Genomic DNA, 81,093 nt, shown 5'->3' with positions numbered 1-81,093 from the left:
AGACCGGCATGCGGTCGTGCACCTCGCCGGCCGCATCCTCACCCGTCCGCGTGATGATCGTGAACGTCGTCCGCCACTGCTCATCACCGTCCTGGCGGTGGAAGGCCAACAGTCCCGCAGCGAGCAGCAGCTCGTCACCCGGGGCGTGCACATAGCTGGGGTTCTTGACCTTCTTCCCGTCCTCGAGAGCCTCCTGCCACTCGTAGTACCCGGTCATCGGAACCAGGGCCCGCGCAGAGGCGAACGCCGAACGAAACATGCCGTTGGTCGCAGCAGTCTCCAGCCGGGCGTTAATCGGCCGCGGACCCTTTTCCTTCGCCCACGACGGACGCAATCCCCACGTGGGCATAAACGCCTCACTCACCCGCTGTTCGCCGATCAGGCGATCCCGGACTACCGGCGCCCGTGTGCGAGGAGCAACCGAATAGGCTGGCTCCCACTCGAACCCCGGTTCCGCCCCGTCCAGGCCAAGAACATCGACCAAGGCGGCGCCAGACACAGCGAACGAGTACCGACCACACATGCTGCGACGCTACCAGCGATCGCAAGAGAGGCCGCTCTGACCAGCAACTACGTCAGAACACACATCATCGGCATCAGTCTGTTGCGTCGATTTTGAGGAGGCAAACTACAACCGCTTCTGCTGGATGCTCCGTAGGGCTTTATTGCACCCCCAGGCTCGGGCCCTGGGAGAGGCCTTACCTGCGATTTGGCCGTCCAGCGGCGAAAATGAAGACCAACCAAGTGGACGGCGCTACGCCCAGTCGGCCTCGCTTCGATTCAGTTCGTTAGTTCTCTCCGAAGTCGAAATCGTCAGCCAGTTCGCGCAGCAACTCCCGCAGTCGTTCCGCCGACTCCTCGGAACCGTGCTTTCTCCGCAGATCAAAACTGGCCAACAGCTTGGCCAGATCCTTCGGGTCAGGCTTCTCCTTGTGTGCCTTGAAGAACGCCTGCCAGCTGGCCGCCTCGATTCCCAACAGATCCATCGAAAGTGCTGATTCCAGGAACGAATCCATCAATGGCTTGCAGCGGGGCAGGCGGCCGAAGTTACCCGCTCCGTCACTGATCGGGGTCTGCGACACCAGATCAGCCTTGCTGGGGTAGACCACCGGAGACGCGGCTGGCTTGACCCCTCGTAACTTCTGCGGCTCCTTGTTCGGGTTGCCCCGCAGGAACTCCCACCAGTAGTCGCGCCACTCGGCTGCGAATCGAGCTTGGTCAACCCACGGCGCCGCAACTTGCGGAGTGCCAGCCACAACACTCGACAGGTACCACGGCACAACACACACCATGTCCCACGGGTTGCACGCTTCCGGAGACACTTTGTATCGCAGCGACGGCTCGCCCTCCTTCGACAGGAGGAACCAGCCCTTCAGTTCGATACCGAGCAGAACGCTGATCCCGTCGTCGGCGTGCTTGACTAGACGCACATCGGGGAACGCCTGCGCACTTCTGACGAATCTGTACTCCGACCATCTCATCTGCGGGTCCCAAGTCCCACGCAGTGCGTTGAGCGTCTCCACCACCTGAATCTCAATCGCCGCGCCCATCAGACTGCTCAGATTGAACAGGTCTGTCGCGTTGATCCCGCTGATCGGGTTATCGAAGTCGAAGTGGATCGGAAGTGCAGACAAAGCTGCCTTCACCCCGAGATACAACTCGCGCATCTCCTTCGGAAACGTCGCCAAGTCCACCCGCACGGGCTCCGGCGGCACCACGATCTGATCGATGGCGTCTACCTCGTCAGTCACAGACTTTCTCCCTGTGCCCCTAGAGCCTCGAGTTCGGCTTCGGTTGCCAAGTTGGCCACGGCATCGGCGAGACGGCCTTGCGCGATCTCTGCGAAGTGCGGATCTCTTTCAGCCGCGTAGGCCTGGCGTCCGAGCGCGACAGCAGCAACCGATCCCGTGGCCAGGCCGCCGAACGGTTCCCACACCACGTCGTCGGGGTGGGTCGTCGCATGCACCAGCCTCTCCATGAACTCCAGGGGTTTCTGATTCAGGTGCGTGGTGGAGGCCTTCGTCGGCTTGTAAACCCGCGGCGCCGACCGGCGCATCGAGCCCTTGAGGCGCTCGCCGTCGCTCAGCGGCGGCCGAGACCACACGTTGGTCAGCCCGTGGGCGTGGGTCCACGGGTAACGCATCGAGTCCCATTGCCCAGCCGAGACGGACTCCTCTCCGTCCAGCGAGAAGTACGGCCGGCCAGACTCCAAACCGTGCTCATTGCAGTACGCGGCCATCTTGGCCACCGCTGCCCCCGGTGGCCAGTACCAGAGCCAGTCCCGGGTCAGGTATTTGCGGGTCGCGGCATTGGCCACGCCGCACGCCTCGTTCGACAAATACATGGGTAGGCCCGAGCGCTGCCACTCATAACGCAGCCAGTCCTGCGCCCCGATCGCGCCCTCGTCAGTCTGCATCTCGAACCGGCGCTGGTAGAGCACACAGACCTCTGTGACGATCGGGAACTGCCGGATCGTTTTGCCGTTGACGTTGCCGGCGATATGAGACAGCCCCTTGTCCCAGATGATCGTCTGAACGTAGTCCCAGCCCTGGGCGGTGAGCTCCTGATGCACGGTCGCCCAGCCGACCTCCGTGCCCCAGAACCACAGTGCTGTGCCCGGGCGCGACGCCTCCGTCCATGCCTGGATATGCGGGCGATACCACTCAACCAGTCCCTCGGCGTCGGTCGTATCCCCGTGGAACCCACGAACGCCGTAAGCGCCATCGGAGATGATCGTGTTCGGCGCTGGCCACTCCGCATAGGCTTCCATCACGTCGCCCCGGTGCAGCGTCCAGGGCTGATCCCTGACCACTGCCAACGCTGGTGGCTCAACCTCCACCTGCGCTTCGCGCATACGCGCCGCCTCGCCCATTGTTCCCCGCATCCACTCGCTGCACAGTTGCGCAGGTGAGTTTATGGGGCTGACGGTCTGGGCAACGCCAATCGGGGTCCGGTGGGGTGTCCTTGGCTCTCTGTTCCCAGAGTCCCGTCGCTCTGGGGTACACCCGTGCGGGACGATATGCCGCCGAACATCGCTGCTGTGTCACAGGGTCTAGTTCGGCATTTATGAAACGCCATCCCGTCGGGTCTAGGGTGTATTGATACACAGACCGGGCGAAAGGGACTTTTTCGATGGCTGATCGGATCGGGACTCTTTTGAACCGGGCGGGTGATGGCGGCGAGGAGGTGCTCATCGTCAGCCGGGGGAAGGAGCGAACTCGGTTCCGGCGCCGGGACGAGTTGGACTGGAACTTTCGGGTGGAGTCGACGGACTCGGAGAACATCATCGAGCAGAACCCGAAGCGAAAGCCGAAGACGAATCCGAAGCCGGCTCGCCGGGTCTCGCGTCCGCGTGGACAGCGGGTGGCGTACGTGCGCGTGTCGGCGGCCGATCAGAACGAGGCGCGTCAGCTCGAGGCGGTGGGGGAGTGCGACCGGGTCTATATCGAGAAACAGTCCGCTCGCTCGCGCGCCGATCGCGTGAAACTCGAAGAGTGCATCAGGTACCTGCGAGATGGTGACGAGCTGGTTGTCGCCTCGATGGACCGACTCGCCCGTTCCCTGGTCGATCTCAAACAGATCGTTGGCGAGATCACCGCGAAGGGCGCGAGCGTGGAGTTCGTCCACGAGCGCGCGACCTACGCTGCCGGCGCCCAGGATCCTCGAGCGGATCTGATGCTGTCACTGCTCGGGGCGTTCGCCGAGTTCGAGCGGGCCATCGTCCGTGAACGCCAGGCCGAGGGCATCGCCATCGCCAAGGCGAAGGGCAAGTACAAGGGACGCAAGCGTGTCCTGACCGCCGAGCAGATCGACAAGGCCCGGGCCGACATCGAGGCGGGGGAGGGGCCGTCGGCGATCGCCCGAGATCTCGGGGTCGGTCGCTCCACGTTGTACCGAGCGCTACAACGTCACACGCCGTAGACGTCGATGGGCGGCCTTGTTGCGCCATTCAGAGTCCTGTTGGCCAGGACGTGGCCGATACTTGTGCGGTGACCGACGATCGAGGAGCAGCCCAGACGGGGTGAAGGAAGGTGGGTGGCCACGTCCTAAGGGCCATGCTGTGAGCAGGACCGAGGCCGTCATCCGAACTCGCCCTAGCGAGTCGAGACAAGCCTCGGGGCACTACAACTGGTCGGGCTGCGGCTGGTGGGTAACTGGATTCGTTGGGTAAGCGTATAAATCGAATCCATTCCTAATGTCGAGATCCGGCCTCTCCTCCTGCAATCTGTGCATCAATGCGAACCTTCCGAATCCGGAAGGGCTCGTTTTAGATGAGAATTTCTACCGGGCCCTCATTTGGCCCAGCTTGCGAGCACCGGCGGTTCGAAGGCGAAATTCGCCGGCATAGTGATCGTGCGCTGTGACTTCGATAACTAGGGTGAGGGCTGGACGCGTGCGAACGGCGCGATGGCGGAAGAGAGCTGGCTAATGAATGTGCAAGGCGTAGACGAGCAGGCGGCGCCCAAAGTCTTCGTCTCCTACTCGTGGGATAGCGAGCAACACCAGACATGGGTATTGCAGCTCGCGCACCGCTTGCGCGCCGACGGCGTGGACGCAGTGCTGGACCAGTGGGACACCCGCCTGGGCAGCGATCTGGCACTATTTATGGAGTCCGCTGCCAACCTGGAGTACCGGGTCCTTGCGATTGTTACGGAAAGCTACGTCGCCAAATCCGACATTCCCCAAGGGGGAGTCGGCTACGAGCGGCGAGTCATCACACCCACGTTGATGAATGACCTCCTCGGTCATCGGGTGGTTCCAGTCCTTCGTTCCGGAGCCTCTCTGCCGATTTTCATGGGTGCGAATGCGACTAAGTACATCGACTTCAGAGATGACGATGTTTACGAGGAAAGTTACGTTGAGCTTTTGCGTGACCTTCATGGCATGCCCGTACTGGAAAAGCCTCCTCTCGGTTTTAATCCGTTCATCGGGTCAGCGGCCGAGGACGTGGATGCTGCTGTCCGTGAAAGTCGTGCAAGGTACGTTTCGCCAGCGGTGACCGGTGAGTTTGAGTTTGACTACGAAAACAATGATGGTCGGTATCTCCTCGGAGCTGGAGAAACGGAATTTGTTGTTAGGTTCGGCACCGCAGGACATGGGAGTATCCATGCCTACACAGATGGCACGAACTTGAAGAGCCTGGCACTAGTGCGACAGGCATCAGGGCCCGAGGGCGTCGGTGACGCCTCCGCATATGACGGATCATCGCGAGTTCGAACGCCGCAAACCGGTGACGCAATCGTGCTTCGCAACGCCCATGATTACTGGGCAGCCGTCTTCATTGACGAAGTGCTCACTCGACATACAAGCCCATCTGGGTGCGCGAACTTGAAGGCAAGATACGTCATTCAGGGGGCGAGGTCGCGCTACTTCGGTCCGATCACTTCCGAATAGCCCTATCTTCGTCTCGTCTCCATCGCACGTCAGGACGTCCAGCTAGACCCTTCGGATTCAGAGCGTCCTCCTCGAGAAGTGGAGGAGGGATGGGCGCAACTTATCATCGCAATGCGGCGCCGGGATAAAGCTGGCTATTCGGTGGCGCTCGCCTCATCTGGTAAAGCTTGCGCCGTCTCCAGCAGGGACGGTTTCCGGATCGCCCTAAGTCCTATCAACTGTTTCTGCCCTCGATCCGTCAATTGCCAGTATGCGCTAGTGTCGCTTCCCGGCCGCCTCTTGGATCCCTTTTCGATTAGCGCTAGGGCCGAGAACTGAACCTTCACGTCGTTGAAGCTGTCGATGGAGACTTCGGCTTCGTACACTTCGCCCACCCTTTTGTCCTCCTCGTCCTCTTCGCTGCGATGGGTGGTGGCTACCTCGTCTTCCTTGCCGTCCCCACTGGTCGCATCGTCATCGATCAGATCTATGCGTGCCAGCGCAAGGCACAGCTCTGAAAGGCGACTTTTGAGGTACTCCTCGGATGACTCGTCCATAAGTTCGGGGCCTAAGTGTTTGAGAATGTCATTCCAAGTGGGGCTGACCGTCCACTTGGCTCTCGCCCGGTTGTGTTGATATGCTTTTCCGGTATCGATACGCCACTGCCAGTGGAAACTGACGATGCATTCCAGAGAGGCTTTCTCGTTCCCTTGAACTAGCTCCGACGGATCTACCGCAGCAGTATTTTGACGCTGTTCGTCATGGAGGTCAGCCGAGAGCTCTCGAACTTTTGCTCGAAGTTCGGCCAACTCGGCTTTGACGGCGGGAGTCATGGCTTCACTGGCCCGGATCCACCCGATTGCTGGATGCGATTTTCGTATCTGCATGATTGCGAGAGCTACTTGACCGGGAAGATCACCCGGCTCGTGCCAGTACTTCACCATCTTCTTCTCAATCTTGTCGCGAAATTCATTCAATTTGTCGCGCAGATCGTTATCGAGGTCGAGTTTGTCGCCCGGTAGCTTTCCGGGATCGCCGTGCAGGAAGCCCATCACTGGCTTCTTGCTGGACACCGCGTAGTCGAACTCCATCTCTGTGTATGACAGGTCTGCAGCATCGTCGAGGCTTCCATACCGGCCGCCCACAATTACGACATAGTAGTCACAAAGGTCAATTACTCCCTTGATTAACTCCCATTTTTCACTATCCGAGGCTGGGAATAGCTCCATTCCCGACGGGATGCAGTCAGCTTCGAGCAAGGTCTGGATTACGGCCCGTCGCTCTTCTACAAGGTCTCTAAACGTCGAACTTACAAAGACTTGTTCTCGTTTTTCGATTGTCATCTGAGCAAGCCTACTGCGCAGCGCCCGCTTTGAGTTCTAGTACGACTCTTCGGCTCATTGCGGACCGCCCGGGTAGGGATCAGTTCGTTTGCGGATGCTCGGGACGGGGCACCTTCGTCCCGAGCGGAGGGAATCTCCTGGGCCATTTGGCTACTAGGCCGTCCGGATCTGGAGAGGCCGGGAGTGTGGCAGTTCAGGTCTGGCTGCCTACGTTCAGGCTTACTGCGACTATTGCGATCCCCACCCTGCCCTCGCGATGCCCGGTGGCCGCACAATCAGCTTCGGACGCGCGAGCGCGTCAGCGCTTGGGCGAGTTCAGGGTCTAGCACGTCGCATCTTGCCTTTACATAACGTCTGACTATCGGCGGGCGGTCAGCTCGGAAGCCCGTCGAGCGCTGCTTATAGCTTTTAGGACGACGTCATCGTCGGCCGGGATTGGCCCGCAGCGGCCCGCGTTCACATGCGTCGAGCGAGTTGACGGAAGAGTTCTCCGAGTCCGTCTGTCGCAGAACGCTCGCGGACGTTTCACTTACTCGCCCGGCCTAGCTGCTTGTGTATAGGACGGTGACGGTTACCGCCATGGGCGGCACTGCGATTGAAATGGTCGGTTCAGATTCAGCCGCTGGATGCCGCCAACATGTAGGGAAAGTGGACGAGTGCGGCGAGGGAAGTCAGTGCGGCCGTGCAGCAGGTGCCTGCGGTTTCCCGTTCTTCGTCGCGGACTAAGCCGCGGTGTCCGGAGCGCAGCTGGTGTTGACGGCGGCCGCGGTGTCCGGAACAACTATTCGCACGCCGAGCGGTTCCGGTGACGTACGTCACTCACTTCACCTTTGTCGTTTCGCCTGCGTATCGAGTTGTTTCATCGGCGTAAAGGGTCGCCGTTGAGTGCAACGGAACGCCGTCCGCGGGGAACGAACCGGGTGACACTCCACTGCGTGACCGGCTGACGCGGTCGCTGCGTGGAGGAGTCCCGGACGGCCGACCGGCCGCCGCCGGACCCACCGAAGAAGGACCCCACTGTGACCGAGACCATCCGCACCCTCGTCGACATTGACCTCGACGGCCTGGCCGACCTGTCTGCCACCTCCAAGGAGAACCCCTCCACGGGCCACCGCACACTCAAGGCCACCACGGTCTGCGAGACCGGCTTCCGCAACCTCACATCAGTGCGGGACACCGCGCCGGTCCTTGTCTCCGAGCCGTGCGCACTGCTCGGAGACAACGCCGCCCCCAATCCGTCCGAGGTCGCCCTCGCCGCGCTCGGGTCCTGCATCAACGTGGGCCTGGTCGCGAACGCCGGGCACCGCGGGATCGCGCTGACCACCGCCGAGATCGCCATGGAAGGTGATATCGACATCTCCGCCGTCTGGGGGGTCGGCGACACTGACCCGGCCAAGATCATGGGGTTTACCGCGATCCGCTGCACCATCACGCTCGCCGGGGACACCGATGAGACCACCCTTACCGAGATCGCCGAATCCGCCATGCGCTGGTCACCGGTCGTCAACACGATGACCAACCCGGTCGAGGTCTCCCACACCACCGTCGTCGCTTGATCGCCCGTCACCAGACCCGAGGAGAGCACCGATGAACACCACCGACCCCCGCACGGTCCTGGACAAGGCCGAGGCCGGCCGCATCGTCGATGCGGCGCGCGTCCGCGCCGGCAAGTCTTGGGAGGAGCTGGCCGAGGCGGCCGGTAGCGCCCCTGTGTGGACGACCGCTGCGCTGCTCGGGATGCACCCTATGAGCAATGCGCAGGCCGCGGCCGTAGCCGACCTCCTGGAGCTGGGCGGCGACGTGGTCGAGGCACTCGTCGCCCAGCCCACCCGAGGCGACGTCGTCGGGCCGCCTCCTGCAGACCCCACGCTGTACCGATTCCACGAGGCGCTCATGGTCTACGGACCGGCGCTCAAAGCTCTGATCCACGAAGAGTTCGGTGACGGGATCATGAGTGCCATCAATTTCCAGGTCGACATCGCCCGCCGGTCGGACCCGGGTGGCGACCGGGTCGTGGTGACCTTCGACGGAAAATTTCTCGATTACAACTGGTGAGCCCCGCCACCACCAATCTCACGCCAATTCGGAGGAACACCATGACCGCCACAGCGATCCCCGTTTCCACCTCTACTCCCGTCGACCTGGACGGTGTGTTAGAGACAGTCACCGCCCGGGCGGACGACCTCGACCGTGGGGAGGGCGCCGCCAGAGACGTCCTGCCCCTGCTTGCCTCGACCGGCGCGCTCGACGCGGGCCTTCCGCGCAACCGTGATGGTGGACTGCTCGAGATGGTCGAAACCCTGGCCCAGGTGTCCGCCTGCTGCCTCTCCTCGGCGTTCACCGCCTGGGCGCACCGCATGACCATGGAGTACCTGGCGCACGCCGACACCCCCTACTCCCGCGACCTGCTAACCGGGATGGTCACCGGGGAGCGCCCCGGTGTCACAGGGATGGCCTCGGCGTTCCGCGAGTTGGCCGGCTGTGGCAGCCTCGACGTGACCGCCACGGTCGAGGGTGAGGAACTGGTGCTCGACGGCACCCTGCGATGGGCCTCCAACCTGTACGAGGACGCCGTCCTCGTCACGGCTGCGCGCACCACCACCGGCGACCGCATTGTGGTCGCCCTGCCCGTCGACACCCCGGGCGTCACAGTGGGCCCACCCTTCTCACTCATGGCCCTGGGCTCGACCGCCTCGTCGTTCCTGAAGATCGAGAACGTCCGAATCGGTGCACACCAGGTGCTGACTAGCGATTTCGAGGCCTTCCTCACCTCCGTTCGGCCTACCTTCGTGATGTTGCAGACCGCGCTGTGCGTGGGCCTGGCTACCACTGCCCTGGAGGAGGCTCGCTCGTCGCTCATCGGCGTCAATGCGGTGTTCGCCGGCGAGGTCGACCGGCTCGTGGGCAAGCTCGCGCTGGTCCGCTCTGCCATGACCGCCCACGCCCGCGCCGAGGCGACAGCCCACGCCGCCGGGCGCGCCGAGCTCCTCGCCATGCGCCTGCAAGCGGCGGAGGTCGCCTTCGAGGCCGCGATTTTGGAGACCAAATCTGCTGGGGGCAAGGGCTATGCACGCTCGTCCGGCACGTCCCGGCGCATGCGCGAGGCCGTCTTCTTCCCGGTCCAGTCGCCGTCCGAGGCCCAGCTGAGGTGGGAGCTGGCCAGCTGCGCCTGATCGCAGGCAGCGAGGCACCCGCGACGAGCCACCTGAAAGGAGTGCACCATGACCGTCGACGAACTGGGGCCTGCCGCCGTCCTGGCCCGAGGCGATCGCCACGAGGTTGCCGGCTTGGTGGCCGAGTACTACCCGGGCATGCTCCGCTTCGCCCAGACGCTCGTGCCGTCCAGCGCGGCGGCCGAAGATGTGGTCCAAGAGACGTGGATCGCCGTGCTCGGCGGCCTGGAGGGCTTCGAGGGACGCTCCGGTTTCCGCACCTGGCTCTACGCCGTGCTGCGAAACAAGGCGTATCGGACCACCGGGCAGGAGATCCGACTGCGGCGTTATGAAGTCGTCGCAGTTCCGGAGTACGACGGGCAGGACGACCCCCACGGCATCGCTGGCCGGATGCACCCGCCCGGGCACCCCGACGCCGGACACTGGTCGACACCGCCCGAGGCCAGGTTTCTGCCTGAGACGGCTGCCGTCAACGCGGAACTCGGCCGGGTACTCGCTGCTGAACTCGGCCGGTTACCGGACCGGCAGCGCCAGGTGGTGTTGCTGCGCGAGGTCGACGGACTGACCGCCAGCGAGGTGGAGGAGCTTGCCGGCATCCCGGCGACCACCCAGCGTTCCCTGCTCCACCGGGCGCGAGCGCGGCTGCGCGGCGCGCTCGAGTGTTACATGACCGGCCAGTGCGCCGACCCCACCCATCTCCACGCGGAGGTCCGATGACCACTACTTACCGCCCCGGCCCGGTCGAACCCGATTGTGTCGAATTCGTGAACCTGGCTCACCAACTCCTCGATGCCGACGAGTCGACCTGGGATCGCGAGATACATGCTCACCTCGCTTCCTGCCCGCCTTGCGAGGTCTACCTCCGTCAACTCGAGGACCTCCGAACTCTGCTCCGCTCCCTCGGTCCCGCCCTACCCGCAGACGACCCCCGGCTCCTCACCGCGCTGAAGGCACTCGAGAACCGCCCGAATCCGACCACCGCCCACAGGAGCACCTCATGACAGTCACCGCCGATCAGACCGATATTCCAGATCACACCCACCTCGCAGATGATGACCTCTCGGGGGTGTGGCGCCGGGGTGACCAGGTCGACGCGGCCGCTCTCAAGCAGACAGCGGGCGCCTTCCCCAGCGGGGTCACCGTCATCACCACCGTGCAGGGAATCCGGCCGGTGGGCATGACGGTGAGCTCCTTCACGACCGTCTCCATCGATCCGCCCCTGGTACTAGTGTGCGTGGACCGCCGCGCCAGCTGCCTCCACGCATTCCGCATCGGCGCCCCGATGGGCGTCAACGTCCTCGGCTGTGAACAGGGACCACTCGCCCGGACCTTCGCCGGCCGGGGTGAGGACAGGTTCGACGGCGTCGAGTACCGCGCGGGCCCCCACGGGGTGCCGCTTCTGAAGGGCACCTCTGCGTGGCTCTCGACCCATATCGACCGCATCTACGACGGCGGCGACCACCAGATCCTCGTGGCGCGGGTCCACGCCGTGCACCGCGATGACACCCCGCCGTTGCTCTACCACTCCGGGCGCATGCACGACTGGGCCGTGGCAGCTGTCGCCTCACACGCGGAACAGCACTGATGCGCACGCCACCCAGTGCGCCAGATCACCTGCGTATGGGACGCAGGGGGTTCCTCGCCCTCGCAGGTACCACCGCGGGATCCGGGCTGCTCGCCGCCTGCAGCACCGCGAGCACGGCTCCACCCGCCGTCCCGGCGGCCGAACCCGGCACCCACGGCGCGGACGTGCCCGCCCTGCCGGGTATCGAGAACCCCGAGCTCACGATCGGTTTCATCCCCATCACCTGCGCCTCCCCGCTGGTCAACGCGGCCCCGTTGGGGATCTACGCCAAGCACGGGCTGAGGGTGACGCTCAAGAAGTACGCGGGCTGGGCCGACCTGTGGGGGGCGTACGTGGCAGGCGAGGTTCAGGCCACGCACATGCTGGCCCCGATGCCGCTGGCCCTGCACCACGGCTTCGCCTCGGGCCGCAAGACCACGCGGATGCCGCTCATCACCAACGTCAACGGGCAGGCCATCACGCTGGCGAACCGCCACCGCGACACCGTGCGTGGCCCGGAGGACATGCGAGGTTTCGTGCTGGGCATCCCCTTCGACTTCTCCATGCACAACCTGTTGTTACGCCACTACCTGTCCACCGGGGGACTCGACCCGGACCTCGACGTGGACCTCCGGATCCTGCGGCCGGCCGATATGGTCGCTAATCTGCTCACCGGCAACATTGACGGCTTCCTCGGACCGGATCCGTTCAACCAGCTGGCCGTGGCGAGGGGCGCCGGATATCTGTTCACTCTGACCCGCGACCTGTGGGACGGTCACCCATGCTGTTGCCTCGGCGTGTCCGACGAGTGGGCATTCGAGAACCCGGTGACCTACCGAGCGCTCACCAGGGCCGTCGCCGACGCCGCGGTGTGGTCGGACGACCCCGCTCACCGGCCTCAGGCCGCGGCCTCGATGGCCACCGAGCAGTTCCTCAACCAACAACCCGAGTTGCTCACCGCGATCCTCACGGGCACGTACCCCGACGGCACCGGGCGCACGATGCAGGAGCCCGACCGGATCGGCTTCCGGCCGTTCCCTAGAGAGGACTTCGGCATGTGGATCCTGACCCAGTTACAGCGGTGGGGACTCACAGATGGCCGGGACCTCGGCGACTCCTCCGCTCTGTATGCCGCGACCACCGAGGTATTCGACACCCCCGCCGCGGCCCGCGCCCTCCATGACCTCGGGATCGGCATCCCGTCGGCCCGCACCGAGACCATCACCGGCATCCCGTTCAACCCCGCCCGAACCGACATCTGGACCCGCCGAGAGGTGACCTCATGACCACCACCCCCAGCCCCCCCAAGGCCCCCGGCGCACCGGCCCCCGACCCCCGCGGCTCCTCGGGGACCGGAGTCGAGGCCGGCGACCACACGGCCAGTGACGCCCCAAACGCACACCGCTCTACCTGGAACTCGCTGTTGGGCCGACTGCCACGACGGGGATCAGGGGCCCCGTCGTCGGACCGCGCCACATCCCGCGACCGCGCTCTCGCCGCCCTGATCCTGGTCGTCACCACCTCCGTGTTCATCGGCCTCTGGAACATGGCGACCACGGGGGACGACGGCGGGCTCGCCCCCACTCCGGCGGCCACGCTCAGCTCGGCAATCGAGATTCTCTCGGACCCCTTCTACCGGGAGGGCATCAACAGTGTGGGCGTGTTCTGGCACCTCCTCGCCAGCCTGCAGCGGGTGCTCACGGGCTTCCTCGTGGCGGCGGTGATCGCGATACCGCTGGGCTTCCTGCTCGGGTCGGTGCGATCCGCCCGCTGGGGACTCGACCCGATTATCCAGATCCTCCGGCCGGTCTCGCCCCTGGCGTGGTTGCCCTTGGGGCTGGCCCTACTCCGCGACGCCGAGCGCACCGCGCTCTTCGTCATCATCATGAGCGCACTGTGGCCGCTCCTGCTCAACACCATCGAGGGCGTGCGGTCCGTCAACCCGCTCCACCTCCAACTCGCCCGCACCGTCGAGGCCGGACGGTGGAGGGTGATCCGCTCGATCCTGCTGCCGTCCGCCCTACCGCAGATGATCACCGGCCTGCGTCTGTCGCTCTCCACGTCGTGGCTCGTCATCATCGCCGCCGAGATGCTCGTCGGCGGACGTGGAATGGGTTACTTCGTCTGGAACATGTGGAACAAGCTCGACATCCCCGCGATCTGCGTGGCGATCCTCATCATCGGCCTCGTCGGACTCGCGCTAGACCGCGCAGTGTCGGCCCTGCACAAGGTGGTCCCCCATGCCTGACACTGCTCTCTCCACCAACAACGACCCATCGGCCGGCTCGTGCCACGACGCGTCGTTCCTGCATCTGGAAGGAATTTCGAAGTCCTTCGGGAATGGGGCGGACGCGGTACAGATCGTCGCCCCCACAGACGTCCGGATCGGTCGCGGTCAGTTCGTCTCCCTTCTCGGCCCATCGGGTTGCGGGAAGTCCACGATCCTCTCGATCATCGCCGGTCTAGTCGAACCCTCCGACGGTCTCCTGTGGCTTGATCGCCGGCCGATCGACGGGCCCGGCGCCGACCGCGGGGTGGTGTTCCAACAGCACGTCCTGTTGCCGTGGATGAGCGCGCGGGAGAACGTTGAGTTCGCGCTCTCGTGCGCCCGCCCAGAGCTCGGCGCATCAGCTCGCGCCGAGGTGACGGACCACTACCTCAATCTCGTCCACTTGGGCCACGCCAAGGACCGCCTACCCGGACAGCTCTCGGGTGGCATGCAGCAACGCGTCGGCATCGCCCGCGCGTTCTCGCTGGAGCCCAAGGTGTTGCTCCTAGACGAGCCGTTCGGCGCTCTGGACGCGTTGACCCGTCACTCGCTTCAACGCGAGCTGCTACGTCTGTGGGAGGCCGACCGACGCACGGTGGTCATGGTGACCCACGACGTCGACGAGGCGATCGCGCTCAGCGACCGCATCCTGGTGATGAATCATGGTCCGGACGCCACCGTGACGCGCGATATCAGCGTGCCATTCGACCGACCCCGCGACCCCGACACACTGCCGGACGACTCCGAGTACCGGAGATTGCGCACCTCTCTGCTGGACTCGCTCACCCGCGATGAGACCACGGGAGACGCAGCGTGAGCGACCCCGGCGTCGTCACCGCGTCGTTCACCGAGCTCCCCCGCGCTGCGGACGGCGGTCCGGCCTCGGGCATCGTCCTGCTCGACGTCCGAGACGACGACGAGTACGCACGCGATCACCTGGACCAAGCGCTACACGTGCCGGTCGGCCGTCTGGCCGACCGACTCGACGAGGTCCCCCCGGGCACCGTCTGGGTGCACTGCGAGCGCGGCTCCCGAGCGGAACGTGCCGGCGCCGTACTCGCCGCGGCCGGTCGTGAGGTCGTGGTCGTGCGCCAGAACATCCGCGCGGGTCGCGCCTCGGGCCTGGTCTGAAGCCGATGTACCGGTCGTCCTCGACGGCGCTCCGCGGCACCAACCCGATCACGATCGACAAGGAGATCTCGATGCTTCTCGAACGCATCTACGACGAGGACCTCGCCCAGGCCGGTTACTTCATCGGCTGCCAGGCCAAGGGGGAGGCCGTGGTTGTCGACGCCCGCCGCGACATCGGCGAGTACCTGGACCTGGCCGCCCGTCACGGCATGACCATCACCGCGGTCACCGAGACCCACATCCACGCCGACTACCTCTCCGGCACCCGCGAGCTCGCGGCCGCCACCGGGGCCACCGTCTACGTCTCTGGCGAGGGGGGCGACGACTGGCAGTACCGCTTCGCCGCGGAGCGCCTGCACCACGGCGACCACCTGAAGTTGGGCAACATCACCGTCGAGGCCGTGCACACGCCCGGGCACACCCCGGAGCACCTGTCGTTCCTCATCACCGACGGTGCGTTCGCCGATACCCCCGGATACATGCTCACCGGCGACTTCGTCTTCTCCGGGGACCTCGGCCGACCGGACCTGCTCGACGAGGCCGCGGGCGCTGTCGACACCCGCTTCGAGGGTGCCAAGCAGATCTTCCGCAGCCTGAAGGACTCGTTCGTCACGCTGCCGGACCACGTCCAGGTCTTCCCCGGCCACGGTTCGGGCAGCGCCTGCGGCAAGGCGCTGGGTGCACTGCCGTCGACCAGCGTCGGTTACGAGCGTCGCTACGCCTGGTGGGGCGGGTACGTCGAGCGTGACGACGAGGAGGGCTTCGTCTCCGAACTGCTCGACGGCCAGCCGGACGCGCACGCCTACTTCGGCCGGATGAAGCGACAGAACAGGCAGGGTCCGGCCGTCCTCGGCCCGCTTTCCCCACTCCGCGAGTACGCCCCGGCCGAGCTCTCAGCCGCGCTCGAGGCGAACCAGGTCGTCGTCGTCGACACCCGGGGCCAGGACGAGGTCCACGCCGGCACCGTCCCCGGTGCGCTCAACATCCCCGGCACCGGAAAGGCCGCCTCCTACGGCGCCTGGGTCTACGACCCCGAGAAGGAGGACACGCCCCTGGTCGTGCTCGCTCCCGACGAGGAGGTCGCCGGTGAGTACCGCGACCACCTGCTGCGGGTTGGTATCGACACGGTCACCGGGTACACGACCACTCTGGAGGGCCTGCCCACCACGACCCCCGAGATGATCGGCCCCGACGAGCTGGCCTCGTTCGACTCCGCCCTGGTCCTGGACGTGCGCAACAAATCTGAGCACTCCGACGGCCACATCCCGGGCTCGGAGCAACTCAGCGGCGGACGGGTGCTGTGGAACCTCGACCAGCTCCCGGCCGACGGGCCGATCGTGACCTACTGCCAGAGCGGCGTTCGCAACTCCGTGGCGGCCAGTGCCCTGCGCCGGGCCGGCTACCGCGTGGTCGAGCTCGAGGGCAGCTACGGCGCCTGGTCCGCGCGCAACCTCGCGTCCGCCTGATCTGCCGCACCCCACCTGCGGGGGCCGGACACCCCGTCCGGCCCCCGGTGTTCGGCGGCATCCCGCCGCCACCTGACCCCGCATTTGTCACACACGAAGGATTTCGGTTCACCCATGCTTTCCACCCTGACCACCGCCCCCACCCTCGCCCCGGCCGACCTGCGCGATGCCCTGGACTCTGACACCCCGCCCACCGTCATCGACGTGCGGTCGCCGGCCGAGTACTCCTCCGTCCACATCCGCGGCTCCTACAACGTGCCCCTCCCGCTCCTGGCCGAGCACGGCGAGGAGTTCGCCTCCCGCCTGCCGGGGCAGGTCGTCCTGATCTGCCAGTCCGGGAACCGCGCCCGGCAGGCAGGTGAGCGACTCGAGGCCGTGGGCGTGAACCCCGACTCGGTGACCGTCCTCGACGGCGGTATCGCCGGCTACGAGGCCGCCGGCGGCGAGGTGCTCCGCGGCAAGGGCGCCTGGGCGATGGACCGGCAGGTCCGGATGGTCGCCGGCTCGCTCGTCCTGGCCGGCGTCACCGCCTCCAAGGTGCTCTCGCCCAAGTTCGCCTACCTCGCCGGCGCGATCGGCGCCGGGCTGACGTACTCGGCGGCGAGCAACTCCTGCGCCATGGCCGCGGGCCTGGCCAAGATGCCGTGGAACCGCTCGGCCGACGAGCCCGGGCTCGGCGCCGTCCTGGATTCGTTGCCCGCCCGCTCCTGACCCACCCCACCCGAAGCACCGGCGCCCCCGCCGGAGAAAGGCACCTGCAATGGAGATCACCACGATCATCGTCGTGGCCCTGGCCGTCCTGGTCGGGCTGTCCTTGGGCCTTCTCGGCGGGGGCGGGTCCATCCTGGTCGTGCCGCTACTGACCTACATCGGCGGACTCGACCCCAAGGAGGCCATCGCGACCTCACTGTTCGTCGTCGGCGCCACCTCACTGGTCAGCCTCATCGGCCACGCCCGCAAGGGCAACGTCCAGTGGCGCACGGGCCTGATCTTCGGCGCCGCCGGGATGGTCGGGGCGTTCCTCGGCGGCCTTGCCGGCGGCTACATCCCCGGCACCGTCCTGATGATCGGCTTCGCGATCATGATGATCGCCACCGCCGGCGCCATGATCAGAGGACGCAAAGACCGCGACGGACAGCGCAACGACCACCACCATCCCCTCTGGCGAATCCTGCTCGATGGCCTCGTCGTGGGCGCCGCCACCGGACTGGTCGGCGCGGGCGGCGGGTTCCTCGTCGTCCCGGCCCTCGTCCTCCTGGCCGGTCTGCCCATGACCGCCGCGGTCGGCACCTCCCTGCTCGTGATCGCCATGAAGTCCTTCGCCGGGCTCGGCGGCTACCTCACCTCGATCAGCCTCGACTGGCCGCTCGTCGCCGCGGTCACCATCGCCGCGATCGCCGGGTCGTTCCTCGGCGTCCGGCTCACCTCGGTGGTGCCGGAGAAGGCGCTACGCAAGGGCTTCGGCTTCTTTGTCCTACTCATGGGCGCCTTCGTCCTGTCCCAGGAACTGCCCTTCCCCGCCGCACCGATCATCCTCGGCGTGGTGGCTCTGCTGGCGCTCGCCGCGGCCATCTGCTTCGTGGCCGTCGACCGGTGCCCCCTGCGTTCGCCGCGGGGCCGCGCCGAGCCGGCGCTGCGCACTGCCTAGCGGAGCGGCACGCAGCAAAGGCCAAACCGCCCTGACGCGGTCGATCGCGAGGAGGAAAGCATGACCAGTGAACGCACTCTCAAGCTTGGCCTGAAAGCCAACGCCGCCCAGTTCACGCTGCTCGTCGCCATCAATGCGCTGGTAGGGGGCATGGTCGGACAGCAACAGACCGTCCTGCCCCTGCTGGCCACGGACGTCTTCGGCCTGACCGGCTACACCTTCATCTTCACCTACGTGGCCGCCTTCGGCATCACCAAGGCGATCGCCAACTACTTCGCCGGGACGTTCTCCGATCGCTACGGACGCAAGCCCGTCCTACTGGTCGGGTGGCTCTTCGCCATCCCGGTGCCACTGATGCTCATCTGGGCGCCCGACTGGACCTGGGTGGTGGCCGCGAACGTCCTGCTGGGCATCAACCAGGGCTTGACCTGGTCCACCACCGTGGTCATGAAAATCGACCTCGTCGGCCCCCGGCAGCGCGGCCTGGCGATGGGTCTCAACGAGGCCGCAGGCTACGGCGCGGTCGCCGTGACCTCGCTGCTCGCCGGCTACCTGGCCGGGCAATACGGCCTGCGACCGGCACCGTTCCTGGTCGGCTTGGCCTACACGGCACTGGCTCTGATGCTGTCCGGGGTCTTCGTCCGCGAGACCCGCGATCACGCGCTCCTAGACGCCGGGCGGCACGTTGCCCGCCCCGACGGACTGCATGAGCATCTGCATGCCGACCTGACAGACCGCGAGATCGCGCTCCAAACCAGCTTCAAAGAACCGGCCCTGTCCTCGGCGAGCCAGGCCGGGCTCGTCAACAATCTCAACTTCGGCCTGTCGTGGGGACTCTTCCCCCTGTTGTTCGCCACTGAGGGTCTGCCGATGGGGCAGATCGGGCTCTTGTTCGCGCTCTACCCCGCCGTCTGGGGAGTGGGGCAGCTGTTTACCGGCGCGCTCTCGGACCGGATCGGCCGCAAGAACCTGATCTCGGTGGGAATGGCCACCCAGGCGGCCGCGCTGGTCGTCATCGCGCTCGGCAGCGGGTTCGGCGTGTGGGCGGTGGGCACCGTGATCTTGGGCGCCGGAACCGCGATGGTCTACCCGACGCTGTTGGCGGCGATCGGCGACGTGGCCCATCCTGTATGGCGGGGGCGAGCCGTCGGGGTGTACCGCGTGTGGCGCGACCTGGGATACGCAGTCGGTGCGGTGTTCGGTGGGATCGTCGCCGACGCCATGGGTATGCACGCAGCAGTGTGGGCCGCCGCCGTCAGCGCCGTCTCGGCGGCCGCGGTAGCGATCCGCATGTACGAGACGCACACACCGCTCGCCGTCGGAGACGAGCGGTGATGACTGACCCGACCTCGGCGACCGGGCCATTCGAGGTCCGGGCGGATCGATAACGCAACCGACGATCACTCATCCAAAACACTGCAGGTTAAAAGGTCACGCACCTGTCTTTGCCTCAACTCAACACCCTTCATTTTACATAACGTAAGTTATCGGCGTTAATATGTCGGGAGTGCGGCTATTCGGGGCGGGCGATGGTTTGTCGTCCTGATTAGGTGGTGTCGAAGTCGACCTCGACTCGGAATACATCGGCTCGAAGCCAGGAGATCGTGAGTTCTACGGGGTGGTGGTTGCGTGCGGCGGCATCGGTGCGGGACCGGATTGAGATGACCGGTGGGCGGCCGCTCAGTTCGAGGTGCTCGGCGACGTGGGGTGGCGCCGGGTCGATGGCGACGCCGAACCATCCGCGCTCGGGTTCCAGCTTGTAGTGGGTGGCCAGGGTGTCGTGCAACGAGCCGGCAGGGTCGAGGACCTGGGGTAGGTCGGGGACGAGTTGGGGGTCGAGGTAGGTGTCTGCGTAGCCGACGAGCTCGTGGTTGATGTATCGGTTACGGGAGAGTGCGAGCAGTTGTCTGCGCGCTCCCACTTTCATGCGGCCACGGACCTCGGTGGGTGGGGTCTCGAGTCGCCATCCGGTGGTGCGAACGTCTGGGGCGAATCCGGCTTTGCGGACGCTTGCGCTCCAGGACGGTGGGATGTGTCGACTGATGGTGTAGTCGATGCGTCGGGACACGAAGGTGCCGCTGCCCTGCCGACGGCGCACCAGGTAGCGCCTCTCCAGCTCGGTCAGTACGGCTCGGGCGGTGAGCCGGCTGACGCCCAAGGTGCGGGCTAGTTCGTCTTCTGACGGAAGCCGGGTGCCGACGGGCTGGTTGGCGATCTGCTCGGCGAGTGCGTCGGCGGCGGAAAGGTACACCGGTACCCGAGGACTGGTTTTGACGGGTGCGGCGTCGCTGATGGGCGTGATCATACTGCGGGAACGGAGGAGGTCGACGGTTTCCGCGGGTCGTTGACGGCTCCGTCGGGCACTTTTCCCGCGAGTGATTGCAGGATGGATCTCGCCGCGTGCTCCTCGATCGCCAAGCGTGCCGACGCGACCGCAGATCCGAGGTGCGGGGTGAAGAGGGTATGGCTCGTCAGTTCCATCAGGTCCGGGTGCAGGCCGCTGGGGCGGTCGGGTCGGGAGAGGTCCTCGAACTCGAACACGTCTGCGGCATATCCGCCGAGGTGTCCGCTGCGCAGGAGCTGGGCCACTGCGCCTTCGTTCACTACTGAGCCTCGTCCGACGTTTACCAGTAGCGCTCCAGGTTGCATCGATGTCATCGCCTGGTGGTCGAGCAGGTGCAGTGTGTCCGCCGTCAGGGGGGCGCAGACCACCACGGAGTCGCTGTGCTGCAGAAGCTCGGCGAGTTCCACCCGTTCCATACCGATCGACGCCGCGGTTGCGGACGGCACCGGATCGGGGTCGTGGTAAAGAAGTCGGGGATTGAATCCGGAGAGCATTTGCGCCACGGCCCGGCCGAGTACGCCGGCGCCCACGATGCCGATCGTGGAGCCGACGAGTGTGCGTCCGTAGAGCACCGGCCGCCAGCCGCGGAAACCGGCTCGCACGGTGCGGTCACCGGTCGCCACGTGTCGAGCGAGGCCGATCAGCAGCCCGACTGCCAATTCGGCGGTGGGTTCGGTGAGTAAGTCCTCGACTCGGGTGAGCCAGATGCCGCGCTCGGTGCAGGCGCTAACGTCGATGTTGTCGTAGCCCTTGAGTGCGCCGGCGACCACCTGCAGTCGCGGGCAACCGTCGAGAAACTGCGCGGTGATCTGGTCGGGCATGAACGCCATCAGCCCGTCGGCGTGTGCCACTCGGCGTCGCAATTCGGATGCCGGGAGGCTGTCGTCTTGCTGGTTCGGCACCACGTCGCACTCGCGGCCGAGCATGTCGAGGATTTGGGGATGCACCCGGTGGGTGAGGACGACCACCGGGCGCGCGGACGCGTTTGTCATTGGAACCTTCTTCGTAATGCTCCGCCGAGGGCGTCGACCACGGTGACGGTGGCGAGGATGACGAGCAGGATTGCGGAGACTTCCTGGTACTGGAGGGTGCGGAGGGCGGCCATCAGCTCGAATCCGATGCCGCCGGCGCCGACGACGCCGACGACTACCGAGGCGCGGAAGTTGAGCTCCCACCGGTAGACGGTGACGTCGGCCATTTGGGGCAGTACCTGCGGCAGGATGCCGTGCAGAATCACTTGTGCCCGGGTGGCTCCGGCGGCGCGGGCAACCTCGACGGATGCCTGATCGGCGCGTTCGATGGAGTCGGCGAAGAACTTTCCGACCATGCCGGCGGAGTGGATACCCAGTGCCAGGGCGCCGGGAAGGGCGCCGAAGCCGACGGCGGCGACGAACACGATCGCCATGATCAGCTCGGGCACCGATCGCAGGGTGTTGAGGACCAGGCGCGCGACCGCGTAGACGGTGGGGTGCGGGGAGGTGTTACGGGCCCCGAGCAGCGCGAGTGGGACCGACAGCAGGACCGCCAGTGCGGTGGCCGCGATACTCATCGACATCGAATCCCACAGTGGGCCCCACCACCGGTTGATGTTGGTGAAGTCCGGGGGCCACATGTCGCCCAGGAGGTCGGCGATGTCGGCCAGTCCGGTGATCATCCGTTCGCCGTCGAGTAGTCCCACCGCCCAGACGCACACCAGCACCAGGACGCCGACGACGCCCATGGCCGCGCTGTTGCGCCCCCAGCCAATCCACACCCGACGGGAGATGTCCCGGTACTGTTCTTCCCGCCGTTCCTCGACGGGGTCCGGCAAAGTGTCGGCGGTCACTGGTAGTCCGCCAGGTCGATGTCCAGCAGGGGCGCAAGGTCGCGCACCGCGTCGTAGTCTTGATCGGTCACCGGTCCGAAACCGGCGGCGTTGAACGGCTCGAGCACGGCATCGTCGTCGAGTTCTAAGAACGCCGCCCGCACTTTTGCCTTGAAGTCCTCGGGCAGGTTCGTCTGCATAGTCCACGGGTAGTTGTAGTAGGGCTCGGACTCCTGGACGGTCACGACCACCTCAGGGTCGATGGTCCCGTCTCGGACCATGCGCTCGTAGATGGGCAGGCTCATGCCGCCCGCGTCGGCGTTGCCGTTCTGCACTGCCAGCGCCACCGCGTCGTGGGCGCCGACGTGCTGTTCTTCGTAATCGCCGTCGTCGACGCGCAGGCCCGCTTCCTCTGCGAGCATGGCCTTGGGTATCAGGTGGCTGGAGGTGCTGGCCGGGTCTCCCCACGCGACGGTCTTGCCAGCGACGTCGCCGAGTGTGGTGATGCCGGAGTCGGCATTAGCGAGAAACACCCCTTGGTAAGTAGGGGCAGCGCCTTCTTCCTCCTGCAGCGCGGCGAAGGGCTCGATGTCGGCCTTCTCCTGGGCGAGCACGTAGGACAATGGCCCGAAGTAGGCCAGGTCCAACCGGCCGCGGGTCATCGCCTCGATCATCGAGGAGTAGTCGGTGGTGACGATGAGTTCGACCTCGACGCCCAACTCGTCCTGTAGGTATTCCTTGAGCGGTTCGTTGTCCTGGATCACTTGAGACGCGTTCTCGTCGGGCAGCAGGGCCACGCGGAGGGTCTCAGGCACCTCGCCGGCGGCAGGCTCGGAGGTGGAACCGGAGCCGCAGCCGGTGAGAACAAGCGCGAAAGAGATCAGCGCCGCCAGTGCGGCAGCTGTGGAACGGGCTGGTCTAATCATTGTGAAGAACTCCAGGATGTGGTGAGTGTGATTCGGGTGGTGCGAGCAGCGTCCGGTCAGCGGACACCAGCAGTGAGGTGGCCGGTGACAGTACTGGCGACGGTGTCGCCGTCGGATTCCTCAGTGACGCCTTCGTAGATGAGTTGGATGGCGTCATCGGTGACATCGGACGCGGGGCTGTCATGCACGATCTCGCCGTGTGCGAGGCCGACGATGCGGTCGGCGTGCTCAAGGGCCAGGTCGACTTGGTGGAGGCTGGCGACGAGTGTGATGCCGTTGTCGTGACAGACACGGCGCAACAGCGCCATCACTCGGACTGCGGTGGCCGGGTCGAGGCTGGCAACCGGTTCGTCGGCGAGGATCAGTTGCGGCTGTTGGGCGAGTGCGCGGGCGATGCCGACGCGCTGCTGCATGCCGCCGCTGAGATTGTCGACCCGGGTGAGCGCGTTGTCGAGCAGACCCACCTGGTCGAGCGCCTCGAGGGCGATGCGCTCGTCGGCGCGACCAGCGGGCAGGAGACCGTGCCAGAAACTGTGGTAGCCGACTCGGCCGAGCAGTACGTTGCGCAGCGCGGTGTACCGCGGGACCAACTGGTGGTGCTGGAAAACCATGCCAGTGCGCCGGCGATGCCGTCGTAATGCACGGCGCGAGTCCAGTGCCGGGAGACCGGCGGCACGCACAGTCCCGGTGGTGGGCTGCACGAGCAGGTTTATGCACCGCAGCAGTGTCGATTTGCCGGCTCCCGAAGGACCGAGCAGCACGGTCACCTGCCCGGCCTCGATCGTCAGGTCGGTTCGGCGCAGCGCCTGCACGCCCCCCTTGTAGGTCTTGCTCACCTCGACGAGCTCGATCATGGAAACCCCTCTGTAGGACTTGGTCGAACACCCCGAAACCTATAGAGGACTTATGAACGGGCGATCAGGGTTGAGAGAACGGTGAGTGAACCCCGTCCGACCATCCGATGCCGGTGAACGACCGATGACTTCCGCGTTCATGCGACGGCCATAGGGCCCTGTCAGAATGTGTCGTCATGACCTTCGGAAACTCGTGCTGGCCGCCGACAGATTTCGTGATCGGCCACGTCACAGCGGTGCTACCCGATCGGGTGGAGGACAACGCAAGAGTGGTGGTGCGCGAGGGTCGGATCGCCGAGGTGGGCCCACACCCGCCGGGTGCCGGCTGCACCCTGGACGCCCACGGCGCCCACTTGCTGCCGGGCCTGGTCGACGTCCACACCGACATCCTCGCGCGGGAGACCCGGCCGCGACCGGGCGTCGTCCTAGACCCTGCCTTCGCACTGACGTCGGCGGGCGGCCGTCTACGCGCGGCAGGAATCACGACCGCCTTCCACGGCCTTGCATTCCAGGAGCACTCCATCGTGGGAACGACGATCGGTTCCCCCGCTGCCGCAGAATTGTCCGATTCGCTGCGTCATGCCGACGACACCCAGGTCGACCACCAGGTCTTGCACCGGTTGGACGCCCGCTGCGAGTACGGCCGGACGCTGCTCGCAACGGAGCTGGCCGCACTCGACGACTCCGCGGATTCTGAAAGGCTTCGGAGCATCACCACACCGGATGATTCCCAACGCGCACGGGTGCCGATCGTCTCGCACGAGGACCACACACCGGGGCAGGGGCAGTTCGCCGACCCCACGACCATGCAGCGGTGGCTGATCACCAACGAGGGTATGACCGAGGCCGCTGCGGTCGACCACGTCGATCGGTGGCGTCGCACCCGCGCCGAACGTCTCACCGTGCGAGACCGCGCCCTCACGTGGCTGGGCGACCTGGCCCGAGCCGGACACATCCGGCTCTTCGGCCACGACCTGGCCACCCCGGAAGACGTCGCGGCTGCCGCCGACCGCGGCTGCACCGTGGCGGAGTTCCCAACGACCCTGGACGCCGCCCGTGCCGCCCGCGACCGAGGCATGCTCGTCGTTGCTGGCGCCCCGAACGTCGTCCGTGGCGGCTCCCACACCGGGAACGTCTCGGCAGCCGAGCTCGTCGTCGCCGGTGTGGCCGACTCCCTGGCCAGTGACTACCTTCCCTCCTCTATGCTCCCAGCCGCAGTGCGACTTGTGCGCGACGGCGTCCTCTCACTCCCACACGCCGTTCGACTGATCACCTCAGGCCCGGCCGCCTGTGTCGGTCTCTGCGACCGTGGCGCGCTGACCGAAGGCTTCCGAGCCGACCTCGTCCTGACTGACCTCAGCAAGACTTGGCCCGTCGCCCACGTCATTTCGACTCAGTCGCATACCGCTGCCCGCGAGTAGCTCGGATTCAGCGGCAGTAGGCCACGAGGACTGTCACCGCTTCGGCTGTCTCACACCAGTCCGGCGGATAGGGACAGGTCGGTATCGAGAATTGTCGGTCACCCCAGTCGCGTCCACCGCGTCCCTACCGCGCAGGCTCCAGCCGACGTCGTCCGCCTCGATTCCGCCGTCACCATCCGCGCAGCAGACACCTCAGTTCAATCCGGTTACTTGCCGCGGACACCGCGCGGCAGCTTGAGGAGCAACGCCAACAGGCGCGTCTCCGTCATGCCCGACGTCGGTGGATCGAGGCTAAGTGCGTGCTGCGATCAAGGATCCGGATCAGGTCTTGATGAGTGCTTCAGGATTATCTCCGTGGAGGAAATCGAGAGCTCACTGCTGAACTCAGGCTGAGTTCTACCAGGTCACCTGTGCTCGCAGAAGGTCGCAGAAGCGGAGTGGCGATCTGAACGGGCCGGTGAGGGCCGGGCCTTCCAGCAGGCGACCGCGAGCGACAACTACTTGCACTATGAGACGCCATGTCTAACATGGACACTATGTCTCATAGTGATGTGGCCGACGCCACGTATCTCGACCGGTTTCGGCGCGCGCAGCGATTGTCCTACGAGTGCGTGGAAGCGGTCGCCGCGACGCTGGAGGAGGGGGTGACCGAGCGCGAGGTGGCTGGTCGTCTGCACGACTGGCTCACCGAACGCGGTGTGCGCGACTGGTTTCACACCCCGTTTGCCTGGTTCGGTGACCGCACTGCTTTCCGGCATTTTGTGACCCCGCTGCATTTTTTCCCTACCCGGCGGCGCCTGGAGTTCGGGATGGCGTACATCCTCGACGTCGCCCCGGTCCTCGATCGCGCTATCGGTGACATCGGTTACGCCCGCGCGTTTGGCGAGAACCCCATCCATGACGAACTTATGACGGACCTGGCGGCGTATCGCGATCTCATCCCGCGGCTGATCACCGACGGTTCCACCTTGCGCGAGGTCTATCTCGAGGTCGATGAGCTCATCCGCCGCCAGGGGTACGACAACCGGCATCGCGTGTATCCGGGTCGGGTCATCGCCCACCAGGTTCGGGACGTTGAGTCCCGCCTGCCTCGTTTTATCGCCTTCGGTTTCGGCAGTCGTGCGCTGCGCACCCTCGTCGGCGACCTGGTGGTCGAGCGCGCGCATCACCGCTCGCCTCTGTGGGCCTCCGGCGCGATCTCCGATCACCGCCCGGAGCCGGGCCTGTGGGCGGTGGAGCCGCATATCGGGTTTCGTGATGTCGGTGTGAAGTTCGAGGAGATACTCGTGGTGCGCCCTGACGGTTCAGCGGCCTGGCTCGACGACGAGACGCCACACGTTCGTCGGTGGCGGGAGCAGGGCCTGGCGTGTGGGTTCTCCGAGGTGCAGGTGGGCGAGGCCCGAGGGGTGACGGAATGACGAGCCGCAGCGCGCGGCTTGAGGCCGAGACGTTCATTGTCGTCACAACCGACGGTCTTTCGCTCGCCGTGGCCGCTACCGGCCCGGACGATGCGCCGACGCTGGTGTGCGTCCACGGGTATCCCGACAACCGCAGGGTCTGGGACGGCGTGGCCGGTGAACTGTTGGGTCGCTACCGCGTCGTCACCTACGATGTGCGCGGCGCCGGTTCCTCCGAGGCGCCGGCGACTCGGTCGGGGTACATCAACGAACAGCTCGCCGCGGATCTGGACGCCGTCATCGAGGCGGTCTGCCCGGATCGGCCGGTGCATCTGCTCGGCCACGACTGGGGTTCCATCCAGACCTGGCACGCCGTTACCGGTGACGGGCCGTCCTCGCGCGCGGCCTCGTTCACCTCGATCTCCGGGCCCTGCCTCGATCTCGCCGCATTGTGGGTGGCCGGCCAGGGCCGGGACCGCACCGCGCCGATGATCACGCAGTTGCTCTCGTCGGCCTACATCGGGTGGTTTCACGTGCCGCGGTTGCCGGAGGCGGTGTGGCGCAGCGCCGTGGGAACCCGTCTGGGTCGGGCGCTGGGAGCTGCCGGTTCCTCCGGCGAGGGCGCTGCGCAGCCTGAACGCGACTTCATCAACGGCCTTGAGATGTACCGCGCGAACATGCGGCGCCACCTCGGCCGCCCCCGTCACCGTCGCACGTCGGTGCCGGTGCAGGTCCTGGCCCCGACTCGCGATGCGTTTGTCACCGCGGCGCTGCAGGAGTCCGCCCGTCTGGGCGCCGATGACGTGCGCATCCTGCCGGTGGTCGGGGGGCACTGGATTGTTCGTGACCGTCCGGCGGTCGTTGCAGCGCTGGTGGACGAGCATATCCGGGCCGTCGTCGGCCGCGCCGCGGCCCCGGCCACTGAGCAAGCTGCCGATGACGGGCGGGCTGCGCGGGGTGAGCTCGTCGTCATCACCGGGGCGGGAAGCGGCATCGGCCGCGCCACCGCGATCGAGTACGCCGCCCGCGGCGCCACCGTGGTCATCGCCGACCGCGACTCAGGTGGTGCCGAGCGCACCGCCCGCCAGGTCGGTCTGGTCGGTGGTCGCGGCATCGCCTACCGTCTCGACGTCACCGACCCCGGCGGTTGGCGCGAGTTCGCCGCGTGGGTCCGCGGTCGTCATGGTGTCCCGGACGTGCTGATCAACAACGCCGGGATGGGGATGGGTGGTGCCTTCTTTGATACGTCGGTGGAGGATTGGAAGGCGATCATCGACGTCAATCTGTGGGGCGTCATCCACGGGTGCCGCGAATTCGGCGCGATGATGCGCGATCGCGGCACCGGCGGCCAGATCGTCAACATCTCCTCGGCGGCGGTGTTTCTGCCGTCGCGGACCTTGCCCGCCTACGGCACCACCAAGGCCGGGGTGCTGGCCTTGAGCGAGTCCCTGCGCGGCGACTTCGCCCGCTACGGCATCGGCGTCACCGCGGTGTGCCCCGGGTTCGTCAACACCGGGATCAGCCGGTCCACCCGCTACGTCGGGATGGACCGCCAGGCCGAGGAACGGACCCACCGCGCCGCCTCCGGGCTCTACGCCCGTCGCGGATACAGCACGGAGCGCGTCGCTGGCGCGATCGTCCGCGCCGCGGACCGTAATACCCCCGTGGCCCCGGTGACGGCCGAAGCGCGGCTCGGGATGCGCCTTGCCGGCATCACCCCCGGCGTGCTGCGCGTGATCGCCCGCACCGATCTCACCCCGAACTGACAACTGCCACGGATGGACACGAACGGAAACCACGCCATGACCGACCAGCACAGAACGACCGCAGATCGCCACCCGCGCGAGGAGGAGCAGCTGGTGCTGGCCGCCCGCGAGGTCGAGTTCGACTGGTCACAGCTGCCGTGGCACTGGATCCCCGGCGAGCCTGTCACTACGCACACCCTCAACGTTCTGCACTTGCTGCTGCCCGCCGGTGAGGACTGGTTCGTGAAGGTCCTGCAGCAGGCACTGCCGATGATTCGCGACGATCGCGTGCGCCAGGACGTCCTTGGGTTCATCGGTCAGGAGGCCATGCACTCGAAGGCCCACGGTGGGGTGCTCGACCATTTCGCCGCGATGGACATCGACGTCAGCCCCTACACCGGTCAGATCGACTGGGTGTTTGGCCAGTTGCTCGGTGATCGCGGGCTGACCGGCCGGCGGGCGCAGAACTGGATCGTTGAACGCGTCGCCCTCATCGCCGCGGTCGAACACTACACCGCTGTGCTCGGGGCCTGGGTTCTCGAGGCGCACGCCCTCGACCGCGCCGGGGCCGACCCGACGATGATGGATCTGTTGCGCTGGCACGGTGCCGAGGAGGTCGAGCACCGTGCGGTGTGCTTTGACCTGCTGACCCACCTCGACGATTCCTACCTCCGGCGGTTGCGTTCCTACATTTTCGTCACCCCGGTGTTGTTGTGGCTCTGGGTGCGGGGCGTGCGGTTTTTGATGGCGGTGGATCCCTACACTGATCGGAAGGCACGGTGGCGGGACTGGGTGTTGGCGGCCCGGCGGGACCTGTTACCCGGCCCTGTCGAGCTGGCCCGTGAGGTTGTTCCCTACCTGAGACGGCGCTACCACCCGAGCCAGCAAGGCTCGGTCGAGCCGGCCATCCGCTATCTGGCAACGTCGCCGGCCGCGCGGGCGGGACACTGAGATGCTCGACTATCCGCCCGATCTGCACGGGGCCCGGCGCGCCGACCGGGCCATTCGGATTCTCGGCGCCCTATCGCGGGCCGTGTTGGCCACCGACGGCGGCGGCTGGTCCGCCGATCGGGTGCGGCCCGTGGACAGGATGCGGCCGATGCGGGTCGTCGACAAACCAATCCTCGCCGACGACGTCGTCGGACTGGTCCTGGAACGCGAAGACGGCCAGGCCCCCCCAGCCTGGAGCCCTGGTTCCCATGTGGACCTGACGTTGCCGTCCGGGCTGCGCCGCCAGTACTCGCTGTGCGGCACCGACCCTGATCGTTTTCAGATCGCGGTCCGCCGGATAGGTGTCGCATCCTCGGAGATCCACGACCGCGTCCGTGTGGGTGACCTGCTGCATACCCAGGGCCCGCGTACCGCGTTCCCCTTCTGCGGCGAGGCTCGCGTCCTACTGGTGGCCGGGGGGATCGGCATCACTCCGATCGTGGCGATGGCACGCGCGTGCGCCGCACGCGGGCTGGACTGGCACCTGGTCTACGCGGGACGCACCCGCGAGTCCATGCCGTTTCTCGACGAACTCGACCAGCTCGCCGGCTCGCGTCTGACCGTGCTCGTGGACTCCGAACGCGACCGCCGCCCAGACGCAGTCGACTTGCTGTCCTGGGCGGACGAGACCACCGCCGTGTACTGCTGCGGCCCCACGCCGATGCTCGACCTCGTGCGGGCGGCACGCAGGTCCGTGCCCGCGCCCCTGCATTACGAACGGTTCGCCCCTCCCCCGGTGGTCAACGGCCGGGAGTTCACTCTCACCCTGGCCCGCACCGGACGCACGCTGAACGTCCCGGCCGACCGCAGCGCCCTGGACGTCGTCCTGGACACCGTCCCCGACGCCCCGCACTCCTGCCGTCAAGGCTTCTGCGGTACCTGCCAGGTCTCCGTCTGCGACGGACGAATCGAACGACGCGGCCGCGCTCACGGGCCGGAACGCACCGCCATGTTGCTGTGTACTGACCGCGTCGACGGAAAGTCCATCGTGGTGGATATGTAGCGGTCTGCCCGGCACCTGGCGACTTTCGCGCACTAGGCTCACACGGATGACGCGCCCCAACCAGGATGCCCCGCGCCCTGCCTCACGCCGATTGCCTCCGGTGGAGCGGATGCGGCAGATCACCTCGGCGGCGGCATCGTTATTCGCGGCGACGATCCTAGAGAACGTCACAGTCGCCGACATCGTGAAGCGGGCGGGAGTGTCCCGGGCCCTGTTCTACCGGCACTACTCATCGGTGAACGAAGTATTCGACTCGGTCGTCGACTTAGTGGCCCAAGACTTCCTCGCACGATTAGAAACGGAAGCCTCCGATGACTCCGAAGCCGAGCTTGACCGCGTACTTCGCGATTTCCTCAACACGTGTCAAGCAGTGCGACTGCCGGCGCGCGCTCTGCTGCGAAACTCCCGGCTCCCGGGAACCGATGACTCGGTGGTCTCGCAAGTGTTCCTTCGGGCCGAGCAGGAAATCTACCGCCGATCCGGGATCGACGAGCCATCCAAATTAGCCAGACTCACCGTCCGCACCTGGTTGACCTGCGTGGAAGTACAGACACTTGCCTGGCTTGACGAAGAAGACCCCACTGAAACAGTCGACGTTCTCTCCGTGCGACTCACCAACACTTTGCGAGCGCTCATCGACGTCACCATGCCCAGCGACGACGATAGTCTTACGGCGCTGGTGACATACCTACCTTAGATACTCCACACGACCGCTAGACGCGATCACCACGTCGGAGTGGACCTTGGTCCGTACACCCCCGTGGGACGAAAGGGGATGTATCCACTCTGGCAGTGCAGGACTGTCGCGACGTGGGTGCAAGGAATGCGGCGCGGAGGAAAGGTCAGCCGGAGCGCAGGCGGCCTGCCAGTTTGTGGCGTTCCATTTCGGTCAGGCCTCCCCAGACGCCGTAGAGTTCCCGCGCGTTCATCGCGTACTGGCGGCATTCCACTATCACCGGGCAGTGCTCGCAGAGGACTTTGGCTGCCCGCTCTTTGCGGCGCCGGACCCTTTTGAGGTCGTGCTCGTCGTTGTAGAACAGCTCTGCCTGTCCTTGGCAGTTACCGCGATCGGCCCATGCCCACCGGTCATCGAGAGCCGTGGCGATGATGTGGGTCAAAAGATATTTCCTGCCCTTCGTCAAGCATCGCGCCAAGTGGACATCCCATTATCGCGAGCCACGGCAGCCATGGCTTCACCCCAAGGGGTGAAGTGGAGGTGTGTCCACCTGCGCCTACGATTACCATGGTGAGCGGCAAAGCGATCAGGGTGACTGTGGTCAACGACTATCTCGTCGTAGTGGCGGGAGTCAACGCATTGCTGGCGCCGTATTCGGACCGAGTTGAAGTTGTGGAACGGCACACCGTCACCAGTGGATCGGCCCCCGTGGACGTCGCGCTCTATGACACTTTCGCCGCACCGGTGGGTAAGCATGCGCGCCTGGAATCGCTACTGCAGGACCCGTTGATCGGGTCGGTTGCCGTCTACTCCTTCGCCGTGGATGAACGGGCGATCGATGACAGCCTGGCCCAAGGAGCTCATGGATTCTTAGCGAAGTCGCTGTCGGCGCTCGAACTGGTTGAGGGAATCGAGAACATCGCCGCAGGTCAGCGGGTGACCATGGTTGGGCCCGGCCTATCGGTGATGCGATCGGACCAGTGGCCGGCCAAAGAGGCGGGGCTGTCTCCCAGGGAGGCGGAAGTGATCGGTCTCATTGTCCAGGGGCTATCCAACAAGGACATCGCCGCGCAGTGCTACCTGTCGACCAATTCGATCAAGACCTTCATCCGGTCCGCATATCGGAAAATGGGCGTGAGCACCCGGGCCCAGGCCGTGGCGTGGGGAATCGAGCACGGACTCAAGCCCGACCGACGAGCCCCAAGCGGACTCCCCACGCACACCATCCCGCCAGGCTCACCGAGCAGCATCAGCACGCCCCAGCGCGCTCAGGCCGAATCGGCAGCCCCGGGGATCTAGTTGTAGTGGACGATGACGAGTGTGGAGTAGGAGGGCCCATGATCGTCACGGTGAACGGGGAGGACCGCACCCTGGCCGACGGCGCGACCGTTCGCGCACTGGTCACCGAGCTGGACCTGCCCGACGAGGGCGTCGCCATCGCCGTCGACGGCGTGGTGGTGCCCAGCTCGGGCTGGGACGACGCCCCGCTCGGTGCGGGCGCGGAGATCGATGTCCTCACGGCGGTCCAGGGTGGCTGACCCGACCTCGGCCGCGACCTCGGTTCGCGGCGTCGCAGGGCCGTCCGCGTATCCGTCTGGCGTCGCCGCGGTGCTGGACTCGCCCCTGGTGATCGCGGGCGAGGAGGTCTCCTCGCGGCTCATCACGGGCACCGGCGGTGCCGGCAACCAGGAGGTCCTGCGCGAGGCGCTGATCGCCTCGGGGACCGCGTTGACCACCGTGTCGATCCGCAAGGTCGACCTGCGGTTGGGCATGGACGGCGCCGGCGGACTCGGGCTGCTCGGGATGTTGAAAGAGCTCGGCATCCGCCCGTTGCCCAACACCGCCGGTTGCCGGTCCGCCAGCGAGGCCGTGAAGACCGCCCGGCTCGCCCGTGAGGCGCTGGGCACGAACTGGGTGAAGCTCGAGGTGATCGCTGACGAGCGCACGCTCCTGCCCGACGGGGTGGAGGTGGTGGAGGCCGCAGAGGACCTGGTCGATGACGGTTTCGTCGTCCTTCCCTACACCACCGACGACCCGGTCCTGGCCCGCCGACTGGAGGACGTGGGCTGCGCTGCGGTCATGCCCCTGGGCGCGCCGATCGGCACCGGGCTGGGCATCTGCAACCCGCACAACCTGGAGATGATCGTCGAGCGCGCGGGGGTGCCGGTGATCTGCGACGCGGGGATCGGCACCGCCTCCGACGCCGCACTTGCCATGGAGCTCGGCTGCGACGGTGTCCTGCTCGCCACCGCCGTCACCCGGGCGGAGAACCCGCCGCTCATGGCCGCGGCGATGCGCGAGGCAGTCCGGGCCGGGCACGCCGCCCGCCTTGCGGGGCGGATCCCCAAACGCTTCTGGGCGCAGGCGTCCAGCCCGCCGGTCGACTGACCCTGCAGGTCGACTGAGGCCGGCTCGGGGTCTGCACTCGCTGCGCGCCGACCTCGGTGGAGAAGTTGAGCTGGTCGCCTGAGTTGGCAGTGTCGCGGGCGGAGCAAGGTGGTGCACATCTTTGGCTCGATGCGGGGTTGTCGCCTCAGTGTGTTTCTGCGCTAGCAGTGCAAGACCGGGCTCGTTGGCCGTGAAGGTTAGTTCAATCGGTCGAAGTTATCGGGGTCCGGGCCTGATCGTGTGCCGTTGTGCAACGCGGAGATTGAGGCCATCTGCTCCTCGGTGAGTTCGAAGTCGAACACGGTGAGATTGTCGGTCATGCGTTGGGGTGTTTCGGTCTTCGTCACCACGATGTCGCCTCGCTGTAGGCCCCAGCGCAGCACTACTTGTGCCACCGTCCGGTCGATCTGGTCGGCCAGCGCATGAAGTTGGGGATCGCCTATTACAGCGCCCTGGGCAAGCGGGCTGCATGCCTGAACCGCGACGCCGTGCTCGGTGCAGACATCGTGCAGGTGCTCGTTGACGAAGTAGGGATTGGATTCGATCTGATTGACCGCCGGAGTGGACAGTCCCGCCTCGGCCAATCGGTCCAGGTGCGTTGCGGTGAAATTGGACACCCCGATCGAACCGATGGGGTAATCGGTTTTGAGCTCTTCCATGACTTCCCACACGCGCGCCACATCGTCGTACATCGCCAGCGGCCAGTGCACCAGATACAGATCGATTCGCCCCCCTAGGTGAGCGAGTGAACGTTCTGTCGCACGTCGCGCGGAAGTACGTTCATGCACGTCATTGCCGAGTTTTGTCGTGACCCACATCTGTTCGCGGGGCAGTTCCGACGCGGCGATCGCGCGCCCGACTTCTTGTTCGTTGCCGTACATCTGCGCGGTATCGAAGTGCCGGTAACCGGCCTCCAGCGCCGACGACACAGCCCTGACCGTACTGGCAGGGGCAATCTTGAAGGTGCCGAAACCGAGCTGGGCAAGGGCTCGTCCGTCGTTGAGTGTGACCTGCGGGACCGTCTGCGGGGAATCCGACATTGGGCAAATCTAGGCCCGCTGTGCTGGCGCCCGCATCCGCTAATGGCGGGCCACTGACACCACCACGTGGCCTGAGGAAAGAAAAAGTTTGGGTCAGGGCGTGACGTTCGGGCGGGTGGTGACGTCTTTGTTGTGTAGGTGTTCATCACAAGGGCCCGGTGTCGGGTCTTGGCGTGAGGAGGAATTATGTCGAACGCAGTTCCCAAGACCGGTCGTGAGCAGTCCCGCGAGCAGGAGGCAGCCCAAGCCGCCGCGCAGCAGGCGCAGGAGAAGGCGTCGGGCAAGCAGGTCGCGCGTGGGCCGCTGCAAACCGATCGGGGGGTGACCACGCTGGATGATGCCGTGGTGGCCAAGATCGCTGGGATGGCCGCGCGGGAGGTTCCGGGGGTCTATGACATGGGCAGTGCCACGCGTCGCGCGTTCTCGGCGGTGACCGACCGGATCCCCAACGCGCAGACCAACGTCACTGGCGGCATCAGTGTCGAGAAGGGTGAAACCCAGACGGCGATCGATGTGACGGTGGTGGTGGAGTACGGCGCCTCGATCGTGGAGGTCGGCAACGCGATTCGCCGCAACATCATCGAGCAGGTTGAGGGCACCACCGGGCTGGAGGTGGTCGAGGTCAACGTCAACGTCGCCGACGTGCACCTGCCTCAGGATGACGACGACAACGCCCGCGCCAGCTCGGAGAGCAACCGCAGCGGCGAACTGCGCTGATCCGCTGACCCATCGACCACCGCCACGCCGCGGGGGCGGGTCACCCGGCCCGCCTCCGCACCCCTGAGCGAGGAGTTCTCATGAAGACCACCCATCTCACACTTCTGGTGGGGTTGTTCCTCGGCGCTGTTGCCGCGTTCGGCTCGATCGGCCAGTTCCTGATCGTGCTGCTCTTCGGCGTGATCGGTGTGGCCGTGGGCTTGGCCATGGAGGGACGCGTCGAGATCAAAGGCCTGACCGATCGCCGGAGGCGGTGAGCCGTGACCGCCGCGCATACTGATCGCGCCGATCACCGGCCCGCCGCCGATCCGAGCGTGGACGGCCTGTCCGTATCACCGGGGCAGCCGTCGGCACCGGCCGAGCAGCGGGGGCTCACCACCATCCCGGCGTCGGTGGTGGGCCGCATCGCCGAGCAGGTCGCCTCCGAGTGCACCGGCGTCGGCGGGGCGGCCGGAGGAATGCTCGGGGTGGGCGCCCGTCGCGATTTTGACTCGCGCCCGTCAGCCACGTGCGACCTCTATGGAACGGTCGCCGTGCTCAGACTCGATGTGGGCGTGGCGTTCCCCGTGGACCTGACCGCCACCTGCCGGAGCCTGCGCCAGCACGTGCGCTACCGGGTGCACGAGCTGACGGGATTGGAGGTGGGCCGGTTGGACATCGAGATCTCGTGGCTCAACCCCGCCGCCGCGACGAGAGGAGCACTGAAATGAGTGCACGACCACGTCGCAGTACGTTGATCAGGCGACCGCCGCGCGCGATCCCGGTGGGGCTGCTCGCCGTGGCGCTTGTGGTCCTGGGAGGACTGGGGATCTGGCTGCTGGGTAGTTACCTGATCAACGACACGTGGCCCTTAGCGGCCTCTTCGACGGTGGCCTCGGTTGCCGAGACCGGCCTCGACTCGACCGCGATGCGCGTGGTCGCGGTGGTGCTGGCGCTGGTCGGGCTCGCCCTCCTGCTGGCCGCGCTGGTGCCGGGTCGCCCCTCCCGCGTCCGAGTCCTCGACGACGACATCCCCGGCGAGACCGCTATCTCCCGCCGCGACCTGGCCCGCTCTATCGCCCGTCGCACCGAGACCGTTGACGGGGTGCACAGCGCCAGCGCAACTATCCGCCGCCGCCGGATTGACGTGGCCGTGAAGACCGTGGTCGACGACCCAGCCCCGGTGACCCGGGGAGCGAAGAACGCCGTGGACCGCGCGCTGTCCGAACTGCGACCGGCCGACCCGCTGCGCCCTCGCGTGCGCACGGACCGCAGAAGCTGAAGGGACCACACCCATGCGTAGCTTGTCTGGACCCCGTAACCGCATCGCGCTGACGGTGACGGCACTGCTGATCCTGGCCGCCGCCGTCTGGTTGATCGCGGCATCGTTCGCCCTGGCGCCGGCGGGCGCACCACTGTCCGGCCTGGTACCCACTGCCGAGCAGAGCGTGGCCGCCATCGCGGCGCAACACCGCGGCTGGTTACTGCCGGTCGCCACCGCCGCGTCGATCCTGGCGGTACTTTCCGGTCTGGGATTGCTGGGAGCGCAGATCCCCACCGCCCCCGCGCACACGACCCTGCGTCTTCCCGGCGACGACGGCTCGGTGCTGGCCACCGTGGAGCCGCAAGTCCTCGAGCGGGCGCTCGTCGAGCGGGTCGAGAGCGTGCCTGGCGTCAAGGAGGCATCGGTGCGGGTGTCGGGCTCCACGACCAGCCTGCGGGTCTTCGCCGAGGTGACGGTGGCCCAGGACGCGCAGGTCGAGTGGGCCGTCGAGGAGGCCCGCCGGGTGCTCGCCGCGGACCTGGCCACCGCACTGGGCACCGCCCCACGGTCCGTGGACCTGCTCGTTCGGCTGCACACCCCGCGATCATCATCTCGATCCGACCGTGTCGCCGTGGGGCAGGACGCCGCCGACGGCCACCTGGTCTCCGGCGCCGGATGAGCCCCCCGACCTGGCGGCTGGCCGAGCTTTCCGACCGCGCCCTGGTGCTGCGCGCGCAGGATGGCGACCCGGACGCCTTCGACGTGCTGATCGATCGGCATCAGGGCCGGTTGTTCCGGATCGCCTACCTGGTGTTGGGCGACCGCCAGGACAGTGAGGACGTGGTCCAAGAGACCCTGCTGACCGGGTGGAAGCGCCTGCGCCTGTTGGAGGACCCGGACGCGGTGCGCGCCTGGCTTGCCCAGATCTGTACGCGGCGGGCCACCGACATCGCTCGGCGCCGCGCCCGCCGCGCCACCGACGCCCACCGGCCCGAGGACCTGCACCGCCACCGCGACCCGCGCCCCCGCGCCGACCCAGCCCACACCAGCGAGGTCAACGCGCAGATGCGTGCACTGGCCCAGGTGTTGGCGACCATGGACCCGGACCTGCGGGCGTGCTGGACATTGCGCGAGATCGACGACATGTCCTACCGGCAGGTCGCCGCCGCCCTCGATGTCACCGAGTCCACCGCACGAGGCCGCATCGCCCGCGCCCGCACGCACGTGATCGACTACATGAAGGAATGGCGGTGAACACCATGGACGGACCCTCCCGACCCGGTGACCCCCACGACGACCAGGACACCCGCGACTACCTCGATCACATCGCTGCGCTGCACCGTGACTGGGACGAGCTCGAAATCCGGGGCGACGATTCGGTGCAACTGTCCCGGCGTGCACGTTCGGCACTATCGGAAGCCGTCCGCGCCGATGCCCGCCACGGCGCCCGCGTGCACATGCCGCCCACCGACTTCGGCCCCTACACCCTGACCGAACTCGCGCTACGCACCCTGATCCGCGACACCACCGACGACATCGACGGCGTGGTGAGCCTGCGAACCACCATCGACTACGACCCGGGCGGTGGCTGGAACTCTCGGGGTCTACCTCGGCGCATCGTGTGCCGCATCTCTGCGGTCGAGACCACCCCGGATCTGCCCGGCCTGGCCGAGCAGGTCCGCACCGCGGTGCGCGGAGCGTGCGCTCGCGAACTCGACCTGCCCGACCTTCCGGTCGACGTCCACATCGAGGATCTCCATGAACACTGAACCCACAGCAGCACAGCTGATCGAGCTGGTGGTGGCCATCCCCGGCGTCGCGGGGATCGAAGCCGGCATCGGCACCAGCCTGCGGGCCCTGGACGCCCGCATCCGACGAACCGGACCGCATGCCACGCACTTCGGGCTGCACGTCGACCACAACGCGCGCACCGTCACCGTGGAAGTCAGCCTCAACCGTTCCCGGCCCGTCCGCGAGACCGCGCGCGACATCCAACACGCACTACACGGCGCACTGGCCGCAACGATGCCCGAGCCAACCCAGTGGCAGGTACGGGTGCAGTCGCTCAGCGCGAATTGACGAACGAGGTCGTCGCTCGGTGCGCCCTCGGTCGCCCCTTTTCCACAGCGGCCCGCTGGCACACACTGCCCAACCCCCTTCCGGTGTGGGTGCAGCACCGACATATTCGGCTGTCCGCCTGCACTTGCCAGGTCGATAGAGACGTGTAGTTCCGGCTGGGTCGGGTGCGTTATCCGTAGTGGTAGCGGCAGGTGGCGATTCGGACTTCGGTGTCGGTGACTTTGTAGACGAGTCGGTGCTCGTCGGTGATGCGTCTGGACCAGTATCCGGCGAAGTCGTACTTGAGGGGTTCGGGTTTGCCGATTCCTTCGTTGCCGTTGCGGGTGATGTCCTGCAGGAGCAGGTTGATGCGTTGAAGGATCTTGCGGTCCTGTTGTTGCCACCAGAGGTAGTCCTGCCAGGCGTTGTCGTCCCAGACGAGCAGCACGTCAGTCGGCGTCGAGCAGGTCGCGCGCCTGGCCGCGGCCGGACTCGAGCCGCTCCATCGCATCGAGCAGGCGTCGGGCGTTGGCCGGTGATCGCATGAGGTGGGCGGTCTCGCGCAGGGACTCGTAGTCGTCGAGGGAGACCATCACCACCGGTTCGTGGCCGGCGCGGGTGATGATGACCTCTTCGCGGTCGTTGGTGACCCCGTCGAGGACCTCGGCGTAGCGGGCCCGGGACTCGGTGTAGCTCATCGTCTTCATCTCAACCCCTCCTGTACGCAAAAGTGTACAGGATGCCGAGTTGGTGCTCCATTGTGACTTCCCGCGTCCCGCGCTCTGTAGGCAGAAGCCCGGCCGGATGGCGCAGCGTTGGAGTGTCGAGAGCTCCTGCACGGGAGTCCTCATACTTCTGGGCGTGGTCTCGATGGCCGGATCGGCGCCGCCGCACGGCGCGGGCCTGCCGGTGGCCACGCCGGCCCGCGGGCGCCCAGTGGTCGTATCGCGGTCAGGTCTCTGCCCGTTGTCCCGCCCGCGGCTGGGTCCACCGCGGCGTGGCCAGAATCCCGGCTGCTCCCCTCGATGCCCTGGTGGCCTCCGTCGACGGACAGCTCGCGCCCGCCCCCGGTCCTGAAAGCGCGGATGGCTGGGCCCTGTCCAGCCCCGGTGGTAACGTGGGTAACCGAATGCGTTACCGGTTACCCGTTCCCCGAATTGGAGGGCCTGTCATGTCGACGTCGGAGAAGATCGCTCGAGCCTATGGGGTGCTCGTTGCACGAGGGGACAAGGTCACCGTGCGCAGCGTGCAGCGCGAGGCGGGGGTGCGCATCGGTGAGGTCGCTGCGTGGATGCGCGAGCACGTCACCGGCGTTGCCGGGGATGTGCCCGAGGCCCCAGATCTGTCGGAGGCGATGTCGGCGATGGTGGCCTCGGTGTGGGCTGCGGCGTGGAAGCGGGCCGCGGAGCAGGCGGACGAGCAGGCCGCTGTGGCGCTGGATGCAGCCCGCGGCGGCGAGGCCGACGCACTGGAGGCGGCCGAACAAGCGGCGTCGGAACGCGACGAGGCTGTCGCGGTCCGCGACCGCGCCCTCGCCGAGCTCGAGGCAGTGCGCGGCGAGCTCGAGCAGCTGCGCGGTCAGATCGAGACCGCACGCCAGGACGCGGCGGTCGCGCGCGCCAAGGCCGAGGAGTCCGACCGGGCACGGGTCCGGGCGGAGGCCACCTCGGACACCCTGCGGGAGGTCCTGGACTCGCTGCGCGAGACCGCTCGCAAGCCAGGCCGGTCGGATCAGCCGGGCCAGTCATAGCCAGCCCGCAAGGGCACGACGCGCACTGACTGTCGGAGGGGAAAGCCACACTGTCACCCGATCAGGCCGTGTGGCCCGTGTGGGCGCCGCGGCGGAAGGTGCTGGCGACAGGGGTGTGGAATGTGGGATCTGACCACCGCGCTGCTGGCTACCGCTGTCGTCGCTGGCGGCGCGGTGGCCTTGCCGCCGCCTAGCGCGTGGGGTCGGCGGGTTCTGCGCGGTGGTTGGCATGCTCGGTGTGCTGCAGGGTCGTACGTGGGCGCCCACGGTAGCGGCGCTGGGGCTTGTTGGCGTGGTTTGTCGGTCATTGGTCGTTCGCGGTGCGCCACGGGCGTGCACTATCGGTCGGCGATGGCGCTGTGGGTGATCGATAGGACCCCGCTGCAATGGACGATCCAGCGGTACTGGCAGCTGCGCCGACAACGTCGATCAGCGGTAAACCGCTGACACATCCCGACTGGCCAGACCATCGACAAAGGCCCCGCCGCCGGCGGGGCCCTATCTGCGGATGACTGTACTCCCAAGCTCTAGAACAGTGAGGGTGCATCGAGGGGTGCTGCGTTGCCGCAGGCGCAGGAGTAAGCGCGCGCGTCCCAGCCGGAGACGAGTGCGTCTCGCACCGCCACAGAGCGCGCGTAGCGGCGGTTGGTGTGTTGGTCGGGGTTGCGGATGGCGCCGGTGCGACCGCACGCGACGGCGTAGCGCAGGTTTGCTGACTGGGTGGAGGCCACGACATGCCCCGGGTCGACGCGCACGCACAGGGGTTCGTTGCAGCGGTGCTCAGCCACGACCCCGTCGACGAGTTCGCCAGCCAACAACAACGCGAAGCGGTGCCCGGACTCGGTTCGACTGACCCCTTTGTGTCGCCAGGTAAGACTGGCAGCCAGTAGGTATTCCAGGCTTGCGCTATTCGCAAGGATCCGATGATGCTGCGCGGGTTGAACACCGGCAGAGGGCGGCTCGAAGGTGCTCATGCCACGTGGCGGTCCTCATCCGTGTCGTCGTGTGCGGAGTCATCCGATTCCGCTGACACATCCTCGCTCGGCTTCTTACCTTCGCCGGTGTCGTCGTTGCTGAGTGTGTCGAGGGCGGCTTTGATGTCGCGGTTTGCGATGCCGAGAAGTTCTGCGATCTCGCCGCGCGGCTCGCCTTCGTCGACGAGGGCTTTGATCGCCTCGCCTGCCTCGCGTTGTGCTCGCTCGATCGCGTCGGCGGCGGCGAAGTAGCGAGTGGCGGCGGCTTCGATGCGCTCGTCGCGCTCCCGGCGCTTGCGCTGCTTCTCGGCGAGCGCCTGCCTGGCGCGAGTGCGGGCACTGGTTCTGTCGGAGGTCTTAGCCACGGGTGGTCACTTCCTGTAGTTGAGATTGGCGTGTTCTCGCCGTCGACTCTATCCCTGCCGCTACTCGCAGACCAGAGCCATTCTTGTCCAGTTCCGCACCAGTGCGTCACCTGTGCCTGTCACTGCGTTCCACGCACCCACTGCGCTTCGCTCAGCTTGGAGAACTTACACACCTCTTGCTGAATTTCAGACTTCGTCCGTGACCCGGCGCTGACGTGGGGTTAGAGTGGGCGTCGTGATGACCCTCCACGTGCTGCACGCCGGGGACGGCTACAGCTACCTGACACGTCAGGTAGCTACCGCCGACCGGATGCGCGAGCGTGGCCAGGAGCTGACCGATTACTACACCGCCAACGGCACCCCGCCCGGCCGCTGGCACGGCGCCGGCCTGGAAGCCCTGTCCGAGATCAGCCCGGTGTCCGGCACGGTCTCCGAAGAGCAGATGAAGGCTCTGTTCGGTGAAGGCCGGCACCCGAACACCGACCAGATGCTCGAGGCCGGCGCCGACCTCAAAGAGACCGCGCTCGGCCGGAAGTTCCCTGAGTTCAAGAACGAGATCCCGCTCGTCGAGGAGTACAACGCCACGCTCCGGGAGATGGCCGAGGAGGGCCACACCCTCGACAAGGCCTCCACCTCAGAGGCGTGGCGGGCGCTGGCAGACAAGCACTACCGCGCCAAGTTCGGACACCAGCCACCGACGGAGCGGGAGCTGCTGTCCTGGGCCGCGGCGCAGCGCAGCAACGTGCGTCAGCCGGTCGCCGGAATGGATCTGGTGTTCACTCCGCAAAAGTCCGTCAGCACCCTGTGGGCGCTTGCGGACACCGACACTCGGCGGGAGATCGAGCGCATCCACCGCGAGTGCGTCAACGACTCCCTGGCGTGGATCGAGCGCGAGGCCGCCTTCACCCGCCGCGGTGATCGCAGCGAGCGGCAGATCGACACCCACGGTCTGATCGTGGCCCAGTTCGACCACTACGACACCCGCGCCGGCGACCCGAACCTCCACACCCACTGCGCGGTGTCGAACAAGGTGTTGGGCGTCGACGGCAAGTGGTCCGCCCTCGATGGAGCGGCGCTACACAAGCACGCCGTGGCCGCGTCCCAGCGCTACAACGCCGCGATCGTTGATCGGCTGCGCCGGGAGATGGGCGTGGCGTTCGAGGCCCGCTATCCCAGACGCGACAGACAACCGGTCTGGGAGGTCGCGGGCATCGATCAGGCGCTGTGTCGGGCGTTCTCCTCGCGCCGTCAGATGGTCGAGGCTCGCCGCGACGAGCTCCTGGCCGAGTACCGGGCGCGTCATGGCCGGGCACCCACTCAGGCTGTCCAGTACGCCCTTCTCCAACAAGCCACTCTCGACACCCGGGAAGGCAAGCAGGAATCCCGATCGCTGGCCGATCACCAGTCGACATGGCGCCGCCTGGCCGCCCGTCACCTCGGCTCCGAGGCTGCCGTCGACGCGATGGTGCATGCCGCTCTGAATCCCGAGCTTCAGGATGATCGGGTGCGCGAGATGATCCCTGCGGTTCGGCAGATGGATGCGGTTGAGGTCGAGTCTGCCCGTGTCATCGAGGCCGTCTCCGATGCCCGCGCGACGTGGACTCACGCGCACGTGCGGGCCGTGGTCGAGACCCAGCTGACCAACGTCGCGTTCGCCTCGCCGGCCGATCGAGACGACGCGGTCTCCGCGGTGGTTGACCACGCTCTGGGCCGCGGATCGGTGGCTCTGTCGACGCCCGACACGCTGGAGGCCCCCGCCGCGCTTCGGCGCGACTCGGACGGCCTCAGTGTCCTGGAGCGCCACGGCGAGCTGCTGCACACCTCGACCGCCATGCTCGACGCCGAGCAACTGGTCACTGACGCCGCCCAGACGCCCGTGCCGGTCTTCACCACCGGCGAGCAACTGCGTGAAGTGATCGCCGAGCAGGAATCCGCTACCGGCCGCAGCCTGAACCCGGGACAGCGCGCACTGGCCGAGCACTTCTGCCTTTCCGGGCAACTCGTCGCGGCCGGCGTCGGCCCGGCCGGCACCGGCAAGACCACGTCCATGAAGGCCGTCGCTGCCGCGTGGCGGGCCTCCGGACGACAGGTCATCGCCCTGGCGCCGTCCGCGGTCGCCGCCGAAACTCTCGGCGAGGAAATCGGCGCCGAGGCCCGCACGCTGGCCTCGCTGACCTACCAATGGCGCGGAAAAATGAAGGACATGGGCTACGCCGCCCGCACCCTGCCGCTCACCATCGAGCCGGGCGCGATGCTGCTTCTCGATGAAGCTGCCATGGCCTCCACCAAGGACGTCGCGGCGCTCGTGGAGATCGCCCGCGAACGCGGCGCCGTGGTGCGCATGGTCGGAGATCCTGCCCAGCTCGACGCCGTCGAATCCGGTGGCCTCATGCGTCTGGTGGCCTCCGAGACTAACGCCCCCGAGCTGACCGACGTCGTCCGCTTCGGCGACGACACCCCCCAGGCCCGCGCCTCCATCGGCATCCGCTCCGGCGAACCAGACGCTCTGCAATTCCATGCCGACCACGGCTGGGTCCACGGCGGAGCCCGCGAGGAAATGATCGCGGCCGCGGTCGAGGATCACTTTGCCGATGTCGACGCCGGGCGCGACGGGATCGTCCTGGCCTCCACCACCGCGACGGTGCGCGAGCTCAACACCCAGATCCAGAATCGTCACCGTGACACCGGCACCGCGGCAACGCGCCGTCTGGTCGACCTGGCCGACGACCTCACCGCCGGCCGCGGTGACATCGTCGTCACCCGCACCAACAACGGCAGTCTGCGCACTAAGGGAGGAAAGCGGCCCGGTTCGCGTGTGCAGAACGGTGACCGCTGGCGCGTGGAGAAGGTCGGCCAGGACGGCTCGCTGACCGTGCGCCACCTTCAGCATCGGGGCCGGGTCACCCTCGATGCCGATTATGTCGCGGTCTGTACCGAGCTGGGTTACGCGGCCACCATCCATCGCGCCCAGGGCATCACTGTTGACGTCTCCCGCACCGTCGTCGACGAGGCGACCAACCGCCGCGGCCTGTACGTCGCCCTGTCCCGCGGACGGGCCGAGAACCACGCCTACGCCGTCACCGACTCGCCTTTGGACGTGGAGACGGAGAAGCCACACCTGGCCCCGGCAGTCGACGACCGACTCACCACAGCCCGGGGCGTGCTCGAAGCGGCACTGGCCCGGGACGACGGACACACCACCGCCACCGAACAACTCCGCGAGGCCCTGTCCGCTGCCGACGACCCGGACCGCATGGCCGCCGGCTACGCCGCCGCCCGCGATCTGCTCGTGCGTGACTACACCACGCACCTGGTGGCCACCATGACCGCCACCGAGGTACCGGCGGCAGAGACAGCGCCCTTGCGCTCCGCCGTCGACAAGGCGCTTGCCCGCGGCGTCGACGTCGCCGCCGCGATCACGCAGTGGCACCACGAGGTCGAGGCCCCGGACGACCCGATCGCCTCGGCCACCGGCTGGCTATCGGGATACGAAGTAGACACCGACACCGACCTCGGACAGCTGGCGCCCCTGCCCTCGCGGCACCCCGGAATGGACACCGAGCTGGCCGACTACGCAACCGCCGCCCTGACCGAACACACCAAGCTCACCCACACCCCACCGGAGGAGGACCTCGACGCGGTCGACGCAGAGTTGGACCCCTTCGCGGCCTCCCACCGCGCGGCCCAGCGCCAGGGGCCCTTCGATGCCAACCCGTTCGATGTCGACCCGTTCGGCTCGCAGCCGGGCTCGAGCGAGCCGGAGCCGGACGGGCCGACACACCACGAAGCCCCTGTGCCCGGCAGGGAGCCGTCACAGGGGCCAGAGCTGTAGGAGGCTAGGGGCTAGTTCCAGACTTGGAAGCGGAGAAGACAGCAAATAGCACGGCTAATTTGATCTCTCGCTCCTGGTCATCCGGGTGTCCAAGAACATAATTGAGACGAAGCCCCGGATCGTCCGCCGTGGCGCCGCTGCGCTTAAACGAAGCGTGTGCGCGAACAGCTCCATCTGCCTTGCGGATGACCGCGGAAGCATCCTTCTGTCTTATAAACACGATTAGGGCGGCCTTCTCGTCGCGCCACGGGAGGTAGCCCAGTAGCTGATCTATAGCGCTACCGAACGACTTCTCCCCCGTCCACCACTTGCACTCCCCTACGAAAACGTGCCGGTCGCCAACGCGGACGAGGAGGTCCGTCTTTCCATTCTTCACGAAAGTCTCACCAGTGGCGTTTCCCTCGAATGTTCCATTCAACTGCACCAGGATCTGGTCGCGGATCGCCTCCTCGTCCTTGTGCGCGACTACTGAGGGAGTCCGTTCCATCGCGAGGATCGTTGACTTGACAACCACGATCGCGTCCTCATATTGGGCCGCGGTCAGCGCAGGCTCGTCTTCGTAAGGCGTGTTCACTCTTGATGCCTGGGTTCGTGCAGTACCGATCTGCTTGCGCGCTAGCGGGACCGGCGACGGTGCATCATGCCGTTTTTGTAGGGGAAAACCGAGGGCTCCGGACAAGTCTCGTCGGCTCTGTAACAGGTGTTTTCGCCGCACCACCAGAGGCCTTATGCACTCTTCAAGGGTGGTGTTGAAGGCAGCGACATCTTTTGCTGCGTGCTCTACGTTCCTGCGAATCTGACCGATCTCGCTCTCGTACGCCCGTTTCACTGCTGCTGGATTCAGTTCACCCTGGGCAGACACGGTTGTGCGCACAGTCAGCGTCATTTGCCGACTGTCGACATCAGCTTCCATCTCGACGAAGGCAACACTGGTCGAGGGGATGTAATGGAGAAGGTTCAGGTCACCCGAGAACTCGTAGACGGCATGTACCTTAAAGACTGGGCGGCGAACAGTTCGTCCGGGTGGCCCAAAGTTGTCCGGAACGTCGACTGTGCCTTCCGCAACGCCGCCATCGATTGGCTCGTCACCGATGGTCAGGGGCTCAAGATGTGCTCGGGCCACGAATTCAGTCACGAGGTCATCGACTGAGCGACGAAGGGCCTCATCTTCTCCCATTCGATCGAGGCCGGAGATAACACCGTTCAGCCGGTCGGCCATGAACTGTCTGAGATAACCACGAGTGAAGAGCTTGGTCACAATGCCCCTCCGCTCGTAGGCCAGTCGTTGCTTGTTGGCCCTCCCTAGCGTATCGGCAGAATGGTGCGCCTCTGTCCGTTCGCTCTGCTGGTGAACCAGATGTCGAGCAAGCGCGGAGCACCTGTGTCGGCTGAAGATCTGACGTAGGGGCTCCGAACTGTCGAGACTACAGGTCGGCTTCCACGTCGACTTCCGGGGAAGCCGTTGCGATCTCGGGTGCGATGGCGGTCTCCGCAGTGGCCGGCGCAGAGGCGGCGCTCAGGCTGGCGGAGAGGTCCGCCCCTGTGGACATGTCCAGCTCGCCGCCGATTGCGGGGTCGCTCTCAAGGCCGTCCCACGCCTGCGACAACGCTGTACTCACTCGCTCCATGACCTCGTCACCGTCGACAAGCTCAGTCACCGCACCGGCCGTCACCAGCGCTGACACCGCCCACAGCACTGTCATTTCCTGCCCTCGATCGGCCTGTCTGTCCTGCGTCTGGGTGGCCTCGCGCTCGGCCTGGAGTCGGCGCTGTTCCTCCAGGAGGGCGCGGGCGTCGTAGTCGGCGGGCTCCCACCGATGCCAGACGTCCGCGGCCGCCGTCTCGAAGCCCCGGCGGGCGAACTCGTCAGCGACGATCTGCCGGCGTTCATCTCTCCACTGCTCGGAGGCGTCGGGGCGATCGGCCCAGGCCGTTTCCCTCAGTAACCGGGTGACGGGAACCGTGCGCAGCTCGGCGGCCGTCAGGTAGTGGGTGCGTTCGCGGAAACCGCCCTGACGCCCGGCTATGCGGCTGGCTCGGGCAAGCATCGACATGTGCTGCTCGCGATTCTGGCTGTTCATTGTGTCTTCTCCATCGGTTCTGAGCGCAGGAGTTCGGAGGGTTCGTGGTGGTTTCGGCACGAGGCCATCGGCGATTCGGGTCCGAGGAGGATCCGCATGTGGTGATCGCCAACGGTGCGTAGGAAGATCTCGTCGGCCCGCATGGGATCGGTCACCGCCAGGTACTCGTAGCTGCGCCACATCGCCCGGACACGGATCACCACGCTCTGATGGGCCCACCATTTGCCGCACCAGGCGTTGGCTTGTGAGCGATCTTGGACTTGGTAGGCGGGGCGTAGATAGTCGTCGAAGAAGTCGTACACAGTGGGATGTCGCGGGTTCGACGGGATCCCCAGATCCTCGACGGAGTACCGCTTGGCGGCGCGGTGTGCCGCTCGGCGCAGCGCCACCCCCAGCCCTGGGTGCTCGGCGTAGCCGGTCAAGGCGTCGCCGGCAAGGGACTGCATCTGGTTCTGCAACGGTTTGGGCGTCGCGGCCCGCACGAGATCAGTCCACAGTGACACCGGTCTGTCCTCTCTCCAGGCGATCGAGCAGCTCACGCGTGGCGGGTGAGAAGTCCTGCTGGGTGGCCGGGATCATCCGCGCGAGCATCGGCCGTCGGCCTTTGGCGATAACGATCATTTGCCATTTCTGCAGGTTCTGGATCTCGTCGACGGACAAGATCGGCTTGTCGCCGCCGACCTGTTGCGAACTCGAACCGCTGCCATTGGAGTACGACACCGACCGCTCGATCTCGCGGTAGGTGCCGACCTGGGTGGAGACCATCTGTGCGAACTCCGGCTCGGTCTGTCCTGGCCCGATGACTTTGATTGCCACCAGGGCGTAGAGCTTGCGCATTCCGACCGGGCCCCACATCTCCTCCCCTTGCGCGTAGGTCTGGAGGAAAATGTCGAACAGGATCCCGCGGGAGCCGTAGGTCGATAGCGCTTCAGGCAGGTTCGGCCATCGCACGACGTTGGCGATCTCATCAAGCACCATCAGCACCGGGACCGGGAGTCGATCCCGCTCGAACTGCGAGGCTCGCTTCTTCAACGCCTCGCTGACCAGGATGGCTAGCACCGTGGAAATGGGGCGGGCCACGGGGTTGTCTTCTTCGGTGAGCATGTACAGCGTGGCCCGGTCGTCGTGGGCCAGGGCGGTCACATCCAAACGCCGGCGGTGGCCGTGCGGGGTCAGCCATTCCCGAACCTCGGCCAATCCCAGGCACGCGATGCAGTTTTTCGCGGCCGAGAACACCCCGTCACGGGTGCGTGGGGTCAGCGAGTACTTCGCGTTCAGGTCGTCGTGCTGCGCCTCGTAGGTGCTGCCGGCGAGCAGCGACAGGGGCTCGCCGGCGCCCGGCGCGGACACCCACTTGTACACGTCGGTGATCGGTTTGTTGCCCAGAGCTGCGGCCAGGAACAGCGCGGTGAGCAGGTCGCGGGCCTGCTGGTAGAAGAACGCATTCTCGCCGGCATCGCCAGAGACTGCCGAACGCGCCGTGGTGGCGCCCTCGAAGATCTCGGCCAGGCGTAGCGCCGAGCCGTCCCAGAATCGTGCTGCCCGGACGAAGTCGAGCGGGTCGAAGAAGAACCCGCTGTCTGCGCTGGCGCCGGGGGCCAGATTCTGTGGGTCGAACACCCACACCTCGCCGAAGTGTTCACGCAGCTGGATCGTCTCGTCGATGAGGTCGCGCTTGCAGCTCGTGGCCACCACCAGACCGGGGGCGTTCCAGATCTCCGGGATGGCCTTGCTGGTGGTCTTGCCCTCTCGCGGCGCCCACAGGTTCAACACGTTGTCCTCGGTGCCCGACATGAGGACCTGCCCGGTGCTCCACTCCCGGCCCAGATAGGCGCCGTACCAGCCGCAGTGAGGCAGGTTGTTGTCCCGGTGCTCTCGTTTACGCGCACGCGGGGACAGGGTCGCGATGTCGCTGGTCGAGGCCATTTGCCGGGTTGCGTGTGCGATGCGCGACTGCGTGCCGCCGGTGCGCCGCAGTCGCCACCGCCGGCGAGCGATGATGATCCCCGCGGTGATCACCACGACGACCAGCCATTGGGTCACCAGTAGCGCAGTCGCCGCTGAGGACCAGGCCACCGAGTCACGCGCCAGGACCTCGATCGCGCCGACCATCGGGAACGGGCTGGGTGGCTCGGCGCCGCCGAGCTTGACCGCCGCCCGATGCGCCGCCCACACCGAGACGTTGATGGCCACGAACCCGGCCAGCATGATCAGCAGCACGACGTGCTCGGGTCGGAACTGCGAAACTCGGGTGTTCCTCGGATTGTCGTTGCCAGCCATGATGTGCCCCTATCTCGTCATCTCTAGTCGGTACTGCGCGGCTTTCCAGGTGTGTCCCTCACGGACCACGACCACCTGCGCCGCCATCTCCGGCAGCGGCGTCGTGTCGCCGTCGGCGTGTTGAACCACCTGCCGCAAGATCAGACGCACCTCGGCCCGGGGGGCGTGCGGGTCAACCGGATCACTGGCGAGCTCCACAGCTCCCACGACGACGTCACCGGACGCCGCCCACGCCGCCCACTGTCTTGGTAGTGGCTCTGAGGCCGGGCGCTCGGCCGCCGCCTCGGCCAGTGGCCCAGTGAGCGTGTCCGCGGCCGCGTGCAGTGCGTCCCAGGGGCCCGCCTGCTCGGCCGGCCGCCACGTGAAGATCTGCCGCATGGCAGCTCTCGCGGCTCCTTCCGCGGTCTCTGTCGGTTCTGCGTGCACGTGATGGGCGTCGGTGCCGGGTTCGTCGCCTCCGGTCCGCAGCATCACCACCACCAGCGTCACCACCACACACACCGCCACCACGCCTGCGGCGATCACGCCCGCGATGATCAAGAGGCGTCGTTGTTCTGCTTCCATGGCCACTGCTCCTTACCCTGCTGTCGTGGCGAACTTGGCCGCTTCTGCGGGCACGATGACGACGTACTTCTGTGTCTCCGCGTACGGCGGAACCCCGCTGTACTGCTGGACGGCGCCCGGGCCGGCGTTGTACCCAGCCAGCATCAGCGTCTGCGGATCCCCGGAGAGCTGACCTGAGGCGATCTGCTCCCGCTGACCTTCGGCGATCTCGCACAGGTAGCGGGCCGCGAACATCGTGGCGTCTGCGGGATCGGAGGGCGATCCAGAGCCCGGCGGACCGGCCACCTGGCCGTTCTCGTCGACCTTCGCCCCTCGAGAGGCCCAGGTAGCAGGCATCGCCTGCGCATAGCCCTGCGCTCCCACTGGCGAGACAGCCCGAGCTTGGAACCCCATCGACTCGTGATAGAGCAGCCCCGCCAGCAGCGGTGAATCCACTTCGCGACACACCTGCCCGCCGAGGCGAATCCACTTGCGCAGCTCCTCCGGGATCTCGCCGTCGTTCAGCGCGCGCCCGTGGTCGCCGACACCGTCCGGAACGCACTCACCGGTGGAGGCGCCGACACCGGGACCACCTCCCTCCGGGGCGGGACCGTACTTCTGGCCCGGGGTGGGCATTCCCCCTCCGGCCACGGTCACGTGCACGTGATCGAAGTGGTTCTCGGTCGGGGTGCCCCGATCTTCCATCTGGCTCGGCTGGCCTTCGGCGGGAATGTACTGCTGGCGCCAGATCAAGTACTCGATGTTGAACGCTTCTTTGTTGCGGAACAGGTAGTCGGCGATCTCGTCGCCGAGCTTCTTGCCCGCACCGCTGGTGTAGTCGGGGATCATCACGTCGACGGCTCTGCCTGACGGGTGGTCGGGGAAGGGGTCGTTGGGGCGCCATCCCCCGATCGTCTGCACCTCGGAGAACTTCTGGGCGACGGCCCGGGCCACGCGGATCGAGTCGACCTGCAAGTTCTGCTCGGACACCACATCCGACGGTGGAAGCTCTCCCCCGCGCGTACCCCGATCCATGTGTTCTCTCGGTGTCGGTGCGGGAGCGGGCCTCTGGCCGGCCTCGCCCGGATTGGTCGCCTTGTCGATCCACGGCACCGGGTCGACGTCCTGGCCGCCGTAGCGGCCTCCCGCCCAGATCTCGAAATGCAGATGGGCACCCGTGGATTGGCCCTCGTTGCCGACTCCGGCGATATGCTGGCCGGCCTTGACCGCGTCGCCGGCCTTGACCCTGAGGTCGTCCGCTGGCATGTGCCCGTAGACGGTGGAGAACATGCCGTCCCCACCATTTCCCTCGTGGTCAATGACGATCCAGTTGCCGAATCCCGAGGCGGGGCCCGATTCGGTGACCACGCCGTCGGCGAAGGCGTAGATGGGAGTGTTCACGGGTGCTGCATAGTCGATGCCCCGGTGGTCGGGGCGATCGGCTGAGCGATAGCCCGAGGAGACCTGGTAGGTGCCGTCTTTCATGGGCTTGGAGTAGTCCCCATCGGGGACTCCGCCGGCCGCTGAGCTGGACCCTCCGGTCGGTGCGCACCGGTCGTCGTCCTCGATAAAGGAGGAGACGACGATGGTCAACCCGAACGCGACCGCGAGGACGATCACCAGCGCCAGCACCGGCCCCTTGAGGGTCACCGGTCTTCCAGTTCCCGCAACCGAGCGGACAGGTGCGCGTTCGCGGCGCGCAGGCGCCGAATCTCCCCCCAGGTCGGACGCGGCATCCGCTGCTGGTCCTCGGCCCAGCTGAGCACCGTGGAGGTCGCCACACCGAAGTCGCGCGCCGCGCTCGCGGCCGCAGACGACAGGGTGGACGAGGCGCTGAAGTAGCCCACGAACCGATCGACGACATCTTCCTTGAACTCGGGGCTGTAGCCCCCGGCGGGACTAGGCATTGACCAGTCCCCCGGCTCGCGCGGACTTGCGCTTCCACTCGTCCTCGAACGCGGCGTTGGTGTCGTGTAGTCGCCATTTCGTCTCTAGTGGCGAGATGTCGGTGCGGAACGGGATGCCGGGCGCGGTGCTCTTGCTGGCTTTGATCATGAAACACCCGCGGCCCGGCGGCACAGGGGCATCCGCAGAGCGTTCCCGGTCTGGTGAGGCCCCTTGTGACCATGAGGTGATCTCGGCGATCTCCCGCGCTGTGAAGGGGAGCTTTCCGCCAAGTAGGCGCAGCTCGTCGGCCGGCAACCCACCACAGATCACAGCCCCGGCCCGGTCGATGAACCCCATCGCGCGGTTGCGATCCGCTTCGGTCGGCAGGGTCTCCAGATCCTTGGACCCGTGGGTGACCAGGTACACCGCGCAGCCCATTGTTCGCAGCAGACGCATGAGACCGTCAACATGCTTGGTCAGCCCCGGCGCGGCGGCCAGGGTGCCCCACAGCTCGTCGAGGGTATAGGCGAACAGCTTCCGCTTGCGCAGGCCAGCATCGGCGAGAATCTTCGACGCCGTCACCGCGCCCGCTGCCGCCGACCAGCACGCCATGATCACCGCGGCTTTCACGGTTTCGTCGTTGTCGTCCAGGGCGGACACGTCGATCACCACCGCGGCGGAGTTGACGTCGATGGGCGTGGTGGTCTGCCCTGAGAAGATCTCCCCGGTCACACCGTGCTGCATCGCATACAGGCTGCGCAGCAGCGGCCGGACGGTGGCGTGGTACTCCTCGTCCGACGCCGAGACGGTGACCTGGTGCAGCTGCCGGGACCCTGCCTGCAGCATGGCGATCAGGTCTGTCAGCTCCGGCGGATGTACCCAGCGACTGCGCCCGTCCGGGCCGTCCTCGGCGTACAAGTCGTCCAGTGCCACGGCCACGGCCGCGGACTCGTAGTCGGCCATTCGACCCTGCCGGGCGAGCGAGACCAGCGTCTCGATCATGCGGCGCTGACCGGCGGCCACCTCCTTCTTGGCTCGATGGAGCTGCTGCTCCAACATGCGCAGCCTCTCCCGATCGGCGTCGGTGTCCCCGGTGTGGGTGGCGATCGCCTCCTGGAGGACCGGCACCACCGAACCCAGAGCGCCCGCGTCGAGGGGGTTGATCCGGTCCAGGCCGTGCCCGATCCGGATCACCTGCCCGTCGACCGCCAGCGCGAGGGGGACGTACTCCCCCTTGAGGTCGTTGGGGATGATCGGTACATGCCCCTGGGCCGAGTGTCCGAGCAGGATCTGCCGCACCAGCGAGGATTTGCCCAGCCCGGGCACCGACATCAAGAACGCGGACGGCGTCGACAGCAGGTTCTGCTCTAGCCAGCTCAGACAGTCGAAGCCGAGGTCCTTGCCGTCGAGCAGGTTCCGCCCGATCGGCGGGCCGATCATCGGAGACGGCGAGCCGACCGAGTTGGGGTTCCACCCGGCGGCGTAGTTGGTGGCCATCATGAACTCGTTCGGAGCAGTGACCGATCGCACCAGACCCGACCCGATCCCGGCGGCGAAGGGGGCGCGAAAGCCGCGCGCCCCGGCTCGTGGCCACGCATCCTCTCCGACCACCGGGGCCACACCATGCCGGGCCAGCGACTCGTGTTTGATCCGCCCGACCTCATCCGGGTTGGCCTTCTGCCATCTGCCTAGGGCCCGCCCTCGGCGGGTCCACGGCAGCGGGTACTTCTCTTGCCCGTCGAGAATCGCCCGGAACAGCTCGCCGTAGTCGGCGGTGGCCTCCTCTGCTCTCCACATGCTCATAGCGGCAGCTCCGTCTCGATCGTCGCGTGCTGGAACCCCGCCACACCCAGTCCCAGGTTGGCGGCCAACATCACCCCTTGGCGCCCGGACTCATGCCGCACCCGCAGGCGGGTACGCGGCCGCAGCGCCTGCAAGAACAGTTGGGCGATCTCGTGTCCGCCGGCCACGGTCACTGTCGACCACACCCGTCCACCGTCGGCGGCCTCGACCTCACTGACCGACAGGGGATCGACGAACGGGCGCATCCAACGGGTACGCCAGATGTGGCCGGCGGCGTCCCACTCGGCCAGCACCTCGGACACGTCCGCGCTGGCCTCTGCTCCGCTGGCCGGATCCGAGCACGACAGCGTGAAGCTGACGCACTCCACACTTCCCACTCGGACACTGCGCGACGACTCGTCCCAGGTCAGCTCGGATAAATCCTCGATTGACCGCAGCGCCGCGTCCAGGACGTGACCGCAGCGCCCGGCGATCTCGCTCTCGCGTGCAGGCCGGGCCGGCAGGCCGGCGAGAGCGGCCGCGTCGTACAGAGTCGGTGCGTCGACCGCCACGATCGAAGCCAACTCCGTGAGGTCGCTTCGCTCGGTCTTGTCCGCGGCCGAGAACACTCCACCCAGCAGCGGAGGCGCTGAGGTCGTGCTGTCACAGGCGAAACCGGCCATAAGCCGGTCCAGGCCCGCCACCTGACGGGTCCACGCACTGACCCTCTCCTGCTCCACGATCCCGGCATCATCAACCAGGCTCGCCACGGCTATCTGGTGGCGGCTCGCGTCGGTGACGAGCGCCTGGGGGAAGCCGCGGGCATCGACGGCCTCACTGACCTCCAGTCCGCGCAGGGGGCGAGGGCGGGTATCGGGAGTCGATCCAAATAGGCTCTTGAGGTTCAACATCCGCTCAGTCCTTCCTTCCGAACGGCAGGGCTCCAGTACCGAGGCAGAACGAAAACGCCGAGTCCTGCATGAGCCGCATTTCGCGAACCCGGATGTTCAGCTGGTTGGCCAGCGCCTCCACATCACCGTCGATCGCCCGGTCGTCCTCGCCCGGCAACCACGTCACCGACACGTACATCGATCGCCGCCCGTACCCGGCTCCCTTGGCCAGGGCCTTACGTGAAGCCGTCGTGCCCTCCAACCGCAGCTCGGCGTCAACGGACTTGATCGTCTTGCCGTCGTTGACCCCGACCATCGCGTCTCGGTGCTCGGCCTCGACCAGCGAATGCGCCACTCCCGGCGGGAACGGCCGGTAGACCAGACAGACGGTCTTGCGCATGATCCGCGAGTGCTGCTCCAGCAAAGGTCGTAGATGCTTGTTCTCGAACGTGGCCGGCGGGGCGGAGACCATCTCCCAGGTCCGCGACCAGGTGCCGTCGTGGAAATACCCGCGCGCGGTCGCCTTGGCCACCGCCGGCCCCGCATCCGACCACGGCAGATGGTGCGGCACACCTTTGATGTGCAGCTCCTCGAAGTCTTCCTCGGCCGCGGGATTGAACGCCTTGTGCGTCGAGGCCACGATTTCGTCCGCCGTCATGGGTCGCGCCTTGATCCCCGCCCATGGCAGCGGGCCGCGATAGAACGCACCGACCTCGTAACGGAGCTGATCAAGGAACCGGCGGTCCCGGGAATGCGACACCGGCACCTTCAGCGTGAAAGCCAGCTCGAACTCGTAATCCTGGCCACCCGATTGCAGCATTCGGGCCCGCTCGAACTGAATCTCTCGGGCGACCTCAGGGGCCTCCGGCGAATCGAGGGTCTCGACCTCACGCAAGGCCAGCATCCCCGTCGACGGCCTGGTGGTGTGCCGCGCCACCACCGCCAGCAGATTCCGATTGTGCGCCCACTGCGCCTCGCACGTCCCCCACTGCGCAGTCGTCGCCTCAGCCTCCGAGACGCTACGCAGCACATCTCCCGACAACTGCCCGGTCAGCTTCACCGTGACCTGCTGGGCCGCAGGGTTGACGATCACCCCGAACCGGTACCCGTTCGCATCGACGTCCTCTAGCAGCTCGGTGCCCGCCAGCAGACCCGGCGCCCGGCGCTGCCCGCCCGGTACCCGCGATTCCGGGCCCGAGAGGTAGAGATTCTCCCCAGTCATGCGGCGCCACACGTGCGCGGCCACTAGCCGGCCCGACGTGACAAAGGACCGTCCGTCCCGGTGGAAATGCACCAGGGCACCCACCAGTACGGCCAGCAGAGCGGCTACCAGAGCGAACCGCACCTGCTGGGCCAGCATCGACACCACGAACGCCATGAGGCCGGCAAATCCCACCACGGCTGTACGGACCGGGATGCGGCCAATGAAGTTGCGCTCCCGCTTGCGGCCCAGGGTGTAGGTGGTCGTCTCGGTCTGCGGCGCCATCGTCTCGCTCATCAGCTCCCCCTACCGGTAGGCCGACCCCGGATTGACCGGGGCGCCTACCGAGTCGTCGAGAATCCCGCCGCCCGCCCGCAAGGCCGAGCCGGCCATACCGGCCGCATTGCGCGCGATCCGCGCCCCTGTCTGGCCTGCCCCGGCCACCTGCTGACCACCGCCGGTCGAGGGACCAGAACCGAGAGCCCCAGCGCCGCCTCCGCCGGATCCACCACGCGATCCGCCACCAGTCGACGGACCACCACCGGACGGGCCACCACCGGACGGGCCACGCCCACCAGACGCACCGCCCCCGGAACCTCCGCTGCCCCCTCCGGTGAGGCCCAACGCGGACCCGCCCGAGCCAGCCGCGCTCGCGGCCGCCCCGCCGGCCGCCAGGGCGCCAGCGCCGCCGGTGGCCGCCGCGGCGATCGTGCCGCCCACGACCGCACCGGTCGCCCCGAGGGCCGCCCCTCCCAGGGCGCCCGCCGAGCCCCCGGCCTGGCCTTTCATCTGAGGCAGGATGATTGCCAGCAATGCCGGGGCGCACAGGCCGGCCGCCCCAAACAGCACCAGCGAGACCAGCTTGTTCTCCTCGGACCCATCGAGGTTCAGCGCCGCCCACACCGCCGACATGTAGACGAACGCGGCCGCGACTTTCAGCAACGCGAACGCGACCAGGACACCCATCGCGTTCTCGACGGTGAACCGCCCCGTCCGCCCGATCGCCCAGGCCGCGAAGATCGGCATCAGCCCGATCAGGATGGGGAGCAGAATGATCCGCATGACCATGGCCAGGCACATCGCCAGTGACCCGATCAGCGAGATGAGCACGAACACCAACACCAGGATCGGGTTCATGTCTTCGCCGATCGTGACCGCATCGGTGATCTTCGTGAAGTCCCCAGAATCGGCGATGTAGGTGTTTACCAGCAGATCAGCGAAGGCGTCGAAGGCCATGATCGCCGGTATCGCCAGGGCCGGAACCAGAGCCCCGTAGAGCAAGTACCGGCCGTACGCCGCGGCCGCGTCCTCCATCGCCTCCCCGGACCCCTGCCGCCGCGTTGAAGCCACCTTCAGCAGACCGATGACGAGGCTCAACGCGAGTCCAGCGATCGCGCCCTGCCAAACGAGATTGTTGATTCCCGACGAGGACATCTCGAGCGCATCCGGGCTCAGCTTGAACTTCGTCCACAGCGTCAGCGTGTAGCCGATCACCGCCGGGTTGCCGTCCTTGATCTCCCGCACAATCCCGGCGAGCTTCCCGTCCCATGCGGCATCCGCCGCGGCCTCGATCGCATCCCCAGGGTGCTGCACCGCGCCGGCCGCGATGCACGCCCCGGACGTTGCCGCCCGGGGCAGTGCGGTCAGCGCCTCGCGTGCGCCTCCAGCGTGCGCAGAGTCTCGGAGCCAGTCGGTGGCACCGGTGCCGCCCAGAAGACCGCCATCGAAGAATCCGCCGTCCCCGTCGCCCGAACGACACTCCTCGTTGAACTCCTGGAACTCGTTCTGTCCGGTGTCCTGAGCGTGTGCAGGCGTAGCAACAGCGATTGCCACGAAGAGGGCCACTACAACGGTGACGAGGCCTTTCAGTGCTGGTCTCAGATCCACCGGGACCACGACCCGTCAATCTCGGTGACTGGAGTCATCGGGCGGGGCGAGACGATTTCCCACTGGTCGTCGACCCATCTCATCGACACACGGACCACCTGGTGGTCGTGGATCCCTACGTTGGGATCGGGAGAGTTGATCTCTCCAACCGCTTCGTAGAGCGACGGCATTGCGGCCTCGACGGTGCAGAAGCTCTCGTCGCACTGACCGAACTTGAACCACCGCGGCGCGCTGTACCCCTGCGCTCCCATCAGCGCTCGGCCGTCGACGGATGCCCCGCGGGCCCGGATCTCGTCCAGAAACTCCGGGTCTTCGGCTGCCATCGTCGGCAGGAAGTGTGCGACGAAGTCCGCGTATGCCGCACCCATCTCCATGCCCAGGCCCATGAAGTTGCTGGCCAGGAGTGCCGCGCCGCCGGGTGAGCGGGCGTAGCCGGTCATCACCCCGTCGTCGACCCCGGTCGGTCCGTCCGAGCGCGACACCATGACTGTGGTGCCGCTACTGACCCGCTGGAGCTCGAGCCCCTCGGGAGGGCCCACCATCTCCTGTCCTGCTGGGAAGGCGCCGGGTTCCTCGGTTTGCTCGCGCGGCGTGCCGCCGGCGGACGGGACCACGGTGACCTGGCGACCAACCAGGTCAACGTCAGTGGTCTCGTCGTTCGACGGTGCAGCGGTCTCCCCCGTGGGCTCCTGCGCGCTCGTGGCGGGTGGAGCGTCGACGCTGCCCGAGTCGTCACTGTCGCCGGTGGCGATCGCCAGGATGAGGGCGGCGACCAGGGCCACAACGACCACCACGGCCGCGACGATCAGTGCTGCGGTAAGTCGGCCTCGTCGCTGTGAGTCCATGCTGAGCTCCTACTGGTCGGCGCGAAATTCGGTGAAGTCGTCGAGGTTGTCGAGTTCGACGGCATCGACGGCGGTTTGTTGCGTCGGCAGGACGAGCTTCCAATCGCCCGTCTGCCACGCGAGCTGCGTCGGCTGAGCGGTGAGCGTGCCGTCGGGCCACTCCACGGCCAGGAGGACCTGGGCGCGATCGTGCGAGTAGTCGGTGAACTGGAAGCCGACGAACTTTGCAGGATTGCGCACGCGGCCCTCGACCGACATAAGGGCCCGTGCTTGAGCCCACTGGTCCTTGCCAGGCCCCGGCGCCAGGATGGTGCTCGCCATCTGCGGCCACGTGTTGTCACCGGTGGTTGCCAGCAGCGTTTGACCAGTCATGGCGGCGATCACCGCGCACTGGGGGGTGTGGGCATAACCGTGTTCGACCGGGTCGGTTTCTTCTGGGCACTCGTCAGCGCGCGGAACGGCGATGCCGGCCATTTGCGACCAGGTCGCCTCGGGCGCGGCAGTCAAGTCCGGGTCGCTTTCTGCCCCATCTGTACCCGCGTCGTCGGCACTGCACGCGGTCAGTGCCATCACAAGTCCCGCCGCGGCAACCAGTGTGCGACTGCGCATTCTCTGCTCCTTCAATGCCGTCAGATCGGGGTGTAGATCAGCGAGACGACCGCGCCGATGCTCGAGGCGAACATGAGCACCACGGCGATCACGAGAAGTCGCTCCACGCCCTGCTTAGGCTCGCGGCCCACCTCCCTGGCCTGGCTGATCTCCACCAGCGCCCAGCCCATGAACACCACGCTGGCCACGGCTACGAAGCCGAGCCCGATCGAGATCCAGTTGGCCAGCAACCCCTGGATCTCCGTTGGTAGTGGTTGCGGCGAGGCCGGGGGTGGGCTCTGCGCGAGCGTGTGGGCTGTCATCGGCTAGCCGTCTATCCGAGCAGCCAGCCGACAATCGGCATGAGCACACCCAGCCCGACCACTCCGCCGCCCCACCACAACAGGCGTCCGGAGACCTGATCCCCGCGCCCGTCCTGGCGGGCGAACGCGATCCCAGCGAAGACCATGACGCCGCCGATGACGGCGATCACAATGCCGATCGCCAGCGCCACCCCGGCGACGTCGGTGAGGCGACTGGAGAGAAAGTCAGGAAGCCAGGGCGTGATGTTGTTGATGAAGGACGTGTCGCCCTGTGCGAGCACTCGGATGTTCATGGTCAGTCAGTTCCCTTCAAGGGTGGTAGAGGTGAGCGCCGCACTCGAGGTGGGCGTTGTAGTGCTCGCCGGCTTCGCAGCCAACGACGTCGAAACGGTGGTGTGGCCGACCTTGTTGAGGGCCGCTCGAGCGGCGTCACGGTTGAACTCGACGGAGTCCAAAGCGCTGAGTCCGACCTGGGTCTGGCGGGGTGCCGGAGCGAGCGGGTCCGCGCTGTCGGCGGTGACATCAGCGGCGATCGCTTGCACCCAGTCCCGGGTCGCTGTGGCTGGGCTGCGCCCATCCGGCAGGACCGGACGTTCTCCGTAGGCGTTGTGCTCGTTGGTCGACAGCCACGCCGCCAGGCTCACCGCGAGCTCCACCTGCTCCGGGACCGGCACCCCGGCGTCCTTGAGGATCTGCAGCGTCTGTCGTGCATAGCCCGAGGCGGTGCCCGGCTCCAGTAGGGACATCGCCGAGTCGGACAGCCTGGCCACGGCCACAGCGCCCGCGGCCTGGGGGCCACCGGTCACTCCTGCCACGGCGATCTGGGCAAGATTCTCCGGCGTGATGGTCTTGCGGGCGACGGTGATGGCCGCCCCAAGCGCCATCCCGCCGATCCCTGCGGCCACCTCCACAACCGTTCCGACGAACTGCTCCGGTGTCGGCAGGGGCGGCAGCCCCGGCAACCCCGGGATACCCGGGATACCCGGGATCCCTGGAGGCATCGGGGCCGGCGGGCCGATGGCTCCTGCCGGTGCTGGTGTGACCTCGACGATCGGCTCCGGAGCCGGAAGCGCAGCCGGTGCCTCCTCAGGCACGGCGCTATCGGCCACGGTCGTAGCTGTGCTCGTCAAAGGTGCTTCGCTCCGGCTCGTCGGCGAGCTGGTGGTCTCCTCGGTGGCTGCTTGGACCCGCTTGTTCAGCACGGGCGTGGGATTGGCTGCCCTGGGGCGAAGTGAGAAGCCCGTGCCGCCGAAGCTGAAGTCAGCGATCTCGGACAGGTTTCCGACGCTGACCGCCCGGTCGAGGATCCGCGCGAGCTGCTCGAGTGCGGCGACCGGGTCGCCCAGCGACATCGTCTCGAGTAGCGGCACGATGTCGGCCACGAGCTTGGATTCGACCGGCAGACCACACACGTAGTCCCCGGGCAGGCACCACGAGACGACGCGGTCGCTGAGCTGACCAAAGCCCACGTGGCCGGTGTTGTCTGTGCCCAGCCCTCCCGCGTTCGCCGTCGGCAGCGTCTCCAGGCCCGTAATGGCGCGCAGAACGTTTTCCCCGGAGGTGCCCGGCACGGGCCCCACCGACGAGGCACCGTCCGGGTGCAGGGGCGTGCCCCCCGCTCGGGTCGGGTCGGCGAACAACGCCACGCCGGCCACCTGATCTGGGTCGATGACGCTCTGCCCGGCGCCCGTGCGCCGAGCGACGTTACTGATCACTTCTGCGCCCTGGGAGAATCCGGCAAGGAACACCTTCGTTTCCGGGCACCTCGCGGCGACCGTCGCCATCAGGTCTTCCGTCATTTCCACACCGGTGTTCATCGACTCGGCATAGGGCGTGGTGTCCCCGAAGTTCTCGGGTAGGTGCCGCATTCCGGGCGGCTGCGCTCCCCCGACCGTCGCGGGGTAGGTCACGTACGTGCGCGACACTCGCGCAGCCTGTCGGTTCGGTCCCTGCATGGACCGGCCGAGCGCCTCTCCCGCGGTGCCCGCGAGCGACTGCACCCCGGGCGGCAAGTCGAGCAGTGCCGCAAACCCGGAGGACAGGTCCCCGATATTGCCTCCGTTCACCGCGGCCATCACGGGCCGCACGAGATGCTGGGACAGGAAGCCGTGGGTGTCGCTGTTCGGCTCGGCGAACCGAGAGGTCTCGGAGGTGCCGGGAGCCAGCAGCATGTGCACCGCAGGGCACTGTGTGATGCCCCTGCTGGTCGTGGTCGTGGTCGTGGTCGAGGTGCCCGTGTCTGGCCGAGCGGTGGTGGTCTGCGCGGCCGCAGGGCCGGCAGCTGACACGACCACGGTCGTCACTACCAGCGCCGAGAGAAGTTGCAATGGCGTGTTCATCTGCTCTTTCACCTTCTGCCCCAGGCCGCGACCTGAGTCCGCGCGGCGTCGATAAGTTCAGTGCCGAGTTCGGCGACGGCCGCGGGCACCGCTTCACGCGGTGACGGTCGTTTCTTCGTCGTGGGTGGTTCCCCGAGGGACCAGACGGGCAGCTCATCGAGCGCCACGGTGGTCAAACCGGGAATGAACGGGACCGACCACATCTGCGACGCGCCCCCGTCGATCTGGTCAAGTAACCCCGCCAGCACGTCTCGCCGCTGACGGACCTGCTGAGGCCGCCGGCCCGGCACCCGCGCGACCGTGGCCACGCCAAGCAGACGCGCGTGCGTGCCGGCCCCTCCGGTGGCGTACTGCCGCACCAGGGCGTGGGCCTTAGTCAGTGCTGTCACCGACTCCTCGGCCACGAGCACCACAAACGGCGACTGTTTGTCATGACCGCCCGGCCACCGGCCCTGAGCGTCCCCCGCGGGGCTGAGCCACCGGCAGAGCGTTGAGACCCCGGCGCCGCCATGCGCGCCCAACAGCCAGAGACCCGGTGATCCGCTCGCGGGCACCGCCCTGTCCCACACCGCGACACACTCATGCGACGCCGGGGGTTGAATCGTGGGCCGAACCTGTCCCGCTCCTGCGGGGACATCCCGTCGACTCTGAGCCATGATCGGGGCCGCCATCACTCTTCCTCCGCCGCAATACTGACGATCTCGACTCGGTCACCGTCACGACTGGTGGTGACCTGTTGGACGAAGGTTTCAGGGGTCTCAGACGGCCGCGCCTCAGTGATCTTCACCTGCGCTTTCGCACCGTCAGCCGTGATCGAGACACAGTGCTCAGTGCCCTCCGGGACCGAATCGATCCCTTCTTGGAGGGCTTCGACGTTCACCAGTGGTGAGTCGTCGGACGTCAGACTCAGTGCCTTCTTCGCGTCGCGCTCGGAGTAGTAGGCGTGCTGGAAGGCCAGGACGACGCCGGCCACCGATCGGGTGTCCCCCGCGCCGTCGCCGGTCACCGTCTCGCCTGACTCCGACCCCTCGCACTGGAAAGCCGCATCCTGCGTCGTCCCGGTGCCCTCTGTTGAGAGGTCACCGGAGCGACCCTCGATCTCCGCCAAGTCGGCGGACAGGTCCGCTGGTTGATCCATCCCATCGGAGAATTTGTTGACCACGAGCAGCCCGCCGCCGCAGACCAGTACGACGAGCAAACACGTCATTGCAGCGGGGATAGCCCAATCACGCCTAAGACGAGATTGGGCTATCACCGCTCTTGGTTCCACTGCCGCCGGGTCCTCACCGGACGGTGGCGGCGTTACCTCGTCCGACACCTGAGCCGGTCCAGCTCCCACCAGCTGGCCCATCCAGGGCTGGTCTGGTTCGGTCTCGTCCGGTGCACGCGGCGGATCCGGCGTCGGCGGCAGCTTCACCTCGCCAGCGGCCGCTTCCACACCGAGTGCAGCCATCCAGTCGGGCTCCCCCGCCCCGTCGTCCGGCCCACCTACTGGATCGACGGGCCGCAGCGGCGAGTCCGCGTCGTCATTGTTTTTTTTCGACACGTTGCCCTCCTAGATCACTCGAAGCCCTCGGTGGCTGTGGCGGTCAGTTGAAGTGGATAGGCGGGACGCCCGGGATGGCCAGGCCGTTGATCGACCCAGCGGCCGCGTCCTTGGCGTTGTTCATGCCGTCGTGGAACGCGTTCTCGACGCCCGTTGCAGCATGGGGGTTGCTCGCCACCGCGCCGCCCAGGCCGAGCGCTGCCGACCCTCCGCCGGCGGCGACACCGGTACCGACGATTCCTGCGGGAACTGCCCATGCGGGCGCGGTGGCGACCGCCGCGGCGGCACCGGCCACGGCGGGTGCCGCAGACGCGGCCGCGGCCGGGATGGCGGTGTTAGCGATCATTCCGGCGATGAGAAGCGAGATCGGATCCATGGTGGTTCTCCTTCGATGTGTGAGTGAGCACTGGCGGTCGGGCGACCGTCAGCCGATGTGGAGCTGCTTGGGGGCGATGGGGGCCTGAGGCGTCACCGCGCCGCGGCCTCCCAGGTCGATCGTGAGGCCCGGTGCGGGTGCCGGGGCCTGCTGGACCGGCGCCGGAGCAGGCGCCGGAGCTGGAGCGGGTGCCTGACGCACCGGAGCCGGGGCTTGCTGCACGGGAGCCGGGGCCTGCTGCAGGGGTGCCTGACGCACCGGAGCTGGGGCCTGCTGCACGGGTGCCTGACGCACCGGAGCTGGGGCCTGCTGCACGGGCGCGACCGCCTGCTGGACCGCGGGAGCCTCCGGAGCGGCAGCCTCCGATGCTTGCTCTCGACGAGGGTTGGGCTTGTCTTCCTTCTTCGCCTTCTTGACCTCGACGGCCGCGGAGATGCCGGCTTGCTGCGCCACTGGCTTCGCCCGCGCTGCTGCGGGAGCAGGCGTCGCACGAGTCGTGGCCCGAGTGGTCGACGCCTGACCCTCCACGACCGCGGCCTGAGCCGTCGTCGCCTTCGCTGGCTTCTGGGCCTCGGTGATACCTGCCTGCGTGCCGGCCAGGGCGAGAGTGGCGCCTCCGAACGCGACAATCGCTGCGGTGGTTCCGACGAGCGCTCCCCTGAGCGCGGTCCGAGATTGGTGCATGGTCTACCCCTGTCGCCGTTTTATAGTGACACCCTAACCCCTCCGGGGCGCATGTCAACGTCACTATAGGACGCAACCGTAAAGTCGTGGGGAAACATCAGGACGGCGACAGAGGAGTGCACATGGGAAGGGCCTCAGCCCATGCCTTCTCCCCCGAGGTTCTTGTCGATTTGCGTCGCAGCGCGGGCCTTTCGCAGGCTGCGCTGGGTGATGCACTGGGGGTGAGTTCGGGCTCAGTCCGTGCTTGGGAGCGGGGTCGGAAGATCCCTCAGGCGGATATGTTGGGTCGGTTGGCAGAACTGTTGAGTGCGGCGCTCTCGAGCACCGTTACCGTTGCCGACCTGGTCGACATTCCCGATACCGGCAGAACTCTCGCTGACTGGCGTGTGCTCCGAGCCTTGACCCAAGGTGAAGCCGCGCGACGCGCTGGCCTTTCCACCTCGCATTATGGGGCGATTGAGCGTGGAGACAGCCCCTTGGCGGCGCATAGTGTTCCCCATCTCGCTGATGCTCTGGGAATCACCCCGGACGAGGTCATCGCTGCCGCAGGTGAGGGCGGGCAGGGCGGTTAACTGCTTTTGGGCCTGTCCACAAAGAACTTGACAGGTGTCCGGCCTAGGCTTGTGGACATGACAGCTCGACTTGCCGACGCGGTACGGAGGAGGCGCGCCGAGCTCTCGCTCAACCTGATTCAAGTCCGGGACCGGGGCGGCCCGCGGGCGCCCATCATGGTGAGAATCGAACGCGGAGACACCGAGGTGATAACCCCCGAGATCCTCGACGCTCTTGACCGGTCGCTGGAGTGGACGATCGGTAGCGCAGCGAGCACTCTTGAAGGAGGCACTCCCACTCCCCGAGAGACGGCGGAAGTGCAGTTTGCACCGTCGGGGGTCACGATCTCCCACGGCGAGGTCGCTGCTCTCACCGCCGCCACATTCCGGTTACAGCAGCTTTCCAGTGACCGCGCCCAGGATTCCGACCTGGTCGAGGCTATCGAGGACCTCGCCCAGGCAGTGGCCCCGCTGTATGGTCAGTTCATCACGGAGTTACTGGCCGCGAATACCCACGGACTTGGTAGCGATATTGTCGTTGACGCAGTAGCTCCGCTGCTGGCCGAGCGTGCGGACTCCGAACTCGACGAAGGCGCTGCGCTGCGTAGATGGCTGGCGATGCCGGACGCCAAACGTGATCGCGGGGAGGACGCATGACGCAAGCGGACCGACTTCAGCAACTCATGTGTGTATGGCGTGATCCCTCTGGTGGGATGCGCACCGTCGAGGAAATTGCTGCGCACACGCCACCGACGGTTGGCGTTACTCCCGAGCTATTGGGAGACGTGCTCGCGGGGAAGTCAGTGCTCACCGAAGCCCAATGCGAGGCTGTCGCTGCGTTCTTCAAGGTCCCCGGTCGCTACCTCAGCGATGGGGACGAGAAAATTCATGAGCAGCTGGAGCTGCTCAGGCACCTGGTGAATGCAGGTGCAAGGTCAGTCCGACTGCGGGGCAAACCGGTCGACACCACGCGAAAAGCCCTTCTCGCTGCCGTGTCCCGCCGTGTGTCGTAGTTGCTTGGCTCGCTGCCACTGCACCGATAGCTCCCCCGCCTGGCCGACGGCGTCGACGGCAAGCAGACCCTCGTCACCGAGGTGGTCTGTTCGCCTGTCGCGCTGCATCGCTGCGTCCTGAATTGCGAGTGCGAGGATCAGTGCCGGAGGTTCGGCGCTTACTTTGCGAGCTGCGCGCATATGACGGTCGTTCACCAGGGGCGCCAGATGAGCAAGAGCGTCGACGCTCTCCACGATGGCTCGGAGGCGCTGCTCCTTGCCGCGCAGACTCCACGGATCACTGAGAGCCACCTCAGGGCACGCCGTTCTCAGGTCCAGCCACATAGCCGTCATCGGATCGACCCAGCCATCTTCCGCTCCACGGTTGGCCACCAGTGCCGAAATGACGGCACCAATTGTCAGAAGAACTGCGAAGACGACCCCGTTTGGTACACCGCGGCCGTCTAGGAGACTGTGATCATCTCGAAGAGCGCTGAACCCCACGGCCACAAACACGGTGAAGTTGTCGATGACCAGGAAGGCGTAGACCAGCGTCACCACCGCGCCGACTAGCCGCGACCGGCTTAGTCCCCAGGAGCCGATGAGCTGTTTGACCAGCAGAACCAATCCGACCAACGTGGGAAGACAGAAGATGGCGAAGTACCACAACGCCCAGCCGCTTGGAGCAGACTCCATTTGGTCACCGGCGCGTGGGGCGACAGCGGCAGTGATGACCAGTAGCACCGTCAGCCCGCCGCTAATGGCGTAGAGGACAGGCACCAGCCGTGGGTGTTTGACGTCGCCCTGCGTGGCAAACCAGAGCAAGATCACGCCAGCCACCGCCACGAGGCACGCTCCATGAATTAGTGCGCGCAGGATCGCTGCCCCAAGGAGCGGCTCAACGACGTCGTAGATCGGGCCCACCTTCAATGTCAGGGCCACAGCCCCCGCGGCCAGTGATTCGGTTAGCCGCCGGGGAGCTCCACCGCTGCGTGCCGCGTACACCCGCCACAAGATCGCCGCCCAGGTGATCGCAAGTAGCGTGAAATCGAGCCAGGCTGGCAGCAAATTACGCATGGTTATCCACCCCGAAGGCGCGCCATAGCTCCCGCCCACCAGACGTTTCCTGGGCTTGGCGCAACTGCCTCTCGACCTCGATCCCGGTGGTCATACGCGCAAGGATGAGTGTGCCGAGGAACTCCGCTTCGTACTCCTCTAGCGAAGAGTGGTTCTCGCGTTTAAGCAGGCGGTGAACCTCGCTCAAGTCCAGATCCGGAAAGTACGCGTCCATTCCGTGGGCCGCGTCCGGCGTGGCGAGGTCTCCCCGATGTCCCAGGAGCAGGTGGGCGATCTCGTGGGCCGTCACGGCATCTTGGTGCCACTGCGGTGTGCCGGCACCCAGAATGATGTGGTCCGCAGAGTCGAACTGGACCAGCAGGCCGCACGCCTCCGTACTCAGCGCTCCCTCCATCTGCTCGACTGTCACGGGTCTCCCCCGCTGTCGAGAGATCTCCCCCAGCAAGGACTCTCGAGTCCACGGCCGCGCGCAGCGAATGCCGCGCAGTGCCCGCCGCGCTCGACGACGAGCCATGAACAGCTCACGTCTGTTCATGCCAGCGCTTTCGATACGGCGGACCGAACGACCCCAGCACAGGACTCATCGGCTGGAACCGTCAGCATCCGGTGATCGCCCCCTGGCGTTCCCCACATTGAGGAGCCGACGAAGGTGGGGGTCACCCACTCCCATTTCCCCAACTCAGATCCCACCGCAGCAAGAGCGGCAATCGTGTCGTAAGCCGACGGAGACCACACTTGCCGCCCTGCCCTCTGCGCACAATGCCACCCGTAGGCCTCGTGAATCGACCGCTGAAAGCGCCCGCTGGCCGTGGTCGAACCGAACTCCGACTCTCTGAGCCATATGTGCTCCCCAGCGTTGATCGTCACCCAATCCACGCCGAGATTCTCGACGACCCATGTACTCGCGGCGATGTCTACCTCCGAGTTGGGATCTCGTCCCGGGTCCGACTCTCCGACGATGCCGGCGCCACCGACAGCAACAATGCGCGGGCTCGATTGCGGCTTTGCCGCAGCTAGATTGGTCATCGGACCTAGACAGAGCAGGACATCCTCCGACCCCGCCGATTCGCAGAACTCGAGGATCGCCTTGGACGCGGCGTGCGGATCGCCCGGTCGATCCGGCCTCGAACCGTGGCCGCCCAGCCCATCAGGGCCGTGCACCAGGCGGGGCGTGAAGGTGGGACCCGGCACAGGACCGGCAATCACCGGTATATGGTGTCGCATCACCGCGAGCACGTCGGCAACATTCCTCGCCGCTTGCACGGCTGAGGTGTTCCCCGAAGTCGTGGTCACGCCGATGATCTCGACCTCGGGACGGCTCACCAGCACGGCCAGGGCCAGGGCGTCGTCAACGCCGCAGTCAGTGTCAATGAAGATTCGCACCCAAGCAGGGTATGCGAGAAACGCCGACACCGGTTTATAGTGTCGCCATGGCCATCAGCGGCGTGTCGTCCGCCATAACAGTTACAGATACCGGTAGGAATGCGGTCATGGCACAGCCACACAAGGGTGATCGACGACTCGTCGGTACGCGTCTCGCGCGCGACGTCCACGATGAGGTTCAGCGTCGGGCTGCCGACGCTGGCACATCGGTATCCCAGTACGTCGCAGATGTCCTGGCCGCTCACGTCGGCCGGACTGACGAGATCCGAGAGACCCCCGCTGATGCCCTGTTCCCACGCCACCAATTAGAGGAGCCGCCGCTCGCAGACATCGCTTAGCGCATAGAACACGCGCACACGATCAACTGCATAGCGCACCCACACAAAAGCGATCGCCCCCCGGAGGCAACCGAAGGGCGATCTTGAGAGTGTGACCGGAAAGAGTTACCAGCTCGAACCGGTTTTTGGTGCCCCACCTGAAAGGCAGAACTGCTTGCGAAGCTGTTCTGAGGGTAGCTCACACCCTGTGGACGTGTCCAGCACCGCCGCGCCGGAACTCGTCTCGACTGAGCCAGACCCTCCAACCACCATTACCGTCGTCGATACTGCGGCCCTCGCGGAGCTCGCAGCTCTCCTGGCGGACTCAACCGTCCGCGCATGGGCTCTCGCTCCGACCCAGGGCGACAACCAAGCGATCCAGGTCGGTAGCGGCACCGCCGACCAGCTCGTGCGCCGCGCTCGCCTCGGCACTGAAGCCGCAACATGGGCCATCGTCGCCCAGCCACGTCCAGAGCTGGTCGCCCTCGACATCGACGAGTGCGCCGAACTGGTAGTCCCCGAGATTCGTCAGGCGGCTTCGGATACTGCGACCGTGGTCGTCGCCGCGGTCGCCTCCGGGCGCGACGACTGTCTTCACCTCTGGTGTATTCCGGCGACCAGGCACGGCCGCGACGAGCTCTTGCGACGTGTCGCTCTCATCCGTGAGCACCATCGGCTGCCGGCCGCGGCGATCGACCACCGTGAGGGCAAGGCCATTCGACTGCCGGGCAGCGTAAGCCTCAAACCCGAGGGGCGTCCCGCGCAGCTCGTCGACCTCGAGACCGGGAAAGCGACTGACGTTCGCACGGTAATCCGAGCTGTCCAGGCATCGCTTCCTCGCGACGCGCGGGGATCCGCGCCACAGCGGCTGCGTCGTCGACAGCCGGCTCCCTCAGCCATTCCCCTGCCGTTGCCGGTTGACGACGGCACGCGCCTGGTGACCGAAGCACCTCGAGCGTGGCGCCGGCGCGCACAGTTCACGCCCGAGGATTGGGCGATCCTCAACGACGACACCCGCCGCGACCGGTCCGCGGCCGCCACGGACGCCGCGTGGGTTCTTTGGCGTCACGGCATCCGCTCGGCGACCGCCGCGCTGTGGTGGTACCAGCGCACTGCTGCTTTCGGGAAGTTTCGTCAACGTGACGAGGTGTCCCGCCGGGACGACCGGACTTCTGACTGGTCCGCCTGTCGGCAGCACTGGGCTTCGATCGCTCGGCGTGCGCGAGCATTCCGCCCTGAGATCCCCGAGTCAGACCGCCGCACCCTCGACGCAGCACGCGAGGAGATCCGCTGGTGGGGTGATGCCGACCTCCAGGCAGCTGCCGCCGTGGTCATCGACCGGTTCAGCGACGGGTACGGACTGGCGAGCCGGCCGATCGCTCGCCGAGATCTGCAGCTCGCACTCCACCTGTCCGACGGCGCAGCGTCCGACAGGCTCGCGGCCCTGGTTAAGCGAGGGCTGCTTGTCGTGAGCCACCCGTGGAGCTCCACCACCCCGCGGGAAGCCACCCGGTATGACCTCGCGGTCCCCGCGACCACTTACCGGGGGGAAACCGACCATGACGTCACAAGCCCTGCGGTGCCCTTGCAGCACCCCCTCTGGGGACTCCTCCGCCACACCAGCCGGCGCACCCTCCTCACCCTGCTACGCCACCCCGCCTCCCCCACCCGCCAACTCGCTGCTCTCCTGGGCCTCCCTCCCGGGGACGCCACCCACGGGGTCCTCCACCTCCTCCGGCAGCTCGAGGACGCCGGGCTCGCTACCCGGGCGGGCACCGGCCGCGGAACGCTCTGGTCCGCCGCCTCCACTCTGGACCTGGACGCCGCGTCCCGTCGTACAGGTGCGCTGACGAGGGCCCAGGAGCTGGCCGCCCGCATCTGCGGTGAGCGCGCCTGCTGGCACGCCGAGAGCCACGCAGAGACAGCGCGGACTCTCCGCGGGCTCCACGTTCTTCGCGCACGTCTCACTCACGCTGAGGCTCGCGGGCAGCGCCCTCGCCCACACCCTGCTCCGCGGCACCGCACCCATCCTCGTCCTCCTCGTCGAGCAGCCCCCCCGCGGTCGCCACTCCCCTCCGGTGGGCCCGACCGCCGCGACGCCAGCGCGAGAGCGCCGGCCTAGCCACGCCCCTCGGTCTGCTCCCCCACCGTGACGTCACCAGCGTCCACTGACTCCGAGCGGTCGTACTCTTGCCCCATGCACACGGCCTCTCCTGAACTGTCCGAGTGCCGCACTACGACTACGTTGGGGGTGCTGTCCCAGCCATGACCGGCTTGCTCGTCACGCTCTACGGACGCGAGTCCTGTCCGCCGTGCATAAGGACCAAAAAGCTCCTGGATCAAGCCGGTGTTGCGTTCTTGTACGTGGACATCGACGAAGACCCGGACGCACTCGAGGGACTCACCGAGCAGGACTGGGTGACCGCCCTGCCAGTCGTCATCACCCCAGAACTCCAATGGTGCGGCTACCGGCCTGAACACATCAGGACAATCACCACCAGGTACGGGCCCAGCTAAGCTGAGTCGCAGACGAACAGTCACCCCACACTCGAAAGGACCAGCCATGGTCATCGACGGCAACGTCATCGAAATCGGCACCCTCAACCAGCTCAAATCCGGCAGCAGCGTGCTCACCATCAAAGTGCGACACCGCGCCTACAACCCCACCGCCCGCACCTTCACCGGCGAGGTCGTCTACGACGTCGAGCTGCGCAAACAACTCGCCGAGAACGCCCACACCAGCCTCACCATCGGCGACGATGTCATCATCGACGCCGACGAACACGACCTGGCCGCCACCATCTACACCGACAGCCACGGCCGGAACCACCCCCAACTCAGCGGCGCCAAAGCCCGCAACATCGGCATCAGCATCCGATCCGAAGCACTGCCCGTCACCACCTAAGAGCACTATTTGCCCGGCCGCCGCGGGTCGACTGGGGCCAGCTCCCGCGTGCAACACCGCCCGGTGACTCCCGGTGCGTAGATCTCTGGCCGTGGACGCCGGCACTGCCTGGCGGTGGGGCTAACCGGTGGGCGGCCCTCTTTCCCTGCCACCGCGATTCTTCGTGCTCCACTGCCGGCGTCAAGGTCGGCGCCGGCTTCGCCGTCGCCCGGCCGGCCACGACCAATCCGCCCCGCGCTGCGCTTATTTCGGGGCGGATTCGTCGCAGCAGTCCGGGTGCCCTCTCTTGACCCCGTTCGCTACACACGAAAATCGGCAGGTGTCAGAGAAAGGGGGACACTGCGCGAACGGCACAGCCGAGGCGGTGGCGCGAAAAACCCGCAGGTGAGAGCACATTAACGCGCCATAGACGTACCATACACGCATGATGCGTGTACAATAGAAGACAGAGCCGGGAACACCCGCTCACCCCGCACCCGAAAGGAGCGACCATGCTCACGTCGCCCACGTTCACCGTCCCCGGCGCCGAGGGGATCGCCGCCGCCTACGCCGAGATGCGCCACTACGGCGTCACCCCGCTCGTGGCCAGTGACTGGCTCACCGAGCAGATCGAGGCCACCGCCCACCAGGACATCGCCCAGCAGGTCGAGCGCAACCACGGCGCACCCGCCGAGCGCCCCGTCACCGTCGACGCTCGCGTCCGCCGCGAGATCGACCGCGCCATCAACGTCGCCGTCGCCGTCTACAACCGCCAGCGCAGCCGCGTAACCAACCTCGACCAGATCGCCACCGAGGCAGGAGCCGCAGCGATCAACCGCGCCGCAGTCGCCCGCCAGACCCGCACCAACGACACCGACCGCGCAACCCTCATCGAACCCCGGGTCGATACCGTTCAGGTCACGCCGCATATGGCCGTGCACTACGTCGCCGCAGTCCTCACCATCGGCCCCCGCGCCCGCGCGATCTCCGCACGGTTCACCAGCAACGGCAAGAACGGCGTCCGCCTCACCCACTTCGACGTCCTGATGCCCTAACCGGCCGCTGGAGGGGGTCGCCCGCCTGGCGACCCCCTTCAGCGCATTTCACACCCCACCCCTCCCCCACAACACCCGCGCCCAGGTGTCCACCGAAGCCGCCGACGCCCACGAACCGTGCCACTCTGGCCGCATGACCACCGCCGAACCACTGCGCTCGACCAACCTGCGCGAACTCATGCGCGACACCGTCAACCTCGCCCGTGCCGGAGACCACCGCGCCCGCCGCGTCACCATCGGCCCCCGAAGCGGAATCGTCACCCCCCACCACTCACCCGACGGCGAGCTCGACGCCGCAGACCTCGCCGCCCAAGTGTGGGCGATCGGACACGACGAACCCTCCGACACCGGCACCTACACCGAGGGCTACTACACCCACCAAGGAGTCCCCCACATCGTCTACGCCCCAGCGCCATAACCGCAGGTGAAAGCACATTAACGCACCATAGACGTACCATACACGCATCGCGCGTGTATACTAGAAGCAGAGCAGCCACAAGGCCGCTCACCCCGTACCCGAAAGGACCACCGTGGACACCACGATGAACCTCATCCACGTCAGCCCCTCCGAGCTGACCCTCGTCTCGAACATCCGCGACGCCAAAGCCTCCGACGACCTGGTCGCCAGCGTCCGCGAACACGGCCTCCTTGAGCCGATCAACGCCTACCGCGACGACAACAACGACCTGGTCGTCAAGCACGGCCACCGCCGCACCCTCGCCGCCGTGGCTGCCGAACTCGACCAGGTCCCCGTCATCGTCACCTCTGCCCCGGCAGACGACCTCGACGGCAAGACTGACATGATCGCGGCCCAGTGGGACGAGAACCAGCAGCGACAGAACCTCACCACCCGCGAGCAGGCCGAGACCATCGCCCAGCTCGCCGCCTTTGGCATCTCCCCCGCCCAGATCAGCAAGCGCCTGCGCGTCGACCGCTCCACCGTCGACGCGGCCACCACCATGCCCGACACCGACACTCTCGACCGCTACGACCTGACCATCACCCAAGCCGCCGTCGTTGCCGAGTTCGCCGACGATGACCGCGCCGTCGACAGCCTCGTCCGTGCCGCCGCCACCGGCCAGTTCGAGCACCAGGCCGCTCGCCTGCGTCAGCAGCGGCAGATCGCCGCCGCCCTGGCCGAGGCCCGCGCCCAGTGGGAGGCCAAGGGTGTGCCCGTCCTCGAGGGCTGGCCCGCCTACGACTCCAAGGGCGAGTGGGTCGACAGGCTGGTCGACGTCGAGACCGGTGAGAAGGTCACCATCGACCCCGACAACCCTGGCGACCACCTCGCCGTCCGGCTTGATGCCGACTTCACCACCGTCCTCACGGCCACCGGGGAGCCGGTCGACCCGTACGAGATCTACGAGGACGACGAGGAGGACCGGCCCGAGGACGCGATCATCCGGAGCCAGGTCCACGAAGCGCTGGTAGTCCAGACCCGCTGGTACTGCGACGACCTCGCCGCCCGAGGGTGGAAAACCCCGTGGAGCACCGCGTCCCAGGGCGAACCGACTGAGGAAGAGCGCGAGCAGAAGCGGGCCGAACGACGCGACGTCATCGCCGCAAACAAGGCGTGGCTTGCCGCCGAGCAGGTCCGCCGCGACTGGCTCAAGACCTTCTGCGCCCGCAAGGCCGCGCCGAAGAACAGCGCCGCGTTCGTCGCCGCCACCATTACCACCAGCCCGCACCTGCTCTCCGCGGACCGACTGCGAGGCGAGCGCGAGACCTACCTGACGGTCCCGGACACCGAGGCGATGACCACCGCTAAAGCCACCATGACCAGCCTGGCCATGTGCCTGATCGCCCACGAGGTCAACACCCACAAGGGCTCCTGGCGACACATCGACCGCCGCACTGTGGCCTACCTCCGGTTCATCGAGGACCAGGGCTACGCCCTGTCCCCCGTCGAGCGCCGCGCCTGCGGCGACCACGTCGACACCGACGAGCTGTAAGACCCCTCCCGATGCCGGGCTACCGTCCAAGCGACGGTGGCCCGGCCTCTGGGTGGGCACTGGTGGGCGGCCCTCTTTCCCTGCCACCGCGATTGTGCGTGCTCCACTTCCGGGGTCAAGGTCGGCGCCGGCTTCGCCGTCGCCCGGCCGGCCACGACCAATCCGCCCCGCGCTGCGCTTATTTCGGGGCGGATTGGTCGCGTCCGTCCGGGTGCCCTCTCTTGACTCCCGTTCGCTGCGCACGAAAATCGGCAGGTGTCAGGGAAAGGGGGACACTGCGCGAATGGCACAGCCGAGGCGTCAGCCGCAGAAACCCGCAGGTGAGAGCACATTAACGCACCATAGACGTACCATACACGCATGATGCGTGTACAATAGAAGACAGAGACGGGAACACCCGCTCACCCCGCACCCGAAAGGACCACCATGACCAAGCCAGGCACCCTGCTCGAGACCTTCGATCTCGAGGTCCCGGACGAGGGCCGCACTATCGCGGCCGAAATCCGGCTCGTGACCAATCCCGACGGCACCGAAGTGCTGTGGCACTACGAGAACGGCCGCGCCGCGTTCGTCCACCCCGCCCGCCGCTGCACCAACTGCGCCGAGGTCATCACCTCCGGCCAGAGCGGCAGCCGCTGCACCGGGTGCACCGACCAGCTGCACCTCTAGCCATAGTCCCCGGCCCGCCAATCGGCGGGCCGGGCCCGGCGGACCCGCAGCAGGTGAGAGCACATTAACGCACCATAGACGTACCATACACGCATGACGCGTGTACAATAAAAGACAGAGCCGGGGACACCCGCTCACCCCGCACCCGAAAGGAGCCAGCCATGGCCCGCAAGACCTACACCCCGCAGCAGAAAGAGGCCGCCCGCGCGGCCCGCGCCGAGAAGGTCGAGCAGATGCACGACGAGCTGTCCGCCGCCGTCGACGCCCTCATGCAGTCCGGCCGGTGGCTCAGGTGGCTGGACTTCCTCGGATCGTTCCACCGCTACAGCTTCAACAACACGATGCTGATCCAGGTGCAGTGTCCGCACGCGACCCAGGTCGCCGGATTCAAGGCGTGGCAGGCCAAGGGCCGCCAGGTCCGCAAAGGTGAGAAGGGGATCCGGATCTTCGGCAAGCCGTTCCGCCTCGTCTCCGAGACCGACGAGGCCACCGGAGAGACCACCCGCAAGGCCATCAAGTGCCCACCGCCCGTGGTCAGCGTGTTCGACATCTCCCAGACCGACCCCATCGAGGGAGTCGAGCAGCTCACCGCCCCCGTCGCCCAGCTCCAGGGCGACGACCACGCCGCCCTCTACGAGCGCATCAGCGAGTGGATGACCGGCCAGGGCTGGACCGTCACCCGCGAGCAGATCCCCGGCGAGTCCAACGGCTACTGCACCGTCGACGGAACCCGCCGCATCGTCGTCGACGCCGACCTATCCGACGCCCACGCCGCCAAAACCGCCATCCACGAGGCCGCGCACGCCATCCTGCACACCGACGACGAGGGCACGCTCACCACCGAGCCCGACCAGGCCACCCGCGAACTCGAGGCCGAATCCGTCGCCTACGTCGTGGCCGCACTGCACGACCTCGACACGAGCGATTACAGCGTCGGCTACCTCGCCAGCTGGAGCGGGGGACAGGCCGACACCATCAAGGTCACCGCCGTCCGGGTCCAGGAGGCCGTCCACCTCATCGCCGACGCCCTCACCGACGAAGACCAGGACGAGGAGGCCACCGGCTAGGCCGGCGGGGCGGTCGGGCGTGGCGCCGCTCCGCTAAGCGCCACGCCCGACCGCCGGCCACCCATCCCGCACATCACCCACGACACGCCCCGCACCCAAGCATCACACGTGCGACATACCCGCACCATGCGCCGATATACTCGCACCATGCACGCATAACGAAGGGAAAGCACCAATGACCACGGTCATCGCGATCGCCAACCACAAGGGCGGCGTCGGCAAGACCACCACCGCCCTCATGCTCGCCCACACCGCCGTCGCAGGCGGCAAGCGCGTCCTAGTCATCGACCACGACGCCCAAGGGGGAGTAGCCCTGCGCATCCTCGGAAACCGCGACCCCGACGGACACACCCTCGCCGACATCTACGCCCGCACCCCAGGCGTCACCCTCGCCGGCGCCACCCACACCACCCGCCGCCCCGGCCTGGACATCGTCCCCTCCGGCCGCGGCAAACTCGCCGCAGCCCTGCAGGCGCTCGGGGGAGTGGCCCCCGGAAAAGTCCTACACAAAGCCCTCGACACCGTCCGCGACAACTACGACCTCGTCATCATCGACTGCGACCGCGGCCTGTCCCTGGGAACCATCAACGCCCTCTACTCAGCCGACCGGGTCCTCCTGGTCACCGAACCCGAAAACGACTCCTTCAACGGCATCAGCGACACCGGCGAGCTCGTCGACGAGATCAACGAAGACCTCCGCCCCAGCCGGCCCCTGCCCGACCCCGACATCCTCATCAACCTGCGCGACACCACCCGCACCGCCACCCACGGCCGCGTCGCCACCGAGATCCGCGACTGGGCCACCCAATCCGGCTACACCGTCCACCCCCACGACATCCCACGCCGCGCCTTCATCGCCGAAGCCGCCGCCAACGGTCAAGGACTCGACGAGCTCCGCGACATCGCCGCCGTCACCGTCCGCGACAGCTTCCACGAGCTGCTCACCACCCTGACCGCCGAAAGGACCTGAACCCATGGCCGCCACACCGCCCGTCCGCAAGCGCAAGACCACCGACAGCCTCGTCGCCCAAGCCGCAGCAGGGGAGGGCACCCCACGGCCGGCCGACGCCCCCGAATACCGCAACTGGAACATGCGCCTGCCAGCCGACCTGGTCGAACGCATCTGGGGCACCTGCGAAGCCCTCGACAAGGACGAGGACCTGCCCAGCGCCGTCGCCTTCACCGTCCGCGCCTTCGAGGAGCTGCTCGACCGCCTCGACGCCGAATACAACGACGGCAAGCCCTACCACTCCGACACCAGCCCCTTCCGCGCCGGCGGCCGCACCACCTACAAGAGGTAGACCCATGCACATCGTCACCATCACCACGACCACCCCCACAGGCCAACTCCTCCACCAGGACACCCTGACCACCACCGGCAGCCACGCCGAAGCCCTCGACCTCGCCGCACACCACGCCGCAGCCACCACCATCGACATCCACGCCGACGACCCCTACAAACACCACGCCCACCTCATCGCCCTGGGCGACGAACCCCACGCCGTCATCGCACCCCGCATCACCCCAACCGGACGCACCGACCTCCTCGCCTCCCTCCGAGCCACCACCACCCTCACCCACTAGAACCACTATCTGCCCGGCCGCCGCGGGTCGACTGGGGCCAGCTCCCGCGTGCAACACCGCCCGCAGACTCCCGAGGCGTAGATCCCTGGCCGTGGACGCCGGCACTGCCCGGTGGTGGGGCGAACCGGTGGGTGGCCCTCTTTCCCTGCCACTGCGAGTCTTTGTGTTCCGCTCCCTGCGTCAAGGTCGGCGCCGGCTTCGCCGTCGCCCGGCCGGCCACGACCAATCTGCGACGCGCTCGCTGCGCTCGCTTATTTCGCCGCAGATTCCCCGCGTCCGCCCGGGTGCCCTCTCTTGCCTCCGGTTCGCGGCCCACACGATCGGCAGGTGTCAGGGAAAGGGGGACACTGCGCGAACGGCACAGCCGAGGCGGTGGTGCGAAAACCCGCAGGTGAGAGCACATTAACGCGCCATAGACGCACTATACACGCATGATGCGTGTACACTAGAAGCAGAGCAGGCCACAAGGCCACTCACCCCGAACCCGAAAGGAGCCAGCCATGGCCCGCATCACCTACTCCGTCACCGCGACCGAGCCCTGGGAGGCCGCCGCCACGCTCGCCACAGTCCTCGACCTCTCGGTCAACCCGCTCACCGTTCATGAGGACCGGGTCACCGTCGTCGCCGACGAAGACGACACCGAGATCGTCGGCACCATCCGCCGCGCGATCTACGCCGCCTGACCCACAACCCCCGCCCATCGCCGCGAGGCAGACGGACACCACGACCGAAAGGACCACCGCCATGGCCATCACCGTGTACACCAAGCCCCAGTGCGTGCAGTGCGGCGCCACCATCAAGGCGCTCGAGAAGGCCGGCCTGGACTACGAGCTCGTCGACATCACCACCGACACCGAAGCCCGCGACTACGTCATGGCCCTCGGCCACCTCCAGGCCCCCGTAGTCGTCGCCGGCACCGACCACTGGGCCGGATTCCGACCCGACCGCATCAAGAACCTCACCCACAACGCCGCCTGAACCACCCACCAGCAGGGGAGGGGACACACAATGCACACCATGACCGAGGACCCGCAGGCCACCGCCGACCCGGTCGACGTCGACGACCTCGCCGCCACCGACGACGCACCCACCGTCCCCGAACTTGACCCCGAAGCAGCACTCCTCTGCGCCCTGCTGCACACCACCGACACCACCGAAGCTCGCCACATCACCCGCCACCTCGAGGCAAGCGACTTCCTAGGCCCCCGATACGGCGACCTTTTCCAGGTCATTGCCGATCTCATCGCGGCAGGAGAACCCCACCACGCCCCGCGGGTGCTCGCCGCACTCACCAACGCCGGCCGCATGGCCGGCCACCAAGGACGGCTCCTCGCCGACGCTCTCCAGGTCGTCGCACTACTCGGAACCCCCGCCATCGGAGTGCGCACCCTCGCCACCGACGTCCTCGACGCCGCCTACCGCCGCCGCTTCGCCCGCACCGCCGCTGAGCTGACCCGTGCCAGCACCGAAGCGCCCACCGACGACCTCTTCGAGATCCTCCTTGACCAAGGCCGCGCCATGCGCCGCGAAACCACACGCCGCGCCGACCTCACCGGCAGACCAACCAGTGGGGGAGAGGGGCAGGAATGACGTTCATTGTCGGGACAGGCCCCACCGAGCTGCACGCCCATATCGACCTCGACCACCGCATCGCAGCTACTAGCCAGCATGGGTCGACTCCGGCCGTCACCGTCCTCGACGTCACCTGCAGCGACGGACACTGGGCCGTCTTGGCCACCCTCAACACCGGCACAAAAGATAGGGAGCCCCGGTGACCCCAGACGAAGCCCGATCACTCGGCCGCGCCATCCGCGCCGCACGCATGGAGGCCGGACTCACCCAGCTCAAACTGGCAGTGGCCATCGGAGTGAAATCCCCCTGGATTAGCGCCTGGGAACGCGGCCAATCCCAACCCACCTCCTACCGACAGGCCACGCCGCCCGCCGTCATCGGCCGGGACCAGCTCACCGCAATCGCAGAAGCGCTGGACTGCACCATCGAATCCATCGCCAACCGAGCCGCACTGTCAGCCACCACTCGAGTCCTCTACGGGCTAGAACCACTCGGCCCCGCTCGCACCATCGTCGGAGGCCAACGCTTCGACCTCACCGACGCCGAAGCCGACCGCGTCACCGACTTCATCACCGGACTCATCGCCGCCCGAGACCTGCACTAACCGACCCTTGTCGGAGCCGACACCTAGGGTGCGCCACATGGACGAACTGCTGGGCCCACTGCGCCGAGCAGCCGAGCAAGCAGGCGAAGCACAGTTCCTCGAACTCCTACGGTGGCACCTCGTCGTGGCCGGCCTCCCAAATGTCGACCCCACCAAGCAGGGCGCCTACCGAGACGCCATCACCGAGCTGGGGGAGGCGCGCACCATCGAACTACTGCGCGCCCTGCGCAGACTCGCCCGCAACCCCCGCCGCTACCGCAACGGCGCCGACGGCAAACCTCGCTACCGCCAGGGCCGAACTGTCAGCGATCACCACCACCGCGAGTAACCGCCTCAATCAGGCCGGCGTCGCGGCGGTCCAAGGTCCGGACGTTGTTAACCGCCCGCGACACAGGACGGGTTCGAAGAGTCGACGCCACCGCCCGCGACTCGACGTCCAGCAGATCCAGCACGTCTCCGACCTGGTCCTTCTCGAGCTTCTCCGGGGCCAACCAGGTACTCCACGAAGCAGGAGTCACAAAGACCGGCATGCGGTCGTGCACCTCGCCGGCCGCATCCTCACCCGTCCGCGTGATGATCGTGAACGTCGTCCGCCACTGCTCATCACCGTCCTGGCGGTGGAAGGCCAACAGTCCCGCAG

General features: G+C 66.9%; 94 protein-coding genes. 52 read left to right on the top strand and 42 right to left on the bottom strand.

Annotated features, from left to right (window positions below; genetic code table 11):
- The 3 genes from Q2K20_RS17325 to Q2K20_RS17315 form a co-directional block, all read right to left on the bottom strand.
- A partial coding sequence (locus tag Q2K20_RS17325) for an SOS response-associated peptidase (protein WP_317177041.1) occupies positions 1-523 on the bottom strand: 523 nt, incomplete at its 3' end.
- Positions 524-788: 265 nt separating this feature from the next.
- Positions 789-1,751, bottom strand: a complete 963-nt coding sequence (locus Q2K20_RS17320; protein ID WP_317177040.1) for a hypothetical protein — start codon at positions 1,749-1,751, stop codon at positions 789-791.
- Positions 1,748-2,854: a DNA methyltransferase gene (locus Q2K20_RS17315; protein WP_317177039.1), complete on the bottom strand. Its 1,107-nt coding sequence runs from the start codon at positions 2,852-2,854 to the stop codon at positions 1,748-1,750. The genes Q2K20_RS17320 and Q2K20_RS17315 overlap by 4 nt, the downstream gene beginning before the upstream one ends.
- Positions 2,855-3,132: 278 nt before the next feature.
- Between Q2K20_RS17315 and Q2K20_RS17310 the strand changes: the two genes are divergently transcribed.
- Positions 3,133-3,921: a recombinase family protein gene (locus Q2K20_RS17310; RefSeq protein ID WP_317177038.1), complete on the top strand. Its 789-nt coding sequence runs from the start codon at positions 3,133-3,135 to the stop codon at positions 3,919-3,921.
- A 486-nt stretch (positions 3,922-4,407) separates the two neighbouring features.
- On the top strand, positions 4,408-5,394 hold the full coding sequence (locus Q2K20_RS17305; RefSeq protein ID WP_317177037.1) for a toll/interleukin-1 receptor domain-containing protein: 987 nt from the start codon (positions 4,408-4,410) through the stop codon (positions 5,392-5,394).
- 134 nt (positions 5,395-5,528) lie between these two features.
- On the opposite strand, the gene Q2K20_RS17300 is transcribed toward Q2K20_RS17305, so the two are convergent.
- Positions 5,529-6,716 carry a DUF4062 domain-containing protein gene (locus Q2K20_RS17300; protein ID WP_317177036.1) on the bottom strand — a complete coding sequence of 396 codons (1,188 nt, stop codon included), beginning with the start codon at positions 6,714-6,716 and terminating at the stop codon, positions 5,529-5,531.
- Between the two features lie 1,031 nt (positions 6,717-7,747).
- Here Q2K20_RS17300 and Q2K20_RS17295 point away from each other — a divergent pair.
- From Q2K20_RS17295 to Q2K20_RS17235, 13 genes are all read left to right on the top strand, one after another.
- Positions 7,748-8,272, top strand: coding sequence for an OsmC family protein (locus tag Q2K20_RS17295; RefSeq protein WP_194860611.1), 525 nt, complete (start codon positions 7,748-7,750; stop codon positions 8,270-8,272).
- A 31-nt stretch (positions 8,273-8,303) separates the two neighbouring features.
- Complete coding sequence (cynS, locus tag Q2K20_RS17290) at positions 8,304-8,771, top strand: cyanase (protein ID WP_390890275.1); 468 nt, start codon at positions 8,304-8,306, stop codon at positions 8,769-8,771.
- Between the two features lie 41 nt (positions 8,772-8,812).
- On the top strand, positions 8,813-9,889 hold the full coding sequence (locus Q2K20_RS17285; RefSeq protein WP_269504912.1) for an acyl-CoA dehydrogenase family protein: 1,077 nt from the start codon (positions 8,813-8,815) through the stop codon (positions 9,887-9,889).
- Between the two features lie 48 nt (positions 9,890-9,937).
- Positions 9,938-10,606, top strand: a complete 669-nt coding sequence (locus Q2K20_RS17280; protein WP_269504909.1) for an RNA polymerase sigma factor — start codon at positions 9,938-9,940, stop codon at positions 10,604-10,606.
- A 280-nt stretch (positions 10,607-10,886) separates the two neighbouring features.
- Positions 10,887-11,474, top strand: coding sequence for a flavin reductase family protein (locus Q2K20_RS17275; RefSeq protein WP_317177035.1), 588 nt, complete (start codon positions 10,887-10,889; stop codon positions 11,472-11,474).
- 35 nt (positions 11,475-11,509) lie between these two features.
- Positions 11,510-12,739 carry a CmpA/NrtA family ABC transporter substrate-binding protein gene (locus tag Q2K20_RS17270; protein ID WP_317177034.1) on the top strand — a complete coding sequence of 410 codons (1,230 nt, stop codon included), beginning with the start codon at positions 11,510-11,512 and terminating at the stop codon, positions 12,737-12,739.
- The gene (locus Q2K20_RS17265) at positions 12,736-13,701 is read left to right on the top strand and encodes an ABC transporter permease (protein ID WP_317177033.1); all 966 of its coding nucleotides are present in this window, start codon (positions 12,736-12,738) and stop codon (positions 13,699-13,701) included. Before Q2K20_RS17270 ends, Q2K20_RS17265 begins: the two co-directional genes overlap by 4 nt.
- Entirely contained in the window at positions 13,694-14,539 is an 846-nt protein-coding gene (locus Q2K20_RS17260) for an ABC transporter ATP-binding protein (RefSeq protein ID WP_317177032.1), read from the top strand. Before Q2K20_RS17265 ends, Q2K20_RS17260 begins: the two co-directional genes overlap by 8 nt.
- Positions 14,536-14,853 carry a rhodanese-like domain-containing protein gene (locus tag Q2K20_RS17255; protein ID WP_317177031.1) on the top strand — a complete coding sequence of 106 codons (318 nt, stop codon included), beginning with the start codon at positions 14,536-14,538 and terminating at the stop codon, positions 14,851-14,853. The genes Q2K20_RS17260 and Q2K20_RS17255 overlap by 4 nt, the downstream gene beginning before the upstream one ends.
- Positions 14,854-14,924: 71 nt before the next feature.
- Positions 14,925-16,319, top strand: a complete 1,395-nt coding sequence (locus Q2K20_RS17250) for an MBL fold metallo-hydrolase (protein ID WP_317177043.1) — start codon at positions 14,925-14,927, stop codon at positions 16,317-16,319.
- Positions 16,320-16,433: 114 nt separating this feature from the next.
- Positions 16,434-17,030 (top strand): rhodanese-like domain-containing protein, encoded by a 597-nt coding sequence (locus tag Q2K20_RS17245; protein WP_069389163.1) that lies wholly within the window; start codon positions 16,434-16,436, stop codon positions 17,028-17,030.
- A 49-nt stretch (positions 17,031-17,079) separates the two neighbouring features.
- Entirely contained in the window at positions 17,080-17,967 is an 888-nt protein-coding gene (locus tag Q2K20_RS17240; RefSeq protein ID WP_317177030.1) for a sulfite exporter TauE/SafE family protein, read from the top strand.
- A gap of 60 nt (positions 17,968-18,027) precedes the next feature.
- Positions 18,028-19,302, top strand: a complete 1,275-nt coding sequence (locus Q2K20_RS17235) for an MFS transporter (RefSeq protein WP_317177029.1) — start codon at positions 18,028-18,030, stop codon at positions 19,300-19,302.
- Between the two features lie 211 nt (positions 19,303-19,513).
- Here Q2K20_RS17235 and Q2K20_RS17230 read toward each other — a convergent pair whose 3' ends face one another.
- Genes Q2K20_RS17230 through phnC form a run of 5 tightly spaced genes read right to left on the bottom strand, consistent with a single transcriptional unit; the run spans position 19,514 to position 23,895 of the window.
- The gene (locus Q2K20_RS17230; RefSeq protein WP_317177028.1) at positions 19,514-20,272 is read right to left on the bottom strand and encodes a GntR family transcriptional regulator; all 759 of its coding nucleotides are present in this window, start codon (positions 20,270-20,272) and stop codon (positions 19,514-19,516) included.
- Positions 20,269-21,303, bottom strand: a complete 1,035-nt coding sequence (locus tag Q2K20_RS17225; protein ID WP_317177027.1) for a phosphonate dehydrogenase — start codon at positions 21,301-21,303, stop codon at positions 20,269-20,271. The genes Q2K20_RS17230 and Q2K20_RS17225 overlap by 4 nt, the downstream gene beginning before the upstream one ends.
- Positions 21,300-22,136: a phosphonate ABC transporter, permease protein PhnE gene (gene phnE, locus Q2K20_RS17220; protein WP_007633965.1), complete on the bottom strand. Its 837-nt coding sequence runs from the start codon at positions 22,134-22,136 to the stop codon at positions 21,300-21,302. Before phnE ends, Q2K20_RS17225 begins: the two co-directional genes overlap by 4 nt.
- Positions 22,133-23,041 carry a phosphate/phosphite/phosphonate ABC transporter substrate-binding protein gene (gene phnD / locus Q2K20_RS17215; RefSeq protein WP_182640253.1) on the bottom strand — a complete coding sequence of 303 codons (909 nt, stop codon included), beginning with the start codon at positions 23,039-23,041 and terminating at the stop codon, positions 22,133-22,135. The genes phnE and phnD overlap by 4 nt, the downstream gene beginning before the upstream one ends.
- Positions 23,042-23,097: 56 nt before the next feature.
- Positions 23,098-23,895 (bottom strand): phosphonate ABC transporter ATP-binding protein, encoded by a 798-nt coding sequence (phnC, locus tag Q2K20_RS17210; protein ID WP_317177026.1) that lies wholly within the window; start codon positions 23,893-23,895, stop codon positions 23,098-23,100.
- Positions 23,896-24,071: 176 nt separating this feature from the next.
- Between phnC and Q2K20_RS17205 the strand changes: the two genes are divergently transcribed.
- The 6 genes from Q2K20_RS17205 to Q2K20_RS17180 all read left to right on the top strand — a co-directional run bounded on the left by Q2K20_RS17205 (position 24,072) and on the right by Q2K20_RS17180 (position 31,148).
- On the top strand, positions 24,072-25,316 hold the full coding sequence (locus Q2K20_RS17205; protein ID WP_020171046.1) for an alpha-D-ribose 1-methylphosphonate 5-triphosphate diphosphatase: 1,245 nt from the start codon (positions 24,072-24,074) through the stop codon (positions 25,314-25,316).
- A gap of 551 nt (positions 25,317-25,867) precedes the next feature.
- Positions 25,868-26,734 (top strand): M24 family metallopeptidase, encoded by an 867-nt coding sequence (locus Q2K20_RS17200; RefSeq protein WP_317177025.1) that lies wholly within the window; start codon positions 25,868-25,870, stop codon positions 26,732-26,734.
- Entirely contained in the window at positions 26,731-28,479 is a 1,749-nt protein-coding gene (locus Q2K20_RS17195; protein WP_317177024.1) for an SDR family oxidoreductase, read from the top strand. Before Q2K20_RS17200 ends, Q2K20_RS17195 begins: the two co-directional genes overlap by 4 nt.
- A 36-nt stretch (positions 28,480-28,515) precedes the next feature.
- Positions 28,516-29,409: a metal-dependent hydrolase gene (locus Q2K20_RS17190; protein WP_317177023.1), complete on the top strand. Its 894-nt coding sequence runs from the start codon at positions 28,516-28,518 to the stop codon at positions 29,407-29,409.
- Between the two features lies 1 nt (position 29,410).
- Positions 29,411-30,451 (top strand): PDR/VanB family oxidoreductase, encoded by a 1,041-nt coding sequence (locus Q2K20_RS17185; protein WP_317177022.1) that lies wholly within the window; start codon positions 29,411-29,413, stop codon positions 30,449-30,451.
- Positions 30,452-30,497: 46 nt separating this feature from the next.
- Positions 30,498-31,148 carry a TetR/AcrR family transcriptional regulator gene (locus Q2K20_RS17180; RefSeq protein ID WP_317177021.1) on the top strand — a complete coding sequence of 217 codons (651 nt, stop codon included), beginning with the start codon at positions 30,498-30,500 and terminating at the stop codon, positions 31,146-31,148.
- A 145-nt stretch (positions 31,149-31,293) separates the two neighbouring features.
- Here Q2K20_RS17180 and Q2K20_RS17175 read toward each other — a convergent pair whose 3' ends face one another.
- Complete coding sequence (locus Q2K20_RS17175) at positions 31,294-31,569, bottom strand: WhiB family transcriptional regulator (RefSeq protein WP_317177020.1); 276 nt, start codon at positions 31,567-31,569, stop codon at positions 31,294-31,296.
- A gap of 128 nt (positions 31,570-31,697) precedes the next feature.
- On the opposite strand from Q2K20_RS17175, the gene Q2K20_RS17170 reads away from it, so the two are divergent.
- The 3 genes from Q2K20_RS17170 (at position 31,698) to Q2K20_RS17160 (ending at position 33,515) form a co-directional block, all read left to right on the top strand.
- On the top strand, positions 31,698-32,426 hold the full coding sequence (locus Q2K20_RS17170; protein WP_317177019.1) for a response regulator transcription factor: 729 nt from the start codon (positions 31,698-31,700) through the stop codon (positions 32,424-32,426).
- Positions 32,427-32,464: 38 nt separating this feature from the next.
- Entirely contained in the window at positions 32,465-32,665 is a 201-nt protein-coding gene (thiS, locus tag Q2K20_RS17165) for a sulfur carrier protein ThiS (RefSeq protein WP_017836465.1), read from the top strand.
- A 70-nt stretch (positions 32,666-32,735) separates the two neighbouring features.
- The gene (locus tag Q2K20_RS17160; RefSeq protein WP_253003989.1) at positions 32,736-33,515 is read left to right on the top strand and encodes a thiazole synthase; all 780 of its coding nucleotides are present in this window, start codon (positions 32,736-32,738) and stop codon (positions 33,513-33,515) included.
- A gap of 197 nt (positions 33,516-33,712) precedes the next feature.
- On the opposite strand, the gene Q2K20_RS17155 is transcribed toward Q2K20_RS17160, so the two are convergent.
- Entirely contained in the window at positions 33,713-34,555 is an 843-nt protein-coding gene (locus Q2K20_RS17155; RefSeq protein WP_017836463.1) for an aldo/keto reductase, read from the bottom strand.
- A gap of 186 nt (positions 34,556-34,741) precedes the next feature.
- Here Q2K20_RS17155 and Q2K20_RS17150 point away from each other — a divergent pair, with 186 nt between their 5' ends.
- The 8 genes from Q2K20_RS17150 (at position 34,742) to Q2K20_RS17115 (ending at position 38,594) form a co-directional block, all read left to right on the top strand.
- Complete coding sequence (locus Q2K20_RS17150) at positions 34,742-35,272, top strand: Asp23/Gls24 family envelope stress response protein (RefSeq protein ID WP_206604881.1); 531 nt, start codon at positions 34,742-34,744, stop codon at positions 35,270-35,272.
- A gap of 80 nt (positions 35,273-35,352) precedes the next feature.
- Positions 35,353-35,529, top strand: coding sequence for a hypothetical protein (locus Q2K20_RS17145; RefSeq protein WP_181366004.1), 177 nt, complete (start codon positions 35,353-35,355; stop codon positions 35,527-35,529).
- A 3-nt stretch (positions 35,530-35,532) separates the two neighbouring features.
- Entirely contained in the window at positions 35,533-35,982 is a 450-nt protein-coding gene (locus Q2K20_RS17140) for an Asp23/Gls24 family envelope stress response protein (protein WP_256821451.1), read from the top strand.
- Positions 35,979-36,533, top strand: a complete 555-nt coding sequence (locus tag Q2K20_RS17135; RefSeq protein WP_317177018.1) for a DUF6286 domain-containing protein — start codon at positions 35,979-35,981, stop codon at positions 36,531-36,533. The genes Q2K20_RS17140 and Q2K20_RS17135 overlap by 4 nt, the downstream gene beginning before the upstream one ends.
- 13 nt (positions 36,534-36,546) lie before the next feature.
- Positions 36,547-37,194, top strand: a complete 648-nt coding sequence (locus tag Q2K20_RS17130; RefSeq protein ID WP_317177017.1) for a hypothetical protein — start codon at positions 36,547-36,549, stop codon at positions 37,192-37,194.
- Positions 37,191-37,769 (top strand): RNA polymerase sigma factor, encoded by a 579-nt coding sequence (locus Q2K20_RS17125; protein ID WP_317177016.1) that lies wholly within the window; start codon positions 37,191-37,193, stop codon positions 37,767-37,769. The genes Q2K20_RS17130 and Q2K20_RS17125 overlap by 4 nt, the downstream gene beginning before the upstream one ends.
- Positions 37,760-38,284, top strand: a complete 525-nt coding sequence (locus tag Q2K20_RS17120; protein ID WP_317177015.1) for a hypothetical protein — start codon at positions 37,760-37,762, stop codon at positions 38,282-38,284. The genes Q2K20_RS17125 and Q2K20_RS17120 overlap by 10 nt, the downstream gene beginning before the upstream one ends.
- Entirely contained in the window at positions 38,274-38,594 is a 321-nt protein-coding gene (locus Q2K20_RS17115) for a hypothetical protein (protein ID WP_317177014.1), read from the top strand. The genes Q2K20_RS17120 and Q2K20_RS17115 overlap by 11 nt, the downstream gene beginning before the upstream one ends.
- Before the next feature lie 169 nt (positions 38,595-38,763).
- Here Q2K20_RS17115 and Q2K20_RS17110 read toward each other — a convergent pair whose 3' ends face one another.
- Positions 38,764-39,021, bottom strand: a complete 258-nt coding sequence (locus Q2K20_RS17110) for a Txe/YoeB family addiction module toxin (protein WP_317177013.1) — start codon at positions 39,019-39,021, stop codon at positions 38,764-38,766.
- 1 nt (position 39,022) lies between these two features.
- Positions 39,023-39,280, bottom strand: a complete 258-nt coding sequence (locus tag Q2K20_RS17105; RefSeq protein ID WP_017836490.1) for a type II toxin-antitoxin system Phd/YefM family antitoxin — start codon at positions 39,278-39,280, stop codon at positions 39,023-39,025.
- A gap of 464 nt (positions 39,281-39,744) precedes the next feature.
- Here Q2K20_RS17105 and Q2K20_RS17100 point away from each other — a divergent pair, with 464 nt between their 5' ends.
- On the top strand, positions 39,745-40,323 hold the full coding sequence (locus tag Q2K20_RS17100) for a hypothetical protein (RefSeq protein WP_119193155.1): 579 nt from the start codon (positions 39,745-39,747) through the stop codon (positions 40,321-40,323).
- Between the two features lie 527 nt (positions 40,324-40,850).
- Here Q2K20_RS17100 and Q2K20_RS17095 read toward each other — a convergent pair.
- Both Q2K20_RS17095 and Q2K20_RS17090 read right to left on the bottom strand, forming a co-directional pair.
- Positions 40,851-41,297, bottom strand: a complete 447-nt coding sequence (locus Q2K20_RS17095; RefSeq protein ID WP_317177012.1) for a hypothetical protein — start codon at positions 41,295-41,297, stop codon at positions 40,851-40,853.
- On the bottom strand, positions 41,294-41,662 hold the full coding sequence (locus Q2K20_RS17090; protein WP_317177011.1) for a hypothetical protein: 369 nt from the start codon (positions 41,660-41,662) through the stop codon (positions 41,294-41,296). Before Q2K20_RS17090 ends, Q2K20_RS17095 begins: the two co-directional genes overlap by 4 nt.
- 238 nt (positions 41,663-41,900) lie before the next feature.
- Between Q2K20_RS17090 and mobF the strand changes: the two genes are divergently transcribed.
- Entirely contained in the window at positions 41,901-45,494 is a 3,594-nt protein-coding gene (mobF, locus tag Q2K20_RS17085; protein WP_317177042.1) for a MobF family relaxase, read from the top strand.
- A 4-nt stretch (positions 45,495-45,498) separates the two neighbouring features.
- Here the strand turns inward: mobF and Q2K20_RS17080 are convergent, their stop codons facing one another.
- The 20 genes from Q2K20_RS17080 to Q2K20_RS16985 form a co-directional block, all read right to left on the bottom strand.
- Positions 45,499-46,752: a hypothetical protein gene (locus tag Q2K20_RS17080; protein WP_317177010.1), complete on the bottom strand. Its 1,254-nt coding sequence runs from the start codon at positions 46,750-46,752 to the stop codon at positions 45,499-45,501.
- A 166-nt stretch (positions 46,753-46,918) separates the two neighbouring features.
- Complete coding sequence (locus tag Q2K20_RS17075; protein ID WP_109148980.1) at positions 46,919-47,575, bottom strand: hypothetical protein; 657 nt, start codon at positions 47,573-47,575, stop codon at positions 46,919-46,921.
- Positions 47,572-48,078 carry a DUF4913 domain-containing protein gene (locus tag Q2K20_RS17070; RefSeq protein WP_109148979.1) on the bottom strand — a complete coding sequence of 169 codons (507 nt, stop codon included), beginning with the start codon at positions 48,076-48,078 and terminating at the stop codon, positions 47,572-47,574. Before Q2K20_RS17070 ends, Q2K20_RS17075 begins: the two co-directional genes overlap by 4 nt.
- On the bottom strand, positions 48,062-49,768 hold the full coding sequence (locus Q2K20_RS17065) for a type IV secretory system conjugative DNA transfer family protein (RefSeq protein WP_317177009.1): 1,707 nt from the start codon (positions 49,766-49,768) through the stop codon (positions 48,062-48,064). Before Q2K20_RS17065 ends, Q2K20_RS17070 begins: the two co-directional genes overlap by 17 nt.
- Positions 49,769-49,864: 96 nt before the next feature.
- The gene (locus Q2K20_RS17060; protein ID WP_317177008.1) at positions 49,865-50,419 is read right to left on the bottom strand and encodes a hypothetical protein; all 555 of its coding nucleotides are present in this window, start codon (positions 50,417-50,419) and stop codon (positions 49,865-49,867) included.
- A 12-nt stretch (positions 50,420-50,431) separates the two neighbouring features.
- Positions 50,432-52,048: a peptidoglycan DD-metalloendopeptidase family protein gene (locus Q2K20_RS17055; protein ID WP_317177007.1), complete on the bottom strand. Its 1,617-nt coding sequence runs from the start codon at positions 52,046-52,048 to the stop codon at positions 50,432-50,434.
- Positions 52,045-52,305 carry a hypothetical protein gene (locus Q2K20_RS17050; RefSeq protein WP_069388795.1) on the bottom strand — a complete coding sequence of 87 codons (261 nt, stop codon included), beginning with the start codon at positions 52,303-52,305 and terminating at the stop codon, positions 52,045-52,047. Before Q2K20_RS17050 ends, Q2K20_RS17055 begins: the two co-directional genes overlap by 4 nt.
- Complete coding sequence (locus Q2K20_RS17045; protein ID WP_256821440.1) at positions 52,298-54,088, bottom strand: ATP/GTP-binding protein; 1,791 nt, start codon at positions 54,086-54,088, stop codon at positions 52,298-52,300. The genes Q2K20_RS17050 and Q2K20_RS17045 overlap by 8 nt, the downstream gene beginning before the upstream one ends.
- The gene (locus Q2K20_RS17040) at positions 54,085-54,978 is read right to left on the bottom strand and encodes a hypothetical protein (RefSeq protein ID WP_109148975.1); all 894 of its coding nucleotides are present in this window, start codon (positions 54,976-54,978) and stop codon (positions 54,085-54,087) included. The genes Q2K20_RS17045 and Q2K20_RS17040 overlap by 4 nt, the downstream gene beginning before the upstream one ends.
- Positions 54,979-54,982: 4 nt before the next feature.
- Positions 54,983-56,443, bottom strand: a complete 1,461-nt coding sequence (locus tag Q2K20_RS17035) for an SCO6880 family protein (protein WP_317177006.1) — start codon at positions 56,441-56,443, stop codon at positions 54,983-54,985.
- Between the two features lie 21 nt (positions 56,444-56,464).
- Positions 56,465-58,003 (bottom strand): hypothetical protein, encoded by a 1,539-nt coding sequence (locus Q2K20_RS17030; RefSeq protein ID WP_317177005.1) that lies wholly within the window; start codon positions 58,001-58,003, stop codon positions 56,465-56,467.
- 32 nt (positions 58,004-58,035) lie between these two features.
- A complete protein-coding gene (locus Q2K20_RS17025; RefSeq protein WP_317177004.1) occupies positions 58,036-58,890 on the bottom strand; it encodes a hypothetical protein in 855 nt (284 codons plus the stop codon).
- A 9-nt stretch (positions 58,891-58,899) separates the two neighbouring features.
- A complete protein-coding gene (locus Q2K20_RS17020) occupies positions 58,900-59,499 on the bottom strand; it encodes a hypothetical protein (RefSeq protein ID WP_109148971.1) in 600 nt (199 codons plus the stop codon).
- A gap of 20 nt (positions 59,500-59,519) precedes the next feature.
- Complete coding sequence (locus Q2K20_RS17015) at positions 59,520-59,801, bottom strand: hypothetical protein (RefSeq protein WP_069388983.1); 282 nt, start codon at positions 59,799-59,801, stop codon at positions 59,520-59,522.
- 11 nt (positions 59,802-59,812) lie between these two features.
- Positions 59,813-60,094 carry a hypothetical protein gene (locus Q2K20_RS17010; RefSeq protein WP_069388982.1) on the bottom strand — a complete coding sequence of 94 codons (282 nt, stop codon included), beginning with the start codon at positions 60,092-60,094 and terminating at the stop codon, positions 59,813-59,815.
- A 6-nt stretch (positions 60,095-60,100) separates the two neighbouring features.
- On the bottom strand, positions 60,101-62,140 hold the full coding sequence (locus tag Q2K20_RS17005) for a cutinase family protein (RefSeq protein ID WP_317177003.1): 2,040 nt from the start codon (positions 62,138-62,140) through the stop codon (positions 60,101-60,103).
- Positions 62,141-62,148: 8 nt separating this feature from the next.
- Complete coding sequence (locus Q2K20_RS17000; RefSeq protein WP_187700301.1) at positions 62,149-62,553, bottom strand: hypothetical protein; 405 nt, start codon at positions 62,551-62,553, stop codon at positions 62,149-62,151.
- Positions 62,554-62,810: 257 nt separating this feature from the next.
- Positions 62,811-63,686, bottom strand: coding sequence for a hypothetical protein (locus Q2K20_RS16995; RefSeq protein WP_317177002.1), 876 nt, complete (start codon positions 63,684-63,686; stop codon positions 62,811-62,813).
- A 43-nt stretch (positions 63,687-63,729) separates the two neighbouring features.
- Positions 63,730-64,062, bottom strand: coding sequence for a hypothetical protein (locus Q2K20_RS16990; protein ID WP_109148968.1), 333 nt, complete (start codon positions 64,060-64,062; stop codon positions 63,730-63,732).
- 48 nt (positions 64,063-64,110) lie between these two features.
- Positions 64,111-64,746 (bottom strand): hypothetical protein, encoded by a 636-nt coding sequence (locus Q2K20_RS16985; protein ID WP_317177001.1) that lies wholly within the window; start codon positions 64,744-64,746, stop codon positions 64,111-64,113.
- 122 nt (positions 64,747-64,868) lie between these two features.
- Here Q2K20_RS16985 and Q2K20_RS18240 point away from each other — a divergent pair, with 122 nt between their 5' ends.
- Together Q2K20_RS18240 and Q2K20_RS16980 are read left to right on the top strand one after the other, a co-directional pair.
- The gene (locus Q2K20_RS18240) at positions 64,869-65,318 is read left to right on the top strand and encodes a helix-turn-helix domain-containing protein (RefSeq protein WP_081615145.1); all 450 of its coding nucleotides are present in this window, start codon (positions 64,869-64,871) and stop codon (positions 65,316-65,318) included.
- Positions 65,319-65,375: 57 nt separating this feature from the next.
- Entirely contained in the window at positions 65,376-65,954 is a 579-nt protein-coding gene (locus tag Q2K20_RS16980; protein ID WP_146193813.1) for a hypothetical protein, read from the top strand.
- Between the two features lie 278 nt (positions 65,955-66,232).
- Here Q2K20_RS16980 and Q2K20_RS16975 read toward each other — a convergent pair whose 3' ends face one another.
- From Q2K20_RS16975 to Q2K20_RS16950, 6 genes are all read right to left on the bottom strand, one after another.
- Positions 66,233-67,366, bottom strand: a complete 1,134-nt coding sequence (locus tag Q2K20_RS16975; RefSeq protein ID WP_317177000.1) for a hypothetical protein — start codon at positions 67,364-67,366, stop codon at positions 66,233-66,235.
- Entirely contained in the window at positions 67,359-67,775 is a 417-nt protein-coding gene (locus Q2K20_RS16970; protein ID WP_067715278.1) for a hypothetical protein, read from the bottom strand. Before Q2K20_RS16970 ends, Q2K20_RS16975 begins: the two co-directional genes overlap by 8 nt.
- A gap of 122 nt (positions 67,776-67,897) precedes the next feature.
- Positions 67,898-68,749, bottom strand: coding sequence for a nucleoside hydrolase (locus Q2K20_RS16965; protein ID WP_172815703.1), 852 nt, complete (start codon positions 68,747-68,749; stop codon positions 67,898-67,900).
- A 642-nt stretch (positions 68,750-69,391) separates the two neighbouring features.
- The gene (locus tag Q2K20_RS16960) at positions 69,392-69,766 is read right to left on the bottom strand and encodes a hypothetical protein (protein WP_268099997.1); all 375 of its coding nucleotides are present in this window, start codon (positions 69,764-69,766) and stop codon (positions 69,392-69,394) included.
- A 549-nt stretch (positions 69,767-70,315) separates the two neighbouring features.
- A complete protein-coding gene (locus tag Q2K20_RS16955; RefSeq protein WP_069388974.1) occupies positions 70,316-70,543 on the bottom strand; it encodes a hypothetical protein in 228 nt (75 codons plus the stop codon).
- Between the two features lie 168 nt (positions 70,544-70,711).
- Positions 70,712-70,969: a hypothetical protein gene (locus tag Q2K20_RS16950; protein WP_268099998.1), complete on the bottom strand. Its 258-nt coding sequence runs from the start codon at positions 70,967-70,969 to the stop codon at positions 70,712-70,714.
- Between the two features lie 362 nt (positions 70,970-71,331).
- On the opposite strand from Q2K20_RS16950, the gene Q2K20_RS16945 reads away from it, so the two are divergent.
- From Q2K20_RS16945 to Q2K20_RS16870, 16 genes are all read left to right on the top strand, one after another.
- Positions 71,332-71,583 (top strand): glutaredoxin family protein, encoded by a 252-nt coding sequence (locus tag Q2K20_RS16945; RefSeq protein ID WP_017838632.1) that lies wholly within the window; start codon positions 71,332-71,334, stop codon positions 71,581-71,583.
- A gap of 46 nt (positions 71,584-71,629) precedes the next feature.
- Complete coding sequence (locus Q2K20_RS16940) at positions 71,630-71,971, top strand: hypothetical protein (protein ID WP_017838631.1); 342 nt, start codon at positions 71,630-71,632, stop codon at positions 71,969-71,971.
- A gap of 491 nt (positions 71,972-72,462) precedes the next feature.
- The gene (locus Q2K20_RS16935) at positions 72,463-73,005 is read left to right on the top strand and encodes a hypothetical protein (RefSeq protein ID WP_067715289.1); all 543 of its coding nucleotides are present in this window, start codon (positions 72,463-72,465) and stop codon (positions 73,003-73,005) included.
- Between the two features lie 133 nt (positions 73,006-73,138).
- Positions 73,139-73,423, top strand: coding sequence for a hypothetical protein (locus Q2K20_RS16930; RefSeq protein WP_017838461.1), 285 nt, complete (start codon positions 73,139-73,141; stop codon positions 73,421-73,423).
- 112 nt (positions 73,424-73,535) lie between these two features.
- On the top strand, positions 73,536-74,957 hold the full coding sequence (locus Q2K20_RS16925) for a ParB/RepB/Spo0J family partition protein (RefSeq protein ID WP_317176999.1): 1,422 nt from the start codon (positions 73,536-73,538) through the stop codon (positions 74,955-74,957).
- Positions 74,958-75,383: 426 nt separating this feature from the next.
- Entirely contained in the window at positions 75,384-75,626 is a 243-nt protein-coding gene (locus Q2K20_RS16920; RefSeq protein WP_069388970.1) for a hypothetical protein, read from the top strand.
- 161 nt (positions 75,627-75,787) lie between these two features.
- Positions 75,788-76,693: an ArdC-like ssDNA-binding domain-containing protein gene (locus Q2K20_RS16915; RefSeq protein ID WP_253003968.1), complete on the top strand. Its 906-nt coding sequence runs from the start codon at positions 75,788-75,790 to the stop codon at positions 76,691-76,693.
- A 175-nt stretch (positions 76,694-76,868) separates the two neighbouring features.
- Complete coding sequence (locus Q2K20_RS16910; RefSeq protein WP_067715302.1) at positions 76,869-77,663, top strand: ParA family protein; 795 nt, start codon at positions 76,869-76,871, stop codon at positions 77,661-77,663.
- A gap of 4 nt (positions 77,664-77,667) precedes the next feature.
- The gene (locus Q2K20_RS16905) at positions 77,668-77,994 is read left to right on the top strand and encodes a hypothetical protein (RefSeq protein ID WP_017836510.1); all 327 of its coding nucleotides are present in this window, start codon (positions 77,668-77,670) and stop codon (positions 77,992-77,994) included.
- Positions 77,995-77,998: 4 nt separating this feature from the next.
- Positions 77,999-78,277, top strand: coding sequence for a hypothetical protein (locus Q2K20_RS16900; protein WP_317176998.1), 279 nt, complete (start codon positions 77,999-78,001; stop codon positions 78,275-78,277).
- Between the two features lie 500 nt (positions 78,278-78,777).
- The gene (locus Q2K20_RS16895) at positions 78,778-78,960 is read left to right on the top strand and encodes a hypothetical protein (protein ID WP_017838630.1); all 183 of its coding nucleotides are present in this window, start codon (positions 78,778-78,780) and stop codon (positions 78,958-78,960) included.
- 61 nt (positions 78,961-79,021) lie between these two features.
- Positions 79,022-79,255 carry a glutaredoxin-like protein NrdH gene (gene nrdH / locus Q2K20_RS16890; RefSeq protein WP_253003969.1) on the top strand — a complete coding sequence of 78 codons (234 nt, stop codon included), beginning with the start codon at positions 79,022-79,024 and terminating at the stop codon, positions 79,253-79,255.
- A gap of 39 nt (positions 79,256-79,294) precedes the next feature.
- The gene (locus Q2K20_RS16885) at positions 79,295-79,867 is read left to right on the top strand and encodes a DnaB-like helicase N-terminal domain-containing protein (RefSeq protein WP_253003970.1); all 573 of its coding nucleotides are present in this window, start codon (positions 79,295-79,297) and stop codon (positions 79,865-79,867) included.
- On the top strand, positions 79,864-80,052 hold the full coding sequence (locus Q2K20_RS16880) for a hypothetical protein (RefSeq protein WP_317176997.1): 189 nt from the start codon (positions 79,864-79,866) through the stop codon (positions 80,050-80,052). Before Q2K20_RS16885 ends, Q2K20_RS16880 begins: the two co-directional genes overlap by 4 nt.
- Positions 80,049-80,453, top strand: a complete 405-nt coding sequence (locus Q2K20_RS16875; RefSeq protein WP_253003972.1) for a helix-turn-helix transcriptional regulator — start codon at positions 80,049-80,051, stop codon at positions 80,451-80,453. The genes Q2K20_RS16880 and Q2K20_RS16875 overlap by 4 nt, the downstream gene beginning before the upstream one ends.
- A gap of 37 nt (positions 80,454-80,490) precedes the next feature.
- A complete protein-coding gene (locus Q2K20_RS16870; RefSeq protein WP_317176996.1) occupies positions 80,491-80,781 on the top strand; it encodes a hypothetical protein in 291 nt (96 codons plus the stop codon).
- On the opposite strand, the gene Q2K20_RS16865 is transcribed toward Q2K20_RS16870, so the two are convergent.
- The coding region (locus Q2K20_RS16865; RefSeq protein WP_317176995.1) for an SOS response-associated peptidase family protein at positions 80,756-81,093 on the bottom strand (338 nt) is incomplete at its 5' end. The two genes, Q2K20_RS16870 and Q2K20_RS16865, sit on opposite strands and share 26 nt — an antisense overlap.

The sequence above is a fragment of the Dietzia sp. IN118 genome (genome assembly GCF_032905965.1).
Taxonomy (GTDB): Bacteria; Actinomycetota; Actinomycetes; order Mycobacteriales; family Mycobacteriaceae; genus Dietzia; species Dietzia kunjamensis.
Note: the sequence above shows the minus strand (reverse complement) of the source record. Positions and strands in the feature narration are given on the sequence as shown.

Bases quoted from the DNA above. Each gene is read 5' to 3' on its own strand.
- Q2K20_RS17060 (WP_317177008.1), bottom strand. From the start codon at position 50,419: ATGGAAGCAGAACAACGACGCCTCTTGATCATCGCGGGCGTGATCGCC.
- Q2K20_RS17285 (WP_269504912.1), top strand. From the start codon at position 8,813: ATGACCGCCACAGCGATCCCCGTTTCCACCTCTACTCCCGTCGACCTG.
- nrdH (WP_253003969.1), top strand. From the start codon at position 79,022: ATGGCCATCACCGTGTACACCAAGCCCCAGTGCGTGCAGTGCGGCGCC.
- Q2K20_RS17245 (WP_069389163.1), top strand. From the start codon at position 16,434: ATGCTTTCCACCCTGACCACCGCCCCCACCCTCGCCCCGGCCGACCTG.
- Q2K20_RS17145 (WP_181366004.1), top strand. From the start codon at position 35,353: ATGAAGACCACCCATCTCACACTTCTGGTGGGGTTGTTCCTCGGCGCT.
- Q2K20_RS17235 (WP_317177029.1), top strand. From the start codon at position 18,028: ATGACCAGTGAACGCACTCTCAAGCTTGGCCTGAAAGCCAACGCCGCC.
- Q2K20_RS17115 (WP_317177014.1), top strand. From the start codon at position 38,274: ATGAACACTGAACCCACAGCAGCACAGCTGATCGAGCTGGTGGTGGCC.
- phnC (WP_317177026.1), bottom strand. From the start codon at position 23,895: ATGATCGAGCTCGTCGAGGTGAGCAAGACCTACAAGGGGGGCGTGCAG.
- Q2K20_RS17185 (WP_317177022.1), top strand. From the start codon at position 29,411: ATGCTCGACTATCCGCCCGATCTGCACGGGGCCCGGCGCGCCGACCGG.
- Q2K20_RS17130 (WP_317177017.1), top strand. From the start codon at position 36,547: ATGCGTAGCTTGTCTGGACCCCGTAACCGCATCGCGCTGACGGTGACG.
- Q2K20_RS16880 (WP_317176997.1), top strand. From the start codon at position 79,864: ATGACGTTCATTGTCGGGACAGGCCCCACCGAGCTGCACGCCCATATC.
- Q2K20_RS17190 (WP_317177023.1), top strand. From the start codon at position 28,516: ATGACCGACCAGCACAGAACGACCGCAGATCGCCACCCGCGCGAGGAG.
- Q2K20_RS17230 (WP_317177028.1), bottom strand. From the start codon at position 20,272: ATGATCACGCCCATCAGCGACGCCGCACCCGTCAAAACCAGTCCTCGG.
- Q2K20_RS16930 (WP_017838461.1), top strand. From the start codon at position 73,139: ATGACCACCGCCGAACCACTGCGCTCGACCAACCTGCGCGAACTCATG.
- Q2K20_RS17180 (WP_317177021.1), top strand. From the start codon at position 30,498: ATGACGCGCCCCAACCAGGATGCCCCGCGCCCTGCCTCACGCCGATTG.
- cynS (WP_390890275.1), top strand. From the start codon at position 8,304: ATGAACACCACCGACCCCCGCACGGTCCTGGACAAGGCCGAGGCCGGC.
- Q2K20_RS16985 (WP_317177001.1), bottom strand. From the start codon at position 64,746: ATGCACCAATCTCGGACCGCGCTCAGGGGAGCGCTCGTCGGAACCACC.
- Q2K20_RS16870 (WP_317176996.1), top strand. From the start codon at position 80,491: ATGGACGAACTGCTGGGCCCACTGCGCCGAGCAGCCGAGCAAGCAGGC.
- Q2K20_RS17275 (WP_317177035.1), top strand. From the start codon at position 10,887: ATGACAGTCACCGCCGATCAGACCGATATTCCAGATCACACCCACCTC.
- Q2K20_RS16990 (WP_109148968.1), bottom strand. From the start codon at position 64,062: ATGGATCCGATCTCGCTTCTCATCGCCGGAATGATCGCTAACACCGCC.
- Q2K20_RS17135 (WP_317177018.1), top strand. From the start codon at position 35,979: ATGAGTGCACGACCACGTCGCAGTACGTTGATCAGGCGACCGCCGCGC.
- Q2K20_RS17225 (WP_317177027.1), bottom strand. From the start codon at position 21,303: ATGACAAACGCGTCCGCGCGCCCGGTGGTCGTCCTCACCCACCGGGTG.
- Q2K20_RS17195 (WP_317177024.1), top strand. From the start codon at position 26,731: ATGACGAGCCGCAGCGCGCGGCTTGAGGCCGAGACGTTCATTGTCGTC.
- Q2K20_RS17155 (WP_017836463.1), bottom strand. From the start codon at position 34,555: ATGTCGGATTCCCCGCAGACGGTCCCGCAGGTCACACTCAACGACGGA.
- Q2K20_RS17260 (WP_317177032.1), top strand. From the start codon at position 13,694: ATGCCTGACACTGCTCTCTCCACCAACAACGACCCATCGGCCGGCTCG.
- Q2K20_RS16945 (WP_017838632.1), top strand. From the start codon at position 71,332: ATGACCGGCTTGCTCGTCACGCTCTACGGACGCGAGTCCTGTCCGCCG.
- Q2K20_RS17015 (WP_069388983.1), bottom strand. From the start codon at position 59,801: ATGACAGCCCACACGCTCGCGCAGAGCCCACCCCCGGCCTCGCCGCAA.
- Q2K20_RS16915 (WP_253003968.1), top strand. From the start codon at position 75,788: ATGGCCCGCAAGACCTACACCCCGCAGCAGAAAGAGGCCGCCCGCGCG.
- Q2K20_RS17120 (WP_317177015.1), top strand. From the start codon at position 37,760: ATGGCGGTGAACACCATGGACGGACCCTCCCGACCCGGTGACCCCCAC.
- thiS (WP_017836465.1), top strand. From the start codon at position 32,465: ATGATCGTCACGGTGAACGGGGAGGACCGCACCCTGGCCGACGGCGCG.
- Q2K20_RS17045 (WP_256821440.1), bottom strand. From the start codon at position 54,088: ATGAGCATGTGGAGAGCAGAGGAGGCCACCGCCGACTACGGCGAGCTG.
- Q2K20_RS17305 (WP_317177037.1), top strand. From the start codon at position 4,408: ATGGCGGAAGAGAGCTGGCTAATGAATGTGCAAGGCGTAGACGAGCAG.
- Q2K20_RS17010 (WP_069388982.1), bottom strand. From the start codon at position 60,094: ATGAACATCCGAGTGCTCGCACAGGGCGACACGTCCTTCATCAACAAC.
- Q2K20_RS16905 (WP_017836510.1), top strand. From the start codon at position 77,668: ATGGCCGCCACACCGCCCGTCCGCAAGCGCAAGACCACCGACAGCCTC.
- Q2K20_RS17020 (WP_109148971.1), bottom strand. From the start codon at position 59,499: ATGCGCAGTCGCACACTGGTTGCCGCGGCGGGACTTGTGATGGCACTG.
- phnD (WP_182640253.1), bottom strand. From the start codon at position 23,041: ATGATTAGACCAGCCCGTTCCACAGCTGCCGCACTGGCGGCGCTGATC.
- Q2K20_RS17125 (WP_317177016.1), top strand. From the start codon at position 37,191: ATGAGCCCCCCGACCTGGCGGCTGGCCGAGCTTTCCGACCGCGCCCTG.
- mobF (WP_317177042.1), top strand. From the start codon at position 41,901: ATGACCCTCCACGTGCTGCACGCCGGGGACGGCTACAGCTACCTGACA.
- Q2K20_RS17035 (WP_317177006.1), bottom strand. From the start codon at position 56,443: ATGGCGCCGCAGACCGAGACGACCACCTACACCCTGGGCCGCAAGCGG.
- Q2K20_RS17025 (WP_317177004.1), bottom strand. From the start codon at position 58,890: ATGGACTCACAGCGACGAGGCCGACTTACCGCAGCACTGATCGTCGCG.
- Q2K20_RS17265 (WP_317177033.1), top strand. From the start codon at position 12,736: ATGACCACCACCCCCAGCCCCCCCAAGGCCCCCGGCGCACCGGCCCCC.
- Q2K20_RS16885 (WP_253003970.1), top strand. From the start codon at position 79,295: ATGACCGAGGACCCGCAGGCCACCGCCGACCCGGTCGACGTCGACGAC.
- Q2K20_RS16920 (WP_069388970.1), top strand. From the start codon at position 75,384: ATGACCAAGCCAGGCACCCTGCTCGAGACCTTCGATCTCGAGGTCCCG.
- Q2K20_RS16895 (WP_017838630.1), top strand. From the start codon at position 78,778: ATGGCCCGCATCACCTACTCCGTCACCGCGACCGAGCCCTGGGAGGCC.
- Q2K20_RS17075 (WP_109148980.1), bottom strand. From the start codon at position 47,575: ATGAACAGCCAGAATCGCGAGCAGCACATGTCGATGCTTGCCCGAGCC.
- Q2K20_RS16980 (WP_146193813.1), top strand. From the start codon at position 65,376: ATGACAGCTCGACTTGCCGACGCGGTACGGAGGAGGCGCGCCGAGCTC.
- Q2K20_RS17270 (WP_317177034.1), top strand. From the start codon at position 11,510: ATGGGACGCAGGGGGTTCCTCGCCCTCGCAGGTACCACCGCGGGATCC.
- Q2K20_RS17240 (WP_317177030.1), top strand. From the start codon at position 17,080: ATGGAGATCACCACGATCATCGTCGTGGCCCTGGCCGTCCTGGTCGGG.
- Q2K20_RS17105 (WP_017836490.1), bottom strand. From the start codon at position 39,280: ATGAAGACGATGAGCTACACCGAGTCCCGGGCCCGCTACGCCGAGGTC.
- Q2K20_RS17250 (WP_317177043.1), top strand. From the start codon at position 14,925: ATGCTTCTCGAACGCATCTACGACGAGGACCTCGCCCAGGCCGGTTAC.
- Q2K20_RS16910 (WP_067715302.1), top strand. From the start codon at position 76,869: ATGACCACGGTCATCGCGATCGCCAACCACAAGGGCGGCGTCGGCAAG.
- Q2K20_RS17205 (WP_020171046.1), top strand. From the start codon at position 24,072: ATGACCTTCGGAAACTCGTGCTGGCCGCCGACAGATTTCGTGATCGGC.
- Q2K20_RS16900 (WP_317176998.1), top strand. From the start codon at position 77,999: ATGCACATCGTCACCATCACCACGACCACCCCCACAGGCCAACTCCTC.
- Q2K20_RS17280 (WP_269504909.1), top strand. From the start codon at position 9,938: ATGACCGTCGACGAACTGGGGCCTGCCGCCGTCCTGGCCCGAGGCGAT.
- Q2K20_RS16975 (WP_317177000.1), bottom strand. From the start codon at position 67,366: ATGCGTAATTTGCTGCCAGCCTGGCTCGATTTCACGCTACTTGCGATC.
- Q2K20_RS17095 (WP_317177012.1), bottom strand. From the start codon at position 41,297: ATGAGCACCTTCGAGCCGCCCTCTGCCGGTGTTCAACCCGCGCAGCAT.
- Q2K20_RS17300 (WP_317177036.1), bottom strand. From the start codon at position 6,716: ATGACAATCGAAAAACGAGAACAAGTCTTTGTAAGTTCGACGTTTAGA.
- Q2K20_RS17100 (WP_119193155.1), top strand. From the start codon at position 39,745: ATGTCGACGTCGGAGAAGATCGCTCGAGCCTATGGGGTGCTCGTTGCA.
- Q2K20_RS17005 (WP_317177003.1), bottom strand. From the start codon at position 62,140: ATGAACACGCCATTGCAACTTCTCTCGGCGCTGGTAGTGACGACCGTG.
- Q2K20_RS17150 (WP_206604881.1), top strand. From the start codon at position 34,742: ATGTCGAACGCAGTTCCCAAGACCGGTCGTGAGCAGTCCCGCGAGCAG.
- Q2K20_RS16935 (WP_067715289.1), top strand. From the start codon at position 72,463: ATGCTCACGTCGCCCACGTTCACCGTCCCCGGCGCCGAGGGGATCGCC.
- Q2K20_RS17310 (WP_317177038.1), top strand. From the start codon at position 3,133: ATGGCTGATCGGATCGGGACTCTTTTGAACCGGGCGGGTGATGGCGGC.
- Q2K20_RS17315 (WP_317177039.1), bottom strand. From the start codon at position 2,854: ATGCGCGAAGCGCAGGTGGAGGTTGAGCCACCAGCGTTGGCAGTGGTC.
- Q2K20_RS18240 (WP_081615145.1), top strand. From the start codon at position 64,869: ATGGGAAGGGCCTCAGCCCATGCCTTCTCCCCCGAGGTTCTTGTCGAT.
- Q2K20_RS16940 (WP_017838631.1), top strand. From the start codon at position 71,630: ATGGTCATCGACGGCAACGTCATCGAAATCGGCACCCTCAACCAGCTC.
- Q2K20_RS17050 (WP_069388795.1), bottom strand. From the start codon at position 52,305: ATGCCTAGTCCCGCCGGGGGCTACAGCCCCGAGTTCAAGGAAGATGTC.
- Q2K20_RS17040 (WP_109148975.1), bottom strand. From the start codon at position 54,978: ATGTTGAACCTCAAGAGCCTATTTGGATCGACTCCCGATACCCGCCCT.